This is a genomic window from Bacillus sp. V2I10, from assembly GCF_030817055.1.
GTDB lineage: Bacteria > Bacillota > Bacilli > Bacillales > Bacillaceae > Bacillus_P.
This window is the reverse complement of sequence record NZ_JAUSYV010000001.1, coordinates 3,966,453-4,080,091: the sequence shown is the minus strand read 5'-3', so window position 1 is coordinate 4,080,091 and position 113,639 is coordinate 3,966,453. Positions and strand designations below refer to the sequence as shown.

The 113,639-nt window shown below is 41.4% G+C and carries 117 protein-coding genes and 2 pseudogenes (1 of these 119 only partly in view); 81 read left to right on the top strand and 38 right to left on the bottom strand.

Annotated elements, in window-relative coordinates; genetic code table 11:
• The 3 genes in view from QFZ72_RS20690 to QFZ72_RS20680 are tightly spaced (each overlapping or abutting the next) and all read left to right on the top strand, a layout consistent with a single transcriptional unit that may run on beyond the window.
• Positions 1-1,379: the 3' portion of an FAD-binding oxidoreductase gene (locus QFZ72_RS20690; RefSeq protein ID WP_307437191.1), read on the top strand. The gene continues 73 nt to the left of window position 1, outside the view; the window shows 1,379 of its 1,452 coding nt (coding positions 74-1,452); its start codon lies off the left edge, out of view; it ends in the stop codon at positions 1,377-1,379.
• A complete protein-coding gene (locus QFZ72_RS20685; protein ID WP_307437188.1) occupies positions 1,369-1,977 on the top strand; it encodes an MFS transporter in 609 nt (202 codons plus the stop codon). Before QFZ72_RS20690 ends, QFZ72_RS20685 begins: the two co-directional genes overlap by 11 nt.
• Positions 1,943-2,386 carry a GNAT family N-acetyltransferase gene (locus QFZ72_RS20680; RefSeq protein WP_307437185.1) on the top strand — a complete coding sequence of 148 codons (444 nt, stop codon included), beginning with the start codon at positions 1,943-1,945 and terminating at the stop codon, positions 2,384-2,386. The genes QFZ72_RS20685 and QFZ72_RS20680 overlap by 35 nt, the downstream gene beginning before the upstream one ends.
• A gap of 169 nt (positions 2,387-2,555) precedes the next feature.
• Here QFZ72_RS20680 and QFZ72_RS29605 read toward each other — a convergent pair whose 3' ends face one another.
• Entirely contained in the window at positions 2,556-2,669 is a 114-nt protein-coding gene (locus tag QFZ72_RS29605; protein WP_373464617.1) for a PH domain-containing protein, read from the bottom strand.
• A gap of 10 nt (positions 2,670-2,679) precedes the next feature.
• Positions 2,680-2,850 (bottom strand): hypothetical protein, encoded by a 171-nt coding sequence (locus tag QFZ72_RS20675; protein WP_307437181.1) that lies wholly within the window; start codon positions 2,848-2,850, stop codon positions 2,680-2,682.
• Between the two features lie 223 nt (positions 2,851-3,073).
• On the opposite strand from QFZ72_RS20675, the gene ggt reads away from it, so the two are divergent.
• The 8 genes from ggt (at position 3,074) to QFZ72_RS20635 (ending at position 11,630) form a co-directional block, all read left to right on the top strand.
• Positions 3,074-4,831: a gamma-glutamyltransferase gene (gene ggt, locus QFZ72_RS20670; protein WP_307437179.1), complete on the top strand. Its 1,758-nt coding sequence runs from the start codon at positions 3,074-3,076 to the stop codon at positions 4,829-4,831.
• Between the two features lie 576 nt (positions 4,832-5,407).
• Positions 5,408-6,868 (top strand): N-acetylglucosamine-specific PTS transporter subunit IIBC, encoded by a 1,461-nt coding sequence (nagE, locus tag QFZ72_RS20665; RefSeq protein ID WP_307437177.1) that lies wholly within the window; start codon positions 5,408-5,410, stop codon positions 6,866-6,868.
• A 206-nt stretch (positions 6,869-7,074) separates the two neighbouring features.
• Positions 7,075-8,259 (top strand): N-acetylglucosamine-6-phosphate deacetylase, encoded by a 1,185-nt coding sequence (gene nagA / locus QFZ72_RS20660; RefSeq protein WP_307437174.1) that lies wholly within the window; start codon positions 7,075-7,077, stop codon positions 8,257-8,259.
• Complete coding sequence (nagB, locus tag QFZ72_RS20655; RefSeq protein ID WP_307437171.1) at positions 8,256-9,011, top strand: glucosamine-6-phosphate deaminase; 756 nt, start codon at positions 8,256-8,258, stop codon at positions 9,009-9,011. Before nagA ends, nagB begins: the two co-directional genes overlap by 4 nt.
• On the top strand, positions 9,008-9,733 hold the full coding sequence (locus QFZ72_RS20650) for a GntR family transcriptional regulator (protein ID WP_307437169.1): 726 nt from the start codon (positions 9,008-9,010) through the stop codon (positions 9,731-9,733). Before nagB ends, QFZ72_RS20650 begins: the two co-directional genes overlap by 4 nt.
• On the top strand, positions 9,733-10,641 hold the full coding sequence (murQ, locus tag QFZ72_RS20645) for an N-acetylmuramic acid 6-phosphate etherase (RefSeq protein WP_307437167.1): 909 nt from the start codon (positions 9,733-9,735) through the stop codon (positions 10,639-10,641). The genes QFZ72_RS20650 and murQ (QFZ72_RS20645) overlap by 1 nt, the downstream gene beginning before the upstream one ends.
• A gap of 387 nt (positions 10,642-11,028) precedes the next feature.
• Entirely contained in the window at positions 11,029-11,226 is a 198-nt protein-coding gene (locus tag QFZ72_RS20640) for a cold-shock protein (RefSeq protein WP_101564354.1), read from the top strand.
• A 62-nt stretch (positions 11,227-11,288) separates the two neighbouring features.
• A complete protein-coding gene (locus QFZ72_RS20635; RefSeq protein ID WP_307437159.1) occupies positions 11,289-11,630 on the top strand; it encodes a zinc ribbon domain-containing protein YjdM in 342 nt (113 codons plus the stop codon).
• Between the two features lie 46 nt (positions 11,631-11,676).
• Here QFZ72_RS20635 and QFZ72_RS20630 read toward each other — a convergent pair whose 3' ends face one another.
• Positions 11,677-13,197: an FAD-dependent oxidoreductase gene (locus tag QFZ72_RS20630; RefSeq protein ID WP_307439895.1), complete on the bottom strand. Its 1,521-nt coding sequence runs from the start codon at positions 13,195-13,197 to the stop codon at positions 11,677-11,679.
• A 212-nt stretch (positions 13,198-13,409) separates the two neighbouring features.
• On the opposite strand from QFZ72_RS20630, the gene QFZ72_RS20625 reads away from it, so the two are divergent.
• The gene (locus QFZ72_RS20625) at positions 13,410-13,544 is read left to right on the top strand and encodes an RAxF-45 family protein (RefSeq protein WP_373464616.1); all 135 of its coding nucleotides are present in this window, start codon (positions 13,410-13,412) and stop codon (positions 13,542-13,544) included.
• Between the two features lie 315 nt (positions 13,545-13,859).
• Positions 13,860-15,737, top strand: a complete 1,878-nt coding sequence (abc-f, locus tag QFZ72_RS20620; RefSeq protein ID WP_307437157.1) for a ribosomal protection-like ABC-F family protein — start codon at positions 13,860-13,862, stop codon at positions 15,735-15,737.
• Between the two features lie 252 nt (positions 15,738-15,989).
• On the opposite strand, the gene QFZ72_RS20615 is transcribed toward abc-f, so the two are convergent.
• Genes QFZ72_RS20615 through QFZ72_RS20605 form a run of 3 tightly spaced genes read right to left on the bottom strand, consistent with a single transcriptional unit; the run spans position 15,990 to position 18,744 of the window.
• Entirely contained in the window at positions 15,990-16,784 is a 795-nt protein-coding gene (locus QFZ72_RS20615) for an ABC transporter ATP-binding protein (RefSeq protein WP_307439891.1), read from the bottom strand.
• Entirely contained in the window at positions 16,777-17,748 is a 972-nt protein-coding gene (locus tag QFZ72_RS20610; RefSeq protein ID WP_307437154.1) for an ABC transporter permease, read from the bottom strand. The genes QFZ72_RS20615 and QFZ72_RS20610 overlap by 8 nt, the downstream gene beginning before the upstream one ends.
• A 12-nt stretch (positions 17,749-17,760) precedes the next feature.
• Entirely contained in the window at positions 17,761-18,744 is a 984-nt protein-coding gene (locus tag QFZ72_RS20605; RefSeq protein ID WP_307437150.1) for an ABC transporter substrate-binding protein, read from the bottom strand.
• A 172-nt stretch (positions 18,745-18,916) separates the two neighbouring features.
• Here QFZ72_RS20605 and QFZ72_RS20600 point away from each other — a divergent pair.
• Positions 18,917-19,137, top strand: a pseudogene (locus tag QFZ72_RS20600) (PTS sugar transporter subunit IIA); the annotation flags it as partial.
• A gap of 117 nt (positions 19,138-19,254) precedes the next feature.
• Entirely contained in the window at positions 19,255-19,635 is a 381-nt protein-coding gene (locus tag QFZ72_RS20595) for a hypothetical protein (protein WP_307437147.1), read from the top strand.
• A gap of 115 nt (positions 19,636-19,750) precedes the next feature.
• Here the strand turns inward: QFZ72_RS20595 and QFZ72_RS20590 are convergent, their stop codons facing one another.
• Complete coding sequence (locus tag QFZ72_RS20590; protein ID WP_307437144.1) at positions 19,751-20,401, bottom strand: GntR family transcriptional regulator; 651 nt, start codon at positions 20,399-20,401, stop codon at positions 19,751-19,753.
• A 226-nt stretch (positions 20,402-20,627) separates the two neighbouring features.
• Here QFZ72_RS20590 and garR point away from each other — a divergent pair, with 226 nt between their 5' ends.
• From garR to QFZ72_RS20570, 4 genes are all read left to right on the top strand, one after another.
• Entirely contained in the window at positions 20,628-21,518 is an 891-nt protein-coding gene (gene garR, locus QFZ72_RS20585; protein ID WP_307437141.1) for a 2-hydroxy-3-oxopropionate reductase, read from the top strand.
• A gap of 4 nt (positions 21,519-21,522) precedes the next feature.
• Positions 21,523-22,947, top strand: a complete 1,425-nt coding sequence (locus tag QFZ72_RS20580) for a four-carbon acid sugar kinase family protein (RefSeq protein WP_307437139.1) — start codon at positions 21,523-21,525, stop codon at positions 22,945-22,947.
• 110 nt (positions 22,948-23,057) lie between these two features.
• Positions 23,058-24,416, top strand: coding sequence for a GntP family permease (locus tag QFZ72_RS20575; protein ID WP_307437136.1), 1,359 nt, complete (start codon positions 23,058-23,060; stop codon positions 24,414-24,416).
• A gap of 116 nt (positions 24,417-24,532) precedes the next feature.
• A complete protein-coding gene (locus tag QFZ72_RS20570; protein WP_307437133.1) occupies positions 24,533-24,772 on the top strand; it encodes a hypothetical protein in 240 nt (79 codons plus the stop codon).
• Between the two features lie 42 nt (positions 24,773-24,814).
• Here the strand turns inward: QFZ72_RS20570 and QFZ72_RS20565 are convergent, their stop codons facing one another.
• On the bottom strand, positions 24,815-25,756 hold the full coding sequence (locus QFZ72_RS20565; protein ID WP_307437130.1) for a S8 family peptidase: 942 nt from the start codon (positions 25,754-25,756) through the stop codon (positions 24,815-24,817).
• A gap of 536 nt (positions 25,757-26,292) precedes the next feature.
• Between QFZ72_RS20565 and QFZ72_RS20560 the strand changes: the two genes are divergently transcribed.
• From QFZ72_RS20560 to QFZ72_RS20555, 3 genes are all read left to right on the top strand, one after another.
• Positions 26,293-26,550, top strand: a complete 258-nt coding sequence (locus QFZ72_RS20560; protein WP_307437125.1) for a YjcZ family sporulation protein — start codon at positions 26,293-26,295, stop codon at positions 26,548-26,550.
• Between the two features lie 363 nt (positions 26,551-26,913).
• On the top strand, positions 26,914-27,306 hold the full coding sequence (locus QFZ72_RS29600; protein ID WP_373464711.1) for a matrixin family metalloprotease: 393 nt from the start codon (positions 26,914-26,916) through the stop codon (positions 27,304-27,306).
• Positions 27,307-27,533: 227 nt separating this feature from the next.
• Complete coding sequence (locus QFZ72_RS20555) at positions 27,534-27,842, top strand: hypothetical protein (protein ID WP_307437123.1); 309 nt, start codon at positions 27,534-27,536, stop codon at positions 27,840-27,842.
• Positions 27,843-28,615: 773 nt separating this feature from the next.
• On the opposite strand, the gene QFZ72_RS20550 is transcribed toward QFZ72_RS20555, so the two are convergent.
• Positions 28,616-29,080: an aldehyde dehydrogenase family protein gene (locus QFZ72_RS20550; protein WP_307439888.1), complete on the bottom strand. Its 465-nt coding sequence runs from the start codon at positions 29,078-29,080 to the stop codon at positions 28,616-28,618.
• Entirely contained in the window at positions 29,014-29,217 is a 204-nt protein-coding gene (locus tag QFZ72_RS20545) for a hypothetical protein (protein WP_307437122.1), read from the bottom strand. Before QFZ72_RS20545 ends, QFZ72_RS20550 begins: the two co-directional genes overlap by 67 nt.
• A gap of 184 nt (positions 29,218-29,401) precedes the next feature.
• Between QFZ72_RS20545 and QFZ72_RS20540 the strand changes: the two genes are divergently transcribed.
• The 9 genes from QFZ72_RS20540 (at position 29,402) to QFZ72_RS20500 (ending at position 39,875) form a co-directional block, all read left to right on the top strand.
• Positions 29,402-29,980: a TerD family protein gene (locus tag QFZ72_RS20540; RefSeq protein ID WP_223441220.1), complete on the top strand. Its 579-nt coding sequence runs from the start codon at positions 29,402-29,404 to the stop codon at positions 29,978-29,980.
• Between the two features lie 25 nt (positions 29,981-30,005).
• Positions 30,006-30,671: a vWA domain-containing protein gene (locus tag QFZ72_RS20535; protein WP_307437118.1), complete on the top strand. Its 666-nt coding sequence runs from the start codon at positions 30,006-30,008 to the stop codon at positions 30,669-30,671.
• Between the two features lie 427 nt (positions 30,672-31,098).
• Entirely contained in the window at positions 31,099-32,007 is a 909-nt protein-coding gene (gene murQ, locus QFZ72_RS20530) for an N-acetylmuramic acid 6-phosphate etherase (protein ID WP_307437115.1), read from the top strand.
• A 12-nt stretch (positions 32,008-32,019) separates the two neighbouring features.
• Positions 32,020-32,877, top strand: a complete 858-nt coding sequence (locus QFZ72_RS20525; RefSeq protein WP_307437113.1) for a MurR/RpiR family transcriptional regulator — start codon at positions 32,020-32,022, stop codon at positions 32,875-32,877.
• Positions 32,878-32,900: 23 nt separating this feature from the next.
• A complete protein-coding gene (locus tag QFZ72_RS20520) occupies positions 32,901-34,271 on the top strand; it encodes a PTS transporter subunit EIIC (protein ID WP_307437109.1) in 1,371 nt (456 codons plus the stop codon).
• The gene (locus QFZ72_RS20515) at positions 34,268-35,278 is read left to right on the top strand and encodes a MupG family TIM beta-alpha barrel fold protein (RefSeq protein ID WP_307437107.1); all 1,011 of its coding nucleotides are present in this window, start codon (positions 34,268-34,270) and stop codon (positions 35,276-35,278) included. Before QFZ72_RS20520 ends, QFZ72_RS20515 begins: the two co-directional genes overlap by 4 nt.
• A gap of 33 nt (positions 35,279-35,311) precedes the next feature.
• Positions 35,312-36,670 carry a penicillin binding protein PBP4B gene (gene pbp4b, locus QFZ72_RS20510; protein ID WP_307437104.1) on the top strand — a complete coding sequence of 453 codons (1,359 nt, stop codon included), beginning with the start codon at positions 35,312-35,314 and terminating at the stop codon, positions 36,668-36,670.
• Positions 36,671-36,688: 18 nt separating this feature from the next.
• The gene (locus QFZ72_RS20505) at positions 36,689-38,608 is read left to right on the top strand and encodes a glycoside hydrolase family 3 protein (protein ID WP_307437101.1); all 1,920 of its coding nucleotides are present in this window, start codon (positions 36,689-36,691) and stop codon (positions 38,606-38,608) included.
• Between the two features lie 58 nt (positions 38,609-38,666).
• Positions 38,667-39,875, top strand: a complete 1,209-nt coding sequence (locus QFZ72_RS20500) for an exo-beta-N-acetylmuramidase NamZ family protein (protein WP_307439886.1) — start codon at positions 38,667-38,669, stop codon at positions 39,873-39,875.
• 413 nt (positions 39,876-40,288) lie between these two features.
• Here the strand turns inward: QFZ72_RS20500 and QFZ72_RS20495 are convergent, their stop codons facing one another.
• On the bottom strand, positions 40,289-40,918 hold the full coding sequence (locus QFZ72_RS20495) for a YitT family protein (protein ID WP_307437099.1): 630 nt from the start codon (positions 40,916-40,918) through the stop codon (positions 40,289-40,291).
• A 166-nt stretch (positions 40,919-41,084) separates the two neighbouring features.
• On the opposite strand from QFZ72_RS20495, the gene QFZ72_RS20490 reads away from it, so the two are divergent.
• Both QFZ72_RS20490 and QFZ72_RS20485 read left to right on the top strand, forming a co-directional pair.
• Positions 41,085-41,219 carry a hypothetical protein gene (locus QFZ72_RS20490; protein WP_307437095.1) on the top strand — a complete coding sequence of 45 codons (135 nt, stop codon included), beginning with the start codon at positions 41,085-41,087 and terminating at the stop codon, positions 41,217-41,219.
• Between the two features lie 296 nt (positions 41,220-41,515).
• A complete protein-coding gene (locus tag QFZ72_RS20485) occupies positions 41,516-42,382 on the top strand; it encodes an STAS domain-containing protein (protein WP_307437092.1) in 867 nt (288 codons plus the stop codon).
• Between the two features lie 36 nt (positions 42,383-42,418).
• Here the strand turns inward: QFZ72_RS20485 and QFZ72_RS20480 are convergent, their stop codons facing one another.
• Positions 42,419-43,240, bottom strand: coding sequence for a glycerophosphodiester phosphodiesterase (locus QFZ72_RS20480; RefSeq protein ID WP_307437090.1), 822 nt, complete (start codon positions 43,238-43,240; stop codon positions 42,419-42,421).
• Positions 43,241-43,366: 126 nt separating this feature from the next.
• On the opposite strand from QFZ72_RS20480, the gene QFZ72_RS20475 reads away from it, so the two are divergent.
• The 5 genes from QFZ72_RS20475 (at position 43,367) to QFZ72_RS20455 (ending at position 47,148) form a co-directional block, all read left to right on the top strand.
• Positions 43,367-44,065 (top strand): response regulator transcription factor, encoded by a 699-nt coding sequence (locus QFZ72_RS20475; protein WP_307437087.1) that lies wholly within the window; start codon positions 43,367-43,369, stop codon positions 44,063-44,065.
• A complete protein-coding gene (locus QFZ72_RS20470; RefSeq protein WP_307437084.1) occupies positions 44,062-45,444 on the top strand; it encodes a sensor histidine kinase in 1,383 nt (460 codons plus the stop codon). Before QFZ72_RS20475 ends, QFZ72_RS20470 begins: the two co-directional genes overlap by 4 nt.
• Positions 45,445-45,477: 33 nt before the next feature.
• Positions 45,478-46,179, top strand: coding sequence for a PepSY domain-containing protein (locus QFZ72_RS20465; RefSeq protein WP_307437081.1), 702 nt, complete (start codon positions 45,478-45,480; stop codon positions 46,177-46,179).
• Positions 46,180-46,354: 175 nt separating this feature from the next.
• Positions 46,355-46,912 (top strand): PepSY domain-containing protein, encoded by a 558-nt coding sequence (locus QFZ72_RS20460; RefSeq protein WP_307437079.1) that lies wholly within the window; start codon positions 46,355-46,357, stop codon positions 46,910-46,912.
• 134 nt (positions 46,913-47,046) lie between these two features.
• Positions 47,047-47,148 (top strand): YjcZ family sporulation protein, encoded by a 102-nt coding sequence (locus QFZ72_RS20455; protein ID WP_307437076.1) that lies wholly within the window; start codon positions 47,047-47,049, stop codon positions 47,146-47,148.
• Positions 47,149-47,479: 331 nt separating this feature from the next.
• On the opposite strand, the gene QFZ72_RS20450 is transcribed toward QFZ72_RS20455, so the two are convergent.
• Complete coding sequence (locus QFZ72_RS20450; RefSeq protein ID WP_307437074.1) at positions 47,480-49,012, bottom strand: flotillin lipid rafts scaffold protein FloT; 1,533 nt, start codon at positions 49,010-49,012, stop codon at positions 47,480-47,482.
• The gene (locus QFZ72_RS20445; protein WP_307439884.1) at positions 49,009-49,560 is read right to left on the bottom strand and encodes an NfeD family membrane protein; all 552 of its coding nucleotides are present in this window, start codon (positions 49,558-49,560) and stop codon (positions 49,009-49,011) included. The genes QFZ72_RS20450 and QFZ72_RS20445 overlap by 4 nt, the downstream gene beginning before the upstream one ends.
• A 163-nt stretch (positions 49,561-49,723) precedes the next feature.
• Here QFZ72_RS20445 and QFZ72_RS20440 point away from each other — a divergent pair, with 163 nt between their 5' ends.
• The 3 genes from QFZ72_RS20440 to QFZ72_RS20430 all read left to right on the top strand — a co-directional run bounded on the left by QFZ72_RS20440 (position 49,724) and on the right by QFZ72_RS20430 (position 53,363).
• Positions 49,724-50,824 (top strand): CdaR family transcriptional regulator, encoded by a 1,101-nt coding sequence (locus QFZ72_RS20440; protein ID WP_307437071.1) that lies wholly within the window; start codon positions 49,724-49,726, stop codon positions 50,822-50,824.
• Between the two features lie 124 nt (positions 50,825-50,948).
• Positions 50,949-52,217, top strand: coding sequence for a GntP family permease (locus tag QFZ72_RS20435; RefSeq protein WP_307437069.1), 1,269 nt, complete (start codon positions 50,949-50,951; stop codon positions 52,215-52,217).
• 12 nt (positions 52,218-52,229) lie between these two features.
• The gene (locus QFZ72_RS20430; protein WP_307437067.1) at positions 52,230-53,363 is read left to right on the top strand and encodes a glycerate kinase; all 1,134 of its coding nucleotides are present in this window, start codon (positions 52,230-52,232) and stop codon (positions 53,361-53,363) included.
• 35 nt (positions 53,364-53,398) lie between these two features.
• Here QFZ72_RS20430 and QFZ72_RS20425 read toward each other — a convergent pair whose 3' ends face one another.
• The gene (locus QFZ72_RS20425; RefSeq protein WP_307437064.1) at positions 53,399-54,658 is read right to left on the bottom strand and encodes an S-adenosylmethionine decarboxylase related protein; all 1,260 of its coding nucleotides are present in this window, start codon (positions 54,656-54,658) and stop codon (positions 53,399-53,401) included.
• A gap of 176 nt (positions 54,659-54,834) precedes the next feature.
• On the opposite strand from QFZ72_RS20425, the gene QFZ72_RS20420 reads away from it, so the two are divergent.
• From QFZ72_RS20420 to QFZ72_RS20410, 3 genes are all read left to right on the top strand, one after another.
• A complete protein-coding gene (locus tag QFZ72_RS20420; RefSeq protein WP_307437061.1) occupies positions 54,835-55,062 on the top strand; it encodes a response regulator in 228 nt (75 codons plus the stop codon).
• On the top strand, positions 55,049-55,291 hold the full coding sequence (locus tag QFZ72_RS20415; protein WP_307437059.1) for an ABC-2 family transporter permease: 243 nt from the start codon (positions 55,049-55,051) through the stop codon (positions 55,289-55,291). The genes QFZ72_RS20420 and QFZ72_RS20415 overlap by 14 nt, the downstream gene beginning before the upstream one ends.
• 443 nt (positions 55,292-55,734) lie before the next feature.
• The gene (locus QFZ72_RS20410; RefSeq protein WP_307437055.1) at positions 55,735-56,460 is read left to right on the top strand and encodes a Bax inhibitor-1/YccA family protein; all 726 of its coding nucleotides are present in this window, start codon (positions 55,735-55,737) and stop codon (positions 56,458-56,460) included.
• Positions 56,461-56,496: 36 nt separating this feature from the next.
• On the opposite strand, the gene QFZ72_RS20405 is transcribed toward QFZ72_RS20410, so the two are convergent.
• Positions 56,497-57,828, bottom strand: coding sequence for a DUF4179 domain-containing protein (locus QFZ72_RS20405; protein WP_307437053.1), 1,332 nt, complete (start codon positions 57,826-57,828; stop codon positions 56,497-56,499).
• On the bottom strand, positions 57,821-58,342 hold the full coding sequence (locus tag QFZ72_RS20400; protein WP_307437050.1) for a sigma-70 family RNA polymerase sigma factor: 522 nt from the start codon (positions 58,340-58,342) through the stop codon (positions 57,821-57,823). Before QFZ72_RS20400 ends, QFZ72_RS20405 begins: the two co-directional genes overlap by 8 nt.
• A 562-nt stretch (positions 58,343-58,904) precedes the next feature.
• Here QFZ72_RS20400 and QFZ72_RS20395 point away from each other — a divergent pair.
• The 7 genes from QFZ72_RS20395 (at position 58,905) to QFZ72_RS20365 (ending at position 64,922) form a co-directional block, all read left to right on the top strand.
• Positions 58,905-59,996, top strand: a complete 1,092-nt coding sequence (locus QFZ72_RS20395) for a Gfo/Idh/MocA family protein (RefSeq protein ID WP_307437048.1) — start codon at positions 58,905-58,907, stop codon at positions 59,994-59,996.
• Between the two features lie 52 nt (positions 59,997-60,048).
• The gene (locus QFZ72_RS20390) at positions 60,049-61,074 is read left to right on the top strand and encodes a Gfo/Idh/MocA family protein (RefSeq protein ID WP_307437047.1); all 1,026 of its coding nucleotides are present in this window, start codon (positions 60,049-60,051) and stop codon (positions 61,072-61,074) included.
• Positions 61,075-61,086: 12 nt separating this feature from the next.
• Positions 61,087-61,845 (top strand): sugar phosphate isomerase/epimerase family protein, encoded by a 759-nt coding sequence (locus QFZ72_RS20385; RefSeq protein WP_307437045.1) that lies wholly within the window; start codon positions 61,087-61,089, stop codon positions 61,843-61,845.
• Positions 61,846-61,859: 14 nt separating this feature from the next.
• Positions 61,860-62,828, top strand: coding sequence for a sugar phosphate isomerase/epimerase family protein (locus tag QFZ72_RS20380; protein WP_307437040.1), 969 nt, complete (start codon positions 61,860-61,862; stop codon positions 62,826-62,828).
• 169 nt (positions 62,829-62,997) lie between these two features.
• The gene (locus QFZ72_RS20375) at positions 62,998-64,002 is read left to right on the top strand and encodes a LacI family DNA-binding transcriptional regulator (protein WP_307437039.1); all 1,005 of its coding nucleotides are present in this window, start codon (positions 62,998-63,000) and stop codon (positions 64,000-64,002) included.
• 136 nt (positions 64,003-64,138) lie between these two features.
• Positions 64,139-64,471 carry an AbrB/MazE/SpoVT family DNA-binding domain-containing protein gene (locus QFZ72_RS20370; RefSeq protein WP_307437036.1) on the top strand — a complete coding sequence of 111 codons (333 nt, stop codon included), beginning with the start codon at positions 64,139-64,141 and terminating at the stop codon, positions 64,469-64,471.
• Between the two features lie 49 nt (positions 64,472-64,520).
• A complete protein-coding gene (locus QFZ72_RS20365; protein ID WP_252204705.1) occupies positions 64,521-64,922 on the top strand; it encodes a hypothetical protein in 402 nt (133 codons plus the stop codon).
• A gap of 59 nt (positions 64,923-64,981) precedes the next feature.
• On the opposite strand, the gene QFZ72_RS20360 is transcribed toward QFZ72_RS20365, so the two are convergent.
• Both QFZ72_RS20360 and QFZ72_RS20355 read right to left on the bottom strand, forming a co-directional pair.
• Entirely contained in the window at positions 64,982-65,137 is a 156-nt protein-coding gene (locus QFZ72_RS20360) for an aspartyl-phosphate phosphatase Spo0E family protein (protein WP_307439883.1), read from the bottom strand.
• A 107-nt stretch (positions 65,138-65,244) separates the two neighbouring features.
• Complete coding sequence (locus tag QFZ72_RS20355; protein ID WP_307437031.1) at positions 65,245-65,685, bottom strand: MarR family winged helix-turn-helix transcriptional regulator; 441 nt, start codon at positions 65,683-65,685, stop codon at positions 65,245-65,247.
• A gap of 117 nt (positions 65,686-65,802) precedes the next feature.
• On the opposite strand from QFZ72_RS20355, the gene QFZ72_RS20350 reads away from it, so the two are divergent.
• Positions 65,803-66,216 (top strand): organic hydroperoxide resistance protein, encoded by a 414-nt coding sequence (locus QFZ72_RS20350; RefSeq protein WP_307437029.1) that lies wholly within the window; start codon positions 65,803-65,805, stop codon positions 66,214-66,216.
• Positions 66,217-66,260: 44 nt separating this feature from the next.
• Here the strand turns inward: QFZ72_RS20350 and QFZ72_RS20345 are convergent, their stop codons facing one another.
• Entirely contained in the window at positions 66,261-67,388 is a 1,128-nt protein-coding gene (locus tag QFZ72_RS20345; RefSeq protein WP_307437026.1) for a S8 family peptidase, read from the bottom strand.
• A 301-nt stretch (positions 67,389-67,689) separates the two neighbouring features.
• Here QFZ72_RS20345 and QFZ72_RS20340 point away from each other — a divergent pair, with 301 nt between their 5' ends.
• From QFZ72_RS20340 to QFZ72_RS29590, 4 genes and pseudogenes are all read left to right on the top strand, one after another.
• Positions 67,690-68,943, top strand: coding sequence for a helix-turn-helix transcriptional regulator (locus QFZ72_RS20340; protein ID WP_307437024.1), 1,254 nt, complete (start codon positions 67,690-67,692; stop codon positions 68,941-68,943).
• Between the two features lie 20 nt (positions 68,944-68,963).
• Positions 68,964-69,119 carry a hypothetical protein gene (locus QFZ72_RS20335; protein ID WP_223441341.1) on the top strand — a complete coding sequence of 52 codons (156 nt, stop codon included), beginning with the start codon at positions 68,964-68,966 and terminating at the stop codon, positions 69,117-69,119.
• Between the two features lie 319 nt (positions 69,120-69,438).
• Positions 69,439-70,299, top strand: a pseudogene (locus tag QFZ72_RS29595) (HAMP domain-containing protein); the annotation flags it as partial.
• Positions 70,297-71,244, top strand: coding sequence for a methyl-accepting chemotaxis protein (locus QFZ72_RS29590; protein ID WP_373464710.1), 948 nt, complete (start codon positions 70,297-70,299; stop codon positions 71,242-71,244). The pseudogene QFZ72_RS29595 and the gene QFZ72_RS29590, both read left to right, overlap by 3 nt.
• Before the next feature lie 33 nt (positions 71,245-71,277).
• Here QFZ72_RS29590 and QFZ72_RS20325 read toward each other — a convergent pair whose 3' ends face one another.
• Complete coding sequence (locus tag QFZ72_RS20325) at positions 71,278-71,607, bottom strand: MerR family transcriptional regulator (protein ID WP_223443279.1); 330 nt, start codon at positions 71,605-71,607, stop codon at positions 71,278-71,280.
• Between the two features lie 191 nt (positions 71,608-71,798).
• Between QFZ72_RS20325 and QFZ72_RS20320 the strand changes: the two genes are divergently transcribed.
• Positions 71,799-71,954, top strand: coding sequence for a hypothetical protein (locus tag QFZ72_RS20320; RefSeq protein ID WP_165970943.1), 156 nt, complete (start codon positions 71,799-71,801; stop codon positions 71,952-71,954).
• Here the strand turns inward: QFZ72_RS20320 and QFZ72_RS20315 are convergent.
• A complete protein-coding gene (locus QFZ72_RS20315; RefSeq protein ID WP_307437015.1) occupies positions 71,946-72,212 on the bottom strand; it encodes a hypothetical protein in 267 nt (88 codons plus the stop codon). The genes QFZ72_RS20320 and QFZ72_RS20315 overlap by 9 nt on opposite strands.
• A 152-nt stretch (positions 72,213-72,364) precedes the next feature.
• Here QFZ72_RS20315 and fbpA point away from each other — a divergent pair, with 152 nt between their 5' ends.
• From fbpA to QFZ72_RS20300, 3 genes are all read left to right on the top strand, one after another.
• The gene (gene fbpA, locus QFZ72_RS20310; protein WP_307437012.1) at positions 72,365-72,550 is read left to right on the top strand and encodes a Fur-regulated basic protein FbpA; all 186 of its coding nucleotides are present in this window, start codon (positions 72,365-72,367) and stop codon (positions 72,548-72,550) included.
• Between the two features lie 506 nt (positions 72,551-73,056).
• Positions 73,057-73,656 (top strand): molybdenum cofactor guanylyltransferase, encoded by a 600-nt coding sequence (locus QFZ72_RS20305; protein WP_307437010.1) that lies wholly within the window; start codon positions 73,057-73,059, stop codon positions 73,654-73,656.
• A 195-nt stretch (positions 73,657-73,851) separates the two neighbouring features.
• Positions 73,852-74,310, top strand: a complete 459-nt coding sequence (locus tag QFZ72_RS20300) for a MarR family winged helix-turn-helix transcriptional regulator (protein WP_373464615.1) — start codon at positions 73,852-73,854, stop codon at positions 74,308-74,310.
• A gap of 323 nt (positions 74,311-74,633) precedes the next feature.
• On the opposite strand, the gene QFZ72_RS20295 is transcribed toward QFZ72_RS20300, so the two are convergent.
• Both QFZ72_RS20295 and QFZ72_RS20290 read right to left on the bottom strand, forming a co-directional pair.
• The gene (locus QFZ72_RS20295; protein WP_307437004.1) at positions 74,634-75,461 is read right to left on the bottom strand and encodes a hypothetical protein; all 828 of its coding nucleotides are present in this window, start codon (positions 75,459-75,461) and stop codon (positions 74,634-74,636) included.
• A 366-nt stretch (positions 75,462-75,827) separates the two neighbouring features.
• Positions 75,828-77,666: a DNA ligase D gene (locus tag QFZ72_RS20290; RefSeq protein WP_307437000.1), complete on the bottom strand. Its 1,839-nt coding sequence runs from the start codon at positions 77,664-77,666 to the stop codon at positions 75,828-75,830.
• Positions 77,667-77,742: 76 nt separating this feature from the next.
• Between QFZ72_RS20290 and QFZ72_RS20285 the strand changes: the two genes are divergently transcribed.
• Positions 77,743-78,276 carry a D-glycero-alpha-D-manno-heptose-1,7-bisphosphate 7-phosphatase gene (locus QFZ72_RS20285; RefSeq protein ID WP_252204729.1) on the top strand — a complete coding sequence of 178 codons (534 nt, stop codon included), beginning with the start codon at positions 77,743-77,745 and terminating at the stop codon, positions 78,274-78,276.
• Positions 78,277-78,298: 22 nt separating this feature from the next.
• Here the strand turns inward: QFZ72_RS20285 and ku are convergent, their stop codons facing one another.
• Together ku and QFZ72_RS20275 are read right to left on the bottom strand one after the other, a co-directional pair.
• Positions 78,299-79,156, bottom strand: a complete 858-nt coding sequence (gene ku, locus QFZ72_RS20280; protein WP_307436996.1) for a non-homologous end joining protein Ku — start codon at positions 79,154-79,156, stop codon at positions 78,299-78,301.
• A 256-nt stretch (positions 79,157-79,412) separates the two neighbouring features.
• Entirely contained in the window at positions 79,413-80,183 is a 771-nt protein-coding gene (locus tag QFZ72_RS20275; protein WP_307436993.1) for an undecaprenyl-diphosphate phosphatase, read from the bottom strand.
• Between the two features lie 157 nt (positions 80,184-80,340).
• Here QFZ72_RS20275 and QFZ72_RS20270 point away from each other — a divergent pair, with 157 nt between their 5' ends.
• The 3 genes from QFZ72_RS20270 to QFZ72_RS20260 all read left to right on the top strand — a co-directional run bounded on the left by QFZ72_RS20270 (position 80,341) and on the right by QFZ72_RS20260 (position 83,737).
• Positions 80,341-80,952, top strand: a complete 612-nt coding sequence (locus tag QFZ72_RS20270) for a DedA family protein (RefSeq protein ID WP_307436990.1) — start codon at positions 80,341-80,343, stop codon at positions 80,950-80,952.
• 911 nt (positions 80,953-81,863) lie between these two features.
• Entirely contained in the window at positions 81,864-82,610 is a 747-nt protein-coding gene (sigI, locus tag QFZ72_RS20265; RefSeq protein WP_307436988.1) for an RNA polymerase sigma factor SigI, read from the top strand.
• Positions 82,607-83,737 carry an anti-sigma factor domain-containing protein gene (locus QFZ72_RS20260; RefSeq protein ID WP_307436985.1) on the top strand — a complete coding sequence of 377 codons (1,131 nt, stop codon included), beginning with the start codon at positions 82,607-82,609 and terminating at the stop codon, positions 83,735-83,737. The genes sigI and QFZ72_RS20260 overlap by 4 nt, the downstream gene beginning before the upstream one ends.
• 115 nt (positions 83,738-83,852) lie before the next feature.
• On the opposite strand, the gene QFZ72_RS20255 is transcribed toward QFZ72_RS20260, so the two are convergent.
• Positions 83,853-84,059, bottom strand: coding sequence for an alpha/beta-type small acid-soluble spore protein (locus QFZ72_RS20255; protein WP_252204743.1), 207 nt, complete (start codon positions 84,057-84,059; stop codon positions 83,853-83,855).
• Between the two features lie 172 nt (positions 84,060-84,231).
• On the opposite strand from QFZ72_RS20255, the gene QFZ72_RS20250 reads away from it, so the two are divergent.
• On the top strand, positions 84,232-85,428 hold the full coding sequence (locus QFZ72_RS20250; RefSeq protein ID WP_307436979.1) for an NAD(P)/FAD-dependent oxidoreductase: 1,197 nt from the start codon (positions 84,232-84,234) through the stop codon (positions 85,426-85,428).
• 2 nt (positions 85,429-85,430) lie between these two features.
• Here QFZ72_RS20250 and QFZ72_RS20245 read toward each other — a convergent pair whose 3' ends face one another.
• Positions 85,431-86,120, bottom strand: coding sequence for a DUF1836 domain-containing protein (locus tag QFZ72_RS20245; RefSeq protein ID WP_307436976.1), 690 nt, complete (start codon positions 86,118-86,120; stop codon positions 85,431-85,433).
• Between the two features lie 153 nt (positions 86,121-86,273).
• On the opposite strand from QFZ72_RS20245, the gene htpX reads away from it, so the two are divergent.
• Positions 86,274-87,152: a protease HtpX gene (gene htpX / locus QFZ72_RS20240; RefSeq protein ID WP_307436975.1), complete on the top strand. Its 879-nt coding sequence runs from the start codon at positions 86,274-86,276 to the stop codon at positions 87,150-87,152.
• Between the two features lie 91 nt (positions 87,153-87,243).
• Here the strand turns inward: htpX and QFZ72_RS20235 are convergent, their stop codons facing one another.
• Complete coding sequence (locus QFZ72_RS20235) at positions 87,244-87,468, bottom strand: hypothetical protein (RefSeq protein WP_307436972.1); 225 nt, start codon at positions 87,466-87,468, stop codon at positions 87,244-87,246.
• A 37-nt stretch (positions 87,469-87,505) separates the two neighbouring features.
• Here QFZ72_RS20235 and QFZ72_RS20230 point away from each other — a divergent pair, with 37 nt between their 5' ends.
• Both QFZ72_RS20230 and QFZ72_RS20225 read left to right on the top strand, forming a co-directional pair.
• Positions 87,506-88,852: a TrkH family potassium uptake protein gene (locus tag QFZ72_RS20230; protein WP_307436970.1), complete on the top strand. Its 1,347-nt coding sequence runs from the start codon at positions 87,506-87,508 to the stop codon at positions 88,850-88,852.
• A 130-nt stretch (positions 88,853-88,982) separates the two neighbouring features.
• Positions 88,983-90,995 (top strand): penicillin-binding transpeptidase domain-containing protein, encoded by a 2,013-nt coding sequence (locus QFZ72_RS20225; protein WP_307436966.1) that lies wholly within the window; start codon positions 88,983-88,985, stop codon positions 90,993-90,995.
• A 426-nt stretch (positions 90,996-91,421) separates the two neighbouring features.
• Here QFZ72_RS20225 and QFZ72_RS20220 read toward each other — a convergent pair whose 3' ends face one another.
• Positions 91,422-92,357: an LCP family protein gene (locus QFZ72_RS20220; protein ID WP_307436963.1), complete on the bottom strand. Its 936-nt coding sequence runs from the start codon at positions 92,355-92,357 to the stop codon at positions 91,422-91,424.
• Between the two features lie 275 nt (positions 92,358-92,632).
• Between QFZ72_RS20220 and QFZ72_RS20215 the strand changes: the two genes are divergently transcribed.
• From QFZ72_RS20215 to QFZ72_RS20195, 5 genes are all read left to right on the top strand, one after another.
• Positions 92,633-94,189: a bifunctional metallophosphatase/5'-nucleotidase gene (locus QFZ72_RS20215; RefSeq protein WP_307436959.1), complete on the top strand. Its 1,557-nt coding sequence runs from the start codon at positions 92,633-92,635 to the stop codon at positions 94,187-94,189.
• A 191-nt stretch (positions 94,190-94,380) separates the two neighbouring features.
• Complete coding sequence (locus tag QFZ72_RS20210) at positions 94,381-94,917, top strand: hypothetical protein (RefSeq protein WP_307436957.1); 537 nt, start codon at positions 94,381-94,383, stop codon at positions 94,915-94,917.
• 104 nt (positions 94,918-95,021) lie between these two features.
• A complete protein-coding gene (locus tag QFZ72_RS20205) occupies positions 95,022-95,159 on the top strand; it encodes a hypothetical protein (protein ID WP_307436952.1) in 138 nt (45 codons plus the stop codon).
• Entirely contained in the window at positions 95,152-96,507 is a 1,356-nt protein-coding gene (locus QFZ72_RS20200; RefSeq protein ID WP_307436948.1) for an ArsB/NhaD family transporter, read from the top strand. The genes QFZ72_RS20205 and QFZ72_RS20200 overlap by 8 nt, the downstream gene beginning before the upstream one ends.
• Positions 96,508-96,524: 17 nt before the next feature.
• Positions 96,525-97,187 carry a DUF2642 domain-containing protein gene (locus tag QFZ72_RS20195; RefSeq protein ID WP_307436946.1) on the top strand — a complete coding sequence of 221 codons (663 nt, stop codon included), beginning with the start codon at positions 96,525-96,527 and terminating at the stop codon, positions 97,185-97,187.
• 73 nt (positions 97,188-97,260) lie between these two features.
• Here the strand turns inward: QFZ72_RS20195 and QFZ72_RS20190 are convergent, their stop codons facing one another.
• A complete protein-coding gene (locus QFZ72_RS20190) occupies positions 97,261-97,596 on the bottom strand; it encodes a DUF3905 domain-containing protein (protein ID WP_307436944.1) in 336 nt (111 codons plus the stop codon).
• A 95-nt stretch (positions 97,597-97,691) separates the two neighbouring features.
• Here QFZ72_RS20190 and QFZ72_RS20185 point away from each other — a divergent pair, with 95 nt between their 5' ends.
• The 3 genes from QFZ72_RS20185 (at position 97,692) to QFZ72_RS20175 (ending at position 98,267) form a co-directional block, all read left to right on the top strand.
• Positions 97,692-97,829, top strand: coding sequence for a hypothetical protein (locus QFZ72_RS20185; protein WP_223441413.1), 138 nt, complete (start codon positions 97,692-97,694; stop codon positions 97,827-97,829).
• 85 nt (positions 97,830-97,914) lie between these two features.
• Positions 97,915-98,091, top strand: a complete 177-nt coding sequence (locus tag QFZ72_RS20180) for a hypothetical protein (RefSeq protein WP_307436941.1) — start codon at positions 97,915-97,917, stop codon at positions 98,089-98,091.
• Entirely contained in the window at positions 98,088-98,267 is a 180-nt protein-coding gene (locus QFZ72_RS20175) for a hypothetical protein (RefSeq protein ID WP_307436939.1), read from the top strand. The genes QFZ72_RS20180 and QFZ72_RS20175 overlap by 4 nt, the downstream gene beginning before the upstream one ends.
• A gap of 24 nt (positions 98,268-98,291) precedes the next feature.
• On the opposite strand, the gene QFZ72_RS20170 is transcribed toward QFZ72_RS20175, so the two are convergent.
• Together QFZ72_RS20170 and QFZ72_RS20165 are read right to left on the bottom strand one after the other, a co-directional pair.
• Positions 98,292-100,058 (bottom strand): B12-binding domain-containing radical SAM protein, encoded by a 1,767-nt coding sequence (locus QFZ72_RS20170; protein WP_307436936.1) that lies wholly within the window; start codon positions 100,056-100,058, stop codon positions 98,292-98,294.
• A 197-nt stretch (positions 100,059-100,255) separates the two neighbouring features.
• Positions 100,256-101,275, bottom strand: a complete 1,020-nt coding sequence (locus QFZ72_RS20165; RefSeq protein ID WP_307436933.1) for an acyltransferase family protein — start codon at positions 101,273-101,275, stop codon at positions 100,256-100,258.
• Between the two features lie 322 nt (positions 101,276-101,597).
• Between QFZ72_RS20165 and QFZ72_RS20160 the strand changes: the two genes are divergently transcribed.
• From QFZ72_RS20160 to QFZ72_RS20140, 5 genes are all read left to right on the top strand, one after another.
• On the top strand, positions 101,598-103,784 hold the full coding sequence (locus tag QFZ72_RS20160) for a PAS domain-containing sensor histidine kinase (protein ID WP_307436929.1): 2,187 nt from the start codon (positions 101,598-101,600) through the stop codon (positions 103,782-103,784).
• Positions 103,785-103,795: 11 nt separating this feature from the next.
• A complete protein-coding gene (locus tag QFZ72_RS20155; RefSeq protein WP_307436926.1) occupies positions 103,796-104,290 on the top strand; it encodes a methylated-DNA--[protein]-cysteine S-methyltransferase in 495 nt (164 codons plus the stop codon).
• A gap of 242 nt (positions 104,291-104,532) precedes the next feature.
• The gene (kynA, locus tag QFZ72_RS20150) at positions 104,533-105,363 is read left to right on the top strand and encodes a tryptophan 2,3-dioxygenase (RefSeq protein ID WP_307436924.1); all 831 of its coding nucleotides are present in this window, start codon (positions 104,533-104,535) and stop codon (positions 105,361-105,363) included.
• Positions 105,364-106,670: 1,307 nt separating this feature from the next.
• On the top strand, positions 106,671-107,252 hold the full coding sequence (locus QFZ72_RS20145; RefSeq protein ID WP_307436921.1) for a DUF2087 domain-containing protein: 582 nt from the start codon (positions 106,671-106,673) through the stop codon (positions 107,250-107,252).
• A 10-nt stretch (positions 107,253-107,262) separates the two neighbouring features.
• Complete coding sequence (locus QFZ72_RS20140) at positions 107,263-107,733, top strand: GNAT family N-acetyltransferase (protein WP_307436919.1); 471 nt, start codon at positions 107,263-107,265, stop codon at positions 107,731-107,733.
• A 13-nt stretch (positions 107,734-107,746) separates the two neighbouring features.
• Here QFZ72_RS20140 and QFZ72_RS20135 read toward each other — a convergent pair whose 3' ends face one another.
• The 5 genes from QFZ72_RS20135 to mtnK are packed head-to-tail and all read right to left on the bottom strand — an operon-like array spanning position 107,747 to position 113,628.
• Positions 107,747-108,754, bottom strand: a complete 1,008-nt coding sequence (locus QFZ72_RS20135; protein ID WP_307436916.1) for an ABC transporter permease — start codon at positions 108,752-108,754, stop codon at positions 107,747-107,749.
• Positions 108,690-110,234, bottom strand: a complete 1,545-nt coding sequence (locus QFZ72_RS20130) for a sugar ABC transporter ATP-binding protein (protein ID WP_307436913.1) — start codon at positions 110,232-110,234, stop codon at positions 108,690-108,692. Before QFZ72_RS20130 ends, QFZ72_RS20135 begins: the two co-directional genes overlap by 65 nt.
• A gap of 2 nt (positions 110,235-110,236) precedes the next feature.
• Positions 110,237-111,364: a sugar ABC transporter substrate-binding protein gene (locus tag QFZ72_RS20125; RefSeq protein WP_307436911.1), complete on the bottom strand. Its 1,128-nt coding sequence runs from the start codon at positions 111,362-111,364 to the stop codon at positions 110,237-110,239.
• 1 nt (position 111,365) lies between these two features.
• Positions 111,366-112,424, bottom strand: a complete 1,059-nt coding sequence (gene mtnA / locus QFZ72_RS20120) for an S-methyl-5-thioribose-1-phosphate isomerase (RefSeq protein WP_307436909.1) — start codon at positions 112,422-112,424, stop codon at positions 111,366-111,368.
• Positions 112,425-112,437: 13 nt separating this feature from the next.
• The gene (mtnK, locus tag QFZ72_RS20115) at positions 112,438-113,628 is read right to left on the bottom strand and encodes an S-methyl-5-thioribose kinase (RefSeq protein WP_307436906.1); all 1,191 of its coding nucleotides are present in this window, start codon (positions 113,626-113,628) and stop codon (positions 112,438-112,440) included.
• Between the last annotated feature and the right edge of the window lie 11 nt (positions 113,629-113,639).

The following is a 113,639-nucleotide window of genomic DNA, read 5'->3' as shown; positions in this document are numbered from 1 at the left end:
CAGAAGAAGATAAGAATGATCCGTTAATCATGACCGATGTCAGCGGCTTAATGCCAATAAAAATTGATAAGGTTATAAAAGGAAAAGAGATTGACTCATTCAAAAAAGCAATTAATGAAGCAATAGAGACGAATAAGAAAATCTCAATTGCGGGAAAGCAGCACAGTCAGGGAGGACATACCTATTACAAAGATGCAATAGTGCTTGATATGACTTCCTACAATAAGATTTTGAACTTTGATAAAAAGAATAAGACGATTACTGTTCAGAGCGGGGCGACTTGGGATGATATTCAGCGTTTCGTGAATCCGCATGGCCTTGCAGTCAAAGTCATGCAGTCTCAAAATATTTTCACGGTCGGAGGCTCGATGAGCGTGAATGTGCATGGACGGGATATCCGCCATGGTTCTCTAATTGACAGCATTCAATCCTTCCGATTGCTGAACGCCGATGGAGAAATTGTACGCGTCAGCCGAACCGAAAATGATGAACTTTTCCCGCTTGTCATAGGCGGATACGGATTGTTTGGAGTGATTTTAGATGCGGAAATCAGTTTAACGGATGATGAGCTCTATGTAATGAAAACAATAGCTCTCGATTACAAAGAATATGCCGATTATTTTAAACAGGCAGTCGGAGGCAATGAAAATGTCCGGATGCATCTAGCCAGAATATCCACTGCACCTGACTCTTTTTTGAGCGAAATGTATGTGACGAACTATGAACTTGCAGGTGATCAGGGTGCCCGTACAGAATATGATGAACTAAGTGAAGAAAAGAATGCCGCGCTTATGAAATTCCTGCTTGGTTTATCAAGAAACTACGATTGGGGAAAAAATGCTTTTTGGAATGCCCAAAAGTCATATTTTTTGAAAAAAGAAGATTCCTATATTACAAGAAATAATGTGATGCGGTCAGAGTCTGAGTTTCTGGAGTATGAACATGAATCGAATACAGATATTCTTCAGGAATATTTTGTCCCGGTTGATGCATTTCCTCAGTATGTGGACAGTCTGCGGAAGACATTGACAGAGGAAGAGCTGAATCTATTTAATATTACCATTCGTTACGTTGATCACAATGAAGACGCTGTTTTGTCCTACAGCCGAGATGATATGTTTGCCTTCGTTTTATTAATCAATCAGGGTTTGTCTGATGATGAAATAAAGAAGACCAGAAACATGATCCGCAAAATGATTGATGTCACCCTTTCTTTTGGCGGCACATATTATTTGCCTTATCAGCCTTATCCGACTAAGGAGCAAATGAAGCGTGCGTATCCAAGAACAGATGAGTTTTTCGGACAGAAGCGAACATATGACGAAAAGGAAATTTTTATGAATTACTTTTATGAGGAGTATGGCCGCGGTGAAAAATGATTCGTTCAGAAGATTTGTTGCGGCTCAGAGCACGCTGTTTTTTGCGGGCAATTTCATCTTCCCATTCTATATTTTGTTTATAAAAAATGTAGGGTCCTCTTTTTCGCAGTTCGGCATATCGTATGGATTATTTGGTCTTTCAGCAGCGCTTGTTCATCCGCTTTTAGGCCGTATGTCAGGGAAGGTAAGCGACAAAGTGATGTTAGCGGTTTCCTCTTTCGGAATGGCTTTGATTCTTTTGTATTACCCGCACATAGGAACGATTGAAGAAGTATATGTATGTCAAATGATCATGGGCATCTTTGGCGCGATGCAAAAGCATGGGGAAAAAATGCTGTTGACGCAGTGGACGACGGAAGAAAAACGCGGCATGCAAATTGGAAATTATCATTTTTTCACATCACTTATGTCAGCGGCTGCGATCATGGGAGGCGGATTTTTAGCTCACTACTTTACTGTAACATTCCTTTTTTTCATAGCCTCAGCCGTCTACTTTATTGCCGGCGTCATTGTTTTAAGAATAACAGATTCATACTTTGATAAGGAACAGAAGGTGCTGCACCATGCAGATTCAGCTCCATCCCATAACGAAGCATAATTGGGAAACATGTATATCGCTTAAGGTTCAAAAAGAGCAAGAGAGGTTTGTTGCGAGTAACCTGTATTCACTGGCAGAATCAAGATTTGAAACCTCCTTTTTGCCGCTTGGTCTTTATGCGGGAAATAAAATGATCGGCTTTGCGATGATCGGAAAAGATCCTAAAGATGGGGTGTACTGGCTGGTTCGGTTTATGGTTGATCATGCCCATCAAGGAAAAGGGTATGGCTTTGCAGCTTTGCAGATTGTGCTCAGTTTTATGAAATCACGGTATGATGTCAGCCCATTTCTTTTACTTGGAGTCAATCCTGAGAATGTTCAGGCAAAAAGGCTTTATCAAAAAGCGGGTTTTATTCATACAGGTAAAGTAGAAAACGGCGAGGCCATTTACCGGCTTGGTATATATTAAAGAAAGAGTGCCGCACGAAAGTCGTGCCGGCACTTTTTAAGGTGTTGAAAGGCAGGGATTTTGCTTCGTCAGCTCTTTGAAAAAGCCAGTTTCGTCCTTAGGAAGTGAGACAAGTGCAAATCTCGCGGATGCATGCGGTCTAGGTCCAATCGGCTTTGCAAAAATGATTTCAAGTCTTTTCAGCGTCCAAGCGGGAGCTAAAGAGCGGGTTATTTGAATAGCGGATTTCTTTCATATCCCTGATAGGTATTTCTCTTTTAATTAATCCGAACACGATCTGCAATTTTTGATTCTCAGGTGACAAAGTAGGATTTTATTAATGCGTGGGCTAAAAAAACAGACAGCAAAAAAGGGATAATCAGGGATGGAAGGGGTTCAGACAAGAACAGCAGAAAAAATGGCAGAATGATCAGAAACAGCACAATGGCAACAAGAATCGGCTTTTTCTTTACTTGAAAGATCATATATAAACTCCCCTTTCACGAATCATTTTAGCACATTTTTCCTTTTTCCTGAAGGTATTGTTATCTAGTTTTCATACCATACTATATTCCCTATAGAGTGAAATCAGGAAAAATAAGGATAGGACGAACGGACTAATATTCAGATAATTCTGACGTATTGCTTGATTCTCTATTTTCTTTTCCATATGGTAGAGAGGAGATTCTACTTATAAGGAGGAAGGTTATGAAAAGAAGGTTGAGTGTTTTCCTGATTGCGATCTTGCTTGCTTGCGGATTTCCGGTCAGTACAGAGGCTAAGATGCAGGAGAAGAAAGAGGAATACAGTCAGGTTGATGTTGGACGGGACGGTATGGTGACAACGGCCCATCCGCTGGCATCTAAAATTGGAGCTGATGTTCTTAAAAAGGGCGGAAATGCCATTGATGCAGCTGTTGCGATTCAATATGCGCTGAATGTGACCGAGCCGATGATGTCCGGAATTGGCGGCGGCGGTTTTATGATGGTGTATGACGGCAAAACAGAAGAAACAACGATTATTAACAGCCGCGAGCGGGCGCCTGCAGGAGCGGCGCCAGATATGTTTCTCGATGAAAACGGAGTTCCGATTCCTTTTTCAGAACGATACAAAGGCGGAACTGCGGTTGGAGTGCCAGGGACGCTGAAGGGATTGGAAACGGCTCTGGACATGTGGGGCACGCGTTCAATGAAGGAACTGATCAGTCCTTCGATTCAACTCGCTGAAAAGGGTTTTAAAATTGATTCGATTTTAGCAGCAGCGATTTCAGACAATGCTGATACGTTATCCGCTACTGCTGCAAAGGACGTCTTCCTTCCAAAAGGAACACCGTTAAAAGAAGGGGACAAGCTTGTTCAAAAAGACTTGGCGAAAACCTTTAAACTGATTCGTTCAAAAGGAACGGATGTGTTCTACAAAGGTGAAATCGGGCAAGCCCTTGCCGGCACCGTACAGGATTTTGGAGGCTCCATGACGCCGGATGATTTGAAGCGATATAATGTCACAATTGATGAACCAATTTGGGGCGAGTATCAGGGGTATGAAATTGCAAGCATGCCGCCTCCAAGCTCAGGCGGAGTTTTCTTGCTGCAGATGCTGAAGATCCTCGATGATTTCAATTTGTCTCAATATGACGTGCGTTCAGCTGAGAAATATCATTTGCTAGCAGAGGCCATGCATCTTGCCTATGCTGACCGTGCAGTCTATGCCGGTGATCCTGAATTTGTAGATGTGCCAGTAGATGGACTGCTCCATCCGGATTACATTGCTGAAAGACAGCAGCTGATCAGTCTAAATACAGTTAATCCAAATCCTCAAGCGGGAGATCCGTGGAAGTACGAAGAAGGTACTGCCGAATATGAAAAAACGGTGCAGCCAAATGATAGGCAGTACGGAGAAACGACTCACTTCAGCGTGACAGATAAATGGGGAAATGTCGTCTCTTATACAACAACCATTGAGCAGGTTTTTGGAACCGGCATAATGGTTCCAGGATATGGTTTAATGCTGAACAATGAACTCACTGACTTTGACGCTGTTCCGGGCGGAGCCAATGAAGTTCAGCCTAATAAACGTCCCCTCAGCAGTATGACTCCAACCATTGTGTTTGAAGATGATAAACCTGTTTTAACAGTCGGATCTCCTGGAGGACCAACGATTATCACATCCGTGCTTCAAACGATTCTTCACACCATCGAATATGATATGGAACTAAAAGCAGCAGTTGAAGAACCTAGAATCTATACGAACAATCTGAATTCGTATCGGTTTGAAAACGGCATTTCTTCAGACCTCATCGCTCGTTTAAATCAAATGGGTCACCGGTTTGGGACAAACCCTGTCGTCATTGGCAACGTGCAAAGCATCCTGATTGATAACGAAAAAGGAACATTTAAAGGAGTAGCCGACTCAAGCAGAAATGGCGCTTCCATCGGCGTTGATCTAAAAAAGATGAGAGATGAGTAAGAGGCAGCACCCTATTGGAGAGGGTGCTGTTTTTTTGTTTACAGCTGGCCATAGGATTTAAGCGGGAGTTCACAATTTTACGGAATTCTTTCGAAAAGTATTGGAATTATTTCTGAAAGTCTCGGAATTAAATTCAAAAGTCTCGGAATAAAGGTGTAAAGTCTCGGAATTGCTTGGATACGTCATTCCTGTAGAGAGGGAAAATCGTTCTGGTAAAAAATCTAGCTCTTTTCATCTGGAATTCCTAATTAAAAGTAATTAAATTAATAAATCTGGGAATAGAGGTAGGAAATTTCGGAATTGCGTGGTAAGATCATCTTTTATTTTAAAGGATTTATAGTAACTGGGTGACTTTATCGACTAGTTGTATCATTTCAAGAATTAAGCATATTTTAAATATTACATTTGATTTGTGCTCAAGGATGGTTCGAATTGTAAAAAAAAAACAGATTAACTGGTATAGATAACTAGTTGAATCCGTGGTATAGTGAAATTGAAAACGAATACAAGGAGTCGTCTTCATCAAGTATATCTAAATCCTTTATTATCCTATACTTTATTTTGGAGGAATGTAAAATGATGAAATACCTACAGAAAATCGGCCGTTCATTGATGCTGCCTGTAGCAGTATTGCCGGCAGCGGCGATTCTGATGGGAATCGGTTATTGGATCGATCCTGCAGGCTGGGGAGCAGGGAATCCGATCGCAGCATTTTTAATTAAAGCCGGATCTTCTATTATTGACAATATGGCGATACTTTTTGCAGTTGGAGTAGCACTTGGAATGTCAAAAGAAAAAGATGGTTCTGCCGCTATGAGTGGTTTGGTGGCTTACTTGGTTATCACAACGCTGCTTTCAACAAACTCAGTAGCGATGCTTCAAGGGGTTGACCCGGAAAATGTCAACGCGGCTTTTGCAAAAATCGGAAATCAATTTGTTGGGATTCTTTCAGGGATCGTAGCATCCATAATGTACAATCGTTTTAGTCATGTACAATTGCCGGCTGCATTATCTTTCTTTAGTGGAAAACGTTTAGTTCCAATCATGACAGCTGTATCTATGTTGCTGGTTTCAGTAGTGTTGTTCTTCGCTTGGCCTGTAATCTTTACTGGATTAGTTGCTTTTGGAACATGGATCAGTAAGTTAGGGTTTATTGGGGCAGGATTATATGGTTTCTTCAATAGAATTTTAATTCCTACCGGGTTACATCATGCTTTAAACTCAGTGTTCTGGTTTGATGTCGCTGGAATTAATGATATTGGTAATTTCTGGGCAGGAACTGGGACAAAGGGAATTACAGGAATGTATCAAGCTGGATTCTTCCCAATTATGATGTTTGGTTTACCAGCCGCAGCGTTAGCTATGTATCATACTGCAAAAACGAAAAGAAAAAAACAGGCGGCATCGTTGATGTTAGCTGCAGGTTTTGCTTCATTCTTTACTGGGGTAACAGAACCGCTTGAATTTTCATTCATGTTTTTAGCTCCGGCACTTTATGTGGTTCATGCAGCCTTAACAGGTCTTTCATTAGCAGTTGCAGCATTTTTCCATTGGACAGCCGGATTTGGTTTTAGTGCAGGATTTGTTGACTTTGTATTAAGTTCAAGATTGCCGTTAGCTAATCAGCCTTATATGTTGCTTCTGCAAGGACTTGTTGTAGCGGTTATTTATTATGTATTATTCAGATTCTTAATTACAAAATTTAATTTGGCAACGCCTGGAAGAGAAGAAGATACAGATGAAATGCTTGAAGAAGGTACAGCAAGCAGTGATCAATCTCAAGCTGAAGGTTCTAAATTTGCAGTAATGGCTGCCAAGATCTATGATGGCTTAGGCGGAGACGCCAATGTAACGTCTGTTGACAACTGCGTGACTCGCTTAAGAATTGAAGTGAAAGATATGGATGCGGTAGATCAGAAAAAGATTAAAGATACGGGTGTACCGGGAATTAATATTGTCGGAAAAAACAGCATTCAGGTAATTGTGGGAACACAAGTACAGTTCGTAGCTGATGAAATAGAAAAAATAAGAAAATGATGTTTAAACTAGAGTTTATTCAGTTTTAATGTGTAATTTTTTATCTATAAACATGAACTCCCTCCAATGCAATTGCTTGCTTACATCATAGGAGGGAGTTTTACCTTCCAATTCATTTCTTCAAAGTGATCTCGGGATACTGGTATAGACAACTAGCTGAATGGGTGTTATAGTAAGTCTGAGAATAGATGCAAGGAGCTGTAACCATGTCGAAAACCTATATAACAAACGCGAAATTATTTACAGGTGAAGTCGTTTACCAGAACGGTTTTATCCTTATTGAAAACGATAAAATTACTGAAACTGGGAACTTAACTGAAATGCCTGAACCTAAACCTGATGATAAGGTGATTAATCTTAGAGGCAGTGCTTCCATTTTGCCAGGTTTTATTGACATTCATATCCACGGTGCAGATGGTGCAGATGTGATGGATGCGACAAAAGAAGCGATTTTAACGATGAGCAGAGCTCTTCCGAAAGAAGGGACAACGAGTTATCTCGCAACAACGATGACTGCAGATCGAGGCCAGATTACAGATGCGCTGAAGAATGCAGCTGATTATATTAAACGTGAAAATAATGAAGGAGCAGAAGTGCTTGGTATTCACTTAGAAGGTCCTTTTCTGAATCCAAAACGTGCAGGTGCCCAGGCTCCAGGCAATATCATTGAACCATCATGCGAACTTTTTGATAAATGGCTGGAAGAAGCAGAAGATTATATTAAGCTGGTCACACTTGCACCAGAACGCAAGAATGGATATGAACTGGCCAGGCATTTAACATCTGCGGGCATAACGGCCTCAATTGGCCATAGTGATGCCGTCTATTCAGAAGTTGAAAAGGCTGTCAAAAGCGGCGTGAAGCACGCCACACATCTTTTCAATGGTATGAGAGGCATTCACCATAGGGAACCAGGCGTAGCGGGTACTGTGCTTATGATAGATGAAGTGAAAACAGAAATGATTGTGGATGGTATTCACATTGCCCCTGAAATGGTGAAATTTGTTTATAAAGTTAAAGGCAGTGAGGGAACTATATTAATTACAGATGCGATGAGAGCTAAAGGTCTTGGAGCAGGCAAATATGACCTTGGCGGGCAGGAAGTAACGGTTGATGCGGACAGGGCAACGCTTGCTGATGGAACTCTTGCAGGAAGTATTTTGACGTTTAGAGATGCTGCAGTGAACATGATGAATTATTCAGGCTGTTCACTTGAAGATATTGTGAAGATGTCATCCGTTAATCCTGCTAAACAAATCGGCGTTTATGACCGAAAGGGCAGTTTATCAATCGGAAAAGATGCTGACATCGTCATACTCGATGAAAATTATGAAGTGCTGATGACGTTTTGCAGAGGCAAAATCTCTTTTACAGGAAGTGTTGAACAATGAAGCTAATTGAAGCAAAAGATTATCACGAAATGAGTATGCTCGCAGCTGAGGTTATATTGGCTCAAATCAAGTCAAAACCGGATTCTGTGCTTGGTTTGGCAACGGGCGGGACGGTACTTGGCACCTATCAGCAGCTGATTTTGGATCATCAGCAAAACAAAACAACCTATCAGCATATTAAAACGTTCAATCTGGATGAATATGCAGGCTTATCAAAACAAGATGAAAACAGCTATCATGCTTATATGAAGAAACACTTTTTTGATGAGGTCAATATTCCTTCTTCTCAAACCTTTCTTCCAAACGGGGAAGCCCATGATATGGAAGCGGAATGTAAGAAATATGATCGGAAAATTGAGGAATTAGGCGGAATTGATCTTCAGCTTCTTGGCATCGGTCAAAATGGGCACATCGGATTTAACGAACCGGGAAGTTCTTTTGAATCGAATACTCATTTAGTTGCTTTGGAACAGTCAACCCGTCAGGCAAATGCACGCTACTTTGATTCCATTGAAGATGTACCAACTCATGCTGTAACAATGGGGATCGCTTCAATTATGAAAAGCAAAAAAGTGCTGCTTCTCGCTTCAGGATTGCAAAAATCATCAATATTATATGATCTGTTTCATTCAGATGTTACAAGCTCCATACCGGCAACCATTTTAAGAAATCATCCGGATACAATCATCATTGCCGATCAAGAAGCATTGTCAAAATTGCATCAAGATGAAAGGAAGATGTTTGCCAAATGATTCAAAAGAATTCTCCGCTCCCAATTTATTATCAGCTTGAAGAGGGAATAAAAGAAGCCATTCAACAACAAGAATTAATGCCTGGTGAAATGATTCCTTCAGAAAGAGAATACGCTGAAAAGTATGGAATAAGCAGGATGACGGTGAGACAGGCTCTTTCGAATCTGGTGAATGACGGCTATTTATACCGGCAGCGCGGAAAAGGGACCTTCGTTGCCCATCAAAAAATTGAGCAGCCTCTTCAGGGCTTAACAAGCTTTTCAGAAGATATGCGTTCAAGAGGACTTGAACCGAGCACACGCGTCATCAGTTTTACTGAAGTTGAAGCAAATCTTGATCTTGCTGCCAAGCTTGAGGTTGAAGCGGGAGCTCCCCTCTTTGAACTAAAACGTGTAAGGCTTGCTGATCAGCTTCCAATGGCGTATGAAATGCTTTATATATCAAAAGAACTTGCAAAAGGTCTAACGAAGGAAATAGCTGTGAACTCCATTTATGATTATGTAGAAAATAAGCTTGGATTAAAGATACAGCATGGAAGACAAGTGCTGGAAGCCTCCTTTGCTAGAAAAACGGAGGCAGAGATGCTGGAAGTTGCTGAAGGCGCACCAGTACTGCTGATTGAACGGCGAACCACGCTCGATACAAACAAACCGTTTGAGGTCGTCAGGTCCGTCTATCGTGCAGATCGCTATAAATTCACGATTGATATGGAGCGATTATAATGGTGCGTAAACCAACCGAAGAGAGAAATGAGAGAACTTCGCTTATTGATGAAATGGATTCCCTTCAGATTGTGGAAATGATGCACAAAGAAGATTCAGCGATTACTGCGGCAGTAAATGAAGCACTTCCGCAAATCGCCAAAGCTGTTGATGCAGTCGTAAAGCGATGGAATGAGGGCGGCAGAGTCTTTGTAATAGGAGCGGGAACAAGCGGCAGAGTCGGCATGCTTGATGCTGTGGAGCTTGGTCCAACCTTTTCAGTAGAAACCGGCAGATGGACTGCCATTGTATCAGGCGGAAATGAAGCGATGTGGCAGCCGCTTGAAGAGACTGAAGATGATGTAAGCGTTATTCGAAATGAACTCCAATCCTATCAGTTAAACGCTTCTGATTGTGTAATTGGACTTACGGCCAGCGGATCCACACCGTTTGTTAAAAGCGGTCTGTCTTATGCAAAAGAAGTTGGAGGATGTGCAATTTCGATCAGCAACAATAAACATACTGACGTTTCCAAAATAAGTGATGTCTCAGTTGAATTGACAACGGGTCCTGAAGTCATTAGAGGTTCCACAAGACTAAAGGCAGGCACAGCCCAGAAAATAGCGCTTAATATGATATCTACTGCCGTCATGATCCGGCTCGGAAAAGTGTATCAAAATGAAATGGTGGATATGAAGCTCATTAATTTGAAGCTGAAAAAACGGGCTGAAAATATCTTAATGGATTTGACAGGAATTGAAGCTGAGGCAGCTGAATCTGCCATGCATCAAACACAAGGCAATTTAAAAGAAGCAATCTTTATGACTGTCACTCAATCTTCACAAGAACAGGCTGCAGTTTCTATAAAACAGGCTGAAGGGAAATTGAAACAGGCGATACAGAATTTTTTCAATAAAGATAAAAAGTAGCGGAAATCATTCCTTATCAGCTCCTGAGTCATTTACAAAACATTGAAAATTATGCCAATGTCCTCGAGAAGTGTACGGTAATATAAAATGTTCTACACCCGCAATCTTTAATTTAATTGGAACTTCCATCTTAATATGTTTAGAGAGTGAATGAACAGCAGATTGCCAAATTATAAGAAAAGCGACACATTTCGAAGTTGCCTGAAAAGATTGGACAGCAGTCTAAAAAAATATGAGAAACGGTTGCGGCCAGAGGCCCAATTTGCTATACTAAGAGTAATTATTTTTGTTCGTAATATGATTAAAAAGGCATTCGTCTTGAAGAATATTATCTAGAGCAGGGATAGTAATACAATTGTGCGGATGACGCACTAGGAGGATATACACATGTTACAAGGTAAAGTTAAATGGTTTAACGCAGAAAAAGGTTTCGGTTTCATCGAAGCAGAAGGTCAAGAAGACGTATTCGTACATTTCTCTGCTATTCAAGGCGAAGGCTTCAAAAGCTTAGAAGAAGGCCAAACAGTTACTTTCGAAATCGTTGAAGGCGCTCGTGGACCACAAGCAGCTAACGTTCAAAAGTAATTGAACGAAAGGACTCCCTTGCTGGGAGTCTTTTTTTATGGATGAAAATTGGAGGGAAAGACATGCAAGATTTGCCGAATTGCCCCAAGTGTCAATCAGCTTATACTTATGAAGATGGAAGTCTTTTAGTCTGCCCGGAATGTGCTCATGAGTGGACAGCAGATGCTGAAGCTGAAAGTATTGAAGATCAAAAGGTTGTTAAAGATGCGAACGGAAACATCTTAAATGATGGCGATTCTGTTACCGTCATCAAAGACCTCAAAGTAAAAGGAAGCTCATCGGTTATAAAAATAGGAACAAAAGTAAAGAGCATCCGTTTAGTAGATGGAGATCATGATATTGACTGCAAAATTGACGGTTTTGGTGCGATGCAGTTAAAATCTGAATTTGTTAAAAAAGTTTAAGTGCCGCTTAAAAAAGGACAAGATATCACTCTTGTCCTTTTTCATTCTATTCTGATTCTGGATTCAGCACTTTAAGCGGCTTATCGGCAGGACCCTCAATCACTTCTCCGCTGTAAGAAAACCTGGAGCCATGGCATGGGCAGTCCCATGAACGGTCGCCGCTGTTCCATCCTACTTCGCAGCCTAAATGAGTGCATGTCGTATCAACGAGATGAAGCACGCCATGCTCATCTTTATAAGCGCCGGCTTTTTTACCCTGGAACATGACGGCGCAGCCTTCATTTACTTTAAGATCTTCAGGTTTTTTAGATGGACGATTGAGCTTGCCTGAGATTAAATGCTTGGCTACGTCCGCATTATGTTTCAGAAACTCTTTTACACTCGGATCGGATTGGAAGCGGGAAGGTGTAAAGAGATCAAGGTAGCGGGATTCTTTTTTTACGATCAGGTCTTTCAGCATAAGGGATGCAAAGGTTCCGTTTGTCATGCCCCATTTATGAAATCCCGTTGCTATATAGATATTTTTGTGACCTGAAGAATGATTTCCGATGTAGGGCACTTTATCAAGAGTGAATAAATCCTGTGTTGACCATCTATGTGTGATGTTACTTAAGCCGAAAACTTCTTCTCCGAACGTTTCCAGCTTTTCATAAAGCTTATGTGTATCTTTCACTTGCCCTGCTTTGTGACCTTCTCCGCCAATGAGGACGTGTGCCTCTCCGCCGCTTCCAGCAGAACGGAGAGAGCGTTTAGGTTCATCCACGCTTAAATACATTCCTCCCGGATAGGGCTTCTCCGTTTGAGCACTAAGTACATAGGAACGATCGGCATACATTCTCGCAAAATAAAATCCATTCCCATCATAAAAAGGAAAATGTGAAGCAGAAATGACGTACTGACAAGTGATTTCAAAACCTTGGTTTGAAATCAGCTTCGGTTCATCTTCTGTTCCCTTTACATCGATAATCGCTGTGTTTTCAAAAATTTGAACACCGCTCTGTGACATTTCTTCAAGCAGGGTATGTAAGTATTTCAGCGGATGGAACTGAGCTTGATTTTTTACGATCAGTGCGCCCTGGATCTCAATCTCAAACGGAATGGTATCTGTATATTCATATGGAATACCAAGAGTATCATAAGCTTCTTTTTCTTTAAGCAGTTTTTTTAGTGAGTCATCTGAAACGGCATAAAGAATCGCGTCTTCATCAGAGAAGCCGCAGTCAATCTTCTTTTCATCAACCATTTTGCGAATAAAGTCGAGACCGCTTTTATTTGCTTCGTAATAATGCTTTGCTCCATCAGCGCCAAAGTGCTGAATAAGTTCATCATAAATAATATCATGCTGTACGGTTATTTTTGCAGTTGTATGGCCGGTTGTCCCGTTTAACACAACGTCTGAATCGACCAATGCTACCGACAGTCCCTCTTTTGAAAGTAAATAGGCAGATGTAATCCCGGTGATTCCTCCGCCAACAATCGCCACATCTACATTCACATGTTTTGAGAGCTTCGGATAAGATGGCAGCTTGGCAGAATCTCTCCAGTAAGGCTCTGGAAATTTAGGCATCTTTGAATTTTGATTCTTCAATTGAATCCCTCCTTTATTTAACCATTATCCTGTATTTATGAAGAGTAAACTTTTTCCTTTAAAATTCTGATGAAAGTTCCATTTTATGATTTCCATAAAATACAAATAAATGTATATAAAATAATTGATTGATAATTTTGACAGTTATCGGTTATACTTGAAGTAACTTAAGGAACGGAGGTGGATAAGAGATGATGAGTTTGAAAGTGTCGCACGGTAAAGAGTTGTCATACCTATATTTATGTCGTGCAATTTTTCATGCAATTGCGATCAACGGGATACGTATGCCCTTTTTCATTAATTGCATAGACACATTCAAACGTTAAGAAGATTCTCTTATCCATTAAACAATAGGAAACGGAGGGCTTATTAGCTCTCCGTTTTTTTGTATAGCAGTAGCGCTTGACTCCTTTGTTGGGAGAATAAACAGTGCATTACTGATGGCCAGGATAAGCAGGAAACTGCTTCTTTCTGGTCTTTTTTAAGTTTTAAGAAAGGTAAAGGTTATGCGCATCGATGGCAAGCGGAGCCCAACTACTCGGCCAGACAAATCCGTCAAAAAAGTTTCCGCCGGATTCATATCTGCTATGCCTAAAGCTAAACGGGCGATTCCGCTTTTCTAATAAAAGGAGATGTCACTCATGACAATATGTTCAGTTCACCAATTAGCAAAATCATATGGAAGCCAGCTTATTTTTGAAAATTTATCCTTTGAAATAAATGAAAATGAAAAAATCGGATTTGTAGGACGAAACGGGACGGGAAAAACAACATTGTTTAAATGTCTGTCAGGAATCGAGCAGCCTGACTCAGGAACGATTTCAATCAGAAAAGGGATGAAGGTCGGATATCTCGCCCAAATTCCGATGTTCCCCGCCGGAACAACGGTTGACGAGGTTCTGAGACAAGCTTTTGCCGAGTTAAATCTTTTATCGAACGAGCTTGCACAACTTGAAATGGAGATGTCTGGAACAGAGGATCCTGATAAATTGGAAAAAGCCATTGCACGATATGGCTTTTTCCAGGAAACATTTGAAGATCGGGGCGGATATGAGATGGATGCTAAAATCAGCGCCGTTGCAAACGGGCTGCAGCTGCAGCCCCTTCTGAACTCGAATTTTGACACGATCAGCGGCGGAGAGAAAACAAAGGTGTCCCTTGGTCTGATGCTGCTTCAGTCACCCCAGATCCTCTTGCTCGATGAGCCGACTAACCATCTTGATATTGCTGCTGTAGAGTGGCTCGAAGGCTTTCTAAAAGAATATAAGGGGACGGTTGTTGTCATTTCACATGACCGAGCCTTTTTAGATGAATTGGCTGCAAAAATCATCGACTTAGAAGATGGTGAGGTCACAGTTTACCATCATAATTATTCTGGCTTCATTTCTGAAAAACAGAAGAGGCTGATGGCTGAATTTCAGGCTTATCAGGATCAGCAAAAGAAAATGAAGAAAATGAGAGAAGCCATTAAAAGATTGAGAGAATGGGCAAATCAGGCGAATCCTCCAAATGAGGGACTGCACAAACGTGCACGGAATATGGAGCGTGCACTTGAGCGGATGGAGAAATTAAAAAAGCCCATTTTGAATCACAGGAAAATGGATCTCCATTTTGAAGGATCTGACCGAAGCGGTAAAAAAGTTCTGACCTTTGAAAACGCAACAAAAACTTTTGGAAGAAGACAGGTGTTTGAAAATATCAGTATGCAGCTTTCCTATAAGGACAGGGCGGCAATTGTCGGAGAAAACGGTTCCGGCAAGTCCACGCTGCTGAAACTGGTCATGGGAGAGCATGAGCCTGATGATGCAGGAGTGCGGATTGGCAGCAGCGTGAAAATAGGGTACCTCTCCCAGCAGCTTTTTCAGACAGATGCAGAAGTTTCGATCATCGATTATTTCAGGGAGGATTTGTCTGTCTCAGAAGACGATGCCCGCCATATATTAGCAAAATTCTTATTTTACGGGTCTGCTGTCTTTAAAAAAATGAAAAACACAAGCGGGGGGGAAAGAATGAGAATCCAGCTTGCTAAGCTGATGCAGAAGGATCTTAATTTTCTCATTCTGGATGAACCGACAAATCATTTGGACATTGACTCAAGGGAAGTGCTTGAGGAAGCAATTGAACATTTTGACGGCACCATCCTCGCTGTTTCCCATGACAGGTACTTTCTGAACAAACTTTTCACGAAAACGTTCTGGCTTTATGAAAAACGGCTTCATTCATTTGATGGAAACTACTCATGGGCACGTGAAAAGATGAAGGGGCTCCTGGCTGAAAAAGAGGTGCCTTCAAAGGAAGTACCAAAGCTTGAGGTGAAAAAATCAAAGGAAGTTAAGCAGGCTGCAACCCCAGCAGAAATTGAAGCTAAGATTGAACAGCATGAACTCGAATTATTCCGGCTTGAAGAACAGATGCTTTCGCTGACTGATCTTGCGCAGCTGATGGAGGTGAACAGACTGAAGGAAGAAAAAGAAAAGCAGATAGAATGGTTATATGTACAGCTTGAAGCAATCAGCTGAACAAAGAAAAGGTCCAGTGCCTAGTGAGCAATGGACCTTTTGATTATTTGAAATTCTTCACTTCATCCGGATTGTTGGCATGATTGTCTTTTAAAATGCCGTGCTCTTCAATATGGCGTCTGGCTTCCGTGTCTCCAAGCATGTAGATCATGGCATAGCTCCTCGAACGGATCCGCCAATGAAGACAAAGCGGGACCTTTCTGTCTAATCCTTTTCTGCTATATCTGCGATGACCTAGGCGCTTCCGCTTTTCTAACTTAGCATCACTTTATCAGAAAGAGATCCATTTCCTTTTATTTTCCCAAACTCATTTAAGAGAGCTGGTACGGTCAGTTTTTTCTTCTGCTCGCCTTCTGCTTCAAAGATGATGCGGCCGCTGTCCATCATGATCAGGCGATTGCCGAGATCAACTGCCTGCTGCATATTGTGAGTAATCATCAAGGTAGTCAGGCTGCCGTTCATGACAAGTTTTTTAGTGAGCTGCGTAATCAGCTCAGCACGTGCCGGATCAAGAGCAGCTGTATGTTCATCCAAGAGAAGAATATCAGGATTTGTAAACGTCGCCATCAGCAGGGAGAGGGCCTGCCTTTCTCCGCCAGACAGCAAACCTACTTTTGCGGAAAGTCTGTCTTCAAGCCGCAGGCCAAGTGATGCAAGCTGTTCTTTAAAGTATTCTCTCCGTTTGGAGGTAACACCGGGCCTGAGAGACCTTTTTTTCACGCGTGAGTAAGCAATGGCCAAGTTTTCTTCAATGGTCAAAGCTGGAGAAGTCCCGGCCATAGGATCCTGAAAAACACGCCCGATATACTTCGCGCGTTTATGCTCGCGGACGAAGCTGACGCTTTTTCCGTTTATGGCTACATCGCCTTCATCAGGAAAGATTCTCCCGGAAATGACGTTCAAAAGAGTCGATTTTCCAGCACCGTTGCTGCCGATGACAGTAACAAAGTCTCCTTTTTGAAGCGAAAGAGAAAGGCCGTTTAAAGCCTTTTTTTCATCTGGTGAACCTTCATTAAACACTTTTTCAATCTGTTTTAATTCAAGCAATTTTGACACCACTCTTTCTCAAGCCGCCTTTTTTCCGTTTCTGCTTGGCAAGCAGCTGCGGAACGACAAGGGCTGCAATGACGATACATGCGGTGATCATTTTCATGTCTCCCGTTTCAAGGAAATCGGCTCTAAGGGCGAGTGCAATAATCATCCTGTAAACAATCGCACCAATTATGACCGCGAGTGTTGCCCGGATAATGGTTTTCGTTCCAACAAGCGCTTCACCGATAATTACGGATGCAAGACCGATAATGATCATTCCGATTCCCATGCCGACATCGCTGAATCCGGAATACTGAGCAATAAATGCTCCTGAAAAAGCTACAAGAGCGTTTGACAGGCCAAGACCAATAATCTTCATCATGTCGGTATTAGCTGAAAAGCTTGCAATCATCTTTTCGTTATCGCCGACTGCACGAATGGCGATGCCGACTTCTGTTTTCAGGAAATAATCCAAGACTAACTTGATAAATGAAATAAGGATCAGCATTGCAATAAGAATAGACCATGTTTTTGGAATAAAGTTTTCAAGACCGATAGAAAGAAAGAATGATTGCATAAAAGAGTCAATACCAAGCTGGTTCCAACCATCAAGCAAGGCAGTAAAGACTGTGCTTTCTTGAAGAAGAGGGACGTTTGACTGTCCCATGATCCGCAGATTGATTGAATACAGGGCAATCATCATTAAAATACCGGAAAGCAGCGGGTTGATGTTTCCTTTCGTGTGAAGGATGCCCGTCAGACAGCCCGCTGCAAACCCTGCAAGCAGGGCCGCGAGCGTAGCGATAAATGGATTAATACCGTTTACGATCATTGCTGCACATATGGCAGCTCCCGTTACAAAGCTGCCGTCCACAGTTAAATCGGGAAAATCTAAAATTCGAAATGAAAGATAAACACCGAGTGCCATAATAGCGTAAATGAGTCCGGATTCGACGGACGAGAAAAGAGCAGTAAACATGATGAGACCTCCTTAGTCGATAATTTCTGCATCTTCCCATTCTTCTTTGATTTCTACATTCATCGCTTCAGCAGCTTTTTTGCTGATCTGAAGTTTCAGCTTCTGCGGGAATTCCACCGGTATTTCGCTTGCTTCCTTTTTGCCGGTTAAAATTTCGGCTGCTTTTAATCCCGCCTCATAGCCAATGTCGTTGTAGTCAAAGCCATAAGCTGCAAATCCTCCGCGCGCCACTGAATCAAGCTCTCCGACAAATAGAGGGATATCTTCATCTTCTGCTACAGAGATAACCGATTCGAGGGCAGAAACGACGGTATTATCCGTTATGATATAGAAAGCATCCACTTTTCCGACAAGTGCTTCAGCCGCTTGTTTGACTTCTGCGGAAGTTGAGACAGATGACTCCACGATTTCTAAGTCAGTACCTTTAATCGCTTTTTCAACAAGATCTATTTGGGCAGCTGAATTTTGTTCTCCTGAATTGTATATCATCCCAATTTTATTGCCTTCGACATTTTCATCAATAAATTTGACCGTGCTTGGAACCGCATCCGGGTGAGTATCGGTTGTCCCTGTGATATTTGCTCCAGGCTCTTCAAAGCTTTTAACAAGCCCTGCTCCAATAGGATCCGTTACGGATGTAAAGACAATCGGTATATCCTTTGTTGCATTCAGAGCACTTAAAGCACTCGGTGTTGAGTTGGCGAAAATAAGGTCAACGTCATCTCCGACAAAATTGCTTGCGATCGTCTGGCTGTTGTTTTGATCGCCGCCAGCAATTTGAACATCATAATCAACCTTCAGTCCTTTTTCATCAAGCGCTTTTTTAAATCCTTCCAATGCAGCATCGAGTGAAGGGTGTTCGACAATTTGAGTAACCCCGACTTGGTATGTCTTTTCACTTCCTGCACTTCCCGACGTATCTTTACTGCCGCATCCTGCTGCAAGTATCATTCCTGAGATCGCGGCACTCATGCCTAGCTTTGTTTTCCAGTTCATTGTAATACCCCCGTTTTTTATTATGCTTTTACGCTTTTATGCTTTTATTCATTAAATTATAACTCATGTTTGGTTTTCTTCAATCATTATTTTCAGATTTAACTGAAATTTCTGCTCTTTTTGTTTTATGATTATACTTTTATGGAAATTACAAGTAAGTCTGAATGATTGAGGGGGAGCAGGGGCCTTTGCAGCTTCACTTGCAGGACTCAAGGCAACAGGAATGGCAATTACCGTCATTCCCGGTACTCTTAAATTTATCTAATTGGCCAGATCCTTATGTATATCGCAGTGAATCTGCTGGGCGTTGTGGACGCATTTGTCCTCACCTGGTTGTTCGGTTACTCTGATAAAATGCTGGATATTGACAAAAAACGGGGTATAACCTCCTAAAAACTCACAAATTTATAACAAAACAATGAAAACTATATTACAAAACGATGATATGAAACATTCGCCTAAGACAATATGTATACTTATTTGTAACAGATTGGATTAGGTGGCAGGTATATGAACATAAATGACAGAGCATTAGTAAATCTATCAAGGTTATATTCAAAACTATTAGGCTATTTGCTTGTCAAACGGGATGCGGATGGAAATGTGAACTATCAAATCAGCGAGCTCTCAGATGAGCTAGGCGTTTCAAAGCGATCTGCCCTTCAGAAGCTCGATCAGCTCGAGCAGTTCGGGGCTATTCAGACGAAGAAGAGCGGGGTATGCAGAATTATCAGCACCCGCATTGAAAAAACACCGATCTGTCTTTGCTATCAGGCGCTTGCTGCCCTAAAAAAAAGTCCGTCGCTTGCCGACAATCCTGCGAAGCTTGCAGATGAAATGAATGTGAGAGAAAAAGATGCTGAGATGATTCTGCAGCTGTTATCCAAATAGACGGATGAGAAACCTCGGGGGTGACCGGGGTTTTTTGCTGTTTGCAGGAACTTATTATCCTTGAATGAATATGTAATCGTTTAAAAAGGAAGCAAATGAGATGTAAATAAAACACTCATTTGCTTCCTTTTTTTTCATTTTGATTATAGCTAAGAATATGTAAACAAAAGTCCAGATCTGATTGAAGATGATTCTTCATCAGGCTCTCGGCTTCCTGCCCGTCTCTTGATTTTATTGCTTCATAAATTTCTTCGTGTTCATCGATTAAACGAGGGCGGCTGTAAAGAACCACTGTCTTGCGGAATAGATAAATAATTGACTGCATTCTGTTGATGGTATCAATCATCATAGAGTTGCCAGTGGAATGAACGATAATTTCATGAAAACGTTCATTGGCAGACATGATTTCATCTGTCGTTCCTTCTCTTCCAATTTTAATGCATTCAGATAGGGAAATTAAATCTTCCTCAGGCAAATATGTTGCAGCGGACCGAGCGGAAAACCCTTCTAAAAGAATGCGCACTTGGAATAAATCACGCAAATCCTTCTCAGCAGGCTGGACAACCTTTTTATTTACAATAAGACCCTCATATCCCAGCTGGCGAAGAGATTCTCTGATAGGAGTACGGCTGTAGCCTAGTTCGGCTGCGAGCTTTTCTTCTACAATTTTCGTTCCTCCCGGAATATCCCCATTTAAAATCCTGTCACGAATCACTTCATATGTTTGATGGTAAGCAGGTCGAGATTTTCCTTTGTTTTTACTCATAGCGTTCACTCCTAATTCAAAAACCAATTATCAATTATAGTAACAAAAAATGATGAATAAATGTATAAGCTAAACAATTTAATCAATAATGGATACGAAAATTAAAAAAATGTATACAAAATTAATTTAATGGTATACAATCACTTTAAGAGGAAATTGTAAGCGTATTCAGATTTTGATTTTTAAAACCAAATAATAAGTGATTAGTAGAATAGGAGGAAATAGGATGTTGAAAAATATCGGTTTCATCGGGTTGGGCATTATGGGAAAACCTATGGCATTAAATCTATTATCAAAAGGGTATTCAGTCACAGTTAACGACATTAACAAGGATGCGGTGCAAGCATTAGTACAGTCAGGTGCCACTAGTGCTGAATCTCCAAAAAAAATGAGTGAAAGCTGTGAAATCATTATTACAATGCTTCCTGCTTCTCAGCATGTCCAACAAGTGGTTTTGGGGGAAAATGGTGTTTTGAGCGGAGCGAATTCAGGTACTGTGATTATAGATATGAGTTCAATTTCACCTGTAATATCAAAAGAGCTTGCAGAGGCAGCAGCAGAAAAAGGTGTTGAAATGCTGGATGCCCCCGTAAGCGGAGGAGAACCTAAAGCAATAGATGGAACTTTAGCCATTATGGCTGGAGGTAAGGAAGAGATTTTTGAAAAGGTGAAGGATGTTCTATATGCAATGGGCTCTGAAGTGACATTAGTAGGCGGAAATGGAAGCGGAACCACGGCGAAATTAGCTAATCAAGTTATCGTTAATTTAAATATTGCAGCCATGTCTGAAGCCTTGGTGCTTGCGGCGAAAGCTGGTATTGACGTTGAAAGAATGTATCAGGCAATCAGAGGCGGACTTGCCGGAAGTGCTGTACTTGATGCTAAAGTTCCATTAATCCTGAAACGAAATTTCGCAGCTGGAGGAAGAATTGACATCAACTTAAAAGATATGACAAATGTGATGGAGACAGCACACCAAATTGGTGTACCAATGCCGCTGTCCAGTCAATTATTAGAAATATTTCACACTTTGAAGGTCGATGGAAAAGCAGCGGAGGATCACGGAGGCATTGTTCAATATTTTGAAAAACTCGCAAATGTCGAAGTAAGGGGCTGATAGGATGAGCAAGAGAATAAGTAAAGCTGTTTTTCAAAAAATTCCAGAAGTAAACGAAAGTGCTGTCACAAAGATGCTGGATGCACGGCTGCTTGTGCTGAATAAAAAAATTATCGTTCTGGATGATGATCCTACTGGAGTTCAGACTGTTCACGGGGTATCGGTCTACACAGACTGGTCAATAGAAAGTATTGAAAGAGGATTCAAGGAAACAAATTCTATGTTTTTTCTATTAACGAATTCTAGGGGTTTTACAGCAGAGGAAACGGAAAAGGCTCATAAAGAAATAGCCTTAAATATCATGGCAGCTGCAAAGAAACATAATCAGGAATATATGATTGTCAGCCGCGGTGACTCAACTCTTAGGGGGCATTATCCATTAGAAACAAAGGTATTGAAGGACACGACTGAATCCGCCTCTGCCTCGCGTTTTGACGGAGAAGTGATTATCCCCTTCTTTAAGGAAGGCGGCCGCTTCACAATCGACAATGTTCACTATGTAGAGGACAACGAGGAGCTGATTCCAGCTGGTGAAACTGAATTCGCCAAGGACAGGACATTTGGATATACCCATTCACATTTAGGCAAGTGGGCTGAGGAAAAATCATATGGAGAATTCAAGGCTGAATCGGCTGTCTATATTTCATTGGAAAGCTTAAGGGCACTTGATATTGAAACAATCAAAAATCAGCTGCTTTCAGTTCAGGACTTTAACAAGGTTATTGTGAATGCAGTCGATTATGTCGATGTGAAAATATTTGCCATAGCATTAATTGATGCTATGAGAGCAGGGAAAAACTTTATGTTCCGAAGTGCTGCAGCCTTTACTAAAGTTATTGGCGGCATAAGGGATAAAGGGCTTCTAACAAAAGAAGAACTTATTATAGAAGAGTCAGGTAATGGGGGATTAATTATTATTGGTTCCCATGTGCAAAAAACAACTGACCAGCTTGCTGAACTGAGAAAGGCAGATTCTATCAAGTTCATCGAATTTGACTGCCATCTTGTATTAGATCCAGAAAAGTTCCGTTCAGAAATCAGCAGAGTCATAGAGACATGTGAAAACCTTTTGAATTCAGGTGAAACTGTGGCTGTTTATACACGAAGAGAACGGCTTGATCTTGGGGAAGAAAGAAAGGAAGAAGAATTAAAGCTTTCTGTTAAAATCTCGGAAGCCGTCACGAGTATCGTCAAGCAATTAAAGATTAGACCTAACTATCTTATAGCAAAAGGCGGTATTACATCAAGCGATGTAGGCACCAATGGTCTTGAAGTAAAAAGAGCTGTAGTAGCCGGCCAAATTCAGCCTGGAATTCCTGTCTGGAAGACCGGGAGTGAAAGTAAATTTCCGGGAATGCCATATGTCGTGTTTCCGGGAAATGTAGGCAGCAAAACTTCATTAAGGGAAGTTGTTGAACTGTTGAACTAGGCTGTATTTTGAACGTACTGTCTGACCTCAGGTGTTTACATGCCTTAGGTCAGACAATGAATGAAAACGGTTACTTCTATAAAAACATTGAGCTTAAAGGGGGATTAACAATGGATTCTGTATTTGGTTTAAGTCATAATGCCAGCTTGCTATTATATGCGGTTATCGCAATTGCAGGATTAATTTTTTTAATAGCCAAATTTAAAGTCAACCCGTTCATCGCACTTATTGTCTCAGCGGTGTTTATGGGGCTTATATCAGGAATGAAGCTTCCCGAAATATTAAAAGCATTTGAAGCCGGTGTCGGCAGTACATTAGGATTTATCGCGATTGTGATAGGACTTGGGACAATGCTTGGGAAAATGCTTGCCGAGTCAGGCGGTGCTGAAAGGATCGCACGGACTCTCATTCATATTTTCGGTGAAAAAAATGTCCACTGGGCGATGATGGTTGTGGCTGTTATTTGCGGGATTCCTGTCTTCTTCCAGGTCGGTGTCGTATTATTAATTCCGCTTGTTTTTGTAATAGCCAAGCATACAGGAACCTCTTTGCTTAAAATAGGTCTCTCACTAGTAGCGGGACTTGCGGTAGTCCACAGTCTTGTACCTCCGCACCCTGCAGCGATGCTTGCCGTCGGCATTTTTGGCGCTGATATTGGAAAAACAATTGTGCTGTCATTGGTTGTTGCTCTTCCTGCAGCTGCAGTTGCCGGCCCTTTGTACGGTTCATGGATTTCAAAACGAGTAAAGGTTGAACCTACTGGAGAATTAGCTGAACAATTAACAAAATCTAAAAACACAGAACTTCCTAAATTCGGGATTACTCTATTTACCATTTTACTTCCTGTTATTCTAATGCTTATATCTACAGTAGCCGGTTTGACTTTACCTGAAACAAGTATGCTTAGATACTGGGTTGAATTTATCGGCAGTCCTGTCATCGCATTGCTGATTGCGCTTGTATTTGCATTCTATTCATTTGGATTTGCACGCGGATATAATAAAGAACAAATCCTGCATTTTACGAATGATTGTCTTGGCCCTGTCGCGTCAATTGTCCTTCTCATCGGAGCAGGTGGCGGTTTTAATAAAATCCTTGTTACAAGCGGTGTAGGTGACGCCATTGCAGAATTTGCATCAGGTGCAAGCCTTTCACCAATCTTTTTAGCCTTTGCAATTGCTGGATTGATCCGCGCTGCGGTCGGTTCTGCAACAGTTGCTATGACAACAGCTGCTGGAATTGTTGCTCCAATTGCTCTGGTAACTCCAGGCGTCAGCCCGGAACTGCTGGTACTGGCAGTAGGAGCAGGATCGATTATGCTTTCTCATGTAAATGATTCTGGATTTTGGCTGATTAAGGAATTCTTTAACATGTCAGTACCAGAAACTCTAAAAACGTGGACCGTAATGGAAACAATCTTATCCTTCTCGGCATTTGCTATGGTTTTACTGCTGGATTTGTTTATTTAATACGATTTATATCTATTTTAATAAAAACCCTTGCCGATACACTTAAGGTGTCTGCAAGGGTTTTTTATTGAGCTGAACATGTTGGTGAGTTATTCAATTAATACGAAGTACAGTGGTTGAAGAAAATCGACATCATCATGGTAACTTCGAGTGAAGAAATTACCATTGAATTGGCTGAGAAACCAGATTCACTTGCGGTCGATTACAAGGGCGGCTCTGGCGAAGGCACAATTGATTTGGACGGCTTGAGCTATGAAGAAAAATCTGAAGACGAAATAAAAGGGAAAATCGGTTCAGGGGAAATATACGATAAAAGCACGGACCAGCTCTTGAGATTTTCAGCTGAGGTAAAATAAAAGCCATCACTATTCAACAGGTGATGGCTTTTGTTTTATTCTTCAATTAGCTTGTTCTCGGGCTGCACTTTCCCTAAGCAAATCCGGAGCAGTCAAGTAAAGCAGACCATTGCCTTCCTGCGTTTTTGGATTGCCGTGCGGAATTGTCCGCTTGATCAATTGCGCATATACTTCTGCTTCCGTAAATTTTCGGTTAAATTCCTGCTGTTCAAGCTGTTTGATTAAGGCAATCGCGCCTGCCACATGAGGTGTTGACATCGAGGTTCCGCTGAATGCTGCATATTCACCTCCGGGAATAGTAGAGACGATTCTTTCTCCAGGCGCTACAAGATCAACTTCGTTATTAGAGTTTGAGAAAGGCGAGGAAATTTTCCCGAAGCCTACTGACCCTACCGAGATGACCTCATTATAGGATCCGGGATAAGAAAACTCTGAGGTTCTACTATCATTATCGCCTTCGTTGCCAGCAGCGCAAACAACTGCGATTTGTTTGGCAACCGCCTTTTTGATTGCCTTTCGCATTTCAGAATGATCTGAAGGTCCTCCAAGTGACATGGAAATCACATCTGCTTTTTGTTCAATCGCATACAAGATGCCCTTTGTAATCCAAGCATATTCTCCGCTTCCGGAGTCTCCGGCAAGCACTTTTACAACAAGAATTTTCGCCTGAGGTGCAACTCCCACATACTTTGCCGCTGCAATGGTGCCCGATACATGCGTGCCGTGCCCGTGATAGTCAGTAAGTCTGTTAGGATTTCCATTATCGTCCGTCGTAAAATTTCGCCCGCCGGCAATATTTGCGCGCAGGTCAGGATGATTCACATCACAGCCTGTATCAAGCACCGCTATTGTAATTCCTTTCCCTTTTATACCCTGCTCCCAGAGCTTTGGAGCACGAATCATGTCCACTCCTTCAGAATTTGTATTTACATTTTTCACGATAGGTCCGTATTTATGGGGAAGCAGCCGAACTTTTCCTTTCACTTTACCGTCTCCTTTATTTGTAATGATTAAGGTATATGATAAAAGTTGACAATCAATGATAAAGAATGTGGATTTCAAGAGAACTATTCAATTTCATGCGTTTGCCATTCAATGTAACTTAGGAAGATAGAAGAGGTGGCTTATGAATTTAGAAAGAAAAATAGATGAAATTGAAACGAAAATGATGGATTTGCAGCAAGAAGTAAGTGAACTTAGAGCCGAGCTGACTCGGAGAAAAGGAGAAGAAATAGTCTGTGTTTAATCGTTGTGTTGTAGAAAAGAAGGTATCGGATTTATGACATTCAAAGATTAAAACGCCTCGTTACCGTGTATTAAATGAATACTCCATACAAATCTAATTTACATAATCAATCTTATCGGCAATGAACGAGGTTGAGTACCTCTTGGACGTCCAAAAGGTACTCAACCTCGTTTTGTTACCATAACCAGGGATTATCGGTGGTTAACGGATTGTAATTTAGGCTGCGAATAAGCTTCACATAAGGACCGTACAACATATAATTTATCAAAGCTTTATGAAATGGATAATCACAGGGCTTTACAAACGAAGGGAAGATGTGAAAATGTATAATAACGTAAACGCACCATTTACTTCTGGAGAGAATATTCCTCACTCACCTGCTTTATCTCATGGATATATAGCTCCTGCTTATGGATACGCAGCTCCTGTTTGTGTATATAGAGATCACCGTCATGGATGTCATGATTTCGCGATTATAGTAGTGTTGTTTATTTTACTAATCATTATTGGCGCATGTACTTTCTGTGGCTGACCTAATCACGGGCATCCGCCTTCAAAAACTCCAGTACTCATACTGGAGTTTTTATTGATTAGTTAAGCAAAAAAGCCGTCTTGATGGATCGCAATGTAGTTTACGTAATGAAAGTTATAAGAAGAAAAGCCCTGTATTTTGGAGAAATACAGGGCTTTTTCGCAATTTTCGTATATTGCCATAAAGGCAACGAGAAATAGGGAATATGGGTCTATTTTGTTGTTAGTTTCGGGTTAATTTGGAAAATTTTAAATAGGAGACTAATAATATACCGTTAAATTTTTAGTAGATATTTCCATTATTTAGTATAAAAATACTTTTGTAGGGAATAAATTAGTTAATCCTCAAGCAGTTACTTATTATATTGGCTCTTCGGTAGGAGAGTGGAATACTGATGCTAGGCATGGCGTTTTTGCATGGGATCCAGCTTATGAAATTGGAATTTATGGACAAAAATACCTCAAATCAGAAGCATCCATAAGATTTGAGAAATCTTCAACTGATACTAATGATTATGCATCCGAGGTCAGTGAATGTCGATGCACTACTAGTGATTATTCAAATATTACTTTCTGGGCTGACTTTGGTCCCCTGTCTGATGCTCATGAAAAAGAAACAGCAGCGCATGAAGTAGGGCATTCGTTTGGTTTGGGTCATGAGGATGATGTGCCTTCAATTATGATTTCAGGTCCAGCTTGGTTAAATCAAACAACTCCAGTGTCCGATGATTGGGCAGGTATTCGAGCTAGATATTAAGAGGAGGATTTCAAATGAAATACAAAAAGATTTTAATTACAACTGCTTTAGTCTCTAGTCTCTTTTGGTTGTATTTATGCTTACAATGACAATCATTCCGTTTATTTGGGATTCTCAGCAGCTGCCTTCACCATTTATGCATCTGTTTCCATAAGGCTTTTCTTGAAAAAAACAGAGACAGAAAAGCTGGATATTTTTGCTCCGATCGCTTCATATGCTGCATTTACTTGCTGGAAATGACGGGAGAAGAACAATTAAGACTGCTATTGCTGCTGCATGGTTTAATAGCGTTATATACAGGCTTTGCAATCAAAGGGATCATTCAAAAATATATTGGTTTGATTGTCTATATTATTGGTCTTTTAGCAAGCAGCACTAAAATGATTTATGCTGTATGGTCCTATGAATCAGTCGTGTGGATGTGTATTGTAGCATCATTGATCATAGTGAAGCTTCTGCTCCGTAAATTCAGTGACCAATTAAGGAAAGTGATGTCAGGTTTCTGGACCGGGTCCTGTTTGCTGTACTTGCGATAACGACGTTTATTTTTGTGACCATGCTTATTCTAGCATGTGCTTCAAACATGTCATTTGAAATTAAAATGATGTCCGTGACTGGAATTTGGGCATTTTATGCCGTTGTATGTGTCGTCTATGGCGTCCTGAAAAATCATTGAAATGTGCGGATCTTAGGGATTGGATTGCTGTTTCTCACATTATCCAAGCTTGTTCTCTTGGACCTGGTATCCCTCTCACTTGTCCTCCGGGCTATCTTGTTTATTGCTTTGGGGACAGTTGGTATTGGGGTTTCAAGATTTTTTTATAAAACAAAATGATGAGTGTCTTGCGCAGGAACATGGATTCCTGCGTTTTTTCTTTTTATTAATAGTAGGTACAGTGCCTTCGAGTTAGGAGGCAGATGGAAAAAAGATAGGAATACACTAAAAACGAAAAGTATTTGGTTGATTCTGGACAGTAAAAGAAATATTTCGGCTGGTAATTGCCGGGTTCTGGAAAGTAAAACAGGCTGTACCCTGAATCTGAGGTGTAATTGCAGCTGAATCTGCTATCAACCCCTTTTTAATTGCCTTTTGCTAGCTGCCTTTGGCCATTTCTTAAAAAAATCGATCGATATAAGGAAGAAAAAATAGTAAATGGGTTCTCACTTAAGATCTCAAGCAGCCAATTTGCGGAAATCATGTTTTAATTCGCAAAATTGTCTTTTCAACTTGTATAAATGGGGCTTTAATTAGCAAAAATGTAGGTTTTTATCAGGCAGTCCTTGCTGTGTGGTTTTTATCCGGTCGTCTTCATTTAGGATTGCGATATATGTGAATCAGGATGGCATCATCCATTAAAACATCGGCGGCTGTATTTGGCGTTTGCTGACTCGGTTTTAAGACGATTGAACAGCCGGTAATCAGCGCTGCAGCCACTTTTCTTGCCAAAATAAATACTGGGAAGTTCCATGGGACAATTCCGGCTACAACTCCGATCGGCTTTTTGAACATCAGGATGTTCTCATTCGGGCGGTCACTCGGAATAATTTCTCCCTCAATCCGACGTGCGAACTCAGACATGTAGTAGAAATACTCGATGGCGGTATCAATTTCGCCGCTCGCCTGTTCATATGGTTTGCCTTGTTCCTCGCTCAGCAATTTAATAAACGTTTCGCGTCTATCCTTCAGTCTGCCGCCAAGCTCGCGGACTATTTTGCCTCTGACAGCAGAGGGAACCTTCTCCCATTTTTTTTGCGCTTCATAGGCCGCATGAATGGCGCTGTTTGCATCCTCTTCAGCCTTGTAAATATACTGGATATTACTTTTTCTGTAGCCGGATTAACCACATCGATTGTTTCCTCTGAAGTAGAGTTTATATATTCACCGTTAATGTACAATTTATGCTGCTGCATAGTGAGCCTCCTTTAAAGATTGTACTGAACTTTTTCCACTCACTATTAAGGCTCAAACATCATTGCCAATTTCAATGTGCTCTAAAAAATCGGACAATCTTTCCTTTTGAAACTTTTTTGGACAAGTTTCGTAGTACAATAGAAGCAGACTTCCTTTTTGGAAAATATTTAACGAGGTGATATCATGTCAATTTCTTTATCTAAAGGACAGCGTATTGATCTGACAAAAACAAACCCGGGACTAACGAAAGTAATCATCGGTCTTGGCTGGGATACGAATAAGTATTCAGGCGGGAAGGATTTTGATCTGGATGCTTCTGCTTTTCTTGCTGATGGAAGCGGCAAGGTTCAGAACGATTTAGAATTTGTTTTTTACAACAACTTAAAAAGTCCCAATGGCGCTGTTGAACATACTGGAGATAACCGCACGGGAGAAGGGGACGGCGATGATGAGCAAATGACCATTGACTTCTCACTGCTGCCGGACCATGTAGAAAAAATTGGGATTACTGTAACAATTCATGATGCGGATGGCCGCCATCAAAACTTCGGACAAGTTTCCAATGCATTTGTTCGTGTTGTGAATGCCGATAACTCTGAAGAAGTGCTCCGTTATGATTTGGGGGAAGATTTTTCAGTTGAAACAGCAGTAGTTGTCTGTGAATTATACAAGCATGGTCAAGACTGGAAATTCAACGCAATCGGCAGCGGCTTTTCAGGCGGACTTGCGGCACTTTGCAAAAATTATGGATTAGACGTTTAAGATACGATAAAGGGGACTGTTAGAAGTGAGCTCGATCAACTTAATGAAAAAAACCGCAGGAATCGTACTTGAAAAAAAGAAGCTGACCGGAGTCGTCGCACGGGTAGGACTAGTACTTGATATCTCAGGATCCATGAGAAACCTCTATAAAAATGGAACCGTTCAAAAAGTGGTAGAACGCATCCTGGCAGTGGCCAGTCAATTTGATGATGACGGCATGCTGGATGTGTGGGTATACGATAATGAGTTTTCAAGACTGCCTTCTGTGACAGAAAGAGATTTTGAAAACTACGTCAGCCTGCGGATTTTAAACAGTGACACCATACATAAATTCGGCCGCAACGATGAACCGCCTGTCATGTACGACGTCATGAACAAATACTTAAAAGAAGATCCAAACAAAGATCCAGCTTTTATTGTGTTCATAAACGACGGAGGCTGTAAGCGAACCATCAAAAAGCCGGTAGTCTCCTCTTCTGACAAACCGATATTCTGGCAATTTGTCGGTGTAGGAAATTCAAACTTCGAAGTGCTGGAAAACCTGGATACGATGGAAGGCAGATTTATTGATAACGCCAACTTCTTTCATGTTCAGGACATTGATGCGATGACAGATGAGCAGCTGTACGATCGCTTGCTGAACGAATTTCCGGATTGGATTAGAGAAGCGAAAGAGAAGAGAGTATTATAGGAATAAATGCAGTCTGGGATGTGTTTCCCAGGCTGTTTTTTATTATGTTATCCAAGGGGAGCGGAAAGCAAGATTGGGGTCTCGGATAGTTAAACCTAAATTTCAGCTAATTTCGATTTGTTTTCCAATAAAAAACAAAAATCATTCTATTTAACTACTATTAAATGGGTGTGCGTGTCAAAATCCTTATTATTATCCATGATTCCTGTTTGTTTTTATGTCGTAATGCCTAATTTTGACATCTATAAACTCTGTTTTCAGTCACTAATTCAAATCATTTCCTCTTGCTGTCTAGTCATAAAAGCGCTATCATTAGCGAATAATCTGAAACATAATTTCAAAAATACAAAGAATAAATTGAAATTATGTTTAAGGTATAATATACTGAAAATTGAGAATTTTAATTATTAGGAGGCATCACCCGTTTATGGAAAAACAACTGCGTTCATTAACGACAGAATTGAGAAATGAACAAACTATGAATATTGACAGCGCAAATACACTCGAAATTCTTTCAATGATGAACAACGAAGATTTGAAAGTGGCGATTGCTGTGCAGGAGGTTTTGCCTGAAATTAAGGCAGCCGTTGAATGTGCATATGAATCGTTAAAGAAGGGAGGAAGATTGATTTACATCGGTGCAGGGACGAGCGGAAGACTTGGAGTCCTTGATGCGGTGGAGTGCCCGCCGACGTTCAGCACTTCACCTGATACAGTTATCGGCTTGATTGCAGGCGGAGAGAAAGCGTTCGTCCGTGCTGTCGAAGGAGCAGAAGATAAAGAAGAATTCGGTGTAGCTGATTTGAAGGCTATTGATCTATCAGCTGATGACACTGTAGTTGGAATTGCTGCAAGCGGCCGGACACCTTATGTAATTGGAGCCCTTCGTTATGCTAAAGAGACAGGTGCAAAAGCAATCGCGCTCTCTTGCAACAAGGATGCTAAAATTTCTGAAGCTGCCGATATTGGCATCGAGGTTGTCGTAGGCCCTGAAGTGGTCACCGGCTCAACCAGGATGAAAGCGGCAACGGCTCATAAAATGGTGCTCAACATGATTTCAACAGCAACGATGATCAAGATCGGTAAAGTCTACGAAAATCTAATGGTCGATGTGAATGTCAGCAACCACAAGCTGAAGGAGAGAGCGATCAGCATCATCCAAACGGTGACGGATGCTGGATATGACCTTGCAAAAGAAACGCTTGAAAAAGCAGAGCTTAAAGTCAAACCAGCGATTGTCATGATTAAAGTAAACACCTCATTAAAGGAATCAATAAATCTATTAAATCGTGCGGATGGGGATGTACGAAAAGCCATCTCACTCCATACATCATAAGGAGCGAGCACTATGACAACAGGCGGATTATCCATCATTCAAACCATGCTTAACAAGCTGCCGCAGTCAGAGCAAAAACTTGCAGATTACATTCTGCAGCATCCGCATGAAGTAGTGAACAGCACGGTAAGTGAATTAAGCACGTCAGCGAAGACAAGCGGGGCAGCAGTCGTCAGGCTCTGCAAATCACTTGGCTTAAAAGGGTTCCAGGATCTGAAAATGAGAATTGCCGGTGATCTGATGAAATCTGTTGAACAGGGCTACCGTGATATTGAACCTTCCGAATCCCTTTACAGAGTGGTTGAAAAAACAACAAGCAATACAATTCAGGTTATCCGTGATACAGCTGAAATTATTGATCATGAAAATTTGAAAACAGCCATCGGGATGCTGCTGAAAGCTAAAAACGTTCATTTTTGCGGGGTAGGCGCTTCAAATATTGTGGCGCAGGATGCGCAGCAAAAACTGATCCGCATAAATAAAGGAGCAACGGCTTTTACAGACATGCATCTGGTTGCAACCCTGATTGCCAATGCCGATCCGGATGATGTCCTGTTCGCCATCTCTTTTTCCGGCGAGACACAGGAAATCATCAACGTGCTGAAGCTTGCAAAAGAGCGCGGCGTCAAAACGATCGGGCTTACTCACTTTGGGCAGACGACCGTATCGTCTCTGTGCGATGTTTCGCTTCACACGTCTTTTTCTAATGAAGCGCCGTTCAGGAGCGCAGCGACTTCTTCCAGGCTGGCACAGCTTTATATGATCGACATTTTGTTTCTCGGAATGGCTACAGAGCAATACGATGAGACCGTACAATATATAGATAATACTAGAGCGGCCATCAAATCAATGACTGAAAAATATAAATAGGCACTTTTAAAGGGGGCTTTAAGATGGCAAAGGGGAATAACAGAAACTTATTGATTGCCGAACAACTATTGGAGCATCTTGGCGGAGCGGCTAACATTGCGACCTCCACGCATTGCATGACAAGACTTCGCGTCGCGCCGCAGGACCGTTCAAAGGTCAATATGGAAGCCATCAAGAAAACAAAAGGGGTTCTGGGTGTTGTAGAGGAAGAAACAATCCAAATCATCCTTGGCCCCGGTGCTGTAAATAAAGTTTCAGCAGAGTTTGAAAAACTGCTTGCAGCCTCTGATGATTTTGACCTGAAAGACGCAGCTTCCAAAAACAAATCAGAGATTGATAAAAAGAATGCAAAACCTTTTAAACTCTTTTTGAGAAGAATCGCAAGCATCTTCATTCCGCTGATTCCTGCCCTTGTAGCTTCAGGTTTGATAACCGGGATTACAAAAGCGATTGTTCAGGCAGGCTGGCTCGCAGCAGATTCACAATTAGCTATTATTCTAACCGTTATCGGATCTGGACTGTTTGCTTACCTTGGTATTTTAGTAGGAACGAACGCAGCTAAAGAATTCGGCGGTTCCCCAGCGCTTGGAGCACTGGCCGGTATCCTCGTCATCAACCCGGCTGTAGGCGACATTGCTTTATTTGGTGAAAACCTGCTTCCTGGACGCGGAGGGTTAATAGGGGTTTTATTCGCAGCCATCTTCATCGCGTTAGTTGAAAAACAAGTAAGAAAATTTGTTCCGCAATCTCTGGACATTATCATTACACCTACTATTGCGCTATTAATCACTGGTATCGTCACTTACATTGTATTCATGCCAGTCGGAGGATTTGTATCAGATACGATTACGAAAGGCTTACTCAGTGTGCTGGATCTTGGCGGAGTTGTTGCCGGATTTGTTCTTGGCGCAACGTTCCTTCCGTTAGTTGTAACCGGACTTCATCAAGGATTAACACCAGTTCACCTTGAGCTGATTAACTCTATTGGTGATGATCCATTGCTTCCAATCCTTGCTATGGGCGGAGCGGGTCAAGTAGGCGCAGCATTTGCTATCTACTTTAAAACGAAAAAGAAAAGCTTAAAGCGTGCAATCGGCGGTGGGCTTCCTTCAGGAATGCTCGGTATCGGCGAACCGTTAATCTTTGGTGTGACGCTTCCGCTTGGCCGTCCGTTCTTAACAGCATGTTTAGGCGCAGGTGTAGGGGGAGCTTTCCAGGCTCATTTTGATATCGCGACAATCGCAGTTGGCGTATCAGGCCTTCCGCTTACATTCTTAGTTCACACGAATCAAATTATTCTATACCTTGCTGGATTATTAATCTCATATGCAGCTGGATTTATATTCACTTACCTATTCGGATTTAAAGATGAAATGGCAGCTGAATTCAAGTGATCGGCATTTCATTTTATCTACAGGATCCTCATGCAGAAAAACAAATTGTTCATGCAGCACAATCAGGAGTGAAGCGGGCGTTTACCTCGCTTCACATCCCTGAAGAAAAAGGCATTCTCGTCCAGAGGATGTCTGAGCTTCTAAAGCTTGCACAGTCTCATGATATTGAGATTCATGCAGATGTCTCTTTAAAGACACTTGACCACCTTGGAATCAGCAGGTTCGAAGATTTATCATCGTACGGTATTAAAGGAATCCGGCTTGATGACGGGTTTGACTATGAAACAATTAAATCTTTATCACACGTTTTCTCTCTTTCACTTAATGCAAGCACGCTTACAGAAAAGGAGCTGCTGACTGTTCTTGGCAGCGGAATTAAATCAGACAGTCTTATTGCCTGGCACAATTTTTATCCTAGGCGTGAAACGGGACTTGACGAAGCATTTTTTCATCAGCAGAATCAGATTTTCAAAAAATACGGGATACCGATTGCTGCATTTATTCCGGGAACGGATGCAAAACGCGGACCGCTTTTTGACGGCCTGCCTACACTAGAAAAGCACAGGGGCGTAAACCCTTATGCTGCCGGCGTAGAAATGCTGCAGCATGTTGATGAAGTATTCATAGGGGATCCGGGCACAGAAAATGAGCTGCTCGAAAATCTTTCTATCTATGAAAATCAGAATATTCTTATAATAAGTGTCATCTCCAGTACTTTTAAAAGCGGAACATATCAATTTCGTCCTGACGTTTCAAGAGATGTATTCCGCCTTCAAGGTACACGCAGAACTTCAGAGGTAGAGCCTGAGAATACCATCGTACGACAAATAGGAATGATTACGATGGACAATGACGGATACGGGCGCTACAGGGGTGAAATTCAAATTTGCAGACGGGATTTGGAGGCAGACGAACGGGTAAATGTCATCGGACATGTTTTAGCAGAAGATCTGCCGCTGCTTAATCTGGTCCTGCCTGGTCAAAAAGTGAAACTGGTTGTTTCATAAGCGATTAAAATACGATTTCAAAGGGGAAACATGATGAAAAAATGGACAAGCTGTGCACTAACTTCTGTTCTTGCCATCTCATTACTTGTACCTTCTGCTTCTTTTGCAGAGCAAAATGAAAAAGCGTCGCCTCAAGCACATGTTCAGTATCCTGTATTAACAAAAGCAAAGAAGCCGGAGGAAGTCGGATTTTCCTCTGAAAAGCTTGAAAAAGTCGATCAGCTGATTGAAAAAGAAGTGGCCGCAGGGTTTCCGGGAGCTGCGCTGATTGTCATAAAAGACGGGAAAATTGTGAAAAATGAGAGCTACGGCTATAAACAGAAATTTGATGGACATACACCGCTTAAGAAATTTTTGAAAATGGAAAACGACACCTTGTTTGATCTTGCATCCAATACGAAAATGTATGCAGCGAATTTTGCCCTTCAGAAGCTAGCAAGCGAAGGAAAGATTGATATTCATGCAAAAGTTCAAGATTACATTCCTGAATTTAAAGACACAGAAGCAGATATGATTAAAGGAAAAGATACGATGCGCATTATCGATGTGCTTCATCACACTGCCGGATTTAAACCAGACCCACAGTACCATAACCCTGCGGTATCAAAAGAGCTTTATTCCCAGGAACGTGAAAAAACGATTGAAAACATTAATAAAACTCCGCTTACATATGAGCCTGGGACAAAAAATGTCTACAGTGACGTTGACTATATGCTGCTTGGGACCATTGTGGAAAAAATTACAGGACAAAAGCTGGATGAATATGTAGAAAACGAATTGTACAAGCCATTGAATTTAAAAGATACGGTGTTTAATCCGCTGCAAAAAGGCTTCAAGCCTAAGGAGATTGCGGCTACTGAGCTGTTAGGCAACACGCGTGACGGAGTGATTCATTTCCCGAACATCCGAACATACACGCTTCAAGGGGAAGTGCATGATGAAAAAGCGTTCTATTCAATGGAGGGTGTTTCCGGACATGCTGGCTTATTCTCGACAACCAGTGATCTCGCTGTTCTTCTGCAGGTCATGCTGAACGGCGGCGGCTACGGAAATGAAAAATTGTTTGATGAAGAAACGATAGAAGAATTCGTTGCACCATCTGAAAAGAATGCGACTTACGGTCTTGGCTGGAGATTAAACGGCAATGACAGCATGGACTGGATGTTCAGTAAATATGCAAGTGACAGTGCTTACGGCCATACAGGCTGGACAGGAACGGTGACAATCATTGATCCTGAACAGGATTTGGGAATCGTCCTGCTCACGAATAAAAAGCATTCGCCGCTCGTGAATCCTGCTGCTAACTCCAATCAATTTTTCGGAGATCTTTTCACAACAGGAAGCTACGGAAGTGTTGTAACAGCTATTTACGAAGCTTTAGAATCAAATTAATAAAAAGGGGATGGGAACATGTTTAAAAAGAAATGGGCAGCAGCCGCTTTGGCTGCAGTGCTTTCAGTTTCCGCTTTAGCAGGCATCAAACCTGCTAAATCATCAGCTGAAACAGATGTAAAAGCAATTGTTGAAGGCATGACGGTTGATGAAAAAGTGGGCCAGATGCTGATGCCGGATTTCCGCAACTGGCAAAAACAAGGGGAAAGCAAAGCTTCTGGCTTTACAGTAATGAATGATGAAGTGGGAAGCATCATTCAGAAATATCATTTAGGCGGCGTCATTCTATTTGCTGAAAACGTCGTTGGAACGGAGCAAACAGCCCGTTTGACAGATGGTCTGCAAAAAGCGAGCCCAGAACTTCCGCTTTTTATTACCATTGATCAGGAAGGCGGAATCGTAACACGCCTTCAAACCGGAACGAACCTGCCCGGCAATATGGCTCTCGGTGCAGCAAGAAGTGAAAAGTACGCCTATCAGACTGGCGAAATCATTGGAAAAGAATTATCGTCACTTGGCGTCAATGTAAACTTCGGTCCATCTGTAGATGTAAACAACAACCCTGGAAATCCTGTAATCGGAGTACGCTCATACAGCTCAAACCCTGAGCTTGTTTCTAAGCTTGGCATCCAAACAATTAAAGGACTCCAAAGCCAAAACATGGCTGCGACAACAAAGCATTTCCCGGGACATGGCGATACGGCAACTGACAGCCATTACGGTCTTCCGCTAGTTACACATGACAAGGAAAGATTGCGTTCTGTGGAGCTTGTGCCTTTCCAGAAAGCGATTGATGAAGGCGTGGATATGGTGATGACAGCCCACGTACAATTCCCTGCATTTGATGATACAACGTATATCAGCAAAAAAGACGGACAGGAAATTTTGGTTCCAGCCACTCTTTCCAAAAAAGTTCTGACAGGCTTGCTCCGCGAGGAAATGGGCTTTGAAGGTGTCATTGTCACAGATGCGCTGAACATGAAAGCAATCGCTGACAACTTTGGCCAGGAAGAAGCGGTTGTTTTAGCTTTAAAATCAGGTGTAGATATTGCGTTAATGCCTGCACAGGTCAACTCGCTTGAAATGGAAAAGAATTTAGCCTCTGTATTTAACGCAGTAAAAGAGGCCATTGAAACTGGTGACCTTCCGATTGAGCAGGTAAATGCTTCAGTTGAGAGAATCCTTGAACTTAAAGTCAAACGCGGAATTTTGACTCCTGATAACACACCGATCGACGAGAAAGTAGAAAATGCTCTGAACGTTGTTGGAAATCAGGATCATTTGAAAAAAGAAAAGAAAATGGCGGAGGATGCTGTTACTCTTTTGAAAAATGAAGACAAAACACTTCCTTTCAAACCAAAGAAAAATGATAAAGTCCTTGTGCTCGCTCCTTTTGCTGATCAAGTAGAAGCGATGACAAGAAGCATAAAAGAATTAAAGGGCAAGAAGAAAGATGTAGAAGTGACAGGCTATGCGTTCTCAAATAAATCATTTAATGATGAAGTAGCTGCGATGATTGATGAAGCGGACTATGTAATTACAGGCTCTTACGTTGTTAAAAATGATCCTGCTGTAAATGATGGAGTAATTGATGACAGTGTTCAGGACTCCAGTAAATGGGCAACGGCTTTCCCGAGAGCGGTTATGAAAGATGCTGAAGCCAAGAAAAAAGAATTTGTGTTAATGAGTTTGCGCAACCCATATGATGCAGCGAATTTTGAAGAAGCTAAAGCTGTGCTTGCAGTTTATGGATTTAAAGGCTATTCAAATGGAGCCTACAGACAGCCGAATATCCCGGCGGGCATTAAAACAATCTTTGGCGAATCAAAGCCACAAGGTAAATTGCCTGTAGATATTCCATCCGTTACTCAGCCAGATGAAATTCTTTATCCGTTTGGCCATGGACTCGATATTCGTTCAGGCAAGCAGCTTAAATAATCCGATTTGAAGGGGAGAGGTTTCATTGAAACGAATTCTTGTGCTGATAACGATTCTGATGCTTGCGCTAAGTGCTTTGCCTGCAGCAAAAGATGTTGCTGCCCATAAGGAAAAGAAAAAGAATAAAGTTACTCCTGGCGTTGAGGTCCTTTTAGATGATCAAAAAGAGCTCTTGAAAGGCAAAAAAGTGGGCTTAATTACGAATCCGACAGGCATTGACTCAGAACTGAACAGCATTGTGGACTTGCTGCACAATGATCCGGATATTGAACTGACAGCCTTATTCGGTCCGGAGCATGGGGTGCGCGGGGATGCTCAAGCCGGATCTTATGTTGAATTCTATATCGATGAAAAAACTGGCTTGCCTGTCTACAGCCTTTATGGACAGACAAAAAAACCAACACCTGAAATGCTTGAAAATGTAGAAGTACTTCTTTTTGATATCCTGGACGTAGGCACCCGGTACTATACGTACATTTACACAATGGCCTATGCGATGGAAGCGGCAAAAGAGAATAACATTCCGATCGTCGTACTTGACCGACCGAATCCGCAAGGGGGACTTTCAGTGGACGGACCTGTTCTTGAGCCTGAGGTCGCATCGTTTGTCGGGCTATATCCAATTCCTACAAAGCATGGAATGACTATAGGGGAGCTTGCCAATTTCTTTAATGAAGAGTTTGAAATTGGAGCAGACCTGACAGTTGTCAAAATGAAAGGCTGGAAGCGTTCCATGAATTACGACGATACAGGACTCCCATTTGTCCTGCCGTCGCCTAACATGCCAACTGTTTCAACAACATTTGTTTATCCGGCAACTGGTCTGATTGAAGGAACAAACCTGTCGGAAGGACGCGGAACAACCAAGCCGTTTGATCTAATCGGAGCACCATATATCAACAGCACAGACCTTGCAGCAGAACTGAACTCCCTCAGTCTTTCAGGCGTGAAATTCAGAGCTGCATCCTTTACACCGACATTCTCAAAACATGCCGGGAAACTTAGTCATGGCGTAGAGATTTATGTAACTGACCGCGAAGAATTTGATGCAATTCCAACAGGTCTTCACATCATCAAAACGATTCATGACATGTATCCAAATGACTTCCAATTTCTATCAAACAACTTCTTCGATAAATTGATCGGAAACGACTGGGTCAGACCAATGATCCTTGAAGGAGCTACTGTTACAGACATCATGAATCAGTACCAGAAAGAACAGGATGATTTTAAGGAGGTTAGGGAAGAGTATTTGATCTATAAGTGATTTTTGTAAAAAGGGTGAAATCATTGTGATTTCATTCTTTTTTTATTTTGTAATAAGAAAAGGAAGATTATATGAAAGCTGCAATTATTTAAGTGTTATAGCTTATAACTAACTATCCGGCTGGTTGTACGTATAAAGGGCTGAATAACGATTATTTTGGCTGTATCCGACATGTAGTTTGACCGTATAATCCTGAAAATCGACCGTAAATATTCAAAAATTGACTGATAAAATTGTGAATTTGAACGTATAATCTGTTTCAGCTAAATAGATACCATATTTAAAAGTAATATTTAATCAGTTACTAGTCCAGTACATCAGGTTTCTCTATATATATCAGTGGTTGTTCAGCTGAATATACGAAAAAAGAGCCAGGATCAAATTCCATGGCTCCTTTCTTATTGGTTTTATTTTTAAGCCGTAGCAGAAACCCGATCCTCTTCAGAATCTGATGCCTTACTCTCCCGCTCAAGCGGAGATTTTTTATGATATCTGCCAAGGATAGCAGTCATGACAAAGATTGCAACAGCGGAATAGACAATTTGCAGCGGTCCGAAGACAAGCAGTGCTGAACCGACAATCATTAAGTCAGTAATAAGCATGGTTTTTCCAGGGTTATATCCGAATTTCTTCTCAAGGAAAATGCAGAGAATGTTCATGCCGCCTAAGGATGATCCGTTTCTGAACAGGAAGATCAGTCCAATGCCGATGGAGATTCCTCCAAGGATGGCTGAGATGATCGGATGCGGAAAATGGACAATGAAAGATTGCTGCAGAAATTCTGAGGTGATGGACAAGATGCTGACGCTGATAAACGTCCGAAGGGCAAAGGCGATGCCTAGCTGGGTAACAGCGAGAGCATAGAATGGCAGATTGATAACAAAAAACAGGGTTCCAAATGAATAGGCTGTCAGATGCTGAGCTACGATGCCAAGACCGGCCGTTCCGCCTATCACCAATTCTGAGGATGATAGCAAGTGAACGCCGAGAGACACGGCAAAACAGCCAATTAAGATGCTGACCCAACGAATTACGTTTTGCATGTTTCCGGACGACTCCTTTTGTAGGTGATATCCTCAGTATACATGAAGAATTTAGGTATTCTTTTGTTATTGAAAAATGGAAATGTTATGAAAATTAGTTGGAAACCCTTTCATTTTTTGGTATTCTACCATTCCATTCCTTTATCCACCCTAAGAGGTGAAGGAAATGAAAAAATGTATCAGGTGGAATCTGTATTCTGAAGAAACGAATACAACGCTCAAGAAAAACTGCAAAATGTGCGGCAGAAGCTCGATTTTAAAAGAAACTCTTGTGCGCCGTCATAATGCGAATGGAGAATAGCTTGCTCTCCGGGCTTCCTCCGTCTTGATAAAGTTTTATCTGAGAGGCTCAACGGGTGAGCAGAAGAAGTAATGTGAAAAGAGTGAAGGATGGTTTGATCTTGATAAATAACAGTTTTGCAAGCCGAGTTCGAAGCTTCAGGATCATGACCAAATTTCAATTGTCCTTTAATGGAGAAAAAAACCGTTCATCTTAAACGGTTTTTAGTTTATCTTTATGGCAGATTGGGTATAGAGTAAAGTTTAAATGAACAAGTTAAGACAATCTTAGTTCATCAGAAAGGCTGGATGAGATAGATGACAGAAATGCTTTTAGGTTTGAGTACCCCGATTAAAAAGTATCGTAATTTTGATGAAGCTTCTGAAAGCATTTTAAAGATGCTGAGCCAGTTTATTGAGATTAATACATTGTTTATTGCAAAAAATGATAAGCATAAAAATGAGATTGTAAAGGTTTTGAATCAGGAATTGACTCTTTTGGAAGAAGGCTCCGAACTTCCTTTTAAAGAAACGTTCTGTAAATTGAGTGTGGAGAAGGGAAGAGAGGCACTGATCATTTCTGATTTAACCGTCAATGATTTGGCAAAAGATCTGGATGTAACAAAGAAACTGGGCGGGGGCTGTTTCATCGGAATTCCGATTTTCTATGAAAATGGTGAAAACTACGGAACGATTTGCGGTCTTGATACGAAGCCTTTTGCATTTACAGACAAGCATGTTGAGCTGTTCGAAACGATGGCATCATTGCTGTCGTACGTCCTTGAGCTTGATAATGCCAACAAAGAAATTATTCATCTGTCAGCCCCAATTGTTCCGATTACGCAGGGTGTGGCAATTCTGCCGATCATTGGCGATATCAGCGAATACCGTGCTGAAAAAATCATTCATACTGCACTTTCCGCAAGCACGGAATTATCTCTGCAATACTTAATTATTGATTTATCTGGTATTCTCCAAATGAACGACGACGTTAGTTTCCATTTGTTAAACCTTGTCCAGATGCTGAAGCTTATAGGTGTAACTCCTGCTCTGACAGGTATACGGCCGGACCTGGCGATGAAAGCTGTGCAGCTTAATTTAAATCTGTCGAATGTGATGATTGGCGGGAATCTGGAGGAAATCCTGCACCGCATAGGTTTTACACTGAACCGGAATGGATCATGAACTTCATAATAAAAAGAAAAAGCATGAAGGTTCACTTCATGCTTTTTTAGCTTTAATATAATCCGGAAAATCCGTTGTAATCCCGTCTAAATCAAGCTGCAGAAAGGCTTTTGCTGTTTTGCGGTCGCGAATGGTGTAGGGAATGATTTTCATATCGTGCTCATGAATACGCGCTATTAGTTTTTTTGAGACCAGCCTTTTGTTTGGATTTACATAGTTTGCATAGGTTTTGTATTCATCGAGCTGTGCGTTTGATATTCCTTTTGGCGTGAATTTTACGAGAACACCAATCGGAATGGCTGGAGCGATTTCATGAAAATGTTTCATCGAATTGGTATCAAATGATTGGACAATGATTTTCGCCCGGTTTTCGATAAGTCCTCTGCTTGATAATGCATCGTATACTTTCTGTTCAATCCCGGGATACCTTGCCGGACTTTTCAGCTCAATTAGCAGCCCGCATTTATCAATATAGTGGTCGAGGACCTCTTCAAAGGCTGGAATTTTTTGTCCAGTAAACGAATCGTGGAACCAGCTTCCGGCATCAAGATTCCGGAGTTGTTGATACGTAAGATCCCGCACGTTTCCCTTCCCATTTGTAGTTCTTTCAACTGAGTCATCGTGGATGACCATCAAACGGCCATCTTTACTCATTTGCAGGTCAATTTCTATAAAATCAGCTTTCATCTCGATCGCTTTATCGAATGACGCAATTGTATTTTCCGGTGCATACCCTGATGCCCCTCTATGAGCAACAGTCAGCATAGAGCGTGCTGCTCCTTTTTGAGGGGCTGCTCTTCTAATTATATAAACAGCTATCAATAAACAAAGAACGATGACAATGATGATGGTTTCCATAGATATACACCCCCGGTCAGCTTGTCTTTTCATAGTACCCCAGTTTTTGAATCATTGCCAACAGGAAGATAGAATCATACTTATTCTGTGATATACTTCAGTAAAAACGGTGTCAGGGAGGCAGTTATGGAGAAAGAAAAAATTCTGATTGTAGAAGATGAAGTGAAAATTGCCAGAGTACTGAAGCTTGAACTGGAATTTGAAGGGTATTCGGTCCATACCGTCCATGATGGTCTGGGTGCGCTTGAACAAATTCGTTCCTCTTCCTGGAATTTAATCCTCCTAGATGTAATGCTCCCTGGTCTGACAGGCATAGAGGTGCTAAGGAGGCTTCGTGCTAATGATCAGGAAACGCCTGTCATTCTTTTGACAGCCCGCGATTCGATTCCTGATAAAGTAAGCGGCCTTGATCAGGGAGCAAATGATTACATAACAAAACCTTTTCAAATAGAAGAACTGCTTGCAAGAATCAGGGTTTGCCTGCGGACGAGCAAACCAATGCGTTTAGCAGCTGAAGAAGGCATATTGAAGGCTGCCGATCTTACTGTGAATGAAAAAACAAGAGACGTAAGGCGCGGGGAAGCAGAAATCGAATTAACGCCGCGGGAATTTGATTTGCTTGTTTATTTACTAGGCCATAAAAATCAGGTACTGAACCGGGAGCAGATCCTAAACGGAGTGTGGGGATTCGACTACTATGGCGATACAAATGTGGTTGATGTGTATATCCGTTATTTACGGAAAAAAATAGACAGCGAGTTTGATTTTGCGCTTATCCACACAGTCAGAGGTGTTGGATATTCGCTCAAGGAGCCTTCTTCATGAAAATCAACCATAAAATTCAGCTGTTTTCAACTGTCTGGATGCTGATCATCGTTCTTGCAATCAATGCTGCCATCTATTTTCTGTTTTTAACGATTGCCCAAAACAGCGAGCTTGACCGTTTAAAGCTTCAGGCGGAAGCGATCGCAGGAGCCATCAGACAGGATGAAAAGCAGCCGGTGAACTCATCAGACCTCTTAAGAGCTTATTTGCCTGCTGATGGCATGATCCGGATTATTAATGATCAATCAAAAGAGATTTTAGCTGTTTCAAAAAACGCAGATTATCGAAACATCCTTTCTCCGGAATTTCGTTCATCCGAAAGCAGTGAAGTCGTAAATGCGGAAGGACTTTCTTTTGCAAAGGCAGCTGTCCCCGTTATTTGGAGTGATGGAAGAGTGGTTCAGCTTGAAGTAACCGAAAACCTTGAGAATGTGAATGAAAATATGGATGTCTTGAAAATCGTTCTGTCCATAGCATCGCTCCTGGTTCTGCTGCCGTCCTTTTTTGCAGGCAGAATGCTGAGCAAAATGATCTTAAAGCCGATTAACTCTTTGATTGGCACGATGGAGGAAATTGAGAAAAAGGAAACCTTTAAGAAACTTGAGGTTAGCGGAAAATCTAAGGATGAACTGCATCAAATGACAAATACGTTCAATAAGATGATTGACCTTCTTCAGACAAATTTTGAAAAGCAGCAGCAGTTCATTTCAGATGCTTCGCATGAACTTAAAACCCCATTGACCGTCATTGAAAGCTATGCAAAATTGCTGAAACGCTGGGGCACAACAAAACCTGAAGTCATGGAAGAATCAATTGAAGCCATTTACTCTGAAGCAGTGAGGATGAAAGAAATGACGGCGCAGCTTCTTCAGCTTGCGGAAAATGATTCCCGTTTGCAGCTGAACGTGGAAAAGATGGATCTTGTATCTCTTTGTAAGCAGTCAGGACAGACCATTGAACAGGTTTACAAACGGCATATTGACTTTTATTTTGATCAAAAAGAGCTGTTTATCTTTGCAGACGAGCTTAAAATGAAGCAGCTTCTGTTCATTTTGTTTGATAATGCGATGAAGTACAGTTCGAAGAGCATCATATGTACGGCTAAAAAAGAGAAGGAGAAAGTGCACCTCTCAATTAAAGACCGGGGCATTGGAATTCCGGAAGAGGATTTAGAGCATGTTTTTGACCGTTTCTTTAGAGTGGATAAAGCACGGAACAGAGAAACAGGAGGGACAGGACTTGGTCTTTCCATCGCGAAAAAAATTGTTCTGGCTCATGGGGGCGAGATTTCAATTGAAAGCACAGAGGGTGAAGGGACAATTGTTCATCTTTTTTTAATAGCCAATCCTTCTCATGAAGTTTTAATCTTGAAAGGCTAAGATGATTTCATGGATACGAAATAGGAGGAAATCATGAACAGAAAATGGATCATCATCACCGTGCTTGTGATTATAGGTGTTATTGGAATCATCGGAATTGCATCTGTCATGAAGGGTGACGTGAAAGTAACGGAGGCAGAGGCCCGGAATCTTGTTGAAGCTCATTATACGGGAACAATTATCGAAATGACTTTATTGAGGTCAGATGGCAAAGACGTCTATCACGTGCAATTAGAAGAAAAGACGGGGCTATATTCTCTCGAAGTTGATGCAGAGACAGGGAATATTCAAAATCTGCAGCAGGAGAAGAAAACAGACTCTGAAAAGGAAGAAAATCCTGCCATTTCGGAAGCGGAAGCGAAAAAGATTGCAGAAGAAATTTACCGCGGGAACGTTCAGGCGCTTACATTGCAAAGAAAGATTTACAGCATCACAGTGCTGACAAAAACAGAACAAATTAAACTTGAAATGAATGCTGACACCGGTAAAATAACTTCAGAGGACAAAAGCAGCATTGAGAAAAACACACAGCATGTAAAACTGACAGAAGAGCAGGCGAAAAAAATCGCATTAGCTGAAGTGAACGGAAAAATAGAAGATATTGACCTTGAAGAAGAGGATGACAGTGTTTTCTATGAAGTAGAAATAGAATCGGGACAGCAGGAAGCTACCATTCAAATTGACGCGTTTACAGGTAAGGTTCTGTCTGTAGCGATTGAAAATGAAGAAGACTGAACACACCTTTTGATTATCTCAGAAGGTGTTTTTTATTTGATCAGACAGGTCCTGAGACAGGGCTAAATGATAAGTTTTTCATGATTTTCTCATCGTTTTCTAATGTTTCTATCTCTTTTTTATCATTTTAGAAGTCTAAGATAAGGATGTAGAGAAAAACAAGGAGGAATAAAACATGAAATTAACAACAGCATTATTAACAGGTGCACTTGTCATTGGAGGAATTGGCGCAGGATCACAGTTTATCGGACCGAATGACCGTGCCCAGGCAGAAAAAAAGGCAGAAGAGCAAAATCTGAAAGTCAGCTATGATCAGGCAAAAGAAATCGTCCTGAAAGAACAAAAAGGCAGCATTTCAGAAATGGAGCTTGAGCGTGAATTAGGTGTCTGGGTATATGACATCGAAGTGAAGTCGGGCGGTAAAGACTATGATTATCGCGTAAATGCAGACTCAGGAGAAATCACGAAAAAGAAACAGGACGATGCCCGGCAGGATGACGACATGGATGATTCAAACGTTGATTCAAAACAGGTGAAAATCAGTTTGGAAGAAGCTACGAAAATCGCTTTAAATGAGGCAAAAGGAACGGTTGAAGAAGCTGAGCTTGAGGATGAAGACGGAGAGGCTGTTTACAGCTTTGAAATAAAGGGTGAAAACGGCAAAGAAGCAGAAGTTGAAATTTCAGCAGAAACCGGGAACGTTCTGAAAACAGAATGGGAAGATGAAGATTAACAGCATAAACCCTCAAATGTACTTAGGGCATTTGAGGGTTTTTTATGAAACTCCACTCTTGTCCTAGGTCAATTCCAAGGAATCTACATATTTTGATAAGGAAAGTGACTAAAAGATGAAAGGGAGGAAGAGCAATGTCTGGTGGATTTAACAATAGCTTCGCGCTAATTGTCGTATTATTTATTCTTTTAATCATCGTAGGAACTTCATTCTTCGGCGGTAACGGCGGCTATTAATAATAGCAGGGAGCAGCTGATGTTAAATCAGCGGCTCCTTTTTACATAAAACCCATCAGGGCACTTGTTGATTTTTGACAAAATGTGCGCAGCTTGGACAAAACGCACATGCGAAATAATAGAATGATGAATAGAATGCCTTATGAGAAAGATGCTTTTCTCATAAGCCTCATGTTTGTAAGACACCTCTTCCTGCTTGCGCATGCTGAATCAGCATGCGATCTTTTTTTGCCGACAACATGCAAAAAATATACCTTCATAGTCAAAATACAGTTTCATTCACTTTGAATGAATAAAACGCCTGGGTAACATCCAGGCGTTTAAGATCTAGTCAGAATGTCTGATCTTTTTTATCCATTTCTCTTTGTTGACTAACGGCAAGCTGATCGATGCTTTGTTTAATATTCCCTTTACCTGAGTAATTTTCAATCAGCTCTTTCATATCAATGCCAGAGGAAGCTTTCAGGCTTTCCTGAAGGGAGCTCATCAGATTTGTTGCATAACTTGTGACTTTGTTGGCACTGCTGTTTTCACCGCTGCCCCCAGTGTCGACGACCGTGATTTTATCTATATTGGACAGCGGAGCTGCTACTTGCTTCGCATATTCAGGCAGCATTTTCACAATCATGTCCAAAATCGCAGCCTGACCGTATTGCTCAAAGGCCTCTGCAATTTTTTCTTTGGCGACAGCCTCAGCGATCCCTTTCAGGCGGATCATTTCAGCTTCTGTTTCCCCCTGAGCGCGCTGTGCTTCTGCTTTGGCTAATCCATCCATGCGGATTCGTTCAGCTTCGGCCCTTGCGAGTGCCTCAATCCGGTATTGATTGGCATCGGCATCTGCAAGCTGTTTTGCTTTTTCAGCAGCAGCAGCCTGCTCGACGGAATATCGGTCTGCGTCTGCTTTTTTCTTTACTTCTGAATCATACTGAAGCTCGCGGCGCAGAATTTCTCTTTCTTCGAGTTCAATTTGCTTCTCTCGCTCAATGATTTTAACCTGCATTTCCTGCTCGGTTACTTGCTGCCTTGCTTTTGCGGTTTCAAGGTCATAGGCCTGGTCGGCACTCGCTTTTGCCGTATCCTGATCTCTGCGGTACTCAGCCATTTTAAGCTGATTAAGCTTCTCCGCTTCAGCAATTTCCGTTGCACGTTCAAGTTCTGATTTTTTCGCTTCTTTTGCTGCTTCTGCCCGTTTAATGCGGGTTTCTTTTTCTGCCTCAGCTGTTGCAATGTCAGCATCGCGCTTCACTTGTGCAATTCTCGGCTTTCCTAAAGAATCGAGGTATCCATTTTTATCACGGACATCCTTAATGGTAAATGAAACGATGACTAGACCCATCTTCGCGAGATCCTGTGAGGCAACACGCTGTACTTCCTGAGAAAACTTTTCACGGTTTTTGTAGATTTCCTCAACAGTCATCGAGCCGAGAATAGAACGGAGGTGGCCTTCTAAAACCTCACGTGCTTCCTGCTCGCGGTCTGTTTTAGATTTCCCGAGAAATTGTTCGGCAGCTGTTGCAATCTCTCCGATGGAACCCCCGATTTTAATAATCGCCGTACCATCTGCCATGACGGGAACACCCTGCTCGGTGTAAACCTCAGGTGTGGAAACGTCAAGCTTGCTTGAAAGCAGGCTCAAAGGTTCTGCTTGCTGAAAGACAGGCAATACGAACGTTCCGCCGCCGCGGACGATTTTGATTTTGTTGCTGTTTTCATCTGTATGAACGTTTTTGCTTCCGAGATAGCTTCCTGTTACAATGAGTGCTTCATCTGGTCCTGCTGTCCGGTATTTCGTCACAAATACCGCAATTAAAGCAATTAGAATAAAAAAGACAATACCTAAAACAATAATGATTGGCATGGTCATAGTGTGTCCCCCTTTAGTGTTTCTTCAAATGGCTGATACGATGTGACAGATACGACGCTGTTTTTGCTTTCAATGACTAAAATCTTTGTTCCGCTTGGGATAGGGATGTTATCAAAGCTTGCGGCAATTTTAGAAATAGAGCCGACACTGCTTGAGAGCAGCACTTCCCCGAATCCATCCACGGGAATGGACGTAATAACAAGGCCTACACGTCCCTTGAGATCGGATTCATGATATGAAAGGGATTCTTCCGCTGAGGATAGCGGTACTAGTACAAAGATATGAAGCAGGGTAACTAAAATTACTGAACTGAAGATGGAAATGAATACGGAAAGAAACGCTGAAAACAGAGCGGTCATTTCAAGAATGAATCCGCATGCAAAAAAGAATGTCAAAAATGCGAGGACAAGCGTCGGACTTAAAAACGGTATTCCTCCGGTGATGCCTTCTATTGCATCTCCAAAACACACAAACAGCAAGGTCAAGCTTCCGGCAATGATTAGTCCGATTAAATAAATCGTCTCAATCGGATAACCAAACATGTCTATCACCCTCTATCTTATTTCTTTTGGAAAATCCTCCTTTATTTGGGTCTTGCTTACTTATACGATCTAATAGGCGGAAAGTTTCATCTTTTTGGAAAAATTGAATAATTGTCATTTCTTTTTTCAATGATAGAATTTAAGAAAACGATCAGCAGGTGAACCGGGAATGAATGAAAAACTCGCAAAAGAAATTGTAGCAAGAACGATGTCCATTATTCCCTACAACGTCAATGTAATGGATAAGGATGGAATCTTAATAGGCTCAGGTGACCAAACGAGGCTTGGGGATGAACATCATGGAGCGCTGAAGGTTCTGCAGACAGGTGAAAAAGTAGTATTTACTGAGAAGGACAGCAGGACTTATCCGAGAACAAAGCAGGGAGTCAATTTGCCGATCTTTTTTCATCAGGAATTAATCGGCGTCATCGGCATAACAGGAGATCCTGAAGTTGTGGCTCCGTTTGGCGAACTTGTAAAAATGGCGGCTGAGCTCACAATCGAACAAGCCTATTTATCGGATCAGATGCGCTGGAATGAAACATTGAAGCAGGAAACACTGATTCAGCTCCTAAAAGGAGAAAAGCAGCAAACAAACGAGTTTACGGAACGGGCAGAACGGTTGAATCTAAACCTCTTTGTTGAACGGCAGGCTGTTCTTTTTCACCTTCCCGAACAAATCTCTCTAAAGCAAAGACAGCTTTTTATGAGAGAATTGGAGCAAAAATCAGGCACGAATGATTTAATCGTATCGACTTCGGCTGCTGAAATTATATGGTTAAAAGAAAGCAAAACCCTGCAACAATCTGTTTTCCCGGAAGAAATGAATGAGATGCTGAAAAGTATGGACCTTGGCATTTACGGTGCCCTCGGTTATCAATATGACGGATTTTATGGTGTATCCATGTCTTATGAGAGCGCAAAAGAAACCTTGGATGCAGCAAAAAAACATTCTGCCGTGGATTTTTTCTATAAATATACGGACTGGGCACTATCCGTTTTGCTCCGAGATAAGAAAGATGAAAAAAAGCATGAGCTGTTTAAACATACTATGGATATTTTTCAGCAGTCAGACCGAAACGGAGAACTGCTGCATACCTTAAGAGCTTTCATTCAGTTTGACGGGGACATGAATAAAACAGCTGAGAAGCTTTTTATCCACAGAAATACACTCAGGTACCGACTAGATAAAATAGAGGAGATAACCTCTTATAATCCGCGGAAAACGCTGGATTTAATGACCCTTTATGCGGCAATGCTGGTCACTTAAGTTGTGCATTCGCACAAGTGGGTCCGGTGATTGCTTTCTTTTTTTGTCAGTTTGGACAATGATTCCTCTTGCGGTAAGCGGTTACAATTAAAGCATTAGAACCACTTATAAGGGGGAAAACAAATTGGATATTCAAGTAAGCGCTTTCGGAGCGGTGTGCGCATTGATTGTTGCCATCTTCCTCATCTTAAAGAAAGTTCCTCCAGCATACGGCATGATGGCAGGGGCGCTTGCAGGGGGCCTGATTGGCGGAGTCAATCTGACGGAGACCATTGAATTGATGATCACAGGCGCAAAGGATATCACACCGGCTGTTCTTAGAATTTTAGCAGCAGGTGTTCTTGCAGGAGTGCTGATTGAATCAGGTTCTGCTTCAGTGATAGCAGATACAATCATTAAGAAAATAGGCGAGAAGCGCTCACTGCTTGCACTTGTTATTGCGACAATGCTTTTAACAATGGTTGGTGTTTTTATTGATGTAGCGGTTATTACGGTTGCGCCAATCGCACTTGCCATTGCAAAAAGAGCAAAGCTTTCAAAGCCTGCTATTTTGCTTGCGATGATCGGAGGAGGGAAGGCGGGAAACATCATGTCGCCTAATCCAAATACGATTGCGGCAGCAGATGCATTTGACGTGCCGCTTACATCCGTGATGGCAGCAGGTTTGATTCCTGCAGTCTTTGGAGTCTTAGTGACATATATTCTGGCTAAAAGAATGGTTTTAAAAGGTGAACAGGTGAAAGCAGAAGAAATTACTGCTCAAGATGGAGCCAATCTGCCTTCGTTTGCAGCAGCAATCAGCGGACCAGCAGCGGCTATCCTCTTGCTTTCACTCAGACCGGTATTTGACGTTGCCATCGATCCTATTATTGCTTTGCCTCTTGGCGGTATCATCGGAGCAATTGCGACAAAAAACATCCTCCGATTGACAGATTTTGCAGCGTCTGGCCTTTTGAAAATGTCTGGTGTTGCAATCATGCTCATCGGAACAGGGACTCTTGCCGGAATTATTGCGAATTCAGGTCTGAAGGATGTCATTGTATCATGTCTGAATGCATCTGGCTTGCCAGCATATATTCTTGCTCCGGCATCAGGTATGTTAATGTCGATGGCAACTGCCTCGACAACAGCGGGTACAGCGGTAGCTAGCAGTGTCTTTTCACCGGCTATTATGGAAATCGGCATCTCCGGACTAGCAGGAGCAGCCATGGTCCATGCGGGTGCTACTGTACTTGACCATCTCCCTCACGGAAGCTTCTTTCATGCAACAGGAGGCAGTGTTTTTATGGGGATGAAAGAAAGAATGAAGCTGATCCCCTATGAATCTCTGGTCGGATTCACGCTTGCGGTAATCTCTACTTTAATATTTGGCGTATTTAAACTGTTAGGATAGGAGCTGAGAGATTTGAAGATTGTTATAGCACCGGATTCATTTAAAGAAAGCATGACGGCGCTTGAGGTTTGCGAAGCAGTAGAACGCGGGTTAAGACGTTCACTTCCTGAAGTTCAGACGGTGAAAATTCCTATGGCTGACGGCGGAGAAGGAACGGTGCAGGCATTGGTCGATGCTACAAATGGAACGTTTACTTCTTTGACTGTAACAGGTCCATTAGGGCTTCCTGTAGAAGCTGAATATGGTTGGCTTGGAGATCAGTTGACTGCTGTCATTGAAATGGCGTCCGCTTCAGGGCTTCATCTAGTCCCACACGAAAGAAGAAATCCATTAATGACGACAACAGCCGGGACTGGAGAGCTAATAAAAGATGCTTTGCAAAAAGGTGCAAAGCATTTAATCATCGGAATTGGCGGAAGTGCAACGAATGATGGCGGCGTGGGTATGGCTCAGGCACTCGGAGTGAAATTCCTTGATTCAGAGGGGGCAGAATTATCGTATGGCGGCGGTGCTTTATCAAAGCTTGCAAAGATTGATGCTTCTAAAATGATGAAAGAATTAACAGGTGTAACCATAGATGTTGCCTGTGATGTTGATAACCCATTGACAGGCCCGTCTGGTGCTTCTGCCATATTTGGTCCGCAAAAAGGAGCAACAGATGAAACAGTTGCCGTATTAGACCGAAATCTCTCACATTATGCCTCTCTCATTCTTAAAGAGACAGGAATGGATGTTGAAAAAATAGAAGGATCGGGTGCAGCAGGAGGACTGGGAGCGGGACTGCTTGCCTTTTTGAATGCCAATCTAAAACGCGGTGTCGATATTGTCGTTGAAACTGTAAAGCTTGCGCAGCATATGGCGGAAGCTGATCTCGTCATAACAGGCGAAGGCAGAATTGACGGACAAACCATTCACGGCAAAACGCCTGTCGGAGTATCTAAAACAGCCAAGAAGCTGAATATTCCTGTCATTGCCATTGCCGGATCGATCGGGGATGGCTATGAAAAAGTGCATGAAGAGGGAATCGGTTCGGTGTTCTCCATCGTGCCGGAAATTGTATCATTGGAAGAGGCGCTGCAAAGAGGCCCTCTTTATGTGGAGAATCTAATGTATAATCTTGGAAAGGTTTTAAATATAAAAAGATGAGCAAAAAAACCGGTTTTCTTAGACCGGTTTTTTTGCTATCTCAGACTTTTCATCCGCTGAAGCAGCAGGCCATCTGTGCTCTTATTTTTACCTGAAACGAACTCAGTCATATAATAAGCGAGATAGACTCCGTATTGATTTTTTGTGTTCTGCAGCAATTCATCCACATAGTAAACGCCATTTGCAAGCTGATCCTTAAGCAATACAGAAAGGCCGGCATAGATTCCGCAGGCTACTTGAAAGTATGTGGCGTTTGTTTGGAATTCTGCAAAGACTGATTCATTATCGAGCACGTTATACATATAAAGCTCTTCGTTTTCATAGACAAGCAGGACTCCCACTAAATCTTCGCCTTCAAGCTCTCCCTCAAGCGGATCAAGCACCTTCATTTCAAAATTCCACAAGTCATTGGAGCGGTAAAGGTTAGAACGGATCAAATCTGTCGTATGATCATTGATTTTATAGAAAAAACCGCCTTCCATATCATACATCCGGCAGAGCGTGTACACTTCTTCGTGAGGCATCAGACATCCATTAAATTGTTTCTTCCCGAGTGTCACCTGAAATTCCAGATCATACACATTTTCATATAAAAAAAGCGGCGCTTTATTCTTCATAAACATCGGGTAGCTTGAAATCGCCTCATCAAGAAAACATTCAGGCGACCATGTTGTATAAATAGTGTCTTTTTCCGCATTCTGTTTATTTTTGAAAAACGAAGAATCATGCTCCACAATATAGCAGGCAAGGGGAGTCTGGTCCGGACGGATTTTCATAAGCTCAAGGGCCATCCACTGAACAACGCCCGGATTCATGCCGGATCCGATGATGGCTTTCGTATTTGTTATCGATTGTTTATCTTCTTCAAACCTGCGCAGCCTCTCAATTAAAGGAAATCCTGCGAATTCGTCTTCGTTTTCATCAATCATTGTATTTTCAAGAGCTGTATTGATATAGCTTACGCCTTCAAGATCACAGCACTTGAGCATTTCTGCGGTATCGGCCCATGAAACATCTACGACAATCCTGGTCTTTGTCTGGATTAGGTGATCTGTAAATTGAGCGGTATCTTTTAAATCAAATTCATGGAGAACAAGTAAATCTTTCAAGTTGGGAAAGAAGGTGTGATAATAATCGAATTCTTTTTGCTGATGATCGATTAAATGAAGGACGGCGTTTTTCAGGAAGGGATGAATGGGGTCGTTTAAATCATTTACTGACTTATTAAAGATTGAGAGAACAGAACGGGCGACGCCGCCTGCACTTCCAAGCAGAGTGATAATTGTGTGTTGCATTTCTTCACCTCAGGCAATCTTTTTAACAGGATATGTCGGAAAATGATTCCTGTATAGATAGAACACACAAAAATACGACAAATTATACTATTTTTCTACAAGTATATAAATTTTTATTCTCCCTTTTCAAGATCATCCATATTTTGTAACATTAATGGTGAGGAGATGAAAGCAACTTGAATATTTTATACATAGAAGATGATCTGGAAATCGGCAGCTGGGTGAAAAAAGAGCTTCTGCAAAAAGGATATTACGTGGAATGGATACATCGGGGCTGTCATTACAAGATCGCAAAAGGGGGATCCTTTCCAAGCCGACATTTTTATCAAACTGCTGACAGGCGGTTTTCGGGCTGCCCTGCCTCTTGCCGCTCTATTTCTGTGGGTATCCATGGCATGGACTAGTTTTGCTGCCCCATTGGCGCTCAATGTGATGTTTACACTTCCAAACATAATGATCATCAACTCAGAAAAAATCGGTCCATACTATCCGTGGGCACAGCCATTTTTAGCAATGATGCTCCAGCACGAAGGGTCCTTTATCACGGAAATATCCTTCTATCTTTCCATTGCCTGCGGGTTTGTCTGTTTTTTTACAGGAAGCTTTGTTTACATTAAAAATAAAGCTGTTTAGATGGAGACCGCTGTATGGCGGTTTTTTTGTTGCTTGCTGTAATCAAATGGCTATGCAGAAAAATCGCCTCAGGTTAGAAAAAAGTGAATCAAAGCGGGTGAATGAAGCAAGTGCCTCAGGCTAGAAAAAAGTGCATCAAAGCGGGTGAATGAAGCAGAAAAAGTGCCTCACGGTAGAAAAAAGGGCATCAAAGTGGTGAATGAAGCAGAAAAATCGCCTCAGATATAGAAAGAGAATATATAAAGAATTTAAAAAGAATAACAAAGAAAAAGATTCATACTTCTGATTCTCATTCTTCATTTCTGTTTTTAGTGTTAGCGAAGAAGATTTTCATATCCTGCGGAGAAATGCGATATACTAAAACTAGTAAACTATTTCGTTCATGAAACCTTTTGGCCGATAGAACGTATTACATTCAAACCCAAAAGAGAGGAAGATACCGCTTGAGAACTTCAAATCCAGCTTTAAAAGCTTTTACAAAACGGGAAGGGTCCTACTCCAGCAAGCCGATGACGCTGATGGGAGCGATTAATAAATCATTTTTGCTGCTGTTTATTTTAATCACTGCAGCGGGTGCAGCCTGGTATTACAGTGCACAGGGCCAGGATGTGACAGCCATTATGATCGGAGGGGCGATTGGCGGATTTATCGTAGCGCTGATTGTCAGCTTTGTTCCTAAAACGGCTCCTGTTCTGGCACCTGTTTACGCAGTACTTGAGGGGATGTTTGTTGGAGGAATATCGGCTTATTATGCATCCCTGTATGAAGGAATCGTCATACAGGCCGTGCTTCTAACAGCAAGTGTTTTCCTTGCCTTGCTGCTTGCTTACCGCTCAAGGTTAATCAAAGTAACACGCAATTTCCGATTAGGGGTTGTTGCTGCTACAGGCGGAATTCTGATTATGTATTTGCTGTCTTTTGTACTTGGCTTCTTCGGAGTAACGGTTCCATTTTTGCATGATGCCTCTCCGATTGGCATTTTAATTTCTGTTGCCATCGTGATCGTTGCGGCACTGAATCTGGTTCTGGACTTCGACTTTATTGAAAATGGTTCGAAGGCAGGGCTTCCAAAGCATATGGAATGGTATGCAGGATTTGCCCTTCTTGTCACACTAGTCTGGCTGTATCTTGAGATTCTCCGCCTGCTTGCCAAGCTGCGCCGGAACTAATAACAAAGGCCCGCTGGCGTCCCAGCGGGCCTTTTCTCATTTTATTTGAATTCTTGTCTTTTTCTTAATATAGCCGGGATAGTCCACAAACTTCATAGATAGCGGGCCTTTCGTTATTTTGCTTCGGTCGAACTGGATGGCAAATCGTTTTTCGCCTGTATCAGAAGCTGGACCTTCGCCTGAAGAGCTTGTTGACAAACTGACCCCATTAGCATCCGTCACATCATTCATTAAGAAGCTTGAAGCTTCTCTATCCTCATAATAGGAAAATGAAACTTCATTCTTCAAAACCTCGATCTTACTGAATACCTCATCTTTCGGTCTCTTCAGCACGGTATTTGTTTCTGGATCAACGATCACTTCTAAATCTGATTTTTTCACCGCACGTATTTTGCTGAATTCCAGATAGAGTTCCTTTGGCTGTTCAAAATAGTTGCTTTCCAGATAAATCATGTCTTCTGTTTCACTGATTCCCCTTCCAACAAGCCCATTATGATAAATCGACCAGGGTTCTCCTTTTTCATCAACAAGCCTGAGATCTTCAAATACAAAAAGCTCCATCGTATTATCTTTATCATATTGAACCAGGAGGGAGGCAGAAAGTGGAGTAATTTCGGCTTTCTTAAATGTTACTTTTTGATTTTCAATTGAAACAGTTTGATTAATTTCGATCACTTTCATTTTTTTCGTCACCAAGTCTTGATCAAGGTTGAATGAAAAATGAAAGACATTTTCTTTTTCTTTCGATAGTGCCCTTCTTGTGTGAACCATCATTTCAAGCTGAAAATCTTCGTGGTTCATAGACGCTCCAAAATCATACTCCATTGACCAGTCTGAACTTTTATTTTTCTCCATATCCTCTTCGATGTGACCTGATGTGAAAGAAGCATTTTCATTAAGATTCACTTTTCCTGAACGTAATGTCGGATTCATAATTTCAACGTTCGCTTTTTCAGACTGATTGTGGATCGTATAAAAAATCTTCAATTTTCTCTGATCCACAATGGCGGAATCCAGTGTAATTTTTATTCCGTCATGTTCATCTGAAACGCCAATTTCCTGAGCAAAGTTATTCTCGACAGCTGACATCAGTCCTTTGTTGTAGCGGATGATTTCCACCATCTTTTCCATGCCAGGAAATGAACTGACATAAGAAGCAAATCCAGGAGAGACACGTATAAGTGTGATGAAGATAAATATAAAAAGTGCCGCAGCAAGTGATGCCCATCTGACAAACGGGCGCCGTTTCCGTTTTTTCGCCTTTCGAAACCCTTGTAAGATGGCATCCTCAAGCAAGTCTGCAGGAATCTGCACGGTATCTATTTTTTCTTTATATCTTTTAATCTCCTGTTCCTCACGATCAAACATCAAAATTCCCTCCTTTCTCATCAAGCTGCTTCCGCAGTAATGCCAGTGCTTTTGTGAGCCAGGTTTTTACTGTGCTTTCCGGACAGTTCAGCTGCTGTGCAATGTCTTTGATCTTGAGATCGTGAAAGTATTTCATCAGAATTACATTTTGGTATTTTTCATCTAAGTGGTGCAGAGCCTCTTCAATTTCCAGATAAACAAAGGAATCTGTACTGGCAGCAGATGCAGCCAGCTCCTCATTTATTTGGATTCTTTTTTTCCTCTTCATTTGATCATGGCAGTAATTAAGCATGATGCGGATCAGATAAGTAGTGAAATAGGCAGGCTCTTTTAATTTATGAAGCGACTTATATGCACGGAATGTGACTTCCTGAACGGCTTCAAGCGAATCGGTTTCATTTTTCAAATACATGAAGGCTGTCCGGTAAAGCTGCTCCTTATGCTGCTTTATTAAAAGCAGGAAGGCCCCATCATCACCATTGACGGCTTTTTGTGCGAGATTGGGGTCAGTCAAAATGATTCCTCCTTGTTGTGCTGCTTGGCGTGTTCGAACAGCCGGCACTCGTGACGCAGAATCTGATTTCCTTGCTGTAATCGGCTATAAAAATAGAAAAATCGGCTGGAAAAAGTTCAGGTTCCCGCTAATAAAAACGACATTTTCGCTAAATCCCTTGCTGTCTCTATTCATTAGACTTCAATCTTCCAAAAAAGTTTTAAAACCAAGTAACTTTTTTCAGAATACAGGAAAATTAAATTTATAGAATAATATTTTAAATTTTTATTTTATTAAAAGCGCTTTCATGTTAGAATGAATTTGTCGAAACGTTTCACATCGTATTCCGCTTATTAAATAAAGGATTTAGTACATATTTTTTTACTTAGTGTGAAACGTTTCAAATCTTATCGCAGATTAACGGGCAGTTAGTCCCCAGATACAAGTTTTCTAGAATTTCAGAAAGTTGCATGGGTACAACTGCCTATAAAGGCCCGAGCGGTTCAACTAACACTCAGCGGGAAAGAGCTAAAACCCCACTGAGTGAAGTTTCACTGTATCGGAAATAACTCGGAGGTGGACAATGAGTACGATTGTTCGAGTTGGAATTATCGGGTGCGGAGGAATTGCGACTGGAAAGCATATGCCTGCTCTCGCACGACTTAAGAATGTTCAGATGGTGGCTTTCTTTGATCTTGTTGAAGAAAGAGCCATCGAAGCGAAAATGCAATATGGATCAGAGATGGCCGAACATTATACGGACTTTAAAGAATTGCTTGCAAATCCGGGAGTGGATGTTGTACATGTTTGTACACCGAATGATTCGCATTCAGACATTTCAATAGCAGCTTTGGAGGCAGGGAAGCACGTGATGTGCGAAAAGCCGATGGCTACTTCTGCTGCTGAAGCTCGAAAAATGCTTGAGACGGCAAAGCGCACGGGGAAGAAATTATCAGTTGCTTACCAGAACCGCTACCGGACAGACAGCCTGCATTTAAAATCACTTTGCGAAGAAGGCGAGCTTGGTGATATCTATTTTGCAAAAGCTCATGCCATCAGAAGACGTGCAGTACCGACTTGGGGCGTGTTTTTGGATAAAGAAAAGCAGGGCGGAGGTCCATTGATCGACATCGGCACTCATGCACTTGATCTGACATTATGGATGATGAATAATTATGAGCCGAAAATGGTTGTCGGAACCGCTTTTCATAAACTTGGCACAAGAGAAAATGCAGCAAACATCTGGGGCCCTTGGGATCCTGAAAAATTCAAAGTCGAAGATTCCGCGTTTGCTTACATTACCATGCAAAACGGGGCAACAATTTTCCTTGAATCAAGCTGGGCACTGAATTCTTTGAACGTCGGAGAAAGCAAATGCACCCTGATGGGAACAGAAGGCGGAGCTGATATGGAAAATGGCCTGCGCATCAATGGCGAGCGTCACGGCAAGCTTTATACGACAATGGTGAATTTAGATGAATCAGGTGCATCTGTCGTAGACGGCAAGCTTGAAAGTGAAGCAGATATTGAAGCAAGGCTTTGGATTGAAGCAATTGTTGAAGATAAAGATCCAGTTGTAAAACCTGAACAAGCCCTTATCGTAACTGAAATTTTGGAAGCGATTTATAAATCGTCTGAAACAGGCGAACCTGTTTATTTTGAAAAAAAAGAATAGCTTTCTGATCTAGGAATCGATTTCATCATTTAACCCTCAGGAGGAAAAAATCATGACAACTTTAAAAATCGGCGTTATCGGGTGCGGAAGCATTTCAAAGCACAGACATTTACCAGAGTATGCAGGCAACAAGTATGTGGAAATAACAGCAGTCTGCGATATTAATGAAGACCGTGCGAAACTCACTGCACAGCAATACAAAGCTAAAGCATTCACAGACTACAGAGAGCTTCTTGCACTTGAAGAGATCGACGCTGTAAGCGTTTGTACTCCAAATGCGCTTCATGCTCCCATTTCAATTGATGCTTTAAATGCAGGCAAGCATGTTCTTTGCGAAAAGCCAATGGCTACTTCAAAGGAAGAAGCAGAAGCGATGATCGCAGCTGCAAAAGAAAATAGCCGCAAGCTGATGATCGGCCATAATCAGCGATTTGTGCCATCACATGAAAAAGCCAGAGAGCTTATTAAAAATGGTGAAATCGGCAAAGTATTTTCTTTCCGCACAGCATTTGGCCACGGCGGTCCTGAAGGCTGGAGTGCTGACGGACGCGACAGCTGGTTCTTCAAGAAAGAAGACGCATTTATCGGAGCAATGGGAGACCTTGGTGTTCATAAAGCGGACTTAATGCGCTACATCCTTGGCGAAGAAGTGACTGAAGTGGCGGCATTCGTTGATACAGTTGCTAAAGAAGGCGCAGATGTAGATGACAATGCAGTCTGCGTATTAAGAACAGAAAGCGGCATTATGGGATCCCTTGCAGCAAGCTGGTCTTACAATAAAGAAGATAACGCAACAGTCATTTACGGTGAAAAAGGGGTTCTTCGTTTAGAAGATCATCGAGAGTACTCATTAATTGCTCAATATAAAACAGGTGAAGTTGTAAACTATGAATTAGGCAAAATTCAATCAAACGATGAAGGCGGACAAACTTCATCAAAAGTCATCGATAAATTCATAGACAGCATTATAGGCAATACAGAGCCGGCGGTTTCCGGTGAAGAAGGCTACAAATCTCTTAAAATTGTTCTTGGCGCATTAGAGTCAAACGAAAGCAAAACAATCGTAAAACTTTCATAAGGGGGAAAAATCATGACGAGAAAAGGACTTCAGCTCTATACAATCAGAACGCTGCTCGAAAAGGATTTTCTCGGCACTTTGAAAAAAGTGGCGGATCTTGGGTACGAAGGGGTACAGTTTGCAGGCTATTTTGACACGCCTGCAGATCGTCTGAATCAAGCATTAAAAGAGTATGAACTGAAGGCAGCGGGGAGTCATGTGCCTTATGATCAAATTACAGGGGATGGGCTTAAACAAGTGATTTCTTATAATCAGGCAATCGGGAACGATCTGATTATCATGCCTTATTTGGCGGAAGAGCAAAGAACTGGTCTTGATGATTATAAGCGCATTGCTGAAGAACTGAACAAAGCAGGCTCAGTCATTATGCAGGAAGGCATGCAGCTTGCTTATCACAATCATGATTTCGAATTTCATACATTCGGAGAGCAGACACCTTTTGATGTTCTGCTGAACGAAACGGATGCGAAGCTTGTAAAGTTCGAACTCGACTGCTATTGGGTTTCCTATGCGGGTCTTGATCCATTGGCGCTGATCAAAGAGCAGCGGGAACGTGTAGTTACGCTTCATATTAAGGATATGAAAGAAACAAATGGCGAGAAGCAGAGTACAGTCATCGGCACTGGACAGCTTGACATGAAATCCTTGCTGAACCTTGGAAAAGAGCTTGAGCTTCCATGGTTTATCGTTGAACAAGAGCACTTTGAAGGTGATTTGATGGAGGCAGTAGCTCTCAACTCGAAAAAAATGGACGAACTATTAAAAGCATAGAAAGGAAGATTACGATGAAACTTGGAGTATTCACTGTTTTATTTTCAGATAAAAATCTCGATGAGATGTTAGATTACGTAAAAGCATCAGGTGTTGAAGCTGTTGAAATTGGAACAGGCTGCTATCCTGGAAATGCACATTGTTCGTTAGAGGGATTATTAGGAAATAAAGAAAAGCAAAATGAGTATTTGGAAAAAGTCACTTCACGCGGACTCACAATAAGCGCGTTCAGCTGCCACGGCAATCCGATTTCACCGGATGCTGCTTTTGCTGCTGAATCTCATGAAACGTTGGTCAGCACGATTAAGCTAGCCAATGAAATGAACGTTCCTGTTGTGAACTGCTTCTCCGGAACGGCAGGCGACCATGAAGAGGCAAAATATCCAAACTGGCCGGTTGCACCATGGCCTAACGAATACAATGACGTATTAAAATGGCAGTGGGAGCAAAAACTGATTCCTTACTGGAAAGAAGTCGGGAAGTTAGCACAAAGCCTTAACGTGAAAATAGGTTTAGAGCTTCACGGAGGATTCCTTGTCCATACTCCTTACACTTTATTGAAGCTAAGGGAAGAAACATGTGATGCCATTGGAGCAAACCTTGATCCAAGTCACTTGTGGTGGCAGGGAATTGACCCTGTCGGTGCGATTAAAATCCTTGGAAAAGCAGGCGCCATTCATCATTTCCATGCAAAGGATACGTATCTTGATCAGGACAACATCAACATGTACGGCTTAACAGACATGCAGCCTTACGGCGAAATCCAATCAAGAGCATGGAATTTCCGATCTGTCGGCTGCGGACACAGCATGCAGGAATGGTCTGATATAATCAGCGCACTTAGAACGTACGGCTATGACTATGTTGTGAGCATTGAGCATGAAGATCCGATCATGTCGATTGAAGAAGGTTTTCAGCGTGCGGTTACAAACTTAAAAAGTGTCTTAATTAAAGAACAGCCGACGAATATGTGGTGGGCTTAAGCTGTAATCTAAGGTTAGATCTGTTCTATTTTACATTCAAACTGGCCATTTACCGGCCGGTTTGAATGGCAATAGACCATTTCCCTACAAACTAAACTCCCCGGGAAGATCCCCCGTTAAGTCATCTCATCAACCAGAATGAAGCAATGAAAGTAAGGTGGAGAATCGTATGGCCACAATCAAAGATGTTGCAAAATTGGCTGGGGTAGCTGTTTCAACAGCATCCTATGCGTTAAATCATAATTCAAGAGTGAATGCAGAAACCGCTAAGCGTGTATTAGAAGCTGCAAAAACGTTAAACTACCGAAAAAACGGAATTGCGAGAGACTTAAAACGAAGCAAAACCGAAACAATCGGGATTATCGTTCAGGATCTTTCCGGCCCTTTTTATTCTGAATTGATGCGCGGTGTTCAGGATACCCTGCTCACTCATCAATATGGCCTTATCGCCTGCAGTTCCATTGGAGGCAATGTGACAACAGCTTCAAAGTTTTTGCAGGAACGCCGTGTGGATGGCGTCATTATTTTAGCTGAAAGCCTTCCGGATGAATTGATTCTTCAATCAGTAAGAGATGATTTTCCGATCCTCGTCCTTGACCGAAAGCTTGACAGCGATTCGATTATCCATGTGCTTGTCGATAATTTCTCGGGCGGCTATCAGGCAACGCAGCATTTAATTGACCTTGGCCACAAGGAGCTCGCGTACATTGGAGGTCCCTCTCACAATCGCGATAATCAGCTTCGATTTGAAGGGTATAAACAGGCGCTTAAGGATTCCGGAATTACACTGCACCCTAGCTGGATCCTTCAGGGGCAATATACAAGGGAAGGCGGCTATTCTGCGGCTAAAATCCTCATGATGCAGGGAAATGCGCCGTCTGCTGTCTTTTGTGCAAATGATGAAATGGCTGTAGGGGCATTAAAAGCTTTTAAAGAATCCGGTTTGCATATTCCAAATGATCTTTCCATCATCGGATTTGACGATATTGAAATTTCACAATATATTTCGCCTCCGCTCTCGACGGTAAAGCAATCGAATTATGAAATCGGCTCTCTTGCAGCTCACCTGATCTATCAGGCTCTAAATGAAGGGATAGAAGGGAAGGATTACATTCTGCCGACAGAGCTTGTCCTAAGAAAATCGACAAGCGCCGCCAAAAAGATGGAAGCATGAAAGCAATCAGGATCCTCTGATTGTTTTTTGATTTTCGCACGGTTTGCCAGATAACCCTATTAATGCGTTTAACAAGGAAATTTCCGTCTTTCATGATATAATTGAAGGTATCTTTAGAAGGAATGGAGTGATATCTTTGAAAAAAGGTCCATTTTTCGTGAAAATCTGGTCAAATGGTCAAGTGATGATTCCTTCCTACATTCGAAAAAAACTAAACATACAAACAGGTGAGCGGGTCGTCGTTCAAACTGATGGGAAAACGATCGATTTGATCATGGATGATAACAATGCCTTTGAAAACGAAACAACCTTAAGCAGCAAGGGAACCATAACAATACCGAGTGAAATAAGAAATATATGTGAAATTGATGTGGGAGAAAAACTGAAAATCGAATGGAATGAACAGGGGCAAAAAGTTACTTTTGTTCCTCCTGATGACATGACAGGTTCAAATAAATTATCCAGCTGATCAGCCGGCCGAAACTCGGCCGGTTTGAAGTTTGTACGGGGGGAAACCAGTGAAAAACATACATAAGATTTTCATTCTCTGTCTTTTTTCTCTTTTCCTGTCTGCATGCAAGGATGAAGACGAGGGGAGAGACAGGAGGCTCGTTGTGGTAGAAGATATGCTTGAGGCAATCCTTGAGGAAGATAAGAGAGATATGAGAGGCATCTACTTAGAAGGAGCCTACCACTCACCGCAAGAGCTGATCTCCCTTAAAAAGAAATGGAAAATAGAAAACCTGGAACTCGAAGATTTTGAGATAAAAGAAGAAAGCTTTTATGTCTTCCGGGCCTATTATGATCAGGATGATCAAAAGGAAAGCAAAGCCATTGCCTTTCGTGTTAGGGAGACAGATGAAGATGAATTGATCGTGGACTATGTGGATCAGGTGGTTGAAGAAAAAAAGAATCAGTAAAAAGCTTGTATGATTTCATACAAGCTTTTTTTGTTTGATTAATTCAATACTCGATTCTTTCATTCCATCCACTTTGATGGTTCTAATTGCATTCCGATATTCAGAATACGGTCCAGCTGCTTGCTTGCTTTTATGGTAGTTATGGAACTAAGTCCGTCTTTTTTGGCGCTTTCAAACATTTCCTGCCGATATTTCTCAATAAGAACATCCACCATGTTCAAGAGAATCACCTCACATTTCATGCATGCAAAATATCCGTGAATAGTTTATATATCGTCAATTTTTTCAGATTTAAACGGCTTTGATCATTTTAAAAAACCATTTATAAAGAAGTCAGTTTTTTAAGCAGACTTCGAAATTCTTGATTCAATCTCTCGAAATCTTCCCGCGAAAGTCCGCTTGTTTTCAGCATGAATTCTGGAACACGATGCGCTTCTTCTTTCAGGTTTTGGCCCTGGGCAGTTAAACTGATCTCTACTTTGCGCTCATCTGCTTTAGAACGAATGCGCTCGACCAAACCAGCTTCTTCAAGTCTTTTCAGCAAGGGAGTGAGTGTGCCTGAATCTAATAAGAGTTCCTTGCCTAAATCCTTCACGCTCAATTTTTCATGCTCCCATAAAACGAGCATGACTAAATATTGAGGGTATGTCAGATCAAGCTCCTGCAAAATGGGTCTGTACATTTTTGTCATCTCCCTGGAACACGCGTAAATGGAAAAACAAAGCTGCTGTTCTAGACTGAGAGGGTGTTTATCTGAAGGCATTGGTTAATTACTCCCGACATTAATTTATTGACAAACCCATTATACCCTTGCTATATTAGTTTCGCAAAAACAAATTGTGCACAATTAAATTTTATGAAATGAAATGGGGATACGATCATGCAAAAACTTTACACAGCAACAGCAACTGCGACAGGCGGAAGAGAAGGAAGAGTTCAAACGAAAGCCAAAGAACTTGATCTAGCGATTGAGATGCCAAAAGCTCTTGGCGGAAGAGGCGGAGAAGGAACGAATCCAGAGCAATTATTTGCAGCGGGTTATTCCGCTTGCTTTGATAGTGCATTAAATTTGGTGGCAAGAACAGAACGTGAAAAAATCGGCCAAACATCGGTTACATCACATGTATCAATTGGAAAGGATGATACAGGCTTCGGATTATCTGTTATCCTTGAAGTTCACATTCCGGATGTAACAAAAGAAAGAGCTGAGGAGCTTGTTCAAAAGGCACATAACGTTTGTCCATATTCAAAAGCAACAAAAGGAAATATCGAGGTTGAATTGAAAGTTGTCTAATACCTGAAAAAGAGCTCAGTCCAAAAGGACCAAGCTCTTTTTCATTATTGAATGGCAGCCTGAACATTGATGACACCGGCTCCATAATAAAATGGATCACCAAGTGGAACAGCTGTATTTTTTAAGCGGTTTCTTACTTCGATATTCGACATGTTCGGATATTTAGAAAGAATTAAAGCGGCTGCACCCGCTACGTGCGGCGATGCCATGGAAGTACCATTAAAAGAAGCGTATTTATTGCCCGGAACGGTGCTCAATGTGTTGACACCCGGAGCCATGACTTCAAGCTCTGAGCCGACACTTGAAAAAGATGCCCGATTGTTCGAAGAGTCAACTGCACCTACTGCAATAACAGAACTGTATTTGGCCGGATAGCCGATTGTGTTCCGTTTGCCTTTTGACCCGCTGTTGCCTGCAGCTGCTACAACAACAATGCCTTTATTATAAGCTTGATCGACAGCCTCCTGAAGGGCGGCTGAACCCTGGCTGCCGCCAAGACTCATATTAATAACATCCATTCCATTGTCAACAGCCCACTCAATGCCTTGAGCAATTCCGCTATAGGTGCCGCTTCCGGTGGAATCAAGTACTTTTACAGCAAAAAGAGTGACATCCGGGGCAACGCCAAGAACACCGATTGAATTATTCAATGCAGCAACAGTCCCGGCTACGTGAGTTCCATGGCCGTCACCATCTATGAATGGATTCGGTTCAGCTGCAATGAAGCTTGCGCCTCCTGCCGCATTCAAATCTTCATGAGAGGCGTCAATTCCTGTATCAAGTACAGCAACTTTTACACCGCTCCCTTTAACTCCTGAAGATTGAACAGCATCTGCTTTAATTTGAGGAATACCGTATGGAACGGTCTGGCCAATGGCTTTCGCTTCGAAATCTTCTTCAATAAATGTGATATTCGGATTTTTTTGAAGAGCTGCTGCTGCCTGATCCGGCAGAGAGGCGTGGACAACATTCATATATTTATATTGATGCTTGACCTTACCGCCGGCACCCGAGATTAGATTCGCTTTCACTTTAGAATCTTTGACAGATGCTTTAATCCCGATTAAATAATCTTTCTTTACCGAAATAGCCTCAGCAGACTGTGAGGAAAAAAACATGGATAAAAACAGGACAAATGCAAATAAAATACTCAGAGCCTTCCACTTTTTCATGAATAAACCCCCTTACATAGTATAGAATAATCATAGAGTTTAAAAAGTTTGACTATTCTATCAATTATGCTACCATTTTAATAGAGTCATTGGTATTGGGAAAAATGGGGCCTTTTTTCCGAATAATAGGGTGAAATAGGGGGGATGTTTCCTCGGGAATTTTGCAGATTGGGAAATATGGGTCGTTATTTTATGTATTATTCAGAAAAATTGAGGCTATTTTCCCAATACGAAAGCAAAAGGTTTCGGCATAATAAAGAGAGAACTAAACATACAGATTAGTATAGATGAGGTGCTGCACATGGAAATAGGAAGTCGAATAAGGTTCTATCGCATTCAGCAAAATAAGACGCAGGAGGAACTTTCACGAGGCATCATTTCCACTTCTTACTTATCAAAAATCGAAAACAATCAGACGACTGCAAGCATCGAAGTCCTTGATTACTTATGCAACAGGCTTGAGATCAACCTCATCGAAGAAGAAGAAATTCCTCTGATGAAATCCTTATTTGACTGGTATCATGATATCGTTCACCGCAAGCACGATCATCTTAAAAAAAGGTACATTGACCTGCAGAAAGAAATCCTTTCATCAAGTGATACAACGGCCATGATCTACTTTGTTCTGTTTGAATTCAGGTATTTGCTGACAGAAAGAGAGTTTGCAGAAGCAGATTCGAAGCTTGAAAAAATCAATTTATACAAAGACATCTTTGAAGAAAAGATGACCTACTATTACGAGAAATTTGTCGGTCTTCATCACTATCTTCAAAGCAAATATTCGACAGCCCTCCTGCACCTCAAAGGAGCGGAGCGGTTTTTAACAAAGCACCTCCCATTTGAAAAGTGGGAAGAAGCGGATCTCTATTATTCAATTGCCCTGACTCTGAGTCAATTAAGAAAAGCGGCACTGGTCATCCAGTACACTCACTTTGCTTTAAATATATATCAATCAAGATACGATTTAATGAGATGCGCAGAGTGTCAGATTCTGCTAGGGATTAATTATTTGCGGTGTGAGGAGCATACCCGCTCAGAAGAAAGTTATTTGCTGGCCAGGAAGATTGCTGAGCAGCTGAATGATAAAAGTCTGCTTGGAATGATCTATCATAATATGGGGTACCTCAGTTCAATTACCAAAAAATATGAACAGGCAATCGATCGATACAATGAAGCTCTGCAATTTAAAGATAAGAATGAATCATTAAGCACAATTTTTTCTATCCTGTATGCCTATTATCAATTAGATAATAAAGAAGAAGCTGGGAAGTGGATAGTAGAAGGCAAAAACATTTTAGAAAATAACCCTAATCAGGAATATCACTATCATTTTAAAATCTATGAATATTTGCTGCAGGATAATCTATCATCTGAATTTGAATATTTTATGATGGAAGTCGTTATCCCTTACTTTATAGAGCATGAAAAACAGCAGTATATTATCGAGTATTCAGAGCTTATGGCATCATACTTTGAAGATCGCCACAAATATAAATCAGCCGTTCAATATTATCAAATCGTATGTAGCGCTTTGAAAAGAGCATATGCAAATTAAATAACAAGGGAGAGCTAGTCATGAAAAAAATAGTTATGGGCATCACTGCAGGGATTTTTTCTTTAGCATTTGCAGCGGGAGTTGGATTGTTTTCTGAGCCGGATCATCCGAAGATTGTATCAGAGCCAGACCATCCGAAAATCGTTTCAGAACCAGATCATCCGAAAATTGTATAAATCAGAATTTGAAGGCAGTGCATCTGACAAGGTGCATTGCTTTTTTTTGCGCATGAATTTTTTAATTTGGCTATTTTTCACGTTGATTGGGAGACTATCGGAGGGAATCTTGAGACATCTAAATGGGCTCAGGAATAATTCCGAGACTTTGAAAGTTAATTCCGAGACTTTCCGAATTAATTCCGGGACTTTGAACAATAATTCTGAGACTTTCGAAATGAATTCCGCACAAATGTGAACAAAACAGATTTCCTCTCCCTCTGAACAGTCGATTCTGCTGTTCGCTAAATATTCTGTCAAAATAGCCGATGAACAATATATGAGCCTAATTTCACATTGGAAATCGGTCTGGGATAAGGAATATTGTCTATTTTTCAAATTAGAGGGGGCACATAAGATGAAGCGATTAAAAAAAAGGAAGCCAAGAGAGAAAAAGCGCTTTGCATCATTTTCATTAAAAGGGAAGCTGCTGGGCAGTTTTTCGGTTATTATTGTGCTCAGTCTTTTGATGGCGGCGTTTAGTATGATCGGTTTCAGCATGGTTAACAGACAGACGAAGCAGATTGTGCAGGAGGACATGCAGTCGCTTCTTGCGGAAGGGAAGCTCAGTGATAATATTACACAGTGTGTATCCTTAATCAGAGCATATTTTATTTATGGTAAAGATGAATATAAAGATCAGTATTATGAGCTGACCAAAGAAAGTCAGGCGCTTCAGAAAAAACTGCTTGCTCAAAGTGATAACCCGAAAAGCCGCGAATTAATGAAAAAAAGTGCTGAATGGGAAGAAATCGTTGAAGATGAAGTCATTAAAAGCTTTGATTCTGGAATGAGGGTAACAGCGAACCAGACGCTCCGCGGGGATGTGCAGAATCTTGCGGATGAGCTTACAGAGGGGTTTGATTCTCTCGCAAGTGAGCGTGAAAAATCAATTATGCAAGATGGAGATGCGATTATTAATCAAGGACGATTTATCAACATGCTTGGTATTGTACTTTCAGTCGTGATAGTCACAATCGGTATTTTTTTGGCATTTCGGATTTCGAACGCTCTCACTAAGCCGATTTTGAAGATTGTCAGCAGAATGAGAGACATTTCAAATGGCCAGCTGAATCATGAGCCTCTTTTATCGGTGTCACAGGATGAAATAGGCGAGCTCGTTCATTCTGTAAATGAAATGAATCAGCAGCTGAAAGCCATTGTGAAGGATATTTCCGGGGCTTCCTTGTCTGTGGCAGAGCGGAGTGAACAGCTTCAATCCTCCTCGAAAGAGCTGAAATCAGGAAGCGAGCAGATTGCCTCGACTATGCAGGAGCTGTCTTCAGGAGCAGAAACCCAGGCAAATTCAGCTTCCGATCTGGCTGAAACAATGGGCCAGCTGATGAACTCCATTTATATTGCCAACCAAAATGGCCAGGCTGTGGCCGAGGCTTCTTCGGAAGTGCTGAATCAATCACAAACAGGTTATACATTAATGAGCGAATCCGTCAGTCAAATGAACCGCATCAATGATTTAATGGAAAATACCGTGCTGAAGGTGAAGCGTCTTGATGAACAGTCAGGAGAGATTTCCACATTGGTGGACGTGATTCAAAGCATCGCAGATCAAACCAATCTCCTGGCGCTGAATGCAGCAATCGAAGCTGCACGTGCAGGAGAACATGGAAGAGGATTTGCGGTTGTGGCAGATGAAGTACGCAAGCTAGCTGAACAGGTATCAAGGTCGATAGTAGATATTAATAAAATTGTAGGCAATGTCAGAAAAGAAACGGAAGAAGTAGCAGAAAACCTGGGGCACGGATATGAGCAGATTGTAAAAGGCGCAAAATCCATCCATCAAACAGGGGAAAGCTTTACTGAAATTAAAGGTTTTATTGAAGATATGTCAACCAGAATTGTAACCATTCAGACGGATTTAACTCTGATTATGAAAAATAGTGAAGTGATGAACGAATCAATTTCAAGCATTGCATCCGTATCAGAAGATGCAGCTGCAGGAATTGAACAAACAGCAGCATCCGCAGAGCAGTCCAGTCAGTCTATGGAAGAAATCTCAAGCAATGCGGATTCCTTATCTGACTTGTCCGGAAAACTGAGCAGGCTCGTCAATCGTTTTCAATTTTAGACACCAATAAAATAAGGGGCTGACAACCGCCCCTCACTTTTTATTGCGAAAATGAAATTGTGCATTTAGCTGGCCTTCGAGCATTTTTTTGCGGTAATCGGGATTGCTGCGCATCTCTTTTTTTCGCATTTCTTTTAAGATTTCATTTGTTTGTACGCCATCTTCCCGTTTGTTTGCAATCTCCATGAGCCTTTCCACATCGGAAAATGAATATTTTCTTGTACCCCTTGTTGTTCTTTGAGGCGAAATTAAACGTCTTTCCTCATAATAACGGATCTGTCTTAATGATAAGCCTGTTAGTTCGCTGACGATTCCAATTGAAATGACTTTTTTGTCTTTATATGAGTGGTCGTGCTGTTCCATCTTTCCACCCCGCACATTAGATTCTTTTTCCAATTATACCTCACCCTCAACGGAAAAAGTGAAGTTTTGTGAGAAAATCTAACATGGTTTGTGAGAAAAAGAAAAAAACGTGTAAGGTATGTTGACAATAATGCTGATATTTCATTTGCTTCTTATTAAACTAACAGTAAGAGTTTGAAGGAGGAGACAGCATGGACATGAAGAAGGCAGCTGAAATTGCCAAAAAAATCGTTGAATTAGATGTAAGGAGGGATGAGATGCTTGAGGATCTCCAAACCGTTATCGGGAAAGATGCTCATGAATTTCTGCGTTTTGTGCAAAACGGCTTCTTAAAAAAATCATCCTGATTGACTGCTGAGCGGATAGGAGGAATAGCCTGCCAAAAATTGATTCAGCTCATCGATGTATTCCTCTGTGAATAAAGAGGTTACATCACCAAAGCGATCCTGTTTTGTTTCATAAGCACATATAAAAAGAAGCTTTTTATCAGGAATAGAAAGGCGTGCGAAAAAGAGCTGCTCATGTTTTGGTTCAAGTGTATTAAGGAAGTAAATGTCTTGATTATGCTGATTTATTCGGTATGCTGCCAGCCGAATGTGCTTCACTGTTTCATCATCTCCCAGAGCGTTTTAGAAACTAGTGTCGACCATTTACAGCTTTTTAACACATGTCAGTGAATTTTTACACTTTCTTAATTGAAGAGCAACAATTAACGGGTAGAGTGAAGAGAGGACAAATGGAAAGGGGAAATGAGAAAATGAGTAAATTATTTCAAAAAGCATTGGAAGATCAAAGAGCCTTTTACTGCAAGAAACTATTAGCTCTTGGCATCTATAATCAAGAAGTTTTGAGCAGCATGACGCTGTCAGAATTAAAAAAGGAATACCATTATTTTTATAACAATATCCCTTTAATCAAGCTTTCACATAAAAAGTCTGTATAAGCAGTTCAGAGTGCTTATAAAGAAAGCATTCAGTCTGCATGTGACCTTGTCTTTATTGGGGCTAGGAGGAACTTTTTCGGAGGCAAATTGATCTCGTGCCTGCTGTTTTCGATAAATTCATTGAATATGAAAGCCTCGGTTCAAAGTCGAGTTCTTCTCCGGCTTTTTTTCTTGCGGGAAAGGCATCACTTCAATCTGCACAGCAAATATGATCGAAGCAGCTTCAGCGCATCCTATCCTAGCCGCTTATTGGAAATCCATCTATATTCCCCTTAAAAAAATCCCTCACCAATCTGTAAAAATCAATTTTTAAAAATAAAGCGAACAACATAGTCGTTATGATTGAAGAGACTTTCCAAGGCTTACAAACGATGAATTCTTCTCTATCAATCATTTAGAAGGATTTTTTCTACGTTCTTCCACACAGTTCGCTTGCAGAAAATAGCCTCTGCTTATCATTGTGTGTTAAGATAATGAAAAGATATGAAGGCAGGAGCTAAATGGGTATGAAACTTGCAGGTATTGTTTTAGCCGGCGGGCAATCACGCCGGTTTGGCTCAGATAAAGCCATAGAACCTTATAAAAACAGCACTTTTTTAGAGCTTGCACTAAAGAATTTGAAAGCGGTAACAGAAGTTGTGGCAGTCATCGGGCGATTGGATTATTCTGCTGAAAACGTTCAATATATCTTGGATAACGCCAAATATAGGGGGATGGGTCCTCTCGCTGGACTGTATACAGCAATGAAAGAGGTTCAGGCAGAATGGTATCTTGTACTGGCATGCGATATGCCGCTTATTGATCGGGATATTCTGGCAGCTCTGTTATCTGGCATAAATGAAAAACATCCTGCTGTTATTCCTGTCATTGATGGAAAATATCATCCTCTCTGTGCTTTGTATCATTGCACTGTTTTACCTGAGATTGAGAGACTATTAGATCTTAAAGAATTAAAAATGATGACTCTGTTGGACAAGTTAAATCCTGTCTATTTAAATGAATCGAATTTTAAGAATCCCGGCCTTTTTGCCAATATGAATCGAAGAGAGGATTTAATGATTTTAGGAGAGCAGTCACATGAAAATTCAAATCCAGGAGTGGGGTAATCATAGGACCGGAATGAGTCTTCAATACAGTTCAAATCCAGAAATCGGGTAATCATTGGCCTTACTATATCCTATGAATCTGGTAAATCAAGAAAGAAACTACTTCAAAAAACACAGGATTGATAGTAGAATAAATAGTAGAACTGTGTGAATCTTAAGACATTTTAAGAATGTTAAAGTAAGAGGGCGATGAGAATGATGTCTTATACAGATGAAGAACTTGAACTTGCATTGAATTTATTTAAAACGTTTGCAAGAGCTTTTAAAAGTGTGTCAGAGCACTCCATCCGCGACAGCAAAGAACACGGCTTTAATCCGACGGAGTTTTCAGTGCTTGAACTGCTTTACACGAAGGGACCGCAAAAGCTTCAGCAAATCGGTTCAAGACTGCTGCTTGTAAGCGGCAATGTCACCTACGTGATTGATAAGCTTGAAAAAAATGAATTTATTTACCGTGAACAAGATCCTAAAGATAAACGTTCTGTCTATGCGAAGCTGACTGAAAAAGGACGAACCTACCTGGATGAAATCTACCCGATTCACACGCTAAGAATGGCACGCGCATTTTCCGGACTATCAACAGAGGAACAGCAGCAGCTCATGGCCTTGCTGAAAAAAGCAGGCGTTCATAGCCAGCATTTATTGTTTCGTTAAAAATCCCGCAGATGCCGGGATTTTTTGGATTTTATCAGAATCATATTTCATGCAGGGAGTTTATTGTTTTCAGTTGATCTATACATTCGTCCTATAAAAACACGCCTTTAGAAAAGTTCAAATAGAGCAGCAGGCCATCTCAAAAGTGAGAATTCTAAATGAAATCATATTTTATGAACTATACATTTCCCAGTTTGAAAATTTTGAGTACTTTTACGAGCAAAAGCTCAATCAATTGATATAAAAAAGGGAATCAATGGATAACAGCTGAAGAAAAATGGTCATAAGTTATAAAGAATGCCGATTAATCTTGGCATTCTTTTTTATTTTTTTCTATTCTTTTTTTGCAAGAAAGAAATCCAAACAAGACTGCTCACTCCCGCAATAAACAAATGAAGTGCTGCAAATGAAAAAAATCCATGAAACGATACAACAAAGTCTTTCTGCAGCAGGAGAAGCTGTACAATCAGCAAGCATCCGAATAAGAAGGCTTTAAACGATTTTTTTTTCGAGATTGTTATGAATGAATAAATTAAGCTTGCAAAGCTAAAAAAGAGGGAGTTGCCTGCGATATGATCCCGTGCTGCATCCGAAAACCAGCCAGGCTGAAAATAATACATGGAGAGAGGAACGGTTGCTGCCCATGTCAGGGAAAGGGAAATTGATACATTTATTAAGTAGAGAGAAACCATTTTCGCCAGGTGGTTCCCTTTTTTTAACAATCTGTACCACATGGAAGAAATATAAAAAGCAACTGGAAGCAAAAAGGTCGTAAAATAAGTTTTCCACCAGTTGTGCTCGTATATTTCTAAATGCAAAAATAGGACTTCTATAGCGGATATGCAAAAACTGACCAGCAGCATGACTGGAACACCTAATTTGTAAAAGGCGATGACGACAGCGGACATCGGCACAATCATAACCTGACTGATAAGCGAGCCAAATGTGCTGTCGAAGAAGGGCGCTGCGAAAACCTCAGGCTTATACGTGTATGACTTTAAGAAAACAAAAATGAGAATTTCAAACAGGTAAGCAAGACCTGCATTGAATAACCATAAGGGAATCAGCATATTCCGGTCTTTTTTTACCGCAGCAGCGGCAAGGAACAGGCTTATAATAAACAGCAGGAAAAACCAAGTGAAATTAGGCATAGATTGGCTCCAAATATGTAAGGTTATGCTTTATTTTTGACTGCCGCCTCCTGAATTATGCTTGGGCTCTTTTGAAGAAGGATTCATCACAATGGAGGTTGAGTTAGAGAAAAGCATGTCTTTTGAAACAACTAAAAAAAATGATTCAGGCGATTGAAGGTAAACGTGTTATCTGCTGAAACAGACTACAAAGCTTGTAAAAGAGATAGATTTCCATAAATAATTGTTCAGGGTGTTCCGGAATGGAGCACCCTTTTTTTATGAACGTATTTGTTTTACCTGGTTACTTGCCGATTTCTCTTCAAATTCTTTCCCAAATGGCAAGATTGCTGTCTTTTTTCCTTTGACCGCCTAATTAAAGAGGTGTTACTGCTTATTTTTCTCTATAAAATCTAATACCTGCTGAATCACTTCGTCCTGAGGCGAAGAGAAGTAATCTTGAAATGGACAGCCCTTTTTAATCCGCTCTGCTACATAATCCATAGTAAACTGATTAACCTTCAGATCTTGCATCACTTCATCCCAGAATAAAGGGGCCGCTGCATATGCACCCTCAGGATTCCCTCTGACAGAATAGGGCGCAATAATCGTTTTTCCTTCAGCATGTTGAATGTAGTCGACATACAGTCTGTTTCCGCGGTTCTTTTTAAGCCGTTCGATCGTATACAATTCTGGGAATGCATTGACTAAGTAAGCCGCAATAAAGGATGTAAACTTTTTTGTCTGCTCATATGAAAACCGATTATTGGTAATGGGAATATGAATTTGTATTCCTTTTCCGCCTGATAGTTTTGGGAAAGAGGCAAGACCGAATGAGTCAAAGAGTTTGCGCATTTCGAGCGCTGCTGAAACAGCCAAGTGAAAATCAGTCCTCGATGGAGGATCTAAATCAAAGACAATTTCATTCGGACAAGAGGAATCATAAGTCTGGAAAGGGATATGAAATTCCAGGGCGAGCTGATTTCCAAGCCAGATCAAGGTTGAGATGTCGTTGCACATGATATAGTCGATTCCATCCTGCTTTGCGGTTTCCACAAACTCAGGCGCATAATCCGGGCAATTTTTTTGATAAAAGGCCTCATCAAAGGTACCGTGCGGATATCGAATAACCGTGAGAGGTTTATTTTTCAAGAAAGGAAGCATATAATCAGAAACCTCCACTAAATAAGCCAGATAGTCTGATTTCGTCCGCAGTGGACTTTCCCACAGCGGTTTATCAGGATGTGTGATCTGGACATCTTCGTGAAACGAAACAGCATTAAGCTTCAGCTGCTCCCAGGTGCATTCATGCGGGGAAAGGTCGAACCTGAAGGCAGAAAAAGAGGGCTCACGCAGCTGATTTTTATAGAACTCCAGAAATTGCAGCTCCACGCAGATCGCAGGGGAAATCGTGATCCATTGTGAATCCTCGCTATCCTTATTTTCCTTTAGAATCTTAATTAACGAGTCACGGTCAGCCCCCTCCAGCCCGTGAGAAAAAACACCCGCGTCTATCACATTCTTTCCTTTGAAAACACCCGCTTTAAAATACCCATTCTTCTTGTCATATCCTATAATGAAAAACAAAGCATGTTTGTAATTTTTTATTTTCAGCCAGGACTTCGTTCGCACTCCGGCCTCCCACTTGCTTTTATGTTCTTTTGCAATTATTCCTTCCGCGTCAAATGCACGAATGCCGCTCCATAAAGTCTCATGGCTAGCATAGGAAGGAACGTATTGGATGAGCTGATTGCTCTTACTGGGTTCAAGAGGCAGACCGCATGCTGAAGCGATGTTATTTAAGAGCGTTTTTCGTGAAAGATAGTCATGAAAAGCTGTTTTTTCCTGCTTGGATTCAAGAAGGTCAAAGATTAAATACTGGCATGGATTTGTTTCTGCCTCTAGATTGATCTTTTCTTTGGCCCTCAGCCTTCCGCGCTGCTGAATGACTTCAAAGGATGCTTTATATGGATTTTTTAATGAGACAAGCTCGCCGTCAAACATGCACGGCATAAATTCTTTCAGTCTGTCAAAGATAGATTGGACAGCGTTCATGATTTCGGGGAAAAGAGCGCCTAAATCTTTCCCATTTCGGCTCGTAAACGTGATGCCTTCTTCTGAAATGGACAAAATTGCCCTGAATCCATCATATTTGACTTCATAGCTCCAGTTTTCTCCTTCAGGTATTCCTGCTGAGAGTGTTGGAAGCATTGGTTTAACATACATGGCAATCGTCCTTTTTCATTCTTTTTTACTTACTATTTCTCATACGGATACTATTTATGAAAGGGAGCGTTTCAACTTGAATAAAGCTGTTTTTCTAGACCGCGACGGCGTCATAAATGAAGTTTTGACTGACCGTGTCAAATTCGTCAATCATCCATCTCAGCTATATCTTTTAGAAGGGGCGGCAAAAGCTGTAAGCCTTCTCTATAACAAAGGCTTTACCATTTTTGTCGTGACGAATCAGGGAGGGGTGGGGCTTGGATATATGAAGGAGGAGATGCTGCAGAGGATTCATCAAAAGATGATTAAGGAAATTGAACAAGAAGGCGGCCGCATACATGAGGTTGCTTATTGCGCTCATGCTCCGTACGCAGGCTGCAGCTGCAGAAAACCCGAGCCTGCCATGATTACAACTCTTGCTGAGAAATATGGAATCAATTTAGAACACAGTTACATGATCGGCGACCGTGATGTAGATATCCTCGCAGGGAAAAGTGCTGGTGCAAAAACAATTTTAATCGGTTCCGCTGATCACGGTGCGGATTATTGTTTTGATACGCTGCTTGAAGCGGCTTATTGGATCATAAAGAAAGAAGAAAACCTCGTTTGACCTGACGAGGAGTTCTTTATGACTACGCTTTTTTGCGGACGGTTTTCGTTTTTTTCTTCGCTTTGGCAGGCTCAGGTTTTTTGGGAGCAGTCTCTTTTTTAGCCGGCTTTTCTTTTGAGCGGTCAATGCTTGCCTGCAGAGCACTCATTAAGTCAACGACATTTTCACGCGGAGCATCTGCCGGTGTTTTCCCTTCGTTTTGGCCTGCTTTCTTTTGTATGAGACCAAGAAGTGCATCCCGATAGTCATCTTTGTAAGTTTCAGGGTTAAAGGTCGTTGTTAGCTGATCAATCAGCATAATCGCAGTTTCAAGTTCTTTTTCTCCAAGCTCTGTTTTTTCAGGAACACTTGGCACATCTGAAGTATTCCGGACTTCATCCGGATAATGAATGGTTTCCATCACAATTGTGTTCTGATATACGCGGAGAACAGCGAGCTGCTGCTTAGAACGGATGGTCATTTCGGCAACTCCGATTTTTCCTGATTTTAAAAGGGCCTCACGAAGCAGCGAATAGGCTTTTCCTCCATTTTCTCCAGGGCCGACAAAATAGGATCGGTTGAAATAGATGGGATCAATTTCTTCCAAGTTCACAAAATCGATAATTTCGACTGCTTTATCTTCATGCTCTTGTTTAAGCTGTTTCATTTCTTCTTCATCTAAAATGACAAATTTGCCCTTCACATATTCATAGCCTTTGACAATATCGTCATTCCCCACTGTTTCATCGCAGTTAGGACATTTTTTTTCATATTGAATGGGGGTATGACATTTACTGTGCAAATTTCTGAGCTTTACATCTTTATCTTCAGTAGCAGCATATAATTTGATTGGGATATTCACCAGTCCGAAGCTGATGGACCCTTTCCACATTGTGTGCATGATTTTCTCCTGCTTTCCTTTTTTTTCTTAGCTTCTGCGATTACGAGCGGATGATGTGCAGAAAAAAATGGTTTTTAGCTGAACTTGTCAATTCTTTCAGGAAAAAGACGATCGTATTTCGATTCGTTTTTTAAGGTGAAAAGTTTATGATCTCTTTTTTGTAGGAATACATTTAGAAAATAACGATGCCAAAAAGGAGGGGGCTGCAACAAAAAAAAGTAGCCGTACCTCTTAAAGGCGGCTACTTTTTTTGATTTTAAATAGATTGAATGACGATGACTAACACCCCAAGCGCCCAAACATATACGGCAAATCCTTTTAAGGAGTGCTTTTTTACATAGCCGATCATCCATTTTACTGCGATGTAGCCCGTAAATGCAGCGCTCAAAGTTGCCAGGAGCAAAGGGAAGAAGCCGATAGCCGCTGCCTGCCCAGAGAAAAGATCTGCTGATTGAAACACGATAGCCCCAAATATGGCCGGAATGGAGAGCAAAAATGAAAAGTAAGCTGCGGTTTCTTTATCGATTTTTCGCATCAATGCTCCTACAATCGTCATCCCTGACCTTGAAATCGCGGGAAATATAGCAAAAGCCTGGAAACAGCCGATAAACAAAGCGTCGCCTGCAGTTAAATCATCCAGTTTTTTTGAACCCTTTTTTATGGAATCCGCAAACCATAAAAATACTCCTGTAATTAAAAATTCCCACCCGATGGTGACACCGGACTTTGAAATGCCATCAAAAAAATCACTGATAAACACCCCTGCGAAAACGGCAGGCAGTGTTCCTACAAATAATAAAAATGTCAGCTTGGTAAAAGGATTTTTTAAAAGCTTAAGTAAAATATCTCTGTAATACACGATGAGCGCGATAAAGGTTCCGATGTGCAGCATCGTATCAAGAAAGATTCCTCCGTCTTGCATTCCGAACAGCTTTCTTCCCAAGTAGAGATGTCCTGTTGAACTTATCGGCAGAAATTCAGTCAGACCTTGTATGAATCCTAATATCATTGCCTGCAGCCAATCCATTTCTTCACCTCAATTAAAGAATAGGCTCTTTTCGTGACTTCCATCTGCATCATCAAACCGAAAAAAGCCAAAAATTAATAATCTGTAAAGTTGTCCCTTTTTAATCGTATGTGTAGTATGATAGCTTGTAGAACTGAAAAGGAGTTTGGTACTGAACATGGAACATTACATTCTAGCTTTTATTGAATACTTTAAAGACCTTTCGTACTTTGGCGTGCTCCTTGCACTATGCTTTGAGTTTGTGCCTGCTGAAGTGGTGCTGCCGCTTGCAGGGTATTGGGTTTATCAGGGAGATATGGCTTTATGGGGGACGGTTCTTGCCGGAACGGTCGGGGGAACAATCGGTCCGCTTACCCTTTATGCGCTTGGCCGCTACGGGGGAAGACCTTTTCTCATAAAGTATGGAAAATATATGTTTATCAACGAAGAAAACCTTTCAAAGGCAGATGCTTTCTTCGAAAAAAACGGAGCGATGGTGGCATTTACCGCCCGTTTCCTGCCTGGAGTCAGAACGCTGATCTCCATACCATGCGGAATGGCTAAAATGAAAGTCTGGATTTTTTCCATTTATACGTTTGCTGCAATGCTTCCTATTACGTTTTTATACGTATTTCTTGGGTTTAAACTTGGTGACAAATGGGAGGAAGTAGGCGGAATGGCGAACGACTATTTGCTTCCGGCGGGTGTTGTCATTGTCATTGTTTTTCTTTTGTACAAGTTTATGACAAGAAAAGCAATCAAGCCTTCAACATACACTCATAAGAATTAAATAAAAACACCTTTTCCAGGATAAGGAAAAGGTGTTTTTACGATAGAAGTGAAATGATATTGGTAGATTAAAGATACTATTAGGAGGAGTGAAAGAATGGATGTATCCTTGCAGGCATTGCCATAGCAGGATGGTTCCTGTCAAAAGATGAAAGTGACAAGCCGGAATCAGAAGAAGAGCGCATGATTGAAGAAGCGGAACACAGATAAAAAAGCAGCATCCGAAATGAACTCGGGTGCTTTTTTGTTGGGGAAATTGAGCATTTTGCCGGCTTTAATATGGTGTACTCGCCTCATTTAAGCAGCAGTAGGTAAAACCTGATTTCCGAAAGTGAAACCCGGATTTGCGGATCGGTTCAAGGCGTCAGCGGATTATGAAACACCGGTTTCGGATAGTTATGTTCATAGGGGCTGTATTGCATCTGCAATATGTGTACTTTTACACTTCTAAACGGCAGCTAATAAAGGACATTTTCGGGTTGAACTTGGACAATTTGCGGGCTTTTTTGTGGTTTCACACCTCATATTCCATATTGGCTAGTGTGCATTTGAATTTGCGGAGATAGAAAGAAATTCCTCCGGTATTTGAAATTAATTCCTTTAATTAGATAGAAATGTCAAATTACAGCCAATTCCCCTATAATTTTTCACATACTTTGTAATCTTTTTGTAAAAAAGAATTTTCACACCCTCAAATTCCGATTTCATTTCGTAGCTGTTTAGTGAGGAAAAAATAAATGAGAGGAGTAAATCCGCAGGTTTAAAATCATCTAACAGCTTCAAATCTTTTTCCGTCTCCCATTTCCATTTATCCGACAGGCAAGCATAATTCCAATTTTCTTCCTTTGCGCTCTCCATGCAAATTAGCTATGATTATACGAAGTAATATGGGAGAAACTGAGGTGAGAACCGGTGCTTAGCCTACTGTTTAAACTTGGCAAAAAGAAACCAACTTTAGAAGATACCGTCTTGCAGATACAAGATGGGGATCAGCAAATGCAGAACACGCTAATTGACCAATATAAACCATTCGTGGCAAAAACCGTTTCTTCGGTTTGTAAAAGGTACATTGATGAGAGAGACGATGAGTTCAGTATTGGTCTTATTGCTTTTAATGAAGCCATTGAAAAGTATTCAACTGAAAAAGGGAGCTCGCTTCTTGCATTCGCCGAATTGATTATAAAGAGAAAAGTGATCGATTATATCCGGAAAGAAGCAAGGAATGCCCAGACAGTGAACATTGACCTTCAGGAGCATGAAGAAGGCGAGGCCTCTCAAAGCAAGATCGAGGCGGATCTGTCGATTGAAGAGCATCAGAAACTGATTGAACAAGAACAGCGCAGAGAAGAGATTGTTTACTTTCAGACTGTCCTGCAGGAATTTGGCCTGTCCTTTTCAGAACTGATGGAGCAATCTCCAAAGCATATGGACGCAAGACAAAATGCAATTAAGGTGGCGCAAATACTTATTGAACATGATGAACTCAAGCGCATCCTGTTCACAAAAAAACAGCTGCCGGTCAAACAGCTTGAGACGCTTGTATCTGTCAGTCGCAAAACAATAGAGAGAAATAGAAAATATATTATTGCAATGACAATTATTTTATCTGGGGATTACATTTATCTGAAAGACTATATAAGAGGGGTGCTTCAATCATGAAAAAAGGGATCGTCGTTGATCGAAATGATGATTACGTCACATTACTTACCCTCGATGGACAATTTTTGAAAGCAAATAAACAAAAACGTTCATACGAGCTGGGTGAGGAAATAACTTTTTTTCAACTTTCAGATACAAGCGAAAGGGCAAAGCCGTTAAGCATCTTTAATTTGCGCGGAATTAGAAACGGGTTATTGGCAGGTATGGCTCTTATTCTTCTTTTTTTTACAGTGCTGCCCGTTTTTAAAGATGACAAAGTGTATGCTTACATGACAATTGATATCAATCCAAGCTTTGAGCTTAGATTGAATGAGAAGCTTCAGGTCGTGCAGATAGAGCCGATGAATGAAGATGGGAAAAAAATGCTTGGTGATATAAAAGACTGGAAAAACCGCAAGATCTCAGACGTCTTTTCCAAGATTGTCGACAAAAGCAAAGATTTAGGCTATTTAAAGGGAGAAAAAGAAATATTCATAACGACCGTGACCACAGATGACAAACATGAATCCGTCAAAAAGAAAATGCGCGCTGATGTTGACCATTTAAAGGATTCATATAAAAACGAAAATGTAAAAGTCAGTGCAGTTGAATCTGATGTTGAGACAAGAAATAAAGCAGCAGATCAAGGCATTTCAACCGGCAAGTATATGCAATTAAACCCTAAGCCTGCAGAAACTGCTCCTTTAAACGAAAATAAGGGCGAGAAAGAAGAAGGAAAGCAAGAGACACCCAGTCATGCTAATGAAGAAAAAAGCAAGAAAACTCCTCCAGCTGTAATGCCTCCTGCGGAAGATAAAGAAAAACAAGCGCCTCCTGAAATACCGGCGAAAAAAGAAAAGCCTGAAATAAAAGAGGAAGAGCTGAAAGAGACCATTCCGGAGAAAAAAAAAATTACCCCTCTTCCGCCAAAAGATAAGGTATCGATAAAAAATACCAATAAAGAAGCTGAGAAAAAACGGCGTGAAGAGGAAAAGGGCAAATGGCAGCGTGAGGGAGACAGAAACGATGACGATGACAATGACGAAGATGATGATGACAGAATACACAGGGACAATGATCAATATAATAGAGACAGAGATGATGACGATGAAGATAACGACGAGGGGTCAAGATTTGATCGTGATTAATTCTTATAGTGCCAAAATAAGAGGATGACCTTGAACGGTTTGGCGCTTTTTAGTTTTTACATAACTGGTAACAAGAGAACCGCCGGGGTGGATGCACCCGGCGGTTTTTGCCATGTTATTCAGTTTTAGAGGATTGTCCGCCAAGTCCTGCTTGTGCTTGAGCGACTAAGCGCTTTGTAATTTCTCCGCCTACAGATCCGTTTGATCGTGCTGCTGTGTCAGATCCAAGCGAAACTCCAAATTCCTGTGCAATTTCATATTTGATTTGATCCAGTGCCTGTTCAATTCCTGGAACAAGTAATTTGTTGCTGCTGCGTGCCATTATTTTCAACTCCTTTGTTAAATGATCAGCCTGATATGGCTGTTCTTATAGTGTTGATTCATGCAGAAATAATATACTGGCAATTGTCACCGTATGTCTGCGTGAATTGCCTGAATGAATGGATTTGGAATAACAAAAACTACCTTCATACTTTGTAAGAGGCGGTGAAGTAATGGATATCAGAAGCGGAACATTTTTTTGGCCTGAAACAGTTACTCACAAACCGTTCCCAGCCTTGGATATGGATATTTGCTGTGACGTATTAATCATCGGAGGCGGCGAGTCAGGCGCCAACTGTGCTTATTTTCTGAGCGAAACAGATCTGAATGTTGTATTAGTTGAAATGGATCGTGCCGGCAGCGGAAGTTCCAGTATAAATACCGGACTGCTGCAATATTCGAATGATAAAATGCTTACAGCCTGCGCAAACTCCTTTGGCCGGGAGAAAGCTGTCAGACATTACCGGCTTTGTGAACAGGCACTGAAAGGATTAGAAAAGCTGGTTCCGTCCTTATCAATCAATCCTGACTTTAAAATAAGAGAGAGTCTCTATTATGCATCTGAGGAGGCAGACGTAGAAGCATTGAGAAAGGAATATGACATGCTGAAGAAGCATTCCTTTCAGGCAGAGTGGCTGACCGCTTCCGATATCAAAAGGATGTATGGATTTAACAAACCGGCAGCGATTTTGTCGGGAGGTGACGCAGAAGTTAACCCTTATAAACTCGCACTTTCTCTTATTGATGCTGCGGCAGCTCGGGGCGTGCGTGTTTTTGAAAAGACAGAGGTCACCGGGAGGAAAATTGAGCAAAGCCATGCCATCATGTATACAGCAGACGGAGCAAGCATTAAAACCAAGAAGGTGATCATGGCAGCCGGGTACCGCAATCAGGAAATCAGACGCGAACAGAATGCTGTTTTGTCCAGTACGTATGCAATCGCCACTAACAGGCTTAAAGAGGAAGAAATCTGGCACGGTCAAACGCTTATATGGGAAACAGCAAGACCTTATTTATACATAAGAACGACTGCCGATAACCGAATTATAGCAGGAGGGCTGGATGAAGGAACAATAGATGCAGGGAAAATAGATTCGAAGCTGATCCATAAAAGAGATCAGCTCCTGATGGAAGTGAAAAAGCTCTTTCCTGAACTGAAGCTTGAGGCAGAATACTTCTGGGGAGCTGTGTTTGGAAGTACTCATGACGGGCTTCCGATGATTAAAGAATATCCTGAGCTGCCGCACTGCCTGTTTTTTCTGGGATACGGCGGAAATGGCACAATCTACAGCCACATGCTCGCAAGCCTTATCCGCGACCATTTAACAGGGAAGCCGAATGATGATTTGCAGATATATATAAAGAGATAATCTTATTTCTGTTCCAGATGCTGATGAAAAAACAGCTCTGTTCTTCTCTGAAGATAAGAGGCAATCACAGACAGAACGGTAACCGTTAATATACTTTTTACCTGTATCCATAATTCATTCGAAAGATCTTTAAAAAGATCCCTGGATGCCTCGATCTTTTTTAAGATTTCCTCCTCCATTTCGTGCTCAGATAAGGAGAAAACTGTAATGGACTCCATTCTTTCGAGGATCTCCCCATATGCGGCATAATAAGTCAAAGGAGAGATTAAGTCATCGCTTCGGTCTGATATCGTATTAAATAAGCTCATTAAGAGCCGCCTGATTGTATCAAAATCAAAAACCGATTTTAAATCTCTTACAATCAGCAATATGGCAGCCTGTTCAATTGAATACTTTTTGCCAAGCTCAGGTGCGCCGATCAACTCTTTTATATCCCGCTTAATCCAGTTCTGAATGGATGTTGACTTCAGCGACGTCAATTCACACAGCTTTGCAAGTGCTACAATTTCATTTGTTGATAGGCCTCTTGGGAAGGGTTTCTGATTTTTTATAAAGTCAGGCAATGCGTCTTCTGGACTGTTTTTTCGGATGCCTAACTGGTTAAGCAGTTCAAGCGGAGTGTGTCCGCTTTCACCTTTTAAAGCAAGCAGCAGTCTGGTCATGTCAGATCGCTTTAACTGAATTGTATTCATCGCACATCTCTTTTCTGATCATTTAGTTCACCTTGAAAAGGTTCGCTTTTCCTGAGTTTACCAAAGTGTTTTTATTTGCTTTCTCTTATGTATTTTAATTATAATACGATTATAATACAAGTTCACTTGAACCCAAAATGATGGAGGTGCAAGATGGCTAAACGGATTTTCCTTTTTATTTTAACAAATATTCTTGTGCTTATTACAATTGGCGTTGTCCTCACGCTTTTAGGCGTTGGATCATATGTGAATGCATCAGGTGAAATCGATCTCATAAGCTTGCTTGTTTTCAGTGCAGTCGTAGGTTTTACCGGGTCATTTATTTCACTCCTGATGTCTAAATGGATGGCAAAAATGATGATGGGGGTCAAGGTTTTAAAACCTGAACAATCACTGTCAGTTTATGAAAGAAATCTCGTAGACCGTGTTCATAGATTATCAAGAGCTGCCGGTATAACGAAGATGCCGGAAGTGGGGATCTATCAATCGCGCGAGGTGAATGCCTTTGCAACAGGTCCTTCAAAAAACAATTCACTTGTAGCCGTATCTACAGGACTCCTTGAGGAAATGGATGATGCAGCGGTTGAAGGCGTGCTTGCCCATGAGGTTGCGCATATTTCAAATGGTGATATGGTGACAATGACATTGCTTCAAGGTGTTGTAAATACATTTGTTGTGTTCCTTGCAAGAATTGCAGCATGGGTAGCATCGAGATTTGTCAGAGAAGATATGGCTCCAATTGTTCACTTCATTGCGATTCTTATTTTCCAGCTGCTGTTCTCGATTCTTGGCAGTCTTGTGGTCTTTGCCTATTCCCGCCATCGTGAATTCCATGCAGATAATGGCGGAGCGGATCTTGCCGGCAAGGACAAAATGGTTCATGCTCTTCGTGCTCTTAAAGGATACACACAGCGGATCAACAACGAACAATCCTCCGTTGCGACGCTGAAAATCAGCGGTAAACGCGGTCTCGCTCTATTTTCAACACATCCTGACTTAGATGAGAGAATTCGCCGTTTAGAAGCCAAATAAACAGGGAAAAGCAGATGGGACTATGATCTCATCTGCTTTTTTCGTTTTTAAGAAAATTATATAGTCAGATTTTAGATACCTAAATCCTCGGTCAGAACGAATCCGCCATAAAAGCAAACCCGGACTTTTCTGTCGGATTCTTGTCTGCCTGTCGATCTGACCAAGGCGCCTGCTCTTTTGTTCCCTGAAATTCTGTCAGGTATGATTTATTCGGTTCGTGTTGAAAATGAACATAGGCCGGAAACAAAATCTTTCTGCATAAAATTTCCGAATACCCCTTTTCAGATGCCCTGCTTTTCATTATGATAGAGAACATGCAGTTAACCCCACTATTTAAGGAATGGACAAAACCAATGAAACGATTTAAATTATTCTTGCAAAAATTAACTCCGTTTCAGCTGATAGCAGCCTATTACATTATCGCAGTCAGCGTTTCGGTTGCCTTGCTGAGCCTTCCTGTCGCCCATCAAGAAGGGGTGGAATGGGAATTTATGGACGGCCTTTTTACAGCTGTAAGCGCAGTAAGCGTAACTGGATTAAGTGTAGTTAATATATCAGATACTTTAACCGTACCAGGTATTTTTATCCTCATGTTTGTTCTTCAGTTCGGCGGAATTGGAGTCATGACGCTCGGTACTTTTATCTGGCTGATAGTCGGGAAACGAATTGGCCTCAGAGAGAGAAGATTGATCATGGCGGATCAAAATCAATATGCACTTTCGGGAATTGTAAATTTGATGAAGCAAATTTTGCTTTTGATCCTGATTATCGAGTTCAGCGGCGGCATGATCCTCGGCATTTATTTCCTGAAATACTATCCTACATGGCAGGAGGCTTTCCTGCACGGCTTTTTTAATTCTATAAGTGCAACTACCAATGGCGGCTTTGACATTACGGGTGCTTCGATGATTCCATATGCTGATGATTACTTCATTCAATTTGTCATTATTCTTTTGATTACATTAGGCGCAATCGGCTTCCCTGTTTTAATAGAGGTGAAAACCTTTTTATTCAGCAAAAAGGGAAAATACCGTTTTACGCTTTTTACTAAACTTACGACGGTTACATACAGTTTGCTGGTTATTGGCGGCACAATAATGATTGCCTTGCTCGAGTTTCAATTTTTCTTTCAGGACAAATCATGGCATGAAACCTTTTTTTACTCGCTGTTTCAGTCAACCGCAACGAGAAGCGGCGGGCTGGCAACTATGGATGTCAGCCTGTTTTCAGAGGCAACGCTCCTGATTTTATGTATTTTGATGTTTATCGGTGCCTCTCCGAGCTCAGTCGGGGGCGGAATCCGGACCACAACATTCGCACTGAATTTACTGGCGCTTTATCACTTTGCAAAAGGGAATAAGACGATTAAAATCTTCAAAAGAGAGCTGCACGAGGATGATGTGAAAAAGTCACTGGTTGTTACTTTGATGGCTTTCGTTCTTTGTTTCACATCCGTGTTCATCCTATCCATTACGGAAAGGTTTACCTTCATCGAAATCTTGTTTGAAGTATGCTCGGCATTCGGAACCACGGGGCTTTCAATGGGAATTACACCTGATTTGAGCATCATAGGAAAATGCATCATTATGATCCTCATGTTCATCGGCAGAATTGGAATTGTAACCTTTATCTACATTATCGGTTCAAAAGAAGCAAAACCAAATTATCATTATCCGAAAGAACGTGTCATTATTGGATAAATAAAAGAAGCGGGCGTGTGTTACGCGCCTGCTTTTTTATAGGCCTGAGGAGTAAGAACCATCAATCAGGAAAATAATCCCTTGTCTGTGCTATACTTAAACTATCAACAAATGGGAGAGATCAGATATTGTGAAAAAGAATTATATATTAGCCGCAATTGTCTTGCTGGTCATCATTTTAGGCGCCTGTTCTAAAGGGCCGACGCCTGAAGAGAGATTTCAGGAATATGTTAGCCTCTGGAATGAGCAAAAATTTAGCGAAATGTACGATTTCTTATCAGCAGACGCAAAAAGCAAAATGACAGAAAAAGAGTTTACAGACCGATACAAAAAAATCTATCAATCCATAGAAGTCATCAGTTTGAAAGTTACATATGACAAACCGGAAGAGGAAGCAGACAGGGGAGATGAGAAAAAAGCTTCTCTGCCATATGCTTTAAAGATGGAAACACTTGCTGGTCCCGTGGAATTTGAACAGGATGCTGTTTTTGTCCAGGAAGAAACGGATAAAGAAGAAAATTGGTTTTTAGCGTGGAATCCATCGATGATTTTTCCGCAGCTGAAAGAAGGAGATGCTGTCCGCGTTTCTGAAATCAAGCCCCTGCGGGGAAGCATCTTTGATAAATACGGAAAAGGAATTGCCATTCAGGCGAAAATTCCTGAAATTCAAGTGGTTCCCGGTCAGCTTGGCGACAATCCTGAAAAAGTAAAGGCGGAAGCTGCGAAACTGCTGAATCTTTCTGTTGAAGATATAGAAGCAAAGCTTTCAGCCAACTGGGTAAAGCCGGATGTCTCTGTGCCGATCATGAAAGTCGATCCAGCGAATAAAGAGCTGCTTAAAAAAGTAACCTCTCTTCCGGGCTTTCAAAAAGCGGATGTTGACAGCAGATATTATCCGCAGGGAGAGAGTTCTGCCCACCTATCCGGATATGTCGGCGGCATTTCAGCGGAGCAGCTTGAGGACTTAAAGGATAAAGGGTATACAAGCACCTCGCAAATCGGAAAAGCCGGGCTTGAATATGTGTATGAGGAACGCCTGAGAGGAAAATCGGGCTATAGAATTTTTATTGATTCTTCAAATGAAACAATTGCTGAAACACCTGCGGAAAATGGGGAAGACATCACGGTGACAATTGATTCTGGTCTGCAAAAGCAGCTGTATAATCAGCTGAAAGGGGACTCTGGCACAGCGGTGGCTCTTCATCCTAAAACAGGAGAAACCCTTGCAATGGTCAGCAGTCCGTCCTATAATCCGAATCAATTTGTATTTGGCATGTCAGGGGCAGCGTACCAAGCATTGGCTGAAAACCCGCATAAACCGCTTAGTGCAAAATTCAACAAAACCTTTTCACCAGGTTCTACATTTAAGCCAATAACAGCAGCTGTCGGTTTAAAGACCGGGGGCATTGAGCCTGAAGCTGTTAAGAAAATTACTGGCCCATCATGGCAAAAAGGACCTGAATGGGGCAAATATACAATTACGAGAGTTTCTGATAAATATTCATCTGTTAATCTCGAACGTGCGCTTGTCTCATCTGATAATATCTATTTTGCTCAAGCTGCTTTAGATATTGGGCCTGAAGCCTTTAAAAAGGGCTTGGAGGAATTTGGATTCAGTGAAGAGATTGATTATCCATTTCCAATCACGACTTCCTCCATTTCAACTTCAGATTTAGCAGCAGAAGAAATTCTTCTTGCAGACTCAGGCTATGGACAAGGGGAAGTGCAGATGAGCCCTATGCATCTGGCCGCAGCCTATACTGTCTTTTTGAACGATGGAAGCATGTTGAAGCCTTATCTTGAGAAAAAAGAGCAGCCTGCGCCTGTGATTTGGAAAGAAGCGATTGTCAGCCCTGAGAACACCTCCATTATTTTGTCTGATTTAATCAAAGTCGTTGAAGATCCAACCGGAACAGCTCATGACCCGAAATTACCGAATATTAAGCTTGCCGGTAAAACAGGAACCGCTGAACTGAAAACGACAAAGGAAGAAATCGGAAAGGAAAATGGCTGGTTTGTCGGGATTAACACGGAAAATCCTGAACTTCTGATTACGATGATGATTGAGGATGTGAAAGACCGCGGAGGCAGTCACTACGTCGTTCCGAAGGTTAAACAAGTATTTTCAAGTTATCTGAAGTAACAGTACCCTAAAGCGAAGCAGTTCCGATAAAATGATGGCCATTAATTGGGTTGGTACCGCGGTATTCAGAGCGCGTATGGTACCTTGAAACAAGCAAAATTCCGGTTTTGGATACTCATAGAGCGTGTATGGCACCCTGAAACAGGAAAAATCGTGGTTTTGGGTACTCAAAGAGCGCGTATGGTACCCTAAAACAGGCCCGAATCTCAGTTTTGGGTACTCAAAGAGTAAGAATGATACCCTATAACAAACAAAATCCTGGTTTTAGCAGTCGTAAAACTATAAATCAGAAAATGAGGACCACAATCGTCAGCAATGGGGTCGCTAATAAACCACTCATATTAGAAATAGAGGTATTCAATCAGCATTTTTGAGGACCTCTTTTGTGCTAAAAAAGAAGCTATTGCCGCCGGCAATAGCTTCTTTCTATGAATTCATAAATGTTTTGATCGCTTCTCTATTTTCCTCAATATTTAAATCTAAAACAGATCCGGCTCCGTTGTATCTGGCATTTTCAAAGCTGCCGTCAACCGGGATGCGCATGGTTTCCAAATCGGATTTATTCGTGATAATGTCTTTTGCAATGAAAATACCTGTAGACGTATCCACATTTGTATTGATATAAGGTGTTATAACTCCTGCAAGTTTAGGCAATTTAGTTATACCCTCTATAGTGAGCATATCTTTCATTAAAAGATTCATGACTTCCTGCTGGCGTCTTACTCTGCCGAAATCACTGTCGGCTCCGCCGCGGTAGCGCACGTACCCCAATAGATGCTCGCCATCAAGATTCTGTAGACCAGGTTCGATCGTTACACCAATTTTTTCTGACATTTGATTCTCGACATTTATTTCTACGCCTTCTGGAAATGCGGTGTCAATCATGCTTTCAAACCCTTTGAAATCAATGATTGCATAGTGCTGGATATCGATATCAAAGTTATGCTTAATTGTTTCGCGAAGCAGGTCGGGACCGCCTATAGCGAATGCGGCATTTATTTTGTTCTGACCGTGTCCCGGAATTTCCACGTAGGAATCACGCATAATGGAAAGCAGCTTTGGCTTATTTGTGTTTTCATTATACTGAGCAATCATGATGGTATCTGTGCGGGCATGCTTTTCTCCTCTTGAATCACTGCCAAGCACCAGAACATTGGTGTTTCCATTTTCATCTTTTTGGCCATTAAATGTATATTCAGTTTTTTTTATGTTTGCTTCTGCTGCTGTTTTATTCATGCCTGATACAAATTGATCGTAGGCGAACCAGCCAAGTCCTGCAAACAGAAGAGTCAGGATAGAGAAAAAGACCAATACTTTCTTTTTGCGGCTCTTTTTCTTTTGTATATGATTATCTGAACGCATGAATTACCCTCATTTCTTTAAAACATTGGAACTACTATAGTATACTTGCTTTTTGCGATTAGATGGGATGTTAGATTGTGGTAATGTTCTGAATTGCAAGCTCAATATCCTATTTTAAAGGATTTTATGTCCGGTGAAAAGAGAAAGATGATCAGGATCCACTGTTAAGGGATTTTTTTAGTTTCTTAACAAAACTTAACAATCCTTTACCTGCACTTTAGATGCGCTTCATTCTGGCGTGCTACGTTAGAAGCATCAAAAGGAGGGAAGCCGATTTGAAACATACTGTGAAAATAGCATTCATGTTCTTTTTATTCGTTTTTATCCTTTTTCTTGCTTCTGTCTATGGCGGGAGCCAGGGACGAGCTGGTACAGATGAAAATCAGCTTTCAGAGATTCATTTGCTTGGAATGAATGATTTGCACGGACAGCTGAATACGCATTCCGTGCTTTCAGGCAAAAAAGTCGGCGGGGCAGAGTATCTTTCTGCTCATATAAACAGGCTGAGACAGGAGCACGAACACACGATGCTTGTTCATGCAGGTGATATGACAGGCGGAAGTCCCCCTATTTCTTCTATTTTTCAAGATGAACCGACCGTTCAATTTTTAAATCAGCTGCGTGTTGATGTCGGTACTCCCGGAAATCATGAATTCGACCAGGGAGCAAACGAACTCGTGCGGCTAGTAGGCGGCGGATTCCATCCAAAAACAGGTTTCTTCAAAGGCACTCATTCGGATTATATTTCAGCAAATGTCATCAATAAAGCAACAGGAAAACCGATGTTTCCCGCATATTCCATAAAAGAAATTGATGGTGTCAAAATTGGATTTATAGGTGTTGTTACAACAGAGACCAATCAATTTTTGCTGCCGGAGAATCAGGATCAAATTGAAATCATTGATGAAGCAACAGCCATTAATCAGACAGTTGAACAACTGAACAAAGAAGGAGTCAAAGCTATCGCTGTACTGGCGCATGTTGCAGCAAAGTCAGATGAAAACGGGGAGAACGCAAGTGAAGATCTAACAGAGATGGCGCCAAACATAAGTGATGAAGTCGATGTGATCTTCGGAGCGCACAGTCATCAGCATGCAAATACGGTAGTAGATAACAAGCTGATTGTTCAAAGCTACTCCTACGGAAAAGCTCTCTCAGACGTGAAATTAACGATTGACCGAAAAAAGAAGGAAATTGTTCAAAAAGAGGCTGAGATCGTTTTAACTGAACACAAATCCGTCAAGCCTGATCAATCAGCCCTTGATTTAATTAAGAAATATCAGGATAGGCTTGGAGAAGAATACAGCACATCCGTTGGAAGACTGCCTCAAAATTTATCAAGAAAAAAGAATGATCAAGGTGAATCACCATTAGCAGGCTTTATAGCAAGCGCTCTGAACGAGGAAATGAACACAGAGATATCCATGGTGCACCATGGCGGAATACGTGAAAGCTTAAAAGAAGGAGCTATTACGAAGCAGCAGTTAATAGCCGCTCTTCCTTTTCACCATTACGCAGTAAAGGTTTCGATGACAGGAAAAGAATTAAAGAGCATCCTGGAACAGCAGTGGGTTTTAAAGGCAGAGAATTTGCTTCAGACAGAAGGAATCACTTATTCCATCAATAGAAATGCGCCCCCAGGTGAAAGAATCAGTGATTTAAAGACCGCTCAGGGAGAATTGATTCAGGATAACCGTACTTATACTGCTGCAACAAGCAACTATCTTGCATCAGGCGGTGACGGATTTAAAGAGTTTAAACAGACAGATTGGATCAAAAAGGGCCCTGAACTATCAGAACTTCTTTCAGATTATCTGATTGATAATCAATAAATAGATGTTTTTCCAGAAGCAGCGTCAAGCTGCTTCTTTTATTTCGACAAAAATGTAATGAAAAGGACCATTTTTCGAATAAATTCTAATGAAAACGACCATTTTCGACAAAAACGTGCATTTGTCTAGTACAATGTCCTCCCCTGACACATATAGATACAGGGAAAACATTTAGAAAGGAAGGAAAAAGAATGAAAGAAATGTTAGTTTCAATGGAAGGCAAAGTTATTAAGGTAGGAAGAGGCGGCCCTGAGAGCAGAACAGGTCAATTCCTTGGCGGAGGCGACGATTACTTCGTGCTGTTGACTAAAGAAGATGGTGTTGTTTATTTTCACGGCCAGCATCTCAAAAGTTTAACAGAAAAAACAAAAGGCGGTTTAGGAGAAAGCTTCGAGGCTCCAATGGGATTCTCAGTATTAAACGGTTCAACTTTCAGTGACATTCTTTCTCAGCTTGAGCTTACTTGGGTGACAATTAACCGCGGCGGCCCTGAAAAAATTGAAGGTGTCCTCAATCGTGTAAACGCTGACTATGTTTCTGTTATCGTGAATGAAGAAGTTATCAGATTGCCAATCTTCCATATTAAAAGCATCAGTACTGGTGTAGTGGCAAGTGAAAATACTGAAAATCAAGATAGCAGCTCGAACAATAGCAGCTCAAACAACAGCTCTAACAGCAATAACGGCGGCGGAGATTTCGTGGCAAGATCAAAAAACAGACGCAGATAATTGCAAGACAATTTATGTATGATCATCCTATTCCCTTTCCAGCATCTTTTTCACATAGGATGATCATGCCATTTATAACTCTTACAGGAAAGGGGAGTTCTATCATGGCTACTCTCATCATTTTAACTGCTGCAAGCTTCTCTCTCTATTCACTCTTAAAACCTCCAATGATTGTAAAAGAAGAAAAGCAAGCCATTGCCATTCTATCACCAGCTGCAGAAGAGGCGAAAATAAATGCTTGATTTCTCTTTTATCTTAATGTGCGTCGTCTTTTCCATAACGGTCATTTTGATGCTGTGGAGGCCGTTTGGGATAAATGAAACTGTACCTACAGTTACTGGCGCCATTATTATTTTACTGGCAGGCATTGTTCCTCTGAGTGATGTTGCTGCCATTTATAACATCATCAGCGGAGCTGCCATTACCATATTGTCAACCATTGTTATGTCCATAGTTCTGGAAAGTGTCGGTTTTTTCAGGTGGATTGCCTACAACCTCGTCAATAAATCAAATGGATCCGGCATCAAGCTGTTTATCAATGTGAATCTTCTTTGTTTCTTAACAACACTTTTTTTCAATAATGACGGAAGCATACTCATCACTACCCCAATTATTATACACATTACTTCCCTCCTCCAGCTGAAGCGGCACCAGAAGATTCCATACCTTATTTCAGGAGCTATTACCGCAACCGTATCAAGTGCACCGATTGCAGTCAGCAATATTGCAAACTTAATTGCCCTTAAAATTGTAGGACTTGATTTAAACAGCTATGTCAATATGATGTTTATCCCGTCAATGCTCGGTATTATCGTAATTACCACATTGATTTTCTTCTACTACCGCAAGGATATTCCAGTGAAAATATCATCTCAAAAGCTTTATTTATCAGGCAATACAAGTAAATATCCAAGGCATCCGCTAGCTATGCCGTCCTCTCTTACATCTCATGAAGTGGACTGGAAGATGTTCAGAATCTGCATCGCCATCGTTATCTTCGTAAGAGGAGGTTTCTTCCTGTTAACACCCATTGGAGTGCCGATGGAAGGACTTGCTATTGGAGGAGCCGTCGCATTAATTCTGGTAAGATGGCTGAAAAGCAGAAAAGGAATCACGGATATTGTAAAGAGAACACCTTGGCACATTTTTCTTTTTGCATTCGGGATGTACGTGCTTGTATACGGACTTCACAACATTGGCTTATCTCACTATTTAACGATGCAGCTAAAAGACTATGTGGATGGTTCATTGCTTGGCGGCACACTTGTTATCGGCGTTTTATTGACCGCATTGTCAAATGTATTGAACAACCTGCCTGCTGTAATGATCGGAACACTGGCGATTGTGGATATGGGACTTGATACACATTCCCTTCAGGTAGCTTACTTGGCAATCGTGCTCGGAAGCGATGTCGGAGCACTGCTGACACCCATAGGAACTTTGGCTACACTAATTTGGATGTTTATCCTTAAAAGCAACAATATTCATATTTCATGGAAGGAATATATGAAGCTCACATTTTTCGTCATTCCAGTTGGATTGTTCGTAAGTCTGATCGCTTTGTATCTGTGGAATGGATTTATTCTTTAGAAAGCGAGGTGTCGCATATGGATTTTAAAAAAGGATTAAATGAACAAATTGAATTAAAAATTTCAGGCGGAATTTATCAAAGGGGCATTTTAATTGACTATGAGGCGGATTTGTTTGTCATCTATGACGGAAGCCGTTTCATTTATATTCCGATGTACCACGTGCACAGCATTCATTTTGAAAAAAATTCAAATGATATAGTATCAAACCCTGAAAATATGCCAATTTCAGAAGAAATGGATTCCATTTCATTCAGAAAAATGCTTACTCATGCAAAAGGGCTATTCACAGAAATTACCGTTTTGAAAAACAAATCAGTTTATGGTTATATCACAAACGTACTCACAGATTACATTGTTTTTTATTCTCCGGTGTATAAATCGATGTATATCTCAATTCAGCATATCAAATCACTGATTCCCTATAACAATAATGAAACACCTTATGCACTAGCAGGAGGGGACCTCCCAGTTCATCACTCCAATCTCCCGCTTGCAAGAACGTTTGAAGAACAAGTTAAAAAACTGACAGGCAAGGTTGTCATCTTTGACCTTGGGGAAGAGGAAAAAAAGGTAGGGCAGCTGAAATCAATCAAACAAAATATTGTCACGGTCATCACAGCAAGAAGAGAAGAAGTGTACTGCAATTCACGCCATATCAAAACTATTCACTTATCTTGAAGCTTCTAGAGAGCATATTTTTCCCCAATTCGAATGGTTTTGGGGAAAAATTGTGAATGATCCGATACATAAGCTAATCCTGTCCATATCCTGCATCTTTATCAGGATGCGTAAATGGGAAGCCCCCGGGCTTTTTTTTGCTTTCAATCAGCTCACGGTTCTCACTCGAATTCCAGCCGATGTCATTTGTAGGATGCACCCATTGATCGCCCGACATGATATCAGGATCGACCTCATCACTCCACTGATTCAAGGGGGATTGTTTGGAATCATAAAAACTGTCTCCAATTACGATGCCATGTTCATTTATGAATGGCTTTTGCATGCTGATACCTGTGCCTTTCCACGATGGGGCGCTTGCCTGATGGGGAAGCGTTTCATCTAATGAATACTCATCTTTTTTGCTCATCCTGTTCACCTCCATTTTTAGTATGTTCTTATATGCGGACTGATATGAAAGATTAGATCAGGAATTGGTTATCCTATTAAAAAGGAGTGATCAGCATGAATCAGGAATTTCCAGTAGCAATGCTTCAGGATGAATACTTGGAAAAAGTGAAGAAAATGGAGAATGAGCTGCGCGCCGAAACAGGCGAAGAGATCGTTCTCATTGCTTATCAGCACAAACAAGAGCACAATTGACTCGTTTTCCCTCTCATAAGATGAAGAGAATGACTCACACTAAAAACAGTGAGGAATTCTCACACATCTGATGAGGGGGATTTTCATGAAAAGAAAAACTGCAAGAGATCAAGCGCTTAAAAACAATTTTACTCCGAAAGAAAGCCTGCCTGATACCGAATTCTCAAGCGAGGCTGCATACAGTCAGGAAAATCCGGCAAAAGGCGCTAACCGAAACAGCAAAAATGGAAGCAAAGGGCGTTCTGGAGGATCTTTCTCATGACAAAAAAAACACACAAAAGCGGTGAAAGCGAGCAGCATAAAAAGCCGATGGAACCAAGTCTTCTTGAAGAAGAGTTTGGAACGGAAATGGGCGATTACAATTCTGCCAAATTTATCGATGCTTTTGCGGAGAAAAAAGCGAAGAAATCTAAAAAAAGCGAAAAGCGAGAGTGTTAAGTCTCTCGCTTTTCGCTTTCCTTTTTAACTTACCTTATCTTCAAGCACTCGCTCAGTAACTGCATACGGTGTTGTAATAAGCGTAATTGGATCATAGTGCACAAGCACAATGCTCTCTCCCATGATCAGCTCACCTGTTTTTAAGTAGGTATCCAGCTGGAACGGCACTTTATCAAGGACAGTGTGCTTGTATAAATCTTTTTCAGCAAATGCTTTCTTTTCAAACTCTTTACCAAGTATACCTGGATTAGAGAGAATGGTTTGATAAAGCTTGCTTCTTTCTGTTTTTGACAGCATATCATCCCACCATGGCTTGCGCGGTTTATGCTTTTGAGAAGACAGGTAATCAAACTTCATAAAGCCTTCTGCTATAGCTGCCTGCTCTTTATAATGAGAGGACAGGAAGGTGAAAAGGCGTTTAAATAAGTCTTCAAGCTGATGCCCGATGCGGACCCAGCCCTGTTCGTCCCAATACGTTCCAAATGCCTGGAAGAAGTCAAACGGTGTATCAAAGACATCTTTAATTAAATATTCAATCGTTGCATCCATACGATGGTCGTTCCAATACTTCTCTAATACATCCTCAACCTGCTTAATCTTCACAATGTCCTCAAACGGCAGCACATTGTTTTTCAAAATCTCATATGGAGAGTGATCCATATAGACGTAATCATGATCGGCAGCTCGCAGGCGCAAACCAGTTCCCCTCAGCATTTTCAGGAAACCAAGCTGCATTTCTTCAGGACGCATTTCAAAGACGTCATTAAAGGTCTTGCGGAAAGAAGTATAATCTTCCTCGGGAAGACCTGCAATTAAATCAAGATGCTGGTCAATTTTTCCGCCTTCTTTCACCATTGTGACCGTACGTGTCAGCTTGCTGAAATTCTGGCGTCTCATAACAAGATCATTTGTCGCATCATTTGTAGACTGAACACCGATTTCAAAACGGAACAAGCCTTTAGGTGCGTTATCATTTAAAAATTGAATGACCTCAGGACGCATGATGTCCGCGGTAATTTCAAACTGAAACACTGTTCCGGGCAGGTGCTCATCAATTAAAAATTGGAACATTTCCATCGCGTAGCTTCTGCTGATATTAAACGTGCGATCCACAAATTTAATCGTTTTAGCTCCGTTTTTCATCAAGTAGCGAATATCATCTTTTACTTTTTCGCGATCAAAATAACGGACTCCTACTTCTATCGATGAAAGACAGAATTGACAGCTGAACGGACAGCCTCTGCTCGTTTCAATATAAGTAACGCGCTTTGAGAGGTGAGGAATATCTTCTTTGAAACGGAAAGGAGAAGTCAGTTCTGCAAGATTAATTTTATTTCGCTGCGGATTAATGATAATGCCGCCGTTCTCTCTATAGGCAATTCCGCTCACGTTTTTGAAGTTTTTTTCTGCCTGAAGCTCCTGAAGGAACTGTTTAAACGTTTCTTCTCCTTCACCAATGACGATATGGTCAACCTCTGGAATTTGTTCCATCCATTCTCTTGTATCGTACGTTACTTCCGGGCCGCCAAGAAGAATGATGAGCGATGGATTTATTTTTTTCATCATTTTAATAATCTTGATTGTTTCTTCTATGTTCCATATATAGCAGCTGAAACCGACGACATCAGGCTGCATGCGGAAAAGATCTGTTACGACATTCATCGCAGGATCTTTAATCGTATACTCAGCAAGCGTCACATCGAATTCAGGCTGTGCATGTGCTTTTAAACAACGGAGGGCAAGACTTGTATGGATATATTTTGCATTTAATGTACTCAGTACAACTTTCATTTAAAACACCACTTCTACCTTAATTTTTGAATCAATCTATTCTATCATATTTTACCCATAAAAAAAGAAGGTTAAAAACATGGAAAAACCATCACCTGGTTCAGGTGATGGTTTTTCGCTGGCTAAGATTTTTTCGCAGCGATGTCCGGCTTCAACTCTTTAAATGCGGCGCCTAATCTGTCTGACTGCGCTCTTTTCTAGGGGTATTGAACCTTCTCTTCTCTGTTCTTAAAGTATTTCCTCAAGTTTGTTGCTTTCAGCTCAATGATCGGCTGGGTCACAGTTTTGACAAAGTTTGTTGATAAGATAAACGTTAACAGAATCGACAAGAGAATAATCAGCGTGATGCTCTGATAATCCTTTAGCCACTCGAGAGCTTCGCTATTTCTAAACGATCTGACAATGAAGCCGTGCAGCAAATAGACATAGAATGTTCTTGTTCCCCACTGAGTGAAGAAAAAGTTTCTCTTCGGTATCAGGGACAGGAAGCTAAAAGAAAGAACAAACGTCAAACTGTAAAACCCTAAACGAATGAATGCATTTGCGGCGTCAACATCACCGAAAGCCGAATATGGCTTAGAGCCAAACAGCCATTCGTAATCAAAGTCGAGATAGAAATAGACAATAAACGTAACAAGCAATAATGCAATAGATGCTAAACGAACCCTTGCGGCTGTTAATTTCCTGAAATGTGACTTATTCAGGTAGAATCCTGCTAAAAATAGCGGGAAGAACACAAATGTTCTTGATATACTTAAATAATTGCTTGCTGAGTCAATATAGCCGATTGCTATGCCGAGACCGATCGCAATCAGCATCGCAAGTCTCTTATCGAGCTTTGTATAGGCGAATAAGAACAGATTCCAAAAGAACAAACTCATCAGGAACCACAATGACCAATGAGGATCTAATGGGTCAACTGCAAGCGTATTTCCCGATTCCACTAAGAAGTAATACACTGAATAAATTCCCTGGAAAATTAAATAAGGAATGATCAGCTTTTTAAAGATTTTCTGCACATAGCCCTTTTTGTTATATCCTTTGGCAAAAAAACCAGAAATTAAGATAAAGGCCGGCATATGAAAAGTATAGACAAATTTATATACATTCAGCATAAATTCATTATCATCGATAAACGAGCGAATGACATGACCAAACACTACAAGTATGATCAGAATAAACTTCGCATTATCGAAGTAGCTTTCACGATTTTTCATACAATCACCCATTTTCACAGAAGTCATAAGAGGCTTCCGAGTTTCGTTTCCCCCACAAGCTATCTCATTTACCCTTTTACCCATCTAATAAAGAGTTTAAAACAGACTAAATGGAATATAAGCAATTTTAATAGGATTGTAAAGAACATGTAAGGATTATGTAAAATGTTAAAATATTTGCATTTTTTGTCTAAACCGTTCTATTTGTGTAGGTCCTTAGGAGTAAAAATGTCACTAAATCGAAAACGATGAAGGACAATTCATTTTCATGTTGAATTTAAAAAGGAGGAAATTTTGCCCGGCGGCAAGGAGCGAAAAAAGCATGAGCCAAGTTATTAATAAATGTGAAATAACATCTTTGCAGGAGCGGATCAGGTTGCTGGAAATGGAAAACAAACGCCTTCTGGAAAACAGCCGTCAACATGAAATAGTCTTTGAAAGCGCAATGGAAGCAATCATCATTATTGATGAGACATTTCATTTTATAGATTGCAACAAATCAGCCTGTCATCTTTTTCAGTTGACAAAAAAAGAAATGCAGAAGCGGAAAATGTGTGATTTTTTATCTCTTGTTCCTCATCAGCAGCTCCATAAACAAGTGGAAGAACTGAGGGATCATGATCAGACATCAGATGAACTGATTATCAAGCTCGACAATGGACAAGTGAAATTCATCGAAATTTCCATTCAGAAAAACGCACTCGGAACAAAGCATTTAGCATTAATGCGCGATATTTCCTCAAACAAAATGCTTGAGCGGGAACGAACGATTAATGAGCAGCTCTTTAAAGATCTTTTTCACAGGGCTGTTGACGGAATCGTCATTTTTGATGGCAGCGGCCAGTTTATTGATGCCAACGGATCATTTTGTTCAAACTTTGAAATCGATAAAAGCAAGCTGAGTTCGTTTAAGCTGGATGATTTTATTGAGGGGGAAAATCAATTTAAACTCGATAAGCTATGGTCGATCCTTAATGAAGGCGGCCGGGCTAAAGGGGAAATGCCTGTTCTCCTTCAGTCGGGAAGAAAAAAAGTATTTGAATTCACCTCAACATCAAATGTGCTGAGCGGATTCAATATGGCGATTATGAGAGATATTACCGATAAACGGAATATGGAAATGAAGCTCTTTAAAAGTGAGGAACGCTTCAGGGAGATTTTTGAGAATGCAATCGATGCCATTATCATCTGGAACAATGACGGCAGAATCATCAGTGCCAATCAGTCAGCCTGCCGAACTTTTGAATTGTCCATGGGGAATTTAATCAGCAGCAGTATTTATGACTTTATAGACTTAAGCGATCTGAAGTTCAGAGCTGTAAAAAAAGAATATTTACGAAAAGGCGCCATCCGGGAGGAATTATTGTTTTACATGCCAAACGGCCAATGCAAACAGCTTGAATTCACATCAAAAATGGACGTGACAGATGGACATCATTTAACTATTCTGAGGAATGTAAGCGACCGTAAACGCATGGAAAAAGAGCTTCGCGAAAGCGAGCAGAAGTTCAGGAAGATTTTTAACGGGGCAATGGACGGCATTGTGCTGATTGATGACAGCTACACGATTATCGATGCGAATCCGACGGCAAGCCATATCCTTGAAATTCCGCTTGACCAAATTCACAAATATAACCTGCACGAGCTGATTTCTTACGAAAAAATAGAAGGGAATTCGATGTATTTTCTTGATGAAACGACAGAAGAAATCCCGTTTAAGCTTCAAAATAATAAAGAAAAAATCCTGGAGTTTTCATTAAAGCGGAATATTATTGAAAACATGAACCTGGCTATCTTCCGCGATATCACGGAAAAAAAAGAACTGGAAGAACGTTTGCGCAAATCAGACACACTGAGTGTAGTCGGGGAGCTCGCAGCGGGCATTGCGCATGAAATCCGCAATCCAATGACTGCTCTAAAGGGTTTTATTCAGCTCCTTGAAGCGAATGTCAAAGAAGATTTCTCAATGTACTTCAATGTCATTACATCTGAACTGAGCAGAATTGAATCTATTATTACTGAATTCCTGATTCTGGCCAAGCCCCAGGCGATTTCCTATCAGGAAAAAGATGTGGTCACCATCATGAAGGAAACGATTGAGCTCCTTAATGCACAGGCCATCCTGGTAAATGTCCAGATTCAATTGAACCATAATGGTTCTGTTCCGCTTGTTTATTGTGAGCCAAACCAGCTAAAACAAGTATTTATTAATATTTTGAAAAATGCGATTGAAGTCATGCCAAGCGGAGGCACCATTCAAGTAGATATCATGATGAAAAATGAAAAAGAACTTAAAATCTCTATTATCGATGAAGGATCCGGCATTCCTGAAGATAAAATCAAGAGGCTTGGGGAACCGTTCTATACTACAAAAGACAGAGGGACTGGGCTTGGTTTAATGGTCAGCTATAAAATTATTGAAGAGCACTGCGGCAAAGTGAAGGTTGAAAGCAAAGTTGGAAATGGGACGGCGTTTCATATCACGCTGCCTATCAAACAAAACATGTGAAAGGAAGCCTTATGCACTCATATACAGCAGTTGACACACCTATTGGCAAGGTGATCATTTCTGCAGATGATCACTTCATTACAAGGCTGTTTCTCACAGAGGAACAATTCGAAGATTATGTGCTGAATCACCCGATGCAGCAAGCAGATGATCATCTTTTATTAAAGAATGCAAAAAAACAATTAACGGACTATTTCGAAGGCAAAAGAACTTCTTTTCAGCTGCCTTTCAATCAGGCAGGAACAGCTTTTCAAGAACAGGTGTGGTCTGCACTTTCAGAGATTCCTTATGGAGAGTCCCGTACGTACCTCGATATCGCCGTCAAAATCGGCAAACCAAAAGCAGTCCGTGCAGTCGGACAGGCAAATAAGAAAAATTCGCTGCCAATTTTCATCCCATGTCACCGCGTGATTGGAGCTAAAGGAATGCTGACAGGCTATGCAGGCACAAAAACAGATCTAAAGGCAGTCCTTCTTGATCTTGAAAAAATTTCTTACCAAGAATAATTTGCTTGTCACATAATTACCCGCGCGACATATTATTTAGTATAGTTAAAAAAGTTGCCTCAGTGCAAAAAGGGTGAGTACGATGGGAATGTGGAAACGTCCGAATAAACTCGCATTCTATGCTGATTTATTTCAAAAAATGAATGTCATTTCTGCGGATCAGAAAAAGACGATTTTGACCAAAAAATAAAGGAGTTAAAGCAATAGCTTGAACTCCTTTATTTTGAAAAAGGGGAGTTCAAATGAAAGATCCAAAAGACGAAAAGGGGATTCACACCGATTTTATCCATCGGATGACATATGGGGAGTATCTTCATTTAGGGCCGCTGCTGAGCAGCCAGAACCGGTTATCCGGCCATCATGATGAAATGCTGTTTATTATCATCCATCAAGTAAGTGAGCTGTGGATGAAGCTGATCCTTCATGAATTGAACGCAAGCATCGAAGCCATTGAAAAAGGGGAATTGTCTATGGCTTTTAAAATGCTTGCGCGCGTATCAAAAATTCAATCCCAAATCATTGAAGCCTGGGACGTTCTTTCAACTTTAACACCATCTGAATACGTCCAGTTCCGCGACAAGCTTGGACAGGCATCAGGCTTCCAGTCTTATCAATACCGGATGATTGAATTTGCATTGGGGTACAAAACCACACATGTCCTGGAAATTTATAAAAAAGATCCAGACCTGCACTGCAAGCTGACTGAAGCTCTCCATAAACCAAGCATCTATGACGTTTCCATAAAAGCACTTTCAGCAGCAGGCCTGTCTATTTCTGATGAAACACTGAACAGGGATGTAACCGTAACTTACAAAGGTGATCCTGCGGTTGAGTCTGCCTGGCTTGAGGTGTACCGCAGCCCAGAGGCGTACTGGGACTTATACGAACTTGCTGAAAAACTGATTGATATCGAAGACTGGCTGCAGCAATGGCGCTTCAGGCATATGAAAACAGTAGAACGCATTATTGGCTTCAAAAAAGGAACAGGCGGATCTTCCGGAGTCACCTATTTAAAGAAAGTCCTTGACCACCGATTCTTTCCGGAGCTTTGGGATATACGGACGAAGCTGTAAAGGTTGAAAATGATTAAAAAATGCCCATTTCCAGCTGGATTTGGGCATTTTTTAATAGATGGACCGTAATTTTTCATAAAGTGAACGTTTCTCAGTGCAGGAAATGTCCAACTCGCATCAACCGTGTTATAGCTAGGAAGAACGAGTCTCCAATTCGCAGAAATCATGGTTCAATTCGCAAAAAACGTGTTCCAATTCGTAAAAAAGAGTCTCCAATTCGCAGAAATTATGGTCCAATTCGCAAAAATCGGGATTTAACTCACAAGCCTACATCTTGAGCATAAAAACAATGAAAAATTCCTCATTTCTATCAGTCTTTGGCCATGTAATTATTTAATTCAGATAAAATGATTGTGAATGGCCTGTTATTTATAAGGACCAACGCGTATGCAGTGGCTCAATTCGTAAGAAACGTGTTCTAATTCGTAAAAAAGAGTATCCAACTCGCAGAAATTATGATCCAATTCGCAAAAATCGGGATTTAACTCACAAGCCTACATCTTGAGCATAAAAACAATGAAAAATTCCTCATTTCTATCAGCCTTTGGCCATGTAATTATTTAATTCAGATAAATGATTGTGAATGGCCTGTTATTTATAAGGACCAACCCGTATGAAGTGGTTCAATTTGCAAAAACCGTGTTCCAATTCGTAAAAAAGAGTCTCCAACTCGCAGAAATTATGATCCAATTTGCAAAAATTGGGATTTAACTCACAAGCCTACATCTTGAGCATAAAAACAATGAAAAATTCCTCATTTCTATCAGCCTTTGCCCATGTAATTATTTAATTCAGATAAATGATTGTGAATGGCCTGTTATTTATAAGGACCAAACCGTATGCAGTGGCTCAATTCGTAAGAAGCGAGTTCCAATTCGTAAAAAAGAGTCTCCAACTCGCAGAAATTATGATCCAATTTGCAAAAATCGGGATTTAACTCACAAGCCTGAAAAATTCCTCATTTTTTCTGCCTTTGGCCATGTAATTATTTAATTCAGATAAATGATTGTGAATGGCCTGTTATTTATAAGGACCAACCCGTATGAAGTGATTCAATTTGCAAAAACCGTGTTCCAATTCGTAAAAAAGAGTCTCCAACTCGCAGAAATTATGATCCAATTCGCAAAAATCGGGATTTAACTCACAAGCCCGCGAATTGAGCTTAAAAACCATAAAAAATTGATCAGCACAACTGTAGCATTTAATTCGGCTGAAAAAATATAAAAAATACCAATTATTCAATTGACTTCTGATTAACAGTTAGATTATCATCTAATTAGATAAACATCTAATCGGAGGAAAAATCAATGCAACTGAACAAACTTGTCACTTTTCACAAAGTCATGGGAGATGCGACCAGGATCCGCATTCTTGCCCTTTTATCCAAGGGTCCTAAAAATGGTCAGGCACTTGCTGGTATTCTTGGGCTGACACCGCCGACCATAACACATCATTTAACGAAACTGAGGGAAATAAGCCTTATATCTGAAAAAAGGGTCAAGAACACCATTTATTTTCAAGTGAATGAAAAACTTCTGCAGCAGCTGTCACTAGGCATGATGGAAATCGTAACGGGCAAAGGGGAACTTGAAATGGATCAGGAAAAAACAGCCGAGCATACAAAAATACTTGGAAATTACTTAACGAAGGATGGCAAGCTGAAAACCATTCCGCCTCAGCGAAAAAGAAGGCTTATTGTTCTATATCATCTGGCAAAAGGTTTTGAAGCAGGCAAAAAATATCCTGAAAAAGAGATCAACGATTACATTAAAAGATTTCATGAAGATTTTGCAACACTTCGAAGGGAATTTATCGTCAATCACATCATGTACCGGGAAGATGGAATTTATGAACTTAATCCTAAAGAATTATGGGCGAAGTTTGAATAGGAGCGGGAATATGATCAAACTGGAACCAAGAGGTAAAGAACATCGTCAATTTGAACTTGAAATCATGAATTCCAATCCGGATTTCAATCTTATTTCAAGCGGAAAACCGAATGTAACGGAAGAAGACTTGGAGAAGGAACATGAAGAAGGAAAAGCAGTAAGCGCAAAGCGTTTTATGATGAAACATGATCAGCAAACCATCGGCCTTATTGAATATTGTCCGCTGAATCCGAATGACGGTAAACCATGGATTGGTTTGTTTATCATTCATTGCGATTTTCAGGGCAGGGGACTTGCAAAGCTTGCATATGAAGCGGCAGAAGAAGTACTTGCTGAGGAGGGTTTCAGTGAAATCAGACTCGGGGTGCTCACCAATAATGAACGCGGGAATTCATTCTGGCAGAGGATGGGTTTTACAGCTTTTAAAGAAGGATTGCATGAGAATAGACCGATCTATTATTATAAGAAAAAAATAAAGTAGAGCGATTTCCGCTCTACTTTTTTTGTAAATGTGACAATGCCAGCGCACCGACCAAAATGGCTCCTTTAATGATGTCCTGAGCATAATAGGGAACGTTCAGCATGGTTAAGCCGTTCAGCAATATGCCGATTAGGATGGCACCAAAGAACGTGCCGATGACATTTGGTTTGCCTGCTCCAAAGACGGAAATGCCGATGAACGCAGCAGCTACTCCGTCCATTAAAAGCGGGGCACCGGCAGAAACCTGTCCCGTCCCAATCCGTGATGCAAGAATGATTCCTGCAATCGCTGCAAAAACGCCGCTCAGCACATAGGCATATGTACGATAACGGTTAACAGGTATACCTGACAGTCTTGCTGCTTCCCGGTTTCCGCCTGTCATATAAAATAGCCGGCCGGGCTTCGTATACTGCAAAAACAGGTGAACAAGAATGACGGTTATGATCATCAGCAGAGCTGAAAAGGGAATGGAAAACAAACTGCCCTGTCCGATGAAAAGAAAGGAAGGAATAAATTTTCCAGCTGCAGTACCGCCGCCTTCAAGAGGCATGCTGTTGTAAATGGAATACCCCTTTGTATACGTCAAATGAATACCGTTCACTATATACATGACTGCAAGTGTTGCAAGCAGATCCGGAAGCTTTACTTTTACGACTAAAAAAGAATTGATTAATCCAACTGCGATACCGATCACGATTGGGATAAGCAGCGCAACAAACAATTCCTGTCTGAATAAAACGAGAGCAGCCGCACTTCCAATTGTGGCAAGACTGACAGTCGAGCCTGCGGATAAATCAAAACCATCAACAATCAGAGAAAAGGTAATGCCGATTGCAACAAACGTTACGATAGAAATGGACCGCAGGATGTCACTGAAATTCGAATAGGTTAAAAATTCGTCCACCGCAATGCTGAAGTAGATGGTAACAGCTAAAATGACGAGCATCGTGCCGTGTTTATACAGAAAGGGCAGAATGCTCCTTTGTTTTTTTGTCTTGATGACGACGGCTTCCTCCATCATCTTCACCTCCTGATGCATAATAAATGAGCTTTTCAATCGTTGCTTCCTCGTTTGTGATGACTTTGGCGACTTTTCCTTTATTTAAAATAATGATGCGGTCGGCGACCTCCAGCAGCTCCTCCCACTCACCGGAAAAATAGACAATCCCTTTTCCTTCAGCCGCAAGCTTGTGAATCAGCTGAAATACTTCTTTTTTTGCACCTACATCAATCCCTTTTGTCGGTTCATCAAAAAGAAAGAGAGAAGAGTCAGTGTTAAGCCATTTTCCAATTACGACCTTCTGCTGGTTTCCTCCGCTCAGCAGACTTGTGGAAATAGATGGGGAGGCTGCAGAAATGTTTAACCGGCTGATCAGCCGGTTGGCTAAAGCTTGTTCCTTTTGCTTTGAAATCCACAGGCTGCTTGCGATGGAGCGAAGCGACTGGATCGACAAATTCACCGATACAGGTTCATGAACAAACAATCCCTGTTTTCTTCTCTCTTCAGGAATCAGGCAAATGCCTGATTTAATGGCGGCTGCAGGTGAGGTGATTTTAACCTGTTTCCCTCTAAATAGGATCGAAGCTTTAGTGGAGCTTAGACCATATAATGCTTCTGCAAGCTCGGTTTTTCCAGCTCCTGCAAGGCCTGCTACTCCGACAATTTCTCCTTCATGAACATTGAAGCTTAGTTTGCTGCCGAACTTTTCAATCACTATATTTTCTGCATGAAATAAAGGTTTATCGAATGTCTTTCCCATTTTTCTCTTCTCAATTTGAAAAGCGGTGCCAATCATATGCCTTACGATCTCTGCAATTTCGATATCAGCGGCATCACCGCTGTGAACAACGCTGCCATCCCGTAAAATTGTCACTCTGTCGCAGATCTCTTTTACTTCTGAGAGCTTATGAGAGATGTAGATAATCGCTGCACCTTCTGCGCGAAGCTGCCTGATGATTTTAAAGAGAATCTTGGTTTCGGTATCGCTGAGAGGAGCTGTAGGCTCATCTAAAATGATGTAAGCAGCAGATGCAGAAAGGGTTTTTGCAAGTAAGATCAGCTGCTTTTCCTGCAGAGTGCACTCCTGAACGAGCTTGCTGACATTGATGCTGAGGCCGACCCTTTGCAGCAGGTTTTTTGCGTCAGCTTTAAGCTTTCTGTAAGAAATGGCAGCAGACTTCTGATCAGGGATGTTTGCCACATTTTCATAAACTGTGAGAGTTGGGAAGAGGGCAGTGTCCACTTCCTGGACAACAAACCCAATTCCAGCTTTTTTAGCATCAGAAGGATGATGAAAGACTGAAGTTTTGCCGTCTATGGTAATGGTTCCATGATCGGGTTTGTAGTCACCGGACAGGATCTTCATCAGCGTGCTTTTGCCTGCGCCATTCATGCCGAGAAGCGCATGAACCTCGCCTTTTTTGGCAGTAAAGGAAACGCCTTTTAAGACAGTTGCTTCACCGAAGGATTTGTATATGTCATCCATGATGAGGGAGCTCATGTCTATTCCCCCTTCGTTTCAAGTAATTTCATCCAAGGTGATGTGGCAACAGCAGATGTGCCCCATCCAGGAACATATTCAGAAAGGGAGTCCATTTTAATGGATTCCTCCGGAAGAGTTGATCCTTCGACAAGATGCGGTTCCAGGGAATAAATGTTGGGTGTTTCTTCACCGGCAATCTTTTGATAAGCAAAGCGAACCTGAACGCGGCCGACTTCGGCAGGATCCGTGGCTGCAGTCGCTGTCCATGGGCTGTTTTCCTGCTGCATCAGCTCTAGGTCTTCATCACTTAAGTCAATTCCGTACACTTTAATTTCATCACGGCCGGCTTGCTTGATCGCCCGCGTCGCTCCTTTTGCAAATTCATCCCATGCTGCAAAGACGGCATCAATATCGCCTTTATTGGGGTATTTTTTCAAAATGGCTTCCATCTGTGTTTGAGTATCTAAAGCGGTATTGGCGCTTGCAGTACCAAATTTCGCCACTTCTTTAATGTTTGGATAACGCTGTTTGAACGCTTCATAGATGGTGTGGCGTCTTTCCATTGGCGTAAAGCCGGCGACCCAAACCGTAACGATTTCACCTTCGCCGTTTAAGTCTTCAGCTAATGTTTTAAGTGATTTCCAGGCAAGGCTGTAGTCGTCCTGATCAATGACGGTTACGCCGTCTACATTGATGTCACTGTCAAAGGCTACTACAGGGATTCCTTTGGCTACAGCTTTTTCTACAGGGCCTTGGAGGGCATCTGCACGGCCGTGGTCAATTAAGATCGCATCAACGTTTTGCGTGATGGCCGTTTCTACATATGTAGCCATTTTTGATAAGTCGTTATCTGCGTTGTAAATTTGGACGGATCCGCCGAACTTTTCGACCTGCTCCTGAACACCAGAGATGTATTGAGAAGAAAATGTTCCAATTGACATCTGCATGATCGCTGCAATTTTCAGCGGCTTTTGCACGGCTTCAGGTACTTCGGTGCTGCCGGAAGCAACAGCCGCAGCCGTTTCTTCTTTCTTCTCTTCTGCAGCTTTTGGTTCTGTATCCGATACAGCATCCTGTTCACTTGTGCACCCGGTTAAAAGAAAGACAAACAATGTAAGTAAAATAAATGCCTGCTTAAACCCTTTCACTTTAGGCTTCCCCCTTAAATACTTTCTGAATTTCTGAGCTATAATCACCGGATAAAACGCCTTTTTCTGTAATGATTCCCGTGATCAAATGATGGGGAGTTACGTCAAAAGCAGGGTTGAACACTTTAACGTGATCCGGAGCAATCTGCTGCCCGCCAAAATGCGTAATTTCCCTTGGATCGCGTTCCTCAATTGGAATTTCTTCACCGCTTTTCGTTTCAGGATCAAAAGTAGAAAGCGGGGCTGCTACGTAAAACGGGATTTGAAAGGCGCCAGCTAAAAGAGCCAGGTTATACGTCCCGATTTTATTGGCAGTATCCCCATTTGCCGCAATGCGGTCTGCGCCGACAATGATGGAGGAAATGCCTTTTGAGAAAATCGTGTGTGCAGCCATATTGTCGGTAATCAGCGTCACATCGACATCTGCCTGCATGAGCTCCCATGTGGTCAGACGCGCACCTTGTAACACAGGGCGGGTTTCACATGCATAAACGGATAGATTGATGTTTTTTTCTTTAGCAAGATAGAAGGGAGCGAGAGCCGTGCCGTAACGGGCAGTAGCAATTGATCCTGCATTGCAGATCGTCATGACGGAATCGCCGTTTTTAAAAAGCGGGAGGGCATGCTCGCCAATTCTGCGGCACGTTGCTTCGTCTTCTACTTGGATTTGAATGGCCTCATGAAGAAGGTTGGTTTTCGCTTCGTTAACAGAAACGGCACCCTGCACGCTTTTTACCAGCCTGCCGAGGGCCCAGAATAAATTAACAGCAGTAGGTCTTGAGCTTGCAAGATAATCATGATCGCGGGCAAGCAGCCGGTGAAATTCATCTAAATTCTCGGTTTCATACTGTTTAGCAGCGAGCGCAAGCCCAAAAGCGGCGGTTATTCCGATTGCAGGAGCACCGCGCACTTTTAATGCTTTAATCGCTTCCCAAACGTCTGAAATTGTCTGAAGTTTGATATATTCTGTCACAGCAGGCAGTTTTTGCTGATCAAGCAGGCGGATATATGTTTCTTTCCATTCGACAGAACGGGGAATAATTGTATTTGTAAATGACATGGATGTGTTCTCCTTATCTGACAGGTACTTGTTTAAAAGATTCTGCAAGGTCTGCAGTCGTTTTAATCGATTGACGATTTTTTACAAGCTTGCTTCCTAAATCAAGCGCTCGCTGTTTTGCTTCAATTTTGATCTCATAAGGCTCGATGGAATCAAGATCTGCTACATGAGCGAGCCCGATCGTGCGTCTGATGATTTCAATGCCGGCAAAACCAATTGCATCTTCAAATGCTTTCTCCAGGATAAAAGAAAGGTAGCCGTCAACTTTTGCGAAAGCTTCCAGACTGTCATTCTTCCATGCTTTTGAAAATTCTTCTTCAAAAACGGCCCATGCGGTCTCGATATGATCCAAAAGAACCTGCTGATTTGCTTCATCTCTGGAAATGGCGTTCATTAAAAGGTTGGCGAAAAAGTGTCCAAGATCAAATCCAATCGGACCATAGTAGGCAAATTCAGGGTCAATCACCTTCGTTTCCGTTTCACTTGCAAAAATACTTCCTGTATGAAGATCCCCGTGAACAAGCGTTTCAGCTTCCGTGAGGAATTTATGCTTTAATTTAGCCACTTCAAGCTTTAAATGACTATCGTTCCAAATGTTTTCAGCATTTTGTCTCAGCTCTTCTTCAAAGCTGTTTGACTCATAGTCGAAAAATGGATCTGTAAAGACGAAATCTTCAGTTATTTTGCAAAGCTCAGGGTTCGAAAATTGTTTGACAAGCTGCTTTTTTGCCTTCGGATTCAGTGCGAAATCAGAATTATAGAATAATGTCTTTCCTAAGAATTCGCCGATATGCCGTCCTAATAGCGGGAAGTCTCTGCCTTCTATCAATCCGGCTCTGGCAATCTGCAAATGAGAGAGATCCTCCATAGTTGTGATCGCTAAAGTTTCATCGGTATAGTAAATCTTTGGCACATATGCACTTGCCACTTCAGCCTGCTTCAGCAGGGCGCTGCTTTCGATTCTGGCACGGTCAAGAGTAAGCGGCCAGCTCTCGCCGATTACCTTTGCATACGGAAGGGCTTGTTTGATGATGAATCCTTTTTGATTTTGATTCACAATGTGAAAAACAAGGTTCAAGTTACCGTCGCCAATTTCCCTGCACGTCAGGACACTTTTTTCTTCAAACAACCCAAGTCTGATGGCAAGAGCTACAGCGGAACTTTCAGTTAACGGTTCATAAGAAGATGATCGATAGTTTGACATGGTTTATAACC

What these genes read in the sequence shown, in the direction of transcription:
- QFZ72_RS20385 (WP_307437045.1), top strand. Translation starts at nt 61,087, where the DNA reads ATGACGAGAAAAGGACTTCAGCTCTATACAATCAGAACGCTGCTCGAA.
- QFZ72_RS20505 (WP_307437101.1), top strand. Translation starts at nt 36,689, where the DNA reads ATGTTTAAAAAGAAATGGGCAGCAGCCGCTTTGGCTGCAGTGCTTTCA.
- QFZ72_RS20230 (WP_307436970.1), top strand. Translation starts at nt 87,506, where the DNA reads ATGAAACGATTTAAATTATTCTTGCAAAAATTAACTCCGTTTCAGCTG.
- QFZ72_RS20145 (WP_307436921.1), top strand. Translation starts at nt 106,671, where the DNA reads ATGCAACTGAACAAACTTGTCACTTTTCACAAAGTCATGGGAGATGCG.
- nagE (WP_307437177.1), top strand. Translation starts at nt 5,408, where the DNA reads ATGATGAAATACCTACAGAAAATCGGCCGTTCATTGATGCTGCCTGTA.
- QFZ72_RS20170 (WP_307436936.1), bottom strand. Translation starts at nt 100,058, where the DNA reads ATGAAAGTTGTACTGAGTACATTAAATGCAAAATATATCCATACAAGT.
- QFZ72_RS20180 (WP_307436941.1), top strand. Translation starts at nt 97,915, where the DNA reads ATGAAAAGAAAAACTGCAAGAGATCAAGCGCTTAAAAACAATTTTACT.
- QFZ72_RS20590 (WP_307437144.1), bottom strand. Translation starts at nt 20,401, where the DNA reads ATGAGTAAAAACAAAGGAAAATCTCGACCTGCTTACCATCAAACATAT.
- QFZ72_RS20140 (WP_307436919.1), top strand. Translation starts at nt 107,263, where the DNA reads ATGATCAAACTGGAACCAAGAGGTAAAGAACATCGTCAATTTGAACTT.
- QFZ72_RS20475 (WP_307437087.1), top strand. Translation starts at nt 43,367, where the DNA reads ATGGAGAAAGAAAAAATTCTGATTGTAGAAGATGAAGTGAAAATTGCC.
- QFZ72_RS20455 (WP_307437076.1), top strand. Translation starts at nt 47,047, where the DNA reads ATGTCTGGTGGATTTAACAATAGCTTCGCGCTAATTGTCGTATTATTT.
- htpX (WP_307436975.1), top strand. Translation starts at nt 86,274, where the DNA reads ATGGCTAAACGGATTTTCCTTTTTATTTTAACAAATATTCTTGTGCTT.
- QFZ72_RS20220 (WP_307436963.1), bottom strand. Translation starts at nt 92,357, where the DNA reads ATGCGTTCAGATAATCATATACAAAAGAAAAAGAGCCGCAAAAAGAAA.
- QFZ72_RS20450 (WP_307437074.1), bottom strand. Translation starts at nt 49,012, where the DNA reads ATGACCATGCCAATCATTATTGTTTTAGGTATTGTCTTTTTTATTCTA.
- QFZ72_RS20595 (WP_307437147.1), top strand. Translation starts at nt 19,255, where the DNA reads ATGAACATAAATGACAGAGCATTAGTAAATCTATCAAGGTTATATTCA.
- QFZ72_RS20580 (WP_307437139.1), top strand. Translation starts at nt 21,523, where the DNA reads ATGAGCAAGAGAATAAGTAAAGCTGTTTTTCAAAAAATTCCAGAAGTA.
- QFZ72_RS20470 (WP_307437084.1), top strand. Translation starts at nt 44,062, where the DNA reads ATGAAAATCAACCATAAAATTCAGCTGTTTTCAACTGTCTGGATGCTG.
- QFZ72_RS20270 (WP_307436990.1), top strand. Translation starts at nt 80,341, where the DNA reads ATGGAACATTACATTCTAGCTTTTATTGAATACTTTAAAGACCTTTCG.
- QFZ72_RS20335 (WP_223441341.1), top strand. Translation starts at nt 68,964, where the DNA reads ATGAAAAAAATAGTTATGGGCATCACTGCAGGGATTTTTTCTTTAGCA.
- QFZ72_RS20500 (WP_307439886.1), top strand. Translation starts at nt 38,667, where the DNA reads ATGCTTGCGCTAAGTGCTTTGCCTGCAGCAAAAGATGTTGCTGCCCAT.
- QFZ72_RS20520 (WP_307437109.1), top strand. Translation starts at nt 32,901, where the DNA reads ATGGCAAAGGGGAATAACAGAAACTTATTGATTGCCGAACAACTATTG.
- QFZ72_RS20340 (WP_307437024.1), top strand. Translation starts at nt 67,690, where the DNA reads ATGGAAATAGGAAGTCGAATAAGGTTCTATCGCATTCAGCAAAATAAG.
- QFZ72_RS20395 (WP_307437048.1), top strand. Translation starts at nt 58,905, where the DNA reads ATGAGTACGATTGTTCGAGTTGGAATTATCGGGTGCGGAGGAATTGCG.
- QFZ72_RS20185 (WP_223441413.1), top strand. Translation starts at nt 97,692, where the DNA reads ATGAATCAGGAATTTCCAGTAGCAATGCTTCAGGATGAATACTTGGAA.
- garR (WP_307437141.1), top strand. Translation starts at nt 20,628, where the DNA reads ATGTTGAAAAATATCGGTTTCATCGGGTTGGGCATTATGGGAAAACCT.
- QFZ72_RS20480 (WP_307437090.1), bottom strand. Translation starts at nt 43,240, where the DNA reads ATGGAAACCATCATCATTGTCATCGTTCTTTGTTTATTGATAGCTGTT.
- QFZ72_RS20255 (WP_252204743.1), bottom strand. Translation starts at nt 84,059, where the DNA reads ATGGCACGCAGCAGCAACAAATTACTTGTTCCAGGAATTGAACAGGCA.
- QFZ72_RS20460 (WP_307437079.1), top strand. Translation starts at nt 46,355, where the DNA reads ATGAAATTAACAACAGCATTATTAACAGGTGCACTTGTCATTGGAGGA.
- QFZ72_RS20415 (WP_307437059.1), top strand. Translation starts at nt 55,049, where the DNA reads ATGGCATGGACTAGTTTTGCTGCCCCATTGGCGCTCAATGTGATGTTT.
- QFZ72_RS20275 (WP_307436993.1), bottom strand. Translation starts at nt 80,183, where the DNA reads ATGGATTGGCTGCAGGCAATGATATTAGGATTCATACAAGGTCTGACT.
- QFZ72_RS20485 (WP_307437092.1), top strand. Translation starts at nt 41,516, where the DNA reads ATGACAGAAATGCTTTTAGGTTTGAGTACCCCGATTAAAAAGTATCGT.
- QFZ72_RS20680 (WP_307437185.1), top strand. Translation starts at nt 1,943, where the DNA reads ATGCAGATTCAGCTCCATCCCATAACGAAGCATAATTGGGAAACATGT.
- QFZ72_RS20405 (WP_307437053.1), bottom strand. Translation starts at nt 57,828, where the DNA reads ATGTTTGATCGTGAGGAACAGGAGATTAAAAGATATAAAGAAAAAATA.
- QFZ72_RS20630 (WP_307439895.1), bottom strand. Translation starts at nt 13,197, where the DNA reads ATGCCTAAATTTCCAGAGCCTTACTGGAGAGATTCTGCCAAGCTGCCA.
- QFZ72_RS20380 (WP_307437040.1), top strand. Translation starts at nt 61,860, where the DNA reads ATGAAACTTGGAGTATTCACTGTTTTATTTTCAGATAAAAATCTCGAT.
- QFZ72_RS20295 (WP_307437004.1), bottom strand. Translation starts at nt 75,461, where the DNA reads ATGCCTAATTTCACTTGGTTTTTCCTGCTGTTTATTATAAGCCTGTTC.
- QFZ72_RS20165 (WP_307436933.1), bottom strand. Translation starts at nt 101,275, where the DNA reads ATGAAAAATCGTGAAAGCTACTTCGATAATGCGAAGTTTATTCTGATC.
- QFZ72_RS20640 (WP_101564354.1), top strand. Translation starts at nt 11,029, where the DNA reads ATGTTACAAGGTAAAGTTAAATGGTTTAACGCAGAAAAAGGTTTCGGT.
- ku (WP_307436996.1), bottom strand. Translation starts at nt 79,156, where the DNA reads ATGCACACAATGTGGAAAGGGTCCATCAGCTTCGGACTGGTGAATATC.
- QFZ72_RS20575 (WP_307437136.1), top strand. Translation starts at nt 23,058, where the DNA reads ATGGATTCTGTATTTGGTTTAAGTCATAATGCCAGCTTGCTATTATAT.
- QFZ72_RS20195 (WP_307436946.1), top strand. Translation starts at nt 96,525, where the DNA reads ATGGATTTTAAAAAAGGATTAAATGAACAAATTGAATTAAAAATTTCA.
- QFZ72_RS20495 (WP_307437099.1), bottom strand. Translation starts at nt 40,918, where the DNA reads ATGCAAAACGTAATTCGTTGGGTCAGCATCTTAATTGGCTGTTTTGCC.
- QFZ72_RS20160 (WP_307436929.1), top strand. Translation starts at nt 101,598, where the DNA reads ATGAGCCAAGTTATTAATAAATGTGAAATAACATCTTTGCAGGAGCGG.
- QFZ72_RS20250 (WP_307436979.1), top strand. Translation starts at nt 84,232, where the DNA reads ATGGATATCAGAAGCGGAACATTTTTTTGGCCTGAAACAGTTACTCAC.
- murQ (WP_307437167.1), top strand. Translation starts at nt 9,733, where the DNA reads ATGGTGCGTAAACCAACCGAAGAGAGAAATGAGAGAACTTCGCTTATT.
- QFZ72_RS20345 (WP_307437026.1), bottom strand. Translation starts at nt 67,388, where the DNA reads ATGAAAAAGTGGAAGGCTCTGAGTATTTTATTTGCATTTGTCCTGTTT.
- QFZ72_RS20490 (WP_307437095.1), top strand. Translation starts at nt 41,085, where the DNA reads ATGAAAAAATGTATCAGGTGGAATCTGTATTCTGAAGAAACGAATACA.
- QFZ72_RS20155 (WP_307436926.1), top strand. Translation starts at nt 103,796, where the DNA reads ATGCACTCATATACAGCAGTTGACACACCTATTGGCAAGGTGATCATT.
- ggt (WP_307437179.1), top strand. Translation starts at nt 3,074, where the DNA reads ATGAAAAGAAGGTTGAGTGTTTTCCTGATTGCGATCTTGCTTGCTTGC.
- QFZ72_RS20350 (WP_307437029.1), top strand. Translation starts at nt 65,803, where the DNA reads ATGCAAAAACTTTACACAGCAACAGCAACTGCGACAGGCGGAAGAGAA.
- QFZ72_RS20650 (WP_307437169.1), top strand. Translation starts at nt 9,008, where the DNA reads ATGATTCAAAAGAATTCTCCGCTCCCAATTTATTATCAGCTTGAAGAG.
- pbp4b (WP_307437104.1), top strand. Translation starts at nt 35,312, where the DNA reads ATGAAAAAATGGACAAGCTGTGCACTAACTTCTGTTCTTGCCATCTCA.
- QFZ72_RS20290 (WP_307437000.1), bottom strand. Translation starts at nt 77,666, where the DNA reads ATGTATGTTAAACCAATGCTTCCAACACTCTCAGCAGGAATACCTGAA.
- QFZ72_RS20545 (WP_307437122.1), bottom strand. Translation starts at nt 29,217, where the DNA reads ATGCAGCAGCATAAATTGTACATTAACGGTGAATATATAAACTCTACT.
- QFZ72_RS20605 (WP_307437150.1), bottom strand. Translation starts at nt 18,744, where the DNA reads ATGAACTGGAAAACAAAGCTAGGCATGAGTGCCGCGATCTCAGGAATG.
- QFZ72_RS20300 (WP_373464615.1), top strand. Translation starts at nt 73,852, where the DNA reads ATGATGTCTTATACAGATGAAGAACTTGAACTTGCATTGAATTTATTT.
- murQ (WP_307437115.1), top strand. Translation starts at nt 31,099, where the DNA reads ATGGAAAAACAACTGCGTTCATTAACGACAGAATTGAGAAATGAACAA.
- QFZ72_RS20675 (WP_307437181.1), bottom strand. Translation starts at nt 2,850, where the DNA reads ATGATCTTTCAAGTAAAGAAAAAGCCGATTCTTGTTGCCATTGTGCTG.
- QFZ72_RS20245 (WP_307436976.1), bottom strand. Translation starts at nt 86,120, where the DNA reads ATGAATACAATTCAGTTAAAGCGATCTGACATGACCAGACTGCTGCTT.
- QFZ72_RS20175 (WP_307436939.1), top strand. Translation starts at nt 98,088, where the DNA reads ATGACAAAAAAAACACACAAAAGCGGTGAAAGCGAGCAGCATAAAAAG.
- kynA (WP_307436924.1), top strand. Translation starts at nt 104,533, where the DNA reads ATGAAAGATCCAAAAGACGAAAAGGGGATTCACACCGATTTTATCCAT.
- QFZ72_RS20205 (WP_307436952.1), top strand. Translation starts at nt 95,022, where the DNA reads ATGGCTACTCTCATCATTTTAACTGCTGCAAGCTTCTCTCTCTATTCA.
- nagA (WP_307437174.1), top strand. Translation starts at nt 7,075, where the DNA reads ATGTCGAAAACCTATATAACAAACGCGAAATTATTTACAGGTGAAGTC.
- QFZ72_RS20305 (WP_307437010.1), top strand. Translation starts at nt 73,057, where the DNA reads ATGAAACTTGCAGGTATTGTTTTAGCCGGCGGGCAATCACGCCGGTTT.
- abc-f (WP_307437157.1), top strand. Translation starts at nt 13,860, where the DNA reads ATGACAATATGTTCAGTTCACCAATTAGCAAAATCATATGGAAGCCAG.
- mtnA (WP_307436909.1), bottom strand. Translation starts at nt 112,424, where the DNA reads ATGTCATTTACAAATACAATTATTCCCCGTTCTGTCGAATGGAAAGAA.
- mtnK (WP_307436906.1), bottom strand. Translation starts at nt 113,628, where the DNA reads ATGTCAAACTATCGATCATCTTCTTATGAACCGTTAACTGAAAGTTCC.
- QFZ72_RS20540 (WP_223441220.1), top strand. Translation starts at nt 29,402, where the DNA reads ATGTCAATTTCTTTATCTAAAGGACAGCGTATTGATCTGACAAAAACA.
- nagB (WP_307437171.1), top strand. Translation starts at nt 8,256, where the DNA reads ATGAAGCTAATTGAAGCAAAAGATTATCACGAAATGAGTATGCTCGCA.
- QFZ72_RS20360 (WP_307439883.1), bottom strand. Translation starts at nt 65,137, where the DNA reads ATGGTGGATGTTCTTATTGAGAAATATCGGCAGGAAATGTTTGAAAGC.
- QFZ72_RS20390 (WP_307437047.1), top strand. Translation starts at nt 60,049, where the DNA reads ATGACAACTTTAAAAATCGGCGTTATCGGGTGCGGAAGCATTTCAAAG.
- QFZ72_RS20610 (WP_307437154.1), bottom strand. Translation starts at nt 17,748, where the DNA reads ATGTTTACTGCTCTTTTCTCGTCCGTCGAATCCGGACTCATTTACGCT.
- QFZ72_RS20130 (WP_307436913.1), bottom strand. Translation starts at nt 110,234, where the DNA reads ATGAGCTCCCTCATCATGGATGACATATACAAATCCTTCGGTGAAGCA.
- QFZ72_RS20355 (WP_307437031.1), bottom strand. Translation starts at nt 65,685, where the DNA reads ATGCCTTCAGATAAACACCCTCTCAGTCTAGAACAGCAGCTTTGTTTT.
- QFZ72_RS20320 (WP_165970943.1), top strand. Translation starts at nt 71,799, where the DNA reads ATGGACATGAAGAAGGCAGCTGAAATTGCCAAAAAAATCGTTGAATTA.
- QFZ72_RS20375 (WP_307437039.1), top strand. Translation starts at nt 62,998, where the DNA reads ATGGCCACAATCAAAGATGTTGCAAAATTGGCTGGGGTAGCTGTTTCA.
- QFZ72_RS20235 (WP_307436972.1), bottom strand. Translation starts at nt 87,468, where the DNA reads ATGTTCTCTATCATAATGAAAAGCAGGGCATCTGAAAAGGGGTATTCG.
- QFZ72_RS20560 (WP_307437125.1), top strand. Translation starts at nt 26,293, where the DNA reads ATGAAATGGATAATCACAGGGCTTTACAAACGAAGGGAAGATGTGAAA.
- QFZ72_RS20525 (WP_307437113.1), top strand. Translation starts at nt 32,020, where the DNA reads ATGACAACAGGCGGATTATCCATCATTCAAACCATGCTTAACAAGCTG.
- fbpA (WP_307437012.1), top strand. Translation starts at nt 72,365, where the DNA reads ATGAGTAAATTATTTCAAAAAGCATTGGAAGATCAAAGAGCCTTTTAC.
- QFZ72_RS20135 (WP_307436916.1), bottom strand. Translation starts at nt 108,754, where the DNA reads ATGATGGAGGAAGCCGTCGTCATCAAGACAAAAAAACAAAGGAGCATT.
- QFZ72_RS20625 (WP_373464616.1), top strand. Translation starts at nt 13,410, where the DNA reads ATGATGAGTTTGAAAGTGTCGCACGGTAAAGAGTTGTCATACCTATAT.
- QFZ72_RS20635 (WP_307437159.1), top strand. Translation starts at nt 11,289, where the DNA reads ATGCAAGATTTGCCGAATTGCCCCAAGTGTCAATCAGCTTATACTTAT.
- QFZ72_RS20465 (WP_307437081.1), top strand. Translation starts at nt 45,478, where the DNA reads ATGAACAGAAAATGGATCATCATCACCGTGCTTGTGATTATAGGTGTT.
- QFZ72_RS20200 (WP_307436948.1), top strand. Translation starts at nt 95,152, where the DNA reads ATGCTTGATTTCTCTTTTATCTTAATGTGCGTCGTCTTTTCCATAACG.
- QFZ72_RS20425 (WP_307437064.1), bottom strand. Translation starts at nt 54,658, where the DNA reads ATGCAACACACAATTATCACTCTGCTTGGAAGTGCAGGCGGCGTCGCC.
- QFZ72_RS20260 (WP_307436985.1), top strand. Translation starts at nt 82,607, where the DNA reads ATGAAAAAAGGGATCGTCGTTGATCGAAATGATGATTACGTCACATTA.
- QFZ72_RS20325 (WP_223443279.1), bottom strand. Translation starts at nt 71,607, where the DNA reads ATGGAACAGCACGACCACTCATATAAAGACAAAAAAGTCATTTCAATT.
- QFZ72_RS29590 (WP_373464710.1), top strand. Translation starts at nt 70,297, where the DNA reads ATGAATCAGCAGCTGAAAGCCATTGTGAAGGATATTTCCGGGGCTTCC.
- QFZ72_RS20440 (WP_307437071.1), top strand. Translation starts at nt 49,724, where the DNA reads ATGAATGAAAAACTCGCAAAAGAAATTGTAGCAAGAACGATGTCCATT.
- QFZ72_RS20190 (WP_307436944.1), bottom strand. Translation starts at nt 97,596, where the DNA reads ATGAGCAAAAAAGATGAGTATTCATTAGATGAAACGCTTCCCCATCAG.
- QFZ72_RS20210 (WP_307436957.1), top strand. Translation starts at nt 94,381, where the DNA reads ATGAAAGAAATGTTAGTTTCAATGGAAGGCAAAGTTATTAAGGTAGGA.